The organism is Henriciella mobilis (genome assembly GCF_003576315.1).
Lineage (GTDB): Bacteria > Pseudomonadota > Alphaproteobacteria > Caulobacterales > Hyphomonadaceae > Henriciella > Henriciella mobilis.
In genome coordinates this window covers 1-111,548 of sequence record NZ_QWFZ01000006.1, presented here as the reverse complement: position 1 = coordinate 111,548, position 111,548 = coordinate 1, and the positions used below count along the sequence as shown (strand labels likewise).

Sequence of the window (111,548 nt, the reverse complement as noted above, 5' to 3'; positions counted from 1 at the left end):
CCGAGATGACCTTGCGGCCCCTGAAAGCGTCGCGGTCCTGTGTGGCAGCCCATGCGCCCATGGCCGCCGGGAAACCGAAACCGATCGATCCGAGATAGCCTGACATCAGGATGCGCTGCGCGCCGGTCGGCTCGAAATAGCGCCCGAACGAATAGGTATTGTTGCCGACATCGACCGCGATGATCGCATCCGTCGGCGCAAGCCGCGTCAGGGCCGCGAACAGCGCGGCGGCTGGCAGCCCCCGGCCATTGTCTTCAGTCACGCGCGTGGTCTTCTCTTGGCGCCAAATCGCCCAACGCTCCCCGATCTCGCCTCGCTGGTCTGTCCCGGCGACTTGCAGGCTTTCGAGCGCGCCCTTCAGCTGCATGGCAGCAACGCCAACATCGCCCATGACCGGCAGGGTCACGGGGTGGCGCTTGGCGAGCATCATCGGGTCGCGGTCGATCTGGATGATAGGCTTGGAGGGTTCGATGCCGGTATGGTCGGAGAAGGACGCGCCGAGCACGATCAGCAGGTCTGCCTCGTTCATGAACCAGCTCGCGATCGGCGTGCCGGACCGGCCCATCACGCCGGCAGCCAGCGGATGGGCGTCCGCGATCAGTCCCTTGGCCTTGAAGGTGGTGGCAACCGGCGCGTTCAGCGCTTCGGCAAGGCCAGTCGCCGCCGCCACGCCGTCGCGCGCGCCATAGCCGAGAATGATCATCGGGCGCCGGGCGCTGGCAATCATCTCAGCGGCAGCCTTGAGATCTTCTTCAGGCGGCGCGACCGCCCGGTTCGCCATCCGCCCCTTCGGACCCTGCGCTTTCTGGGCATCGGTTGCCGGCAGGGTCTGCGTATTATCTGGCAGGACGAGGTGGCCGACACCCTGTTCGAGGATCGCTGTCTTGATTGCGCCGGTCATGAGCTGCGCATGGGCCGAGCCGGGGTGAACCGTCTGCGAATAGGCCGCGACCGCCTGGAAAGCGGCTTCAAGGTCGATATCCTGGAAGGCGTGCACGCCGATCACCTGCTCCTGGACCTGGCCCGTCAGAGCCAGCGCGGGCGCACTGTCGACCTTCGCGTCCCACATGCCGGTCAGCAGGTTCGTTGCGCCCGGTCCGGCAATGGTGAAGGCCGCGGCCGGAATGCCGGTCAGCTTGCCATAGGCGGAGGCCGCAAAAGCGGCAGCCCCTTCATGCCGGATGCCATAATAGTTGAGCTTGCCGGTTTCGGCCTGGACCCGCATCGCATCGGCAAAGCCGAGATTGGAATGACCGACCATGCCGAACACGCTGGTCACGCCCCAGTTCACCATCGTCTCGACCATCACGTCGGAGACGGTACGCGGGCGCTCTGGTGCGGGTGGCAGGCCGACATAGACGCCATCCTCGCGCATCTCGACCGGAAAGGTCTCCTGCCCTGAATCCTCATGCCCGCCCGGCGGCTTGCCAGTCAGCGGGTCGAAATCCCAGCCATGCCAGGGGCAGCGCAGCCAGCATTTGCCGTCGACGCCCTTTTCGATGGAGCCTTCTCCGAGCGGCCCGCCCTGGTGCGGGCAGTGATTGTCCATGGCGGCGTACTGCCCGTCGAAATGGACAATAGCGAGCGACCGCCCGCCGGCAGAGGCCGACTTGACCCGGGCCTCGGCCAGCTCATCCAGTTCGGCGACCTTGTGCCAGTCCAGTGTCTCGCCGCTCATCCCGCCACCCTCGCTTCGCCAATGTGCGAAGGAAGATAGACCATCGGATGAGACGCGCCAGATTTATCGCCCTCCGGCACCGGAATAACATCTATCGCATTCGCACAGCGCGCCACCCTGACCCTCCCCGCGAGCGGGGAGGAAACGCGGGTTGCAAACATGGCGCATCCTTCTCCCTCCTCTGGGGAGGATCGGGGCGGGGCCTCTAAGCCTTTTCGTAGGCCGCTTTCAGCCAGGCTTTCACCTCGTCATCGACCTCTTCCACGGCAAGCAGTTTCATCTTGTGGGTGCACATGGAGCCGGGTTTTTCTTCTGCCAGCCTCAGCGTGCCGGCCTCCCCCTTGAGATTGAGGCCCAGATCGACCCGCGACTTCGTCGCCGGCGTAACGACCGCGAAATTCTTCGACCGGCGGAAGGCGACCGATGTCTTCTTCGGCGAGATCTCGACATCATCGCCGAGGGTCTTCGCATAGGCCTCCAGCGCGTCGTAGATCGGTTTCAGCTGCTCCTTGCCCTTGTACTGGCCCGCCAGCATGTCGCCTTCGTCGGCCTCGAAGCGGCCCTTGGCGGCCTGGCAAACCATGTTGGCATGGCCGTGCCCGAAGCCGTGCTTCTCTTTCAGAAACTTGACCTGCTCGCCATGCTTTTCGAGCCCGGTCGACTGGACGACCTTGATCCAGTGCGAGAGCGGCTTGCCGGTCTTTGCTTCCATGCCGGCAATGTGGCTTGCGAGTATCTCTTCCTGTGTCTTCGCCATATCCTGTCCTCCCTATTCGCGCCCAAGCGGCCAGTTTTCGATCCGGCATTTTTTCGGCGTCATCATTCCCATGAGCGGCCCGAGCGTCATCACCATGCGGCCAGAGAAGCCCGGCTTCCCGGTCTCGACAAGTGTCTTGAGATTGGAGGTGATGAAGGTCCCGCCCTGCGCCATGGACTTTTCGGTCTTCGAGCCGGCTGGCACGCCCGTTGTGATGAGCGAGAATTCGACGCCGTCCGGCGTTTCCTTAAGGTCGTAGGTGACCGTGCAATGTTCATCGTCCCACTGGGTGAACTTGAAGGTATGGGCATAGCGATGCGGCGGGGAAAACTCGGTCACCTCGCCGACCACGCTCGCAAACTTCCGGTTCGGGGTAACCATGCGCATGCGCTTGCCAGCAGCGAGTTGGCCGCCTTCAACCTCGCACACCGCGCCGAAAAAGAAGGGCAGCACATCGTCCGTCTTCACCAGCGTGTTCCACACGGTCTCGATCGGCGCCTTGATCAGCACCTTGTAGACCTGCCTGTCCCCGGCCGCGCCTGCAGCCTTTTCCTGCTCACTCATTGTCATCGTCCCCCTGGTCTTGCCGGACCGCTGCTTCGGCCATGGCCTTGATGGATGTGAGCCGCCCGGCGAACGGCTCGCTATAGGCGTCCAGCCACCGGTCCTGGATCATCCGGATGGGGACGGCATTGAGATAGAGATGACGCGTTCGGCCCTTCTTCTCGCTGGTGACGAGCCCGGCCTGCTCCAGCACGGAGAGGTGGTTCATCACCGCGATGCGGCTGACATCGAATTCCTGCGCCAGCGCGCCGACAGAGCAGCCGGGCTTGGCCTTCAGGATATCCAGCATCTTCCGCCGGCTCTCATGCGAGAGCGCCCGGAAGACCGCGGACATGTCATCATCTGTAAGCATGTAATTACATATTTACATATTTGGATGTGAGTCAAGCCGCTTATTGGAAATACACGCGCTCAATTGGATTGATCGGCGGTCGTGCGCCCTAACCCGCAGGCGGCAGGGTCAGATTGTGCTTGCCCATGATCACCTCGTTACGGAAGGTGGTGCACTCGGCCGCTGACGGCGCTTCGCCGAGATAGCCCTGCGACTGCCGCTCGATGTCGTCCATCATGGTCTCGAACTGGTTGGCCCGCTGCAGGGCATTCATGGCGATCTGGCCGGTCATGCCCTGGACCATGATCTCGGCAGGATTGGTCGATATCGGTTTCTCAAATGCCGATAGGTCGTACTCGGGCGGCTCATCCTGGGCAATCTCGCGCAGCGGGCCGGTCTTGCCGAAATTGGTGTTGCGATAGGTCTCGCTGGCTTTCAGGTAATGCGCCGAGGGCCCGACATTTGCGCAGTGCCGCAGCGTACGCAGGACCATGTCATAGCGGCGCAGCTCGGCCAGGGCTGAGAAGCCCGGCGCGGTCGCAGCGACCCTTTCAGGTGCAGGTGCCGGCGCACTCACAACAGCGGCAGCGGGCTGCTCGGCGATCATGACCGGCTTGTCTGCCCCGCCCATTGGCATCACGCCAAGCGCCAGTCCGGCGGCGATCCCGGCGACAGGCAGGACTGCCACGGCAGCCCAGAACCAGGCGCCGCTGCGCTGCCTTGCCTGCGAGCTCTTCACAAGCGCTTCGCGATCAAACCCTTCCATGACGGCGTCTCCGGCTGGCTTTCAGATCCATGCCCTTATCGCCGATCATTCCTGTAATCCGGTTAAACCCGGGGGTGAATTTGCGACAAGATCCGCTGCAGGCCGCCCGGAAAGAAGCAACCGCCGTGCGCAGTCTGCCCCTGCCAAGGCGGCAGACTCCTGCTATATGTTCGCCATGAGTTCTTCTGCGAATCGCCGCCCGTCCATCTCGGAAATGGCCGCTGCCCGCGCGCCGGTGCCTGATACCAATGCGGCCTATCTGGACGGCCTCAACCCCGAACAGCGCGAAGCGGTCGAGACGACCGATGGCCCGCTGCTCGTGCTGGCTGGCGCCGGGACGGGCAAGACGCGCGTTCTGACGACGCGGCTAGCCCATATCATCGCAACGAAACTCGCCTGGCCGAGCCAGACCCTGACCGTCACCTTCACCAACAAGGCCGCGCGCGAGATGCGCGAACGCGCGCTGCAGCTGATCGGCGATGCGGGCGAGGGGCTGCGCTGGCTTGGCACCTTCCACTCGATCAGCGCGCAGATCCTGCGCCGCCATGCCGAGCTGGCCGGCCTGAAATCCACCTTCACCATCCTCGACAGCGACGATGCCATCCGCCTCTGCAAGCAGGTGATCGAGGCTGAAGGCATCGACACCAAGCGCTGGACGCCGCGCCACCTCGCCAATCTCATCGATGGCTGGAAGAACCGCGCGCTGACGCCCGGCAAGGTGCCGCAGGACGAGGCGTGGAACTTCGCCGACGGCAAGGCGATCAAGCTCTATGAGATTTACCAGTCGCGCCTGAAGGTTCTGAACGCCTGCGACTTCGGGGACCTCTTGATCCACAACATCACCATCTTCCAGGAAAACCCGGACCTGCTGGCCGACTATCACGCCAAGTTCAAATATATCCTCGTCGACGAGTATCAGGACACGAACGTCGCCCAGTATCTCTGGCTGCGCCTCCTGGCGCGCGGCACCGGCAATATCTGCTGCGTCGGCGATGACGACCAGTCGATCTATGGCTGGCGCGGGGCAGAGGTGGACAACATCCTGCGCTTCGAGAAGGATTTTCCGGGCGCCAAGGTCATCCGGCTGGAGCGCAATTACCGCTCCACCGCGCACATCCTCGCCGCCGCCTCATCGGTCATCGCGCAGAACAAGGGCCGGCTCGGCAAGACGCTTTACGTTGGCGAGGAAACGGGCAGCGATCCGGATGCCGACCGGGTGAAAGTGCGCGGCCTCTGGGACGGCGAGGCCGAAGCGCGCCTCATCTGCGACGATATCGAATCCTATGTCGGCAAGGGCGGCGCATATGAGGACTGCGCCATCCTGGTGCGGGCCTCCTGGCAGATGCGCCTCTTCGAGGAACGCCTCATCATGCTGGGCATCCCGTACCGCGTGATCGGCGGCCCGCGCTTCTTCGAACGCGCCGAGATCCGCGATGCGCTCGCCTATCTGCGCCTCATCCGCTCGCCTGACGATGACCTCGCCTTCGAGCGGGTGGTGAACCAGCCCAAGCGCGGGGTGGGCGCTTCCTCCATCCAGAAGCTGCAAATGTTCGCGCGCGAGGATGGCCGCTCGCTCTTCACGCTGACGCCGATGGTGCTGCAGACCGACGAGATCAAGGGCCCGGCCAAGCGCGGCCTCACGACCTTCATCGACCAGATCAACATGTGGCGCGACCGGCTCAATAACGGCATGCCGCATCATGAGCTGGCGCAGGTCATCCTGGATGAGTCCGGCTATACTGACATGCTGCAGAAGGACCGCAGCCCGCAATCGCAGACCCGTCTCGACAACCTCAAGGAATTCATCCACGCGCTCGGCCAGTTCGACAGCCTCGCCGGCTTCCTCGAACATGTGGAGCTTGTCATGGATGTCGGCGGGCAGAGCTCGGGCAATGAGGTGCAGATCCTGACGCTGCACGCGGCCAAGGGGCTCGAATGGCCGATGGTCTTCCTGCCCGGCTGGGAGGAGGAAGTCTTCCCATCCCGCCGCTCGCTCGACGAGAGCGGGATGAAGGGCCTCGAGGAGGAGCGCCGCCTTGCCTATGTCGGCATTACCCGCGCGCGGGAGAAATGTTCGATCAGCTTCGTCGCCAACCGGATGATCTTCGGGCGCTGGCAGTCAGTGCTGCCGTCGCGCTTCGTCGACGAGCTGCCGCATGACCATGTCGAGGCGGTCAGCGAGACCGGCTATTCCACCATGCCCGGCGGCGAGACCGGCTTCCAGGGCACGATCGAGGACCTTGGCGAGCGCAGCTCCTACAACTCGCCCGGCTGGCGGCGCCTGAAGGAAAACGCGAAATCCGCCGGCAAGTCCGCCCCCATCATCGACGGCAAGGCCGAGCTGCTCGCAACCTCATCGGGCAAGTCAGGCTTCAAGGTCGGCCAGCGCGTCCACCACGAGAAATTCGGCTACGGCCAGGTGCTGGCGGCGGACGGGACAAAGCTGCAGGTCAACTTCGAGAAGGCCGGCCTGAAGAAAGTCATCTCGACCTTTGTTACGGGGGTTTAGAAGGCACATCTTCGGCCCGTTTGCCCTCTCATCCTTCGACTTCGCTCAGGAAGAAGGGGCATCGTGTGGATCGGTTGCAGCCTCGCCCCCCATAGCCCTCACCCTGAGCGAAGGCGAAGGGCGAGGGCCATCTGCCGGCGATACTCAACCCGCCCTCGTGGTTCGACTTCGCTCACCATGAGGGCTAGTCGCTGTGCGATTTTCCTCTCGGGAACCAGGCTTTGGATGGATCGGCGGGAGCGGATTTCGAAAGCGACAGCTGCTTCAGCGCCGCGACATCACCTCGGATCAGGGCCTCCTTCTTGGCGCGGGACCATTTCTTGATCTGCTGTTCGAAGGCGGCCGCTTCGTCCATCCTGTAGAACTGCGTCGACCAGACCAGTTCAACGGGGCGCCGCCGATAGGTCCATGCATCCTTTCGCAGGCCCGACTGATGCTCGCCAATCCGCGTCGCGAGGTCCCTGCCCCGATAGCGGCCGACATAATATTTCCCGTCAGCGCATTTCAGAATGTAGACGAACGCATCCCCGAGCATGCCGTCTCTTAGCCCTCATGGTGAGCGAAGTCGAACCACGAGGGCGCGCGAGGCCATGCCTATCCGGTCTGCAGTTCCCGGCCGGCTTCCGCCGCGGGCCCGGCGGCCTTCGCGTCGCCCGAAAGACCCCCCTGCGAAATTGGCCGCACGGGTGGCGGCAGGTCCGGGCGGCGGCCGATCAGGGTGCGGGCCATGCCGAAGACCGGGCGGACATACGCCCCGTACAGGCTGTGAAACAGGTCGTCCTCGGCGTCGCCGCGGCCGATGCCATAGCCGACAATCTCGCCCTGCGCGGGCTTGTAGGCCGTGCCGAAAATCCAGTCGAAGATGGACAGCTTGTTGCCCATATTCTTGTCCCAGTGGGCCTCGTCGATGCTGTGGTGGAGCTGGTGCATGTGCGGGCTCATCAGCACGCGGTCGGCCGCCCCGAAGCTGACCGGGAACTGGCTGTGGCGCAGCGCGTCGAGCACCAGCACCGTGCCGATGAAGTTCGCATTGGCCAGCATCAGGAAGAGTTCTGGCAGGTCAAAGCCGAAAAGATAGACGCCCACGCCCATCGGAATGGCGGTAAAGGCCCCGGCGGTGACCAGGTCGAACAGGTCACCCAGCGGGTGCATGCGCGCGGTGGTCAGCGGCGAGAGATAGGTCGCCGAATGGTGTACCTTGTGCAGCTCCCACAGGACGGGGATCTTGTGCTGCATGTAGTGGGTCAGGAAGTTCGAGAAGTCGGCGAACAGGAAGATCACGACCGACATGACGACGATAGTGACGAAACCCGCCTCGGCTGGCTCGACCGCGCCAAACAGTGCTGTCAGGCCGTCTGCAATCACCAGGCCGAGCCAGAGCTGCACGATGATCATTCCGGCCACGAGGAAGCCATGGGTGAGCTTCACGATGACATACATGGCAAGATCCGTCCGGCTCGACGCACCGGCAAAGCCCGGCTGGAAACAAGTCTTGAGAAATTCCCGCAGGCTGAGCGACTTGCCCATGCGCCGCCACTGCCAGATGAGTGAAATTACCGCCGCGCCGAAGAACACAGACAGCGTGATGAAAAACATCTTGTAACGAAGCACAAGCGCCCAGGCGTCGCCCAGGTCGAGCGGAATTGGCATGATTGTCCCCTGCCCCCTCATGGCCGGCGGCGCCCGACTCCCCCCGGAGACCAGCCACCCTCAAAATTCGGTCGAGGAACGCTTACGCAGGATTCAAGCCAGAATTGAATGAATCGGCGAGAATGCCCGTGCCGGCTGAGCGGGCGCGCTGTCCAGACGGCACGCAAGCGCCGGACGAGGCCGCATTCCGCCTAGTCGGCCCAGACGAAATTTTCATCCTCAACACGAACGGGACGCGGATCCTGGCCGACCAGCTGCAACGTGCCGAAAACCGGCTCATCATCGCTCCAGGTGCCGACAAAGATCCGTCCGTCAGAATACTTCTGGGTGCCCTGGCCAGCCCGCTGACTGTTGACCCAGTTGCCCTCATACCTTTGCCCGGACGGCCACGTCATCACGCCCTGCCCCATGCGCTTCCCGTCCACCCAGGCGCCGGTATAGACCATACCGGCCGTCCAGGTGTAGGTGCCCTGCCCGGTCCGCTTGCCGAGAATGTAGTCACCTTCATAGACATCGCCAGCATAGTCGCCTGAGCCCCAGGTATAGCGCCCCTTTCCATGCTTCTCGCCAGCCTGCCAGCTGCCGGTGTACACATCATTGTCGGCATAGGTCATCGTGCCTTGTCCGTGGCGCTTGTCATTGGCGTAATCGCCGACATAGACGTCGCCATCGGTATAGGTCTCTGTGCCGTAAGTGCGCGCGTCTTCTACCCAAGTACCCGTGAAGGTCATGCCATTGGTCCAGGTGTAGGTGCCTTCGCCATGGCGTTCGCCATTCAACCAGTCGCCATTGTAACTGTTGCCGCTGGTGTAGACGATCCGCCCCTTGCCGGAGCGGACCCAGCCATCCCAGTCGCCAGTGTAGGTCTGCCCGGATGCCCAGGTGTAGGTGCCCTTGACTGGCTTGTCGTCGGCATAGGTCCCGACCAGCGTATCGCCTTCATACTCGCCCGCGCCGAAAATATAGGTGCCCTGACCATCATACTTCCCGTCCTTGAACGCGCCGGTATAGCTGTCGCCATCGGGATAGGTCATCGTACCCTTGATGGGGGACCCCGCTTCGACCTGACCTGTGAACTTGGCGCCGTCGGCCTCGACATAGGAGCCCTGGCCCGTGGGCAGGCCGGCCTGAAAGTCACCGGTGTAGGTGACGACCAGCTCGCCATCCTTACGGTACTCGGCGGTGCCTCTTCCATTGGAACAATCGCCCGCTGTGCAGACCTTTGTCGATTGCGCCAGGGCAAGGCCTGGCAGGAATAAACCAGCCGCCAGCGTGGCGGACAAAATGCGCAAGGATGCCATCATCTTTTGCGTCCCCTGTTGATACCCGGCTTTATGGTTAGCGAGTCGACCGAATCGGTCAACGCATGGCCGCCCCATCACGCGAGTTTCTCAGGCGCCGGTGTCCTGGCCGGCACGCCCGCGCTGGAAAAGGCTGATCGCGCTCAGGGCAAGCAGCGCGCCCGACATGGCTGTGGCCAGCGCCGCGGTTCCCATCCAGCCCGCCCAGGCATAGACCGCCGTACCGGCCGAACTCGACATGCCACCGCCTATGAACATCATGACGATATAGACCGTCATCAGCCGTGTACGGATCTGCGGCTCGAGCGACAGGAACGTCATCCGGTTGGTGATGTCGACGACCGGTCCGACCAGCGTCATCAGCATGGTCGGCACGATCAGCAGCCAGAGATTGTAGCCAAATGGCCAGAGCAGCAGGACGCCCGCGAAATTCAGGGCGGCTACGACAAGACGCGCCCGGCGCGGTCCGACATTGTCGGCCCAACGCCCGAAACGCGGCGTGGTGAACAGGTTGAAGATGGCAAAACCCGCCAGGTAGCCGACCACATCGACGCCGTATCCCATGTCCGGCAGGTGCAGGCCGATCCCCATCCAGACCGCGAGAAACGTCCCGAAGCCAAGCCCCTGGATCGTACCGCTCAGGAGAATTTCAGGATGACGCCGGATGAGGCCGAACATCGAAAAGAGCAGGCGGGGATAGCTCTGGCCAGCGGCTTCGCCTGTGTCGGCCTCGCGTTCGTCCATGATCATTGGCAGCGCGATCGACACGGCCAGCATGAAGCCTGAGGCGATGTAGTAGACCGTGCGCCAGCCGAAATGCTCGGCCACCACGCCGGCGCCCGCGCGCGCGACAAGGATGCCGCCGATGACGCCAGTCGTCAGCGTCGCCGTGACCTGGCCAAGGCGGACCGGATCGACCCGTTTCGACGCATAGGCCGGCAGCAGGTATGGCGCGATCGTGAAAAAGCCGAGCACGGTCGCGGCGAGGGTAAACAGGCGGAAATCCTGCGCGAAGGCCATGCCGACCATGGACAGGAACTGGCCGGCAACCGTGAACGTCACGAGCTTTCGATTGGATATCCGGTCGCCCAGCGGCAGCAGAAGGAACACACCGAGCGCCAACGCAATCTGGTTGGCCCCCGGCACGATCCCGATCAGCCCCTTGTCGACATCAAAGCCGCGCGCGACCTCGGAAATGATCGGGTGGATGTAATAGGCATTCGCCGTGACGACCGCCGCAGCAAACGTCAGCAGCAGCACCTCTGTCGATGAAAGGCGGCGTTCGGTCGTTGCGGTATCAGGGGTGTCCGTCATGCAGGTACAAGGATAGGCGCTTCCCCCGGGCGCGGGAAAGCATGCCCATGCGGAAGGGGGATGCTGCCTGCGCTGGAGCGCACCCTCGCAGGCGGGCACGGCCACGATATCGCTTGACAAAAGCAGGCCAAAAGTAAACTTTGTTTTGCAAAGTTATTTGAAGCGGAGAAAAATCATGATCCGGATGTCACTGGCCCTGCTGGTTGCCACCGCCGCCACGCTGGGCGCCAATGCCGAGGACAAGGCCCACCCACTGGAGCCCTTCTATGGCACCTGGAAAGGAACGGCTGTCGGCATCGACGCAAACCGGCAGCCCTTCGAACTGACCCAGACCGAACGCGTCGGCCCGATGCTAGGCGGCGATGTCGCCGTCATCGAAGGGCGCGGATACGAAGCAGGCGGCGCCTTGGCTTTCAACGCCTTCGCGGTCGTCTCCTGCGACGCGCCGGACGCCCCATGCGAGATGCGCAGCTACACGGACGGGCGGACCGGCACCTTCGCCCTGGAGGCAACGGAAACAGGATTTGTCTGGACGATCCCTGCCGGGCCGGAGGCCCGCATCGTCTACACCGCAACGCTGGAGGACGGGATCTGGACGGAAGTCGGCCACTACCACCCGGCAACGGGCGAGCCGGTCGAAACCTTCAGGATGGAGCTGACCCGCATCGGCGATACGGACTGGCCCGCCGGCGGCGCGGTTACACCCTGACGGATCAGGCCGCGTCGGAGGTCAGGCTGCCGGTCTCGATGGCGTCGAAGACGGTTTGCATGGCCGCTCCGCGCATGCCGCCGCGCAGGGTAGCCAGCGTGTCCGCGACCTCGAACCGGTATTCGACAACCGTCGCGTCGGATCCGGTGGAGCGTGCACCGATCGCCTTCATCAGGGCCCGGCCGGCCTTGTTCTCCCAGAGCACGTCCGCCGTCATCGCGGTCATCCCACGCATGGAGGCCTGCGCGCAAAGCACCGCGATCAGCAGGCGAGCAAGGCCCTGGCTGTGCCAGTCATCGAGCAGGCCGATCGCGAACTCACCTGTCGCTGCACCGGCATCGTCGCGGATCGCATGGACTGCGCCGATGATGGGTTGGTCCGCCTGCGACTCGTCGATGGCCACCCACGCCATGTGGCGCTCGCCATCGACATCGACCAGCCTGCGGATCACGGGGTCCGGCACAGGCGAGAGGCTGGAGAAAAAGCGAAGATAGCGCGACCGGGTGGAAAGTTTGGCCACCGTTTCGCGCAGCGCGGCTTCGTCGCCACGTTCCATCGGGCGGATCAGGACGGGAGACCCGTCGGTCGAGCGGATATGAAGTTGATGGGCCATTTGCTGCACCTGCGCATTCTATGCTGCAAGTGCGAAATAAGGCGCCCCCACCGATTAAACAACGCATTGCTTCAGCTAACTGGCATGCGCTTTTGCATGGAACTGAAGGAGCCCAATAAATTCAGTCACCTGCACGCGCTCGCGCCACTGACAAAGCTCTGATAAGGGTCCGCCATGGCGCAAGAGCACACCTATCAGGGCGACGAGCCTGTCCGGCTCAACAAGTGGATGGCGCAGCTTGGCCTATGCTCGCGCCGCGAGGCCGAGGCGCTCATCAGCCGGGGCGAGGTCAAGGTCAACGGCGAAACCGTGAGCGAGCCCGGCCACAAGATATCGCCCGGCGAGACCATGGTCCTCGGCAGCGCCGGGGCGAAGGCGCTGGACGACCAGCTGACCGCCGTACTGCACAAACCGGTCGGCTATGTCTCCGCCCAGCCCGAAGCCGGTCAGACGCCTGCTGTACGGCTCGTCACCAAGGCGAACCTGGTCGGCAAGGCCCCGAAGCTGCCCGGCGCGAAGACCCAGCTCGCCCCGCTCGGCCGGCTCGACATGGATTCGCGCGGCCTGCTGCTACTCTCGCAGGACGGCGTGCTGGCGAAGGCTGTGATCGGCCCGCATTCCAATCTCGACAAGGAGTATCTTGTCACAGTGAAGGGTCAGGTCACGCCGCAAGCGCTCGACAAGCTGCGCCATGGGCTGACGCTGGATGGCCGGCGGCTGAAGCATGCGAAGGTCGACCAGGTCAGCCCGGGCCGCCTGCGCTTCATCCTTCGGGAAGGCCGTAACCGGCAGATCCGGCGGATGTGCGAACTGGTCGGCCTCCTGGTCGTCGACCTTTACCGCGTCCGCATTGGGCCGCTGGAGCTCGGTGACCTGCCAGAAGGCAAGTGGCGCGCCCTTACCGAAGAAGAGCGCGCCAGCCTGATCAGCTCTGCGTCGGCCGAGGCTTCGGGGCGTCGACCTTCTTCTTCCGCCGCATCCGGGGCCAGATCAGCTTCAACCAGATCCAGAGGAAAACCCCGATCAGCAGGAGCCAAGGCAGGCCGACCGCGAAAGCGGTGATCACGGAAGCGATGGCGGCCGACAGGTTGTAGAAGAAATCCCCGAAGGCCTCACCGAGCGGATTGGACCGTGACGGCGAGAAGGGCGGGACCTTGGTCTCATAGGAGATGTCGAGCGAGGACATCGAGACCCTGAGGCGCAGCGCCTTCAGATTGGCTTCGATGGACTCGATCTCACCTGTGACGCGGGCAAGCTCGCGCTCGATCTGGAGCAGGTCGCCCAGCGTCCCGTCCCGGCGCTCAAGCAGGCCTTCCAGCCGGGTCTGCAGCGTCTTTTGCGCCTCAAGGCGGGAATCGGTGTCGATAATCTGGCGGGTCAGGTCATCGGCCCGGGTCGAACGTGAGGTGACCTCGCCGCCGGCTTTCTCGGTCGCCTCGTCGATGGCGGCGAGGAAGCTCTCGATCCAGTCGGGCTTTGCGCGCAGCGAGACATTGCCGCTGATATTGTCCTCATCGTAGGAATAGGTGTTGGAGTTGATGATGATGCAGGTATTGGTTCCGGCCGCCTTGCAGGCATCGATATGGGCTTGCATCATCGGCTCGACGCCGCCCTGCGGCAGGCGCAGGCCGAGCGAATGGCTGTAAGCGATGTACTGCTGGGCCCCCGGCTCGGCATCCGGGCGATCCGGTGTCGGCGAAGGCTGGCTGAAGGACTGGTCGGCGCTGGCCATCTTTCTGACCCCGCCAAAGCTTGCCGCTTCCTCCATGACCGGCGCAGGCGGCGGCGGAGCGGGGCTGCGTTCATAATCGGCATTGCCACCGCCGGGACCACCGCAGGCCGCCAGGAAGCCGAGCGCGGCCAGGGCCGGTGTAACTCTTTTCAGTATCATCGTGCGTCCCCTCTCATTGGACGAGTTGGAGACCTGATGTGAGCATCCGTTCACGGCGGAATTTGGGCAGCTTCACGGCCTTGGGCCGAAAACCGTCTTGCCGGGCTCCAGTCTCCGGCGTGCATGATGCACGAAATCGACAAGAAGGGGACGGGTTTCTCGCGGGTCGATGATTTCTTCGGCAAAGAAGGCCTCGGCCGTGCGGAACGGGTCCTCCATCGCCTCGAATTTCTTGTAGAGCGACTTGAGTAGCGCCTCCTTGTCGTCGGTTTCCGACAGCTCCTTTCGGAAGGCTGCCTCGATCCCGCCGGACATGGGCAGCGAGCCCCAGTTGCCAGACGGCCAGCAATAGCGCCACTTTGCCTTTGTCGGGTTCATCATCGCCGAGCCTGCCAGGCCGAACGCCTTGCGGATGACGACCGCGCAGACCGGTACGGTGGCCTGGTAGACCGCCGCCATGGCGCGCACGCCCTTGCGGGTGACCCCTGCGGTTTCATGCTTCACGCCAACGGCAAATCCCGCACAGTCGACGAAGTGGACAACCGGCAGGTGGAAGGTCGAACAAAGATCCATATGCCGGATGACCTTGTCGCAGACATCGGCCGTCCAGGCGCCGTCGAGGAAGAAGGGATTGCCGGCCATGACCCCGACCGGGTGCCCGTCAATGCGGGCAAGTCCGGTCACGATGCCCCGTCCCCACTGGCTGCCAATCTCGAAGAAGCTGCCCTTGTCGACTGTGGCATTGATGATCTTTTGCGGCTTGTAGGGCGTCTTTCCGTCCGTCGGAACGATGGAGATAAGGTCCTCTTCCTTGCGCTTCGGGTCATCGGTCGGGGCGGTGACCGGCGGCAGCTCATGCACCGAAGAGGGCAGGTAGGACAGGAAGCGCCGGGCGGCCTTGAAAGCGTCGGCTTCGGTATCGACGACATCGTCGACGGTACCGTTCTTCGCCTGGATCTCCCAGCCGCCAAGTTCCTCCTTGGAAACGTCCTCACCGATCGCGATGGCCACCGGCGGACCGGCGACGAAGACCTGGGACAGCTCCTTCACCATCACGGAGTAGTGGCTGGAGCCAACGCGCCCTGCCCCGAGGCCGGCGCAAGGGCCCAGCGCCAGCGACACCGTCGGGACCTCCCCCATCGCCTCGACCAGCAGCTCCCAACTCGGCGTCTCCGGGATGTAGGTGCGCGGATCCTTGAGGAACATCTTGATCGAGCCGCCGCCACCGGTGCCGTCGATCAGCTGGACGAGCGGCATGCGGTATTCGATGGCCTGCTTCAGCGCGATGGTCGTCTTGCCCCGGATGGAGGCATCCGCCGCCCCGCCGCGCACGGTAAAATCATCGCCGAGAATCATCGCCGGACGGCCATCGAGCGTCGCCCGGCCGACAACCGAGTTCGACGCCATGAAGCTTTCGAGCTGCTCATCCTCGTCATAGGTCGCGACACCGGCGATCTTGCCGATCTCGTGGAAGCTGCCCGGATCGACAAGGAACGACACCCGTTCCCGAACCGTCCGCTTGCCGCGCCCGCGCTGGCGGGACACCGGTTCCTCGCCGCCCATCTTCTCCGCCATGCGTTCACGGCGGCGAAGTTCCTCAATCGACTTTTCCCAAGACATGAGATGATCAATCGGATTTTGATGACGGGTCCGTCAAGAACAATCCGTTCGTCCATGGACATGCCGCAGCGAAAAGATTTGCGCGTCAGCCGGATGCAATCTCGTGTCGAAATGGCGACACCGGAAAAAAACAGTCCTTTCCGCCTCTTGCCTTACGTAGTGTCCGCCTGCTTTATCCTTTTTTCAGAGACCCAAACGAGGAGGCGTCCATGGACCTTGCAACCCTTACCCAGAAAGCCAACGAAGCTGTCACGGCCGGCAGCGACTTCAACAAGAAGGTGAAATTCGACTTTGGCGATGTCGGCAAACTCTTCATCGACGGCGCCAATGGCGTCGCTGACAATTCGGACGCCGATGCCGATGCGACCGTCAAGGTCGACTGGGACGATTTCGTCAAGCTCGCCTCCGGCGCAATGGACCCGACCATGGCCTTCATGCAAGGCAAGCTGAAAGTGCTCGGCGACATGTCGGTCGCCATGCAGCTGCAAGGCCTGATGAAAAAGCTGGGCTGACGCTCAGACTCCCGCATAGGCGTGGAAACCATGTTATGAAGACGGGCGCCCGGGCAAAGGCCTGCGGCGCCCGATCTTTTTCCTGTTGATGCCCGGAGGCTCGATGAGCGCCAGCGATACCAGCCACCTCACCCACTTCGTGCGCGTGCCGGGCAATCCAGAACCGGAAGGCGCCGATCTTATCTGGTTCGAAGGCATTGCGGGCCGCAAGCTGCGCGCCTGCATGGCGCCTTCCCTTCGCGAACAGGCCCGCGGCACGGCCATCATCTGTCCGGGGCGAACCGAATTCATCGAGAAATATTTCGAAGTCGCGCGCGACCTGCAGGGCCGCGGCTTTGCTGTCGTCATCCTCGACTGGCCCGGCCAGGGCCTGTCGGAACGACTGCTGGACGATCCGGCCAAGGGTCACATCGACCGGTTCGAGACCTTCATGGGCGCGCTGCGCAACGGGCTGGACACGCTGGCTGGCCGCCTGCCCCGGCCTTATGTCTCGCTCGCCCATTCCATGGGCGGAGCGATTGCGCTGGCGGCGCTGACGCAGAAGCTGGTGAAGGTCGAGGCAGCGGCCTTCTCCGCGCCCATGTGGGGCCTGCCGATCAATCTTGCCGCGCGCTACATCATCTGGGCCATGCGGGCGATGGGCCGGTCGGGCAATTATGCGCAGCAGCCCGGCCCGGCCGAAACGTTCGAGACCAATATCGTCACCCATGACCGGACCCGCTGGCAGCTGCAGCGCGACCTGATCGATGCGGCGCCGCAGCTCGAGCTTGGCCCGGTCACCTGGGGCTGGCTCGGCGCGTCGCTCGACATCCTCAACAAGACGACAAAGCCGGGCCTGCTGCGCGGCGTCGATGTGCCGGTCTTCGTCGCGAGTGCGGGCGAGGAAAAACTGGTCGACAACAAGGCCCATGCGCGCGTCGCCAGACACCTGCCGGACTGCACGCACGTCACGATCGAGGGCGCGATGCATGAGATCCTGATGGAGACCGACGAACGCCGCGGCGCCTTCTGGCAGGGCTTTGACGGTTTCCTCGAGAAGGCCGGCGTCTGAACGCCTCTGGTTCCGCAGCGTCATCGCTTTCCTTTGTGGCCTGCGAGCCTATGTCCGATGAGGCAGAGAGCGGAGCCCGCCGGCATGATCAGGATTCACCACCTCGAAAACTCGCGCTCGCAGCGCATCCTGTGGCTGCTTGAGGAACTCGCCTTGCCCTATGAGGTGGTCCGCTATGAGCGCGACCCTGAGACCATGCTGGCACCGGACGCGCTGCGGACAATCCACCCCCTCGGCAAATCGCCCGTGCTGGAAGAGGATGGCATCATCGTCGCCGAGACGGGCGCCATTATCGAATACATCATCGACACGCATGGCGGCGGGCGGCTGAAACCGCCGGCTGGCACGGCAGAAGCGCGCGCCTGGACCTATTGGATGCACTATGCCGAAGGTTCGGCCATGCTGCCATTGCTGCTGAAGCTGATCTTCCAGCGCATGCCGCAAAATGCCAACCCGCTGATGCGCCCGCTCGTCAAGGGCGTTTCATCGCGCGCGGAAGCCGGCTTCGTCGACCCGAGAATCCGGGAGCATGTCGAATACTGGGAGAGCGCGCTGGCGGAGACGGGCTGGTTTGCCGGAGCGGAGTTCACCGCCGCTGACATCATCATGAGCTTCCCGCTCGAAGCGGCGGCAGACCGGGCAGGCGCTGGCGCGTATCGCAATATCAGCGACTTCCTGCAGCGCGTGCACGCCCGGCCGGCCTATGCCGCAGCCCTCGAAAGGGGCGGGCCATACGCCTATGCATGATACTCGCCCCGGCGGGGCGGGCAGTGCCTATTCGTCGTCGACCGGCTTAGATTGAAGCTGGATGTAGTTCTGGATGCCGATGCGCTCGATCAGGTCGAACTGGGTCTCCAGATGGTCGACATGCTCTTCCTCACTGTGCAGGATTTTCCCGAACAGGTCGCGGCTGACATAGTCACGCGCACTTTCGGCATATTCCATCGCATCTCGCAGGAGCGGAATGGCTTCCATTTCGAGTTCGAGATCGCATTTGAGGATTTCTTCGACCGTTTCACCGATCTTGAGCTTGCCCAAGTCTTGGAGGTTCGGCAGGCCGCCGAGGAACAAGACGCGCTCGATCAGCCAGTCGGCATGCTCCATCTCTTCGATGGATTCCTTGTACTCGAATTCGGCGAGCCGGCTGACGCCCCAGTCCTTGAGCATCCGGCTATGCAGGAAATACTGATTGATCGCGGTCAGCTCATTCTTCAGCGCGGCGTTCAGGAATTCGATGACTTTAGGATCGCCTTTCATGGCATCCTCCTTGGATCCGAGGGGTTTTGGTCTGCCCCTGAAATAGCATGACCCGACCGATTCTCAATCAAAAAGTCCAATAAAATCAGATGCTTGTGATAGTGAGAAGCAATTGCACGAAACGGCGCAACGCGCTGCGCCTTCAGCTGCCTGAAATGACTGGTATTTTTCCTGAAAGTGGGTGAGCCGCCTACTCGGCAGCAAGCAGGCCCGGTTCCGGCGGGGCGGCGTCAACCGTCTCGGCGATCATTTCGCCCATAGTGGTTCTGCATTTGCCGCAGTTGAACTCGCACCCGTGATGCGCCTGCACGGCTTCAGGGCTGCGTGCACCAGCTTCGATAGCCGCCTGCACACCCTGGTCGTTAATGCGTCTGCAAATGCAAATGATCATGGTTCTCAATTAGACACAGTTGCGAATGATTGTCAATGACAATTGATGCAAGTTCCGTGCGACCGGTCGATCCCAGCAATTTCGATCAAAATTTCACGCAGTTGCTAGGCTGATGGATACGTTATCCGGCTAAAGAATACGATCAATGAGAAACGATCCGCCCCGCGAAAAGTCACCCGAAAGGCTGTCTTTTACCCGCACCGTGTTCGTCACGGTCGTGGCGATCATTGTTTCGTGGACCGTGACCAGCATTTGTCTTTTCGTGTTGCCACTGGACCCGGCCTATACCGAACAGTTCGCTGGGCCGACCTTGACCATCGCGACGATCGTACCCGTCCTCGTTGCCATACCCGTGACGATTGTCCTGCAACGTGGCCGGCTGAAGCTTGAACGCGCCATGCGCGAACTCGCAGATGTCCATGCGGAACTGGAGCGGCGTTCGCGGATCGATCCGCTCACAGGCATTCTTAATCGCGACGCGTTCCTGAAGCAGGTCAACCAGCTGCGCGTCGAGGGCACGAATGGCGCGATGCTGATGATCGACATCGACCATTTTAAGATGATCAATGACCAGTACGGCCACATGGCTGGCGACGAAGCCCTTCGCGGCTTCGCCGGCGCCCTGTCGCAGGCTGTGCAAGGCAGAGAACTGATCGGGCGCCTTGGCGGCGAGGAATTCGGCGCCTTCGTACCGTGTGAGGACATGGAAACCGCGCATCAGGCAGCAGAACGGCTGCGCCTTGCGGTCAACCGCATGATCTTCACGCCCAGGCCCGGCATCGTACGACGCGTAACGGCCAGTATCGGTGTTGCTGGCGGAACCCCTGCCGACACGCTGAGCGAACTTATGCGACGCGCCGACCTCAGCCTTTATGAGGCCAAGGCCGCTGGACGCGACAGAGTGATCGTGCACGCGGCCGCCTGAGCGCACCCGGCGATTTGCAGCGCCAGCTTGACCGCGCCTGCTCGCCCTTCTACCTCCGGCACGTTCAACTGACCGGACGGAGAAAAGATGAGCGCGCTATCCACGCTAGCCGAGACTGCCAAGGCATGGCCCTTCGAACAGGCCCGTGCCCTGCTCAAACGGCTGGAAAACATGGAGCGCGCCGGCAATCCGAAACAGGGCCCGGTCGTCTTCGAGACCGGCTACGGCCCGTCCGGCCTGCCGCATATCGGCACCTTCGGCGAAGTGGTCCGCACGACCATGGTGCGCCACGCCTTCGAGACGCTGACCGACGGGAAGTACGAAACCAAGCTGATCTGCGTTTCCGACGACATGGACGGTATGCGCAAGGTCCCACCGACCGTGCCGAACCCGGCTGATCTCGAAGCCTATATGCAACAGCCGCTGACATCCGTGCCGGACCCGTTCGGCACGCATGAAAGCTATGGCGCGCATATGGGCGCGCGGCTCTGCGCCTTCCTCGACAGTTTCGGCTTTGATTATGAGTTCAAGTCGGCGACGGAGCTCTACACGTCGGGCGCGTTCGATGAGGCGCTGCTGCGCGCGCTGGAAAAGTTCGATGAGATCATGGCCGTGATGCTGCCGACCCTCGGCGCCGAGCGGCAGGCGACCTATTCCCCCTTCCTGCCCATCTCGCCCTCGACCGGCCGCGTCCTCTACGTGCCGATGAAGGCGACTGATGCAAAGGCCGGGACAATCACCTTCGAGGATGAGGACGGCAGTGACGTCACCATCCCGGTCACGGGCGGCAACACCAAGCTGCAATGGAAGCCGGATTTCGGCATGCGCTGGGCCGCGCTCGGCGTCGACTTCGAGATGTTCGGCAAGGACCACCAGGACAATGCGCCGATCTATTCCAAGATCTGCAAGATCCTCGGCGCCCAGCCGCCGCAGCAATATGTGTACGAGCTGTTCCTCGACGACAAGGGCGAGAAGATCTCCAAGACCAAGGGCAATGGCATCTCGGTCGAGGACTGGCTCGCCTATGCGCCGCAGGAGAGCCTGTCGCTGTTCCAGTTCCAGAAGCCGCGCGCGGCCAAGAAGCTGTATTTCGACGTGATCCCGAAGGCGGTCGACGAGTATCTCACCTTCCTGTCGAAGTATCCCGAGGAGGAGCCGGCCCGCCAGATCGAGAACCCTGTCTGGCACATCCATTCCGGCAACCCGCCGGAGGGCGATACGCCTGTGTCGTTCGCACTGCTGCTCAACCTGGTCAGCGCCGCAAACACCGAGACCAAGGACCAGCTCTGGGACTTCATCTCCCGCTATGCGCCCGAGGCGAGCCCGGACAGCCATCCGCTGCTCGACCAGCTCGCCGGCTATGCGATCCGTTATTATGAGGACTTCGTCCAGCCGACCAAGGTCTATCGCGCCCCCGACGAGAAGGAGCGCGCAGCCATGGAAGACCTCGCCGAACGCCTCAGCCTGATCGAGGGGGATGCCGACGCAGAAACCCTGCAGAACCTCACCTTCGAGATCGGCAAGACGCACGAGTTCGAGAATCTGCGCGACTGGTTCAAGGCGCTCTACGAAGTCCTGCTCGGCCAGAGCCAGGGCCCGCGCTTCGGCGGCTTCGCCGCGCTTTATGGCGTGCATGAGACAGCAAGGCTGATCAAGAACGCGCTGGCAAGAGCCTAAGAAAATACACCCTCATCCTGAGCGAAGTCGAAGGACAAGGGTGTTCTGCAATGCGGCCCGCCTCGTGGTTCGACTTCGCTCACCATGAGGCGGTGTTGTTTTTCGCCTACTCCGCCGCGATCAGCGTTTTCTTCTCTTTCGGCAGGCCGCCCTCAGGCCAGTTCTGCCACAGCTCTTTCGAGCGCGCTTCGGCGGCTTCGACGGCGGCCTCCTTCACATGGCCGTAGCCACGGATGTCATCCGGGATCGAGGCGATGGCAATGGCAAGCTCATGGTTCTTCTTCGTCAGGCCATCGGCCAGCTTGATCATGTTCTCCAGATAGTCGTCGCGCAGCTGGCGCTCCATCCGGCGCTCGGCGGTGTAGCCAAACGGATCGAACCGCGTGCCGCGCAGCCCCTTGAAGCGCTTCATGAGGCTGAAGGCCGTCTTCATCCAAGGGCCGAACTTCTTCTTGAGAAGATGACCGTTGGCATCCTTCTTGGACAGCAGCGGCGGCGCCATGTGGAACTGGATCTTCCCGCCCTTGAAGGTCTCCCGAAGTTTCTTGTCGAAGGACCCGTCGGTGAACAGGCGGGCGACTTCATACTCGTCCTTGTAGGCCATCAGCTTGAAGGCGAACTTCGCCACCGCCGTGGTGAAGCCCTCACCGAGCCCGGCTTTCTCTTCCTTCGCGCGGACCTCGGCGACGAGATCGCGATACTGCTGGGCATAGGCGTCGTTCTGATAAGCGACCAGGCGGCTTGCCCGGTCCTCGATCAGCTCGTCCAGCGTCATCGGCTTGACCTCACCGCGCGGATCCGGCGTCTCGGCGAGCCGCTCCGGATCGGCAGCGGCCAGGCGCCCGACATCGAAGGCCTTCATGTTTTCCTCGACCTTCACGCCATTCAGCTTGATCGCCCGGTAAAGCCCGCGCAGCGACACCGGCAGGTGCCCCTTCTGCCAGGCGTAGCCGACCATGATCATGTTCGTGTAGATCGCGTCATTGAGATAGAGCAGCGCCAGCGCCTCAGCATCGATCGTGCCGAAGTCGCGGGCCTGGCGCTTCACGCGCGCAGCCAGCAGCTGGCTCTCGAACTTCTTCGAACGGTCACGGATGAACTCGCTCGTCGGCGTGACGTCGGCATTGGCCGAGGCCACCGTGCGCCCGACATCCATAAGGCCAAGGGCGTCGCCGCTTGCGGCCACGACGAGGTCGCAGGCGATGACCGCATCGGCCGAAGCCGGCGGCACGCGGCCGGTCGAGATCAGCTCGGGATGCTTGGCAAACCGCAGGTGCGAGAGCACCGGGCCGCCCTTCTGGGCAAGGCCGGTCATGTCGAGGCTGGAGGAAGCGTTGCCATCGACATGCGCGGCCATGGCGAGCACCGCGGCCACGGTCGTCACACCTGTTCCGCCAACGCCGGTGAACAGCACGTTCCACGGCTTGGCAACCGATGGCAGGTCCGGCAGCGGCAGGCCGGATGCGTCGACATCAAGACCTGGCTCGTCCTCGGCGGCGAAGTGGCCATCCTTGATGGTCACGAAGCTCGGGCAGAAACCGCGCAGGCATGAGAGGTCGGTATTGCAGGTCGACTGGTTGATCCGGCGCTTGCGGCCAAGATCGGTCTCGACCGGCTCGACGGAGAGGCAGTTCGATTTCACCGAGCAGTCGCCGCAGCCCTCGCAGACCTCCTGATTGATCATCACGCGCACACGGTCCGGCTTGCGCAGGCCGCGCTTGGAGCGGCGGCGCTTCTCTGTCGCGCAGATCTGGTCATAGATCAGGACCGAGACACCGGGCGTGTCGCGCAGCATGCGCTGGACCTCGTCCAGCTTCTCGCGGTCATAGATGCGCACGGAGCGCGGCAGCCCCTTCACGCCGGCATAGCGGGTCGGATCCTCGGTCACGATGACGATCTTGGTGACGCCCTCGGCCTCGACCTGCTGGGCGATATTCACTGGAGTCTGGCCGGATTCGACATGCTGGCCGCCGGTCATGGCGACCGCATCATTGTAGAGGATCTTGTAGGTCATGTTCGCCTTCGAGGAGACCGCCGCGCGGATCGCGAGCGAGCCGGAGTGCGAATAGGTCCCGTCGCCGAGATTGACGAACATGTGGTCTTCATCAGTTGCGAAATACTGGCCGAGCCAGGCGATACCCTCGCCGCCCATCTGGCTGGTCATGTCGGTGTTCCGGTCCGGCATGAAGTTCGCCATGTAGTGGCAGCCGATGCCCGCAAGCGCGCGCGAGCCTTCCGGCACGACGGTCGAGGTATTGTGCGGGCAGCCCGAGCAATAGTGCGGCGAACGCACGGTTGGCGACGCGTTTGACAGCGCTGCCCGGCCGGCTGCGCCGACGCGGGTGAAATACTGGTCTGCCGCACTGTGGTCCCACTCGCCCGGGACGCGGTGCATGACGGCGTCTGCAATTTCAGGCACGGGGATGGAGCCGACCTCGCTCAGAAGCGGCTTGCCCTGCTTGTCGCGCTTGCCCTCGATATAGGGGCGCTGGTTGTCCGGCAGGCTGTAGAGCGCGGCGCGCAGCTGCTCCTCAATGAGGGGGCGTTTGTGCTCGATGACGAGAACGCGCTCGAGGCCGCGGCAGAACTCGCGGATCGCCGACTGTTCAAGCGGCCACGGCATGGCGACCTTGAACACGCTGATGCCGAGCGCACCGGCCTGTTCCGGCGTCAGGCCGATCGCGGCAAGCGCTTCGAAGATGTCGCGGGCCGCCTGGCCGGTCGTGACGATGCCGACGCGCGGCTTCGGGGACGGGATGAGGACATGGTCGAGCCCGTTGGCCTTGACCCAGGCCTGCGCGGCGGGAAGCTTGAACTGGCGAAGCCGGCGCTCCTTGTCGAGCGGGTTGTCGCCGCGGCGCATATGCACGCCGTCTTCCGGAAACTCGAAGTCGGGCTTGATCAGTTTCAGCCGGTCCAGCGTCACATCGACCACGGCGCCGGAGTCCATGGTGTCTGCCAGCGCGATCAGGGCGGACCAGGCACCGGAGAAACGGCTCATCGCCCAGCCATGAATACCATAGTCGAGCACGTCCTGGATCGAGGCCGGGTTGAGCACCGGGATCTCGGCATCGCGCATCGCATATTCCGACTGCGACGGCAGCGTCGAGGATTTGCACATATGGTCGTCGCCGCAGATGGCGAGGACACCGCCAAGACGCGACGAGCCGGCGGCGTTGGCATGCTTGAAGGCGTCACCGGAGCGGTCGACGCCGGGCGCCTTGCCGTACCAGATGCCGAACAGGCCATCGCGACGGGCGCCGGGGAACAGGCCTAGCTGCTGGCTGCCCCAGACGGCGGTGGCGCCAAGGTCCTCGTTCAGGCCTTCCCAGAACTCGATGTCATGGGCGTCCAGCCATTTCTGCGCGGCGCGGAGTTGCTGGTCGTAGCCGCCGAGCGGCGAGCCGCGATAGCCCGAAATGAAACCGGCCGTGTTGTATCCGGCGGCACGGTCGAGGCGCCTCTGGTCAAGCGGCAGGCGCACCAGCGCCTGGATGCCAGTCATGTAAGCGTGGCCCTCGACAAGATCGTATTTATCGTTCAGCGTGACTTCACGGTGTTCCAAGAAATGAACTCCCTAAATCTCTTTAGCGATAATATTTGCGTTTTTACACGAAAATGCTTGCCCATCTTGCTCAAATTGGCGTAAGAAAGGGCAAAGTGTTCCACATATTGCGTTAAATGGAGAGAAAAATTGCCTCAAACGCTTGACGCCATCGACGCCAAGATTCTCGATCTTATCCAGAAAGATGCCGCACTTTCTGTCGCGGAAATCGCTGATCGGGTCGGTTTGTCCTCTTCGCCATGCTGGCGCCGCATCAAGCGCATGGAAGAGGCCGGGATCATCGAAGGACGCGTCACCCTGCTCGATCGCGACGCGCTCGGCCTCGGTTTCGAGGTGGTGGCGAGCGTCAAACTCGCCCTGCCGAGCAAGGAAAACCTCCACCGTTTCGAGCAGCTCGTGCGCAAATGGCCGGAAGTGCTCGAATGCATGACGGTTACCGGTGCCGTCGACTATGTCATCCGCATTACCACCACCGACATGCATGCCTATGACTCCTTCCTGAGAGAGAAACTCCTCGGATCGGGTCTGGTTTCGGATGTGCAGTCGCGTATCGTGATCAATGTCGCCAAGCGCACCACCGCGCTGCCGCTCGGCCTGATCAGCGACTACGTGCCGGCCAGCTAGCAGAAGACACAAAAGGAGGCCCGCCATTAGACGGCTGCTCCTCTCATTCTCATTCGCCATTCTTGCCGGGTTTGCTTCAGCAGAACCGGTTGACCCGGACTGGCTGCAGGCCGAGGTCGACGCCAGCCGCGAAAGCGCCGGCCTCGTCGCCCTCGGTGCAGCCGTCATCGCGGTCGGCGATACACCTGCCATCGCCGTGTCGGGAGAGACAGCAAAAGGCTCAGGCGAGCCCGCCGCGCCAGGCGATGCCTGGCATATCGGATCGAACAGCAAGGCGCTGACCGCCCTGCTCTATGCCCGGCTGGTCGAAGAGGGTCTTGCCAATTGGGGCGCGACCCTTCCGGACCTGTTCCCGGGCATGGCCGGCGACATGGACCCGGCCTGGCAGGACACCACGATCGAGGACCTGTTCGCCCACCGCTCCGGCATCGGACAGCTGGGGGCGATCTGGCTGATTGCCCGTCACAATGACACGGCCAGCCTGCCCGAACAGCGCCTCGAAACCGTCCGCAGCCGGCTGCGCAAACCGCCCGAGGGCGAACCGGGCACGTATGAGTACAGCAATGTGAACTACATCGTCGCGGGCGCAGCGATCGAGGGCATCCTCGGCATGAGCTGGGAAGACGCGATGGAAGCTTATGTCTTCAATGCCGACGGCAGCGATTGGTCGCAGGGCTGGGGCGCCGGCGCGCCGCAGTCAGGGCTGCAGGGCCACAAGCGCGGCATGTTTGGCGGCCTGAAGCCTGCCGGACGCGGCCCCGGCGCGGACAATCCGCAGGCGCTCGGACCGGCCGGCACGCTGCACGTCCCGCTGGCAAGCCACGCGCAGCTGCTGCTCGAATTCGTCGATGAGGACAGCAGCTTCATCACGCCGGACATGCGGGACCACCTGCTTGCGCCCTGGCCAGATGAGAGCGCCGACTATGCCATGGGCTGGGCCATCATGGAGGATGACGAGCTTGGCCGCATCTACTGGCACAATGGCTCGAACACGATGTGGCTCTCGCGCGTCGCGCTCATTCCCTCGCTGGACGCAGTCATCATCGTCAATGCGAGCGAGTTCAATGACACGTCAAAGGACACCACCCAGGCCCTTCTCGATACGGTGAAGGACAGGCTGGCGACGTCGGCCGACTAGGACGCTAAAGAAAAAGGCCGGCGCGCAGGGCACCGGCCTCTTCAGATTTTCGGTGTGCCGTGCGCCTAGACGCGCTCGACGCACATCGCGATGCCTTCACCGCCGCCGATGCAGAGCGAGGCAACGCCTTTCTTCACATCGCGGTCTTCCATGGCCGCCAGCAGCGTCACCAGGATGCGTGCGCCCGAGGCGCCGATCGGGTGACCCATGGCGCAGGCACCGCCATTGACGTTCACGATGTCGTGGCTGATGCCCATTTCCTTCATGGCGATCATCGGGACGACGGCAAAGGCCTCGTTGATTTCCCAGAGACCGACATCGTCCTTCGACCAGCCTGCCTTCTCGAGCGCCTTCTTCATTGCCGGCACGGGCGCAGTCGTGAAGTATTTCGGCTCATGTGCGTGGCTGGAGGAGGAGACGATCTTCGCAATCGGCTTCAGGCCGCGCTTTTCGGCTTCCGACTGCTTCATGAGCACCAGCGCCGCGGCACCATCAGAAATGGCGGACGCGTTGGCGGCCGTGACCGTGCCGTCCTTGCCGAAAGCCGGGCGCAGGCTCGGGATCTTGTCCGGACGGGCCGTGCGCGGCAGCTCATCGGTGTCCACGGTCACATCGCCCTTGCGGGTCTTCATCGTGACGGGGACGATCTCGCGCTTGAACTTGCCGGTTTCGGTCGCTTTCTGCGCACGGCTCAGCGTTTCGATGGCATAAGCGTCCTGCTGCTCGCGGGTGAACTGGTATTCCTGGGCGATCATGTCGGCGAAAACGCCCATCGCCTTGTTCTCATAGGCATCCTCGAGACCGTCCGTCGCCATGTGGTCCCTCATGGCGGCCGCGCCGTACTTGTGGCCCTTGCGCAGGTCGACGAGGTGCGGCGCATTGGTCATGGATTCCATGCCGCCGGCGACGACGATGCTCGCATTGCCCGCGGCAATCGCATTCGCGCCCATGACGGCCGCCTGCAGGCCGGAGCCGCACATCTTGTTGATCGTGGTGGCCTCGGTGCCTTTGTCGAGCCCGGCCTTGATGGCCGCCTGGCGGGCTGGCGCCTGGCCCTGGCCTGCTGGCAGGCAGTTACCCATGATGATTTCGTTGACGTCGGTCTCCGAAAGCTTGGCCTCTTCGGACGCTGCTTTCACGGCAATTGCACCGAGTTCGTTGGCTGACATGCCGGCAAGATCGCCCAGCAGACCCCCCATGGGTGTACGTGACATACCTACGATAACGACGGGATCTTCAGCCATATTTCTCCTCCAGGGCTTTCTATAAATGTTGCGTGCGCGAAGATGTGCGCCCCAGATGCCCGAGCGTCAAGGTCTTACAGGACCGGCGAGGATGACCTCAGCAAAACTATAACGCCCGTAACGCGGCTTGTCTTGCTGCCATGCCTACCGCTAAGTGGACGCAAAGAGACAATTCCAAGGAGGAACCCACATGTCCGGAAACGTCCCCGAAAAGGGCCTGCAGCTGAGAACGCTGGTCAAGGAGAGCGGCGAGCTTGAGCTCTCGCTCATCGATGTCCCCGTACCGCAGCCAGGCGATGACGATGTGCTCATCCGCGTCGAGGCAACGCCGATCAATCCGTCGGACCTGGGCCTGCTCGTCGGGGCCGGTGACCTGTCGACGCTGCGCAAGTCGGGTACTGACAGTCATCCGGTCGTCACCGCCGACATTCCAAAACCAGGTATGCGCGCCATGGCAGGCCGGGTCGGACAGTCGCTGCCGGTCGGCAATGAAGGCGCCGGGACAGTGGTCGCAGCCGGCAAGTCACCCGCCGCCCAGGCCCTTCTCGGCAAGAAGGTGACCGGGCTTGGCGGCGAGTTCTACGCCGAATACCGCCTGCTCAACGTTGCCCAGGTGATGGAGCTGCCGGAAGGCACGTCTGCGCGCGATGGCGCCTCGTGTTTCGTTAACCCGCTGACGGCCCTCTCCTTCCCGGAGACGATGCGGATGGAAGGCCACAAAGGCCTCGTCCATACGGCAGCAGCCTCCAATCTCGGCCAGATGCTCAACAAGATCTGCATCGCCGACGGCGTGCCGCTGGTGAACATTGTCCGCAAGCCCGAGCAGGAAAAGATCCTGCGCGATATTGGCGCGAAGTACATTGTGAACTCGTCTTCCGACACCTTCATGGACGACCTGATCAAGGCACTCGCCGAAACCAAGGCGACGCTGGCGTTCGATGCGATTGGCGGCGGGCCGCTGGCCGGACAGATCCTGACAGCCATGGAAGCCGCCGCGAACATCGGCGCAGAGTACAGCCGCTATGGCTCTGCCCAGAACAAGCAGGTCTATATCTATGGCCGGCTCGATCTCAGCCCGACCCTGATCCCGCCGGGCGTCGGCATGGCCTGGAACGCAGGCGGCTACCTGCTGACCTACTTCCTTCAGAAGATCGGGGCAGAAGGCCGCGCCCGCCTGCGCAAACGCGTCATGGACGAGCTGAAGACAACCTTTGCGAGCCACTACACCGCGGAGATCTCGCTGCGCGAGGCACTGAACCCGGACACGCTGAAAACCTACAATGAAAAGCGCACGGGTGAGAAATACCTGATCAATCCGACGCTCTAAGTCAGGGATTGATCGTCACGGTAACGCGCCCAAGCGCAGGATTGTTGACCTCGAACGCATCGCCCGGCCCCATGCCGGGCGGGTATTCGGTGCACGTCTCCGTCGGCGACATCGAGGATGATGCACAAAGCTGCGCGCCCTCGATCCGCCAGCGGCCCTGGAAGGCCGTCTCGCCCAGCTGGCCGGAATAGGTGCCGTCCGGGGCATAGGTGATCGGGATTTCATAGTCGGGCGTGGTCAGCACCACGCCGCGCGTGATGACCGCGTTCAGCGTACGCTCTGCCTGGCCCGCCGCCGACATGGCCGGACCTGCAGCCAGCAGAAGAAAGATGATCAAGCGGGCGCGCATGGCGGCCTCCCCTGCCTGTCGCTTGCATACCGGACCCAGCATAATTGTAAGCCCGGCAATCGGGCAAGCAGGCCGGCCGCCGGGCGGGTCCACCCGTCAGCGCACGCGCACCGGTGCATCCTGGTCGAGTTGGATCGCTCGGTCGATGATGTCGATCAGTTCGTCGTCGATCTCATCGGGACTGCGCACCTTCACATGGCGCAGCATCTTTCCGCTGCCCTCGATGCGGCCGAAATACTGCTCAGCCATCCGGGCACCCGACCAGAGCTGAAGGTTGCAGTGACGCGCATGCGCCATGATGGAAACCACCCGCTCATTCCCGATCCAGCATGGCTGGCCCCAGGCATATGTCGCCTTGAGATGCGGTCCGCGCTCGTAGACTGCTTCACTGAGCCTGATCGCGACAGCCTTCATCGGGCCTTCGAGCTTGTCGAAATAACCGGCGACAGCCTTTGGCAATGGCATTTATCCAGCCCTCCCCAGAGCGAAGGGCGATATAAAAGACCCGGCGGGACCGTCTTGTGAAGATTGACAAACGGTTTTTTTCGTCCGCACACAGAACGGGAAACGCAAACGGGGCAGGTTTGCACCTGCCCCGTCGCCATAAGGTCTTGTCCTGAAAGGATTACCAGATGCGGATACGTTCCTCAGGCGGAAGATAGAGGTCCGCATCTTCGCTGATGTCGAAGGCGTCGTACCACTCGTCAAAATTGCGAACGATGCCGTTGACGCGGAATTCAGCCGGCGAATGCGGGTCCGTCAGGATCTGCGTGCGCTTGGCTTCGTCGCGATACTTCGAGCGCCAGACCTGGGCCCAGGCCATGAAGAAGCGCTGGTCGCCGGTCAAACCGTCGATCACCGGGGCTTCTTCGCCATCGAGCGACATCTGGTAGGCGCGATAGGCGAGCGACAGACCGCCAAGGTCGCCGATATTCTCGCCCAGCGTCAGCTTGCCGTTCACGCAGGGCTCGCCCTCTTCCAGCGGGCAGTACTGGTTGTACTGCTCGACCAGCGCGGACGTCAGCGCATCGAAGGCTTCGCGGTCGTCTTCGGTCCACCAGTTGGCCAGGACACCGTCGCCATCATACTTCGAGCCCTGGTCATCGAAACCATGACCCATTTCGTGGCCGATGACGCCGCCAATGGCGCCATAGTTCACAGCCGGGTCAGCCGAGACGTTGAAGAAGGGCGGCTGCAGGATGGCGGCCGGGAAGACGATCTCGTTATAGGCCGGGTTGTAATAGGCGTTGACCGTCTGCGGGGTCATGAACCACTCGTCGCGGTCCGGCTCCTCGTTCAGGCGGGCAATATTGTCCTTGAAGCCCCAGATCCCGGCATTGACCGAGTTCTGGAAGGCATTGTCAGAAACTTCCAGGCCCTCATAGGTCTCGAATTTCGGCGGGTAGCCGATCTTCGGGTTGAACTTGTCGAGCTTGTACTTCGCCTTTTCGCGAGTCTCTTCGCCCATCCATTCGAGGTCTTCGAGATTGACGTGCATGGCCGCGCGCAGATTGGCGACCAGCTCGTCCATCTTTTCCTTGTTTTCCGCCGGGAAGTGGCGCTCGACATAGACCTGTCCGAGCGCTTCGCCCAGATTGCCCTGAACCGAGGAGACCGCCCGCTTCCAGCGCGGCCGCTGCTCGGGCTGGCCGCCCAGCACCGTGCCGTAGAAGGCAAAGTCGGCACCGTCGATCTCCTTCGGCAGGACCGAGGAGAAGTTCGACAGCATGTGCGCCGAAAGGTACGCCTTCCAGGTGTCGAGGTCTTCGGTCATGGCGAGGTTGAAGGCCGCCGGCATGCCGGCACCCAGCTTGTCGACATCTTCCTGTGAGAGGCCCGCGGCAGCGATTTCCTCAGCCGTCGGTGGCACTTCGGTGACGAGGAATTCGGTCTCGTCATTGACGCCGATCGTGGTCAGCGCTGTCGTCAGCGGGAAGTCGCCGGCCAGCTCGTCGAGCTCAGCGCGCGTCAACTTGTTATAGGTGACTTCCGGGTTCCGGCTGACGGCGCGGTCCCAGTCGGCCTTGGCCAGCTTGGTTTCCAGCGCCAGGATGTCGGCGGCCTTCGCTTCGGCATCCTCATAACCGGCCTTGCCGAGCAGGAAGGTCAGAAGCTCGACATATTTCGCGCGGATATCGACGGATTTCTCGTCATCCTTGAGGTAGTATTCGCGGTCCGGCAGGCCGAGACCGCCCATCGACATCTGGAAGATGTAGTCGCTCGGATCCTTGTCATCGACCCAGACAAAACCGTTAATCGGCGAGGAGAAACCCGGCGTGGCGAAGATTTCAGCCAGCTGCTCGCGGGTTTCGATGGCCTGGATCTTGTCGAGATAGGGCTGCACAGGCTCAAGCCCGGCTGCCTCGATCGCATCGGTGTCCATATAGGCGTTGTAGTAAGCTGCGACCTTGCCTTCCGGCGTATCGGTCGGCGGCGCGTCGGCGGCGACATCCTCGATGATGAAACGCACTTGCTGCTCGGATTTTTCGCGCAGCAGGTCGAAGGCGCCATAGCGGGTCTTGTCAGCCGGCAGTTCGAATTCATCGAACCAGCCGCCATTCACATACATGAAGAAATTGTCGCCCGGATCGACCTCTGTATCCATGACGCTGGTATCAATGCCCCAGTCACCCCAGAAATCCGGCGATGTGGTTTCGACGACATGCTTCTTAGGCGTAGCTTCCGCCTCGGCCGGCGCGGTTTCGGTGACGGTGGTCGCAGCCTCGGTCGAGTCGAGCGCGGCCTCCTCCGTTGCGGTTGCGCAGGCACCGAGCAGGGCAACAGTCGCTACCCCTGCAAGAAGTCGTTTCATGGATAGATCCTCCTAGATTTATCAGGTCCTTATCGCACGCCACCGGGCAATATCCACCCGGCGGCCTGCGAAAATCGGGGAAAATTATTCTGCTGGCTGCGCCCGGCCGCCGCGACTTGTTCCAATGAGTTCCTCTTCATCGATATGAACGTCACCCTCATAGGATTCACCGATCTGGCGATAGGGACGACCGCCCCAGGTCCAGCGGAAGATGCGGCCAACCTCGCACCCGATGGCGTAGAGCGCGGGCACCATGAGCAGCGAGACGAACAGGGCAAACGCCACCGCTGCGCCGAGCGAGACCACCATTGGCTTCAGGAACTGCGCCTGCACAGATTTCTGCGCGATCATCGGCAGGATACCGACAAAGGTCGTGATCGAGGTCAGCAGGACCGGACGGAACCGCGACACGCCTGCATCCACGATAGCCTGCAACGCGCCGGCGCCCTCAGCCCGCCGCCTGTTGATATAGTCAACCAGGACGAGGTTGTCGTTGATCACAACACCTGCCGCCGCGCCGATCCCGAAGATCGAGAACAGGGCCATCGGCACACCGAAGGCGACGTGCCCGAACACCGCGCCGGCGAAGCCGAACGGAATGGCCATCATCAGCAGGATCGGTTGCGAATAGGACTGGAACGCAATCGCCAGCAGGATGTACATCATCACGAAAGCCGTCAGGTACAGCCGGATGATGTCCTGGAAGAATTCCTGCTCGGACTCCGCCGACCCGACCACGCCGCGCGTGATTTCCGGATACTTCTTGGCAAAGTCTGGCCAGAAATTCTGCTCCATGTCCGCTGAGATCACGGCCCGCGTACCATCGCCGACAAGGTCGGAGAACACGGTCACAGAGCGCATGCGCTCGCGCCGGAGAATGCGGTTGATGCCAGGTTCGAACGAGATATCGGCGACCTGGGCAAGCGGAATCTCACGCCCGTCATTGGTCCGGATCCGAAGGTCACGCAGACTGTCGAGCGAGCGGCGCGCCGCCTCGGGATAGCGGACCATCACCCGCACATCCTCACCGTCACGCGGCAGGCGCTGGGCCTCGATACCGTAATAGGCCGCGCGCACCTGCGAGGTCACATCGGCCAGCGTCAGGCCGAGCGAGCTTGCGCCGGGCTTCAGGTTGATCCGGACTTCCTCGGCGGCAGACGACAGGTTGTCGCTGATATCATAGGTCTGCTCATAGGTGGCCAGCTGGGCCTTCACCTCGGAGGCGGCCTGCCGGAGCAGCGCCAGATTGTCGTGGTTCAGAGCGAACCGGATCGAATTGTCGGAGTCGTTGATCGTGAATTCGAAGTTCACTTCCTCGGCATCCGGCACTTCGCCGAAAGCGTCGCGCACTTTCTGGGTGATCAGCTTCGCGCCGACGCCTGTCGGGCGATCTTCGGCCGGCATCAGTCCGATCCAGGACTGGACGTTACCTTCCTCGGCGACGATGGATACGCCCTGGATCAGGGACTCCTCGAGATCGGGATAGTCTTCTGCCAGCTCGGCCTTCGCGACAACGATGGCCTGGTTCAGCTGGTCGCGAACCTGCAGCGAGCGCGACTGCGGCGAGCCCTCCGGCAGGTCGATACTGACACGCAGCAGGTCACCCTCGATCTCAGGCATGAAGCGGAAGGGCACGATCCCCGTCTGCAACAGCATGATCGCCCAGATGAAGGTGGACGCGAAAGCGGCCAGCGTCACGTAACGCCATTTCACGGCGGCTTCCAGAACCGGCTTGTAGATCTTGTTGGCGAAGGTCAGCAGGCTGTCGGCAATCGTTTGCTGAGCCCGAAGCAACTTGCCCATGGGCCCGTCGAATTTCTGCGGCTCCATGTGCGACAGGTGCGACGGCAGGATCAGCATCGACTCGATCAGCGAGAACAGCAGGGCTGCGATGACCACATAGGAAATCTGCGCCGTGAACTGGCGTTCGGGACCGGGCAGGAACATCCAGGGCGCGAACATGATCATGGTGGTGATCACGCCGAAGACGACAGGCTTCAGCACCAGCTGCGTTCCGACCGTCGCGGCATCGAGCCCCTCTCGCCGGCCGCTTTCGACTTCCTTGTGAATGTTCTCGCCGACCACGATTGCGTCATCGACGACCACGCCGATCACCAGCAGCACGGCGAACAGGGACAGGAAGTTCAGCGACACGCCGAACAGCGGCAGCAGCATGATGCCGCCGGCGAAGGCTGTACCGATCCCGATCGTCACCCAGAACGCCACGACCGGGCGCAGGAAGAGGATCAGGATGATCAGGACGAGGATCATGCCCTGCGTCGCTGCGGAGCTGATCGTGTCCATCCGGCCTTCATAGACATCGGAATCGTCAAACAGCGGGTCGATCCGGATACCGGCCGGCAGGGCGTCGGGCCCTTTGCCGCTATTGGCGCGCTCGATATATTCATGGATCGCGTCGGTATAGGCGACGATGTCCATCTTTTCCGGCTGGTTGATCATGATGAAGGCGGTCGGATCGCCATTGTGCGTGGCGTCGAGGTCTGCATCGACGAAGCCATCAACGACCTCTGCCACATCGCGGATACGGATCGTTCCGCCGTCGACGGTCTCGCGAACGACGATGTTGCCGAATTCCTCTTCAGTGTCGGCCAGCTGTCGCGCCTGCAGCGCGACGGCACCGGTATCGGTCCGCACGATCCCGCCCGAGGAGTTGAGCGAGGAACTGCGCACCGCATTGGCGACTTCGGCAAAGGTCAGGTTGTAGCGCCGCAGGGCCTCCTCGGAGACTTCGATCGACACTTCTTCATCCAGCGTTCCCCAGACCTGGGCCAGCTCGCCGCCATCAATCAGCGCGATCTTGTCCCGCGCCTGCTCGGCATAGTATTTCAGCGTCTTGCGGTCGACATCGCCATGAATGGCCAGGCCCATATACTGGTTGTTCGCGCGCCAGCGCTGCACCTGCGGCGGGAAGGACGATTGCGGCAGGTTGGAGATCGTATCGACGCGGCGCTTCACCTCGTCGACGAACTCGTCGATGTCGATGTCCAGCTCGGACTCGAGATTGACGTAGCCAACGCCTTCGCGCGCCACACCGCTCATCCGCTTCAGGCCGTCAATGTCGGCGACGACTTCTTCCAGGCGGACAACGATCTGGTCTTCGACGTCCTGCGGCGAGGCGCCGGGCCAGGCAATCGATACGGACGCGCCGTTGAAGTCGGCGGATGGGAAGGCCTCTTTCTCAAGGCTGAGAAACCCGAATGTCCCGCCAATGAAGGCGATGACCATCAGCAGGTTGGCAGCAATCCCGTTACGGGCCCACCAGGCGACCAGACCGTTCATTGTGCGGCTCCATCAACGTCTCCGGACACCAGCGTCGAGGTTTCCGGCGTGTCTTCGTCATCGCTCATCTTGCGCGGCGTGCGGGGGATCAGCGATCCATCCGGCATACGCTCGACGACCTGGATATTCATGCCCTCGAACGCGGCCTGGATCGGTGAGACGATGGCCAGCTCGCCCGGCTCCACGCCGGAACGGACATAGGCACCGTCCTCATCGCTGAACGCGACATCGACCTTGCGGATATGCAGCTCGCCCGCCGGGCCGTCACCGATGAAAACCTCGTCCACACCGCGAAGGGCGGCACGCGGGACCTTCACCACATTCTGGATCATACGGCCCTCGATGCTCGCATTCACGAACAGGCCAGGCGCCATCGGCACGCCATTGTCGGCGCCTTCGCCATACGGGTCATCCAGTTCGGCGATGACGTTGATCAGGCGCGTCTGCGGGTTGAGTGCCGCCGAGGTGCGCCGCACGCGGCCTTCCCAGGTGCGCATCTCGCCACCGACATTCGCCGTAAAGGTCACCTGCGGACCGGGATTGTCCTTCGTCTCGGCAAAGGCGAGCGGCAGGCCGACCCGGCCGAGGTCGTCGTCGGACAGCGGCAGCGAGACCTCGACCACATCGGTCGCGAAGATCGTGCCCAGCGACTGGCCGGGGCTGACAAACTGGCCAAGGTCGGCGTCGCGTTCACGGACCCGGCCGGAGAATGGCGCGGTGACAGCGGTCCGGTTCAGGGCCAGCTGCGCATCGGCGAGCTGAGCCTTGGCGGATTCAAGGTTGGCCGTAGCTTCCGCCAGCTGCGGTTCGCGAAGGGCAAGCGGGCTCGGATCCTCGATGCCAAGCTCACGAATGTCCTGGCGGGCGAGATCGGCTTCGGCCCGTTCACGGGCGAGCCTCTGCTCGGCCGAGGCGACAATGGACCGCGCGCGGGTGACGGCCAGCTCATAGTCGGCCGATTCCAGACGGACCAGCACCTGGCCCTGACGGATGAAACCGCCATCGAGGAAATCGGGAGAGACATCGGAAATCCGGCCGGCGATCTGCGGCGCCACCACGATCTGGCGCTTCGGACGGACCTCGCCTTGCGCGGCGACGGTCATCGACAGGTCGGTCAGCTCTGCGGCCTCCGCAAAGACGGACAGGCCACGCGGCTGTTCTTCAGCCTTTTCGACGGGCGGCTTGAACAGCTGCATCAGCACGAAGCCACCACCGACAAGGCCGATGAGAACGAGAACGGGAAGAAGGAGCGCGATGAATCTTTTCATGGGAGGTCTCTTGTCAGGGCGCGTTATTATTTATGGTTTCGGAGACCGGCTCTCCCGGTATCCCGCCCCCAACTGCCAGGTGGAAGGCGATGCGGTTCGATACACGTGCCGAGCGGACGGAAATCAGCGTGCTCTCGGCATTCAGTCTACGGGTCTGGGCATCGATCAGATTGAAGATCGTGATCAGACCATTGGAATACTGGCGCGTAGCCAGCTCTTCGGCCTTGAGGGCCTCATCCAGGGCGCGGGCTTGCGCCTCGACCTGCTGGGCGAGGTAGCCGTCCGCGGCGATGGCGTCTTCAGCTTCGCGCCAGGCCAGCAGGACATTGGCGACATAGCTCGACAGGACGGCTTCCGCATTGGCAAGCGCGGCAGCCTTGTCGGCCTTCAGCGCCCCGCCATTAAACACTGGCTGGGCCAGCGAGGCAATCGCATTGGCGGCAATCCGGGTCGGATCGAAGAGGTCCGCAAAGTCGGTCTCATTGGTGCCAACCGATGCCGAGAAGCTGAGATTCGGCAGGACGGCGAGACGCGCCTGCTCGGCCCGCAGGCCGGCCGCGATCACCCGGGCTTCGGACGCAGCGACATCCGGGCGGCGGGCCAGCAGCATGACCGGCGTACCGGCGGCCTGGATCGGCTCCAGTTCCGGCAGCGTGCCCGGTGCCTTGATCTCATTGCCCGGATAACGTCCGAGCAGGATTTCAAGCCGGCGGGTTGCGTTCTCGCGCGCCTGGCTGCGCGCTGCGATCGACGCTTCAGCCGACGCCACGGCACTGCGGGCAAGGCGAACGTCGAGCGAGTCGACAAGACCACGCGCAAAGCGCCGCTCGGTCAGCGACAGGATGCGGTTGCGGGCCTCGAAGGTCTGGATGGCGACGCGTTCCTGGGCGACGGCCTCATTCAGGTCGGTCCAGGCAATCGCCGTCTGGGAGGCCAGCGACAGGCGGGCCGAGGCAAGGTCCGCCTCGCTCGCGGCCAGGTCGGCTTCGGAGGCCTCGATGGAGGCGCGCACGCGTCCCCAGAGGTCGGCCGTCCACGAGGCATCCACGCCGAGGCTGTAGGTCGGGTCGGTAAACCGCTCATCGAGGGTTTCGGAGTAGTTGGACGTCACGCCACCGGAAATGCCGGCGCTGACATTCGGCAGCGAACGGCCGTAAACGCTACGCGCCTGGGCGCTGGCGGCCCGCACAGCAAAGTATTGCGCGCGAATGTTCGGATTGGCCTCCAGCGTTTCGGCGACCAGGGCTTCCATCATCGGGTCGTTGAACTGGGCCAGCCAGTCGGCAGCGGGCATGTCGCCGGTCACACCGGCGGCGGCCCAGCGCTCTGGCGCGTCGGGCGCGACCGGGAAAACGGCGACTGGATCGCCCGCCACACCTGACAGGGTCCCACATCCCGTGAGCGCCAGCGCTCCTAGAATTGCACGTGTCTGCTTCATTAAACCCTCAAAATATCCCGTGTTGCCTCTACGGCTCTACTACTCGACTGTCAACAAAAAATTATTGAAAATCGATAATGCATTGCAGTCGTTGCATTTGCAACACAAAGAGATTGAGATTCCGTGGAACGCATGCGCAAAATGCGAGGTAATGACAGCTGCTGCAGACTTGTCATGAAAACGAAAGGCTGGTTGGAAAGCGAATGTCGGCAAGTGACACCCATGATCGCCAGGGCGCCAGAAAGCGCCCGGAACGGGTTCGGGACTTCATCGTCCTGACCACGGGCGGCGCTGGCCTGCTGACATTGCTGGTCGTTTCCGGCGCGCTTGGTTTCGTCGAAGGGATCATGGCCGCCATCGTGCTGTTTGCCGGTGCACTGGCCTATTATGTCGGCTCGGTTCCACCTGCGCCGCCCGCCGAAGACGGGCGGGCCACCGCATCCACCCAGTCGGTTGCAGACAATACGTCGATCCAGACCCTGGTTCGCGCCCTGCCCTTCCCGGCGCTTTATATAACGCCCGACGAGCGTATCCTTGTTTCGAACCGCCATTCGGGGGCGCTGTTCCGCCTGAACAGTATCGAGGGCGCCCTCAAATCGGTGATTATCCGCCAGCCCGATGTGCTGTCCGCAACCGACCGGGTCGCGAAGTCCGGCGCACCGGAACGGGTCGAGTTCCAGACCGGTGAAGGCGACGAATTGTGGCTCGCGCACCTCACGCCGGGGCCGGAAAAGAAAAGTGTATTCGTCATTTTCGAGGATCGCACCGCCGTCCACAGGGCCGAGCGGGCCCGCGCCGACTTCCTGGCCAATGCGAGCCACGAGCTGCGCACGCCGCTGACCGCCGTGTCCGGCTTCATCGAGACGATGCTCGGCCCGGCCCGCGACGACCGCGAGTCATGGGATGGCTTCCTTGAGATCATGCACCAGCAGACCGAACGCATGCGCCACCTGGTCGCCGACCTGCTGTCCCTCTCGCGCATCGAGTTCAGCGAACACCGGGCGCCCGACACGATTATCGACCTGTGCGATGTGACGTCACGCTCCATCCTCTCGCTGCAGCCGCTGGCACATGACAAGAAGGTGCATCTCGACTTCGACACCCAGGCCAGCGACATCCCGATCACCGCCAGTTCGGACGAGATCTCGCAAGTCGTGCAGAACCTGGTCAGCAATGCGATCAAGTATTCTCGCGACGGCGGCAGGGTGAAAGTGATGACGGGCACCGCGCCATCCATGAGCGAAGCCGGCCGCCTTGCCACCCGGTTCAGCGACGGGGCTGGACGTTCCATCCTGCTGCAACCGCGGGCATCCAGCGAAGCACGGGCCGCCTGGGTCCGGGTCGAGGATTGCGGCGAAGGGATTGCCCGCAAACACCTCTCGCGCCTCGGTGAGCGGTTCTACCGGGTCGATGAAAGCCGCGGCGGCGAGATCGAAGGCACGGGCCTCGGCCTGGCCATCGTCAAGCACATCATGGCGCGTCACCGCGGCGGACTCGCCGTGGCCAGCAAGGAAGGCGAAGGGTCTGTCTTTGGCGTGTGGCTCCCCATCGCCGATGCCGAATCCCGCCTCACCGATGACTGATACCGGCGGTCCACCGCCGCCGCGCCCCTACAGACCGCCGCCCAGCTTCGGGCAGATCCTGTTCGAGGATGAGCACATACTGGTCGCAGACAAGCCCACCGGCCTGTTATCGGTGCCCGGCCGCGGCGCCGAACGTCAGGACTGCCTGCAACGCCGGCTCGAAAGCCAATTCGGGCCGCTTGTCGCGGTCCACCGTCTCGACATGGATACATCGGGGCTGATCGTCTTCGCCCGCACGCCAGAGGCCGGGCGAGCGCTGTCGCGGGCCTTCGAAGCACGCCAGGTCGCCAAGCGCTACCAGGCGATGGTGCATGGCGTGCCCGCTGGAATGAGCGGCGACATCGACCTGCCGATCGGCCGGGACTGGTCCATGCGCCCGCTGCGCAAGGCCGATCCGGACAGTGGCCAGCCGGCGCTGACGAGATGGTCGCTGATCGAAGATCATGGCGCCCTCGCCCTGCTGGACCTCGCACCGGAAACGGGGCGTACACATCAGTTGCGCGTGCACTTGCAGGCCATCGGTCACCCGATCTGCGGCGACCGGCTTTACGGCCGCCCGGACGGTTTCCAGAGCCTTTGCCTGCACGCCTGCCACCTGGCCCTGCCGCATCCCGAAAGTGGCGCCGTTGTCGAGTTTTCGAGCCGTCCGGCCTTCGCGCAGCAAGCCCGATAGCAGAAATATTACGACTGTCCGCAGTATATGTCACATATGTGTCAAGCACCGGCGTTATGAGGCCCAAAACAGGGCCTGAATGATCGGTGGGGCGCAATGCTCGAGACCTTTGGACATCTGCCGATAGCATGGTTGCTTTTCGCCGTGCTCGCTGCGGCTGGATTCGTCTCTTTCTATGCAGGACGTACGCAGGCGGTAGCTGTCGGCAGCGGCACGACCGAACGCCTGAATTCGCAGCCGAATTATCACGGCTATTTCGTTGCGATGGTGACCGTGGGCCCGGCTGCGATCATCCTGCTTCTCTACGGCCTCTTCGGCGAGTCCCTCGTCCGTGCGCAGCTGGCAAGCGAGCTGCCCCAGCGCATCCGCGATCTCGGCGCGCTTGAGCTTGGCCAGTATATTGACCGTATTGTCGAGCATGTTGCGCGGCGCGATTCAGTCGCAACCGGCAATGCCCTCTTCGACGCCGCCTCGGACCGCTATACAAACCTGCTTGGTTTTTCGCGGATCATCGCCCTTGTCCTGGCGATTGCCGCAGCCGGCACCGGCTTCTACTTTGCCCGCCGCCGTCTTTCGCTGAATTTCCGCGCCCGTGCGCGAGTCGAGGACGGCATCAAGTTCATGCTCTTCCTCTGCGCCGCCATCGCCATCCTGACCACGATCGGCATCGTCGGCAGTCTGTTCTTCGAAGCGCTGCGCTTTTTCTCGCGCGTCCCGGTGCACGAATTCGTCTTCGGCACCGAATGGAACGCGCAGACCGGGGCTGACTTCGGCGCCATCCCGCTCTTCTTCGGCACCTTCATGATCGCCTTCCTGGCCATGCTGGTGGCTGCGCCGATCGGCCTGCTCTCGGCGATCTACCTGTCGGAATATGCCAGCCCGCGCTTTCGCAGCATCGTCAAGCCGGTGCTCGAGCTTCTGGCCGGCATCCCGACTGTCGTCTACGGCTTCTTCGCCCTGCAATTCGTGGCCCCGCTCGTGCGCAGCGCGGCGAACGGCTTCAACGCCCTGCCCTTCATTCCGGACGGTTTCCTGGCCGCGCAGCCGACCAGTGCGCTGGCCGCTGGGCTGGTCATGGGGATCATGATCATTCCCTTCGTCTCGTCCCTGTCCGACGACGTCATCAATGCCGTCCCGCAGACGCTTCGCGATGGCGCCTATGCGATGGGGGCAACCCGGTCAGAGACCGTCAAGCAGGTCGTCATGCCGGCAGCCCTGCCCGGTGTGATCGCCGCCCTGCTTCTGGCGGTCTCCCGCGCCATCGGCGAGACCATGATCGTGGTGATGGCGGCGGGCCAGCGCGCCCAGATCACGCCGGACCCAACCGCCGACCTGACGACCATCACCGTGCAGATCGTCGCCCTGCTGACCGGCGATACCGAATTCGACAATGCCAAGACGCTGTCAGCCTTCGCGCTCGGCTTCGTCCTGTTCATCGTCACGCTGATCTTCAACCTGATCGCCCTGCGCGTCGTCCAGAAGTACAGGGAAAAATATGAATAGCCCGGCGCCCAACCCTTCCGAAAAGGGCACCTTCGTCACTGAAGCAGCCCTCAAGCGCCTGAAGAAGCGCCATGCCGCCGAGATGCGTTTCAAGCTCTACGGCCAGGTCGCCATCGGGATCGCCGTCGTTGCGCTCATCACGCTGCTGGTCTCGATTTTCGGCCAGGCCTCGTCGGCCTTTTCGCGCAATGTCCTGACCTTCGACACAACGCTTGACGCCGCCCAGGTCGACCCGACCGGCGCGCGTGACCCGGATGAGATTTCCCGCAATGTCAGCGGCTTCAACCTGCTTCTGCAGGACAATCTCGCCGACCAGTTCCTGCCGGGTGTCGAGGACCGCGCTCGACTGCGAGAGCTATATGGCCTGTTCACCCGGCTTGCCGTCCTGCCCATCGCCCGCAAGACAGCCGAGCGGCCCGACACGATCGGTTCGCAGCAGCGCTTCTCGGTCGCCCTGGCGGACGATATCGACCTCTTCCTCAAGGGCGGGGTCACCGAGCGCACCTCAATCAAGCTGGGAACCGTCGCGCGCATAAGCGGCAGCATCGAAACCGGCGTGCAGATGGCATTCAGCAGCCCCGATGCCAGTGATGACATCACGAAGGCCGAAACCCGCTTCCAGGAAGCCAGCGCCGCTGACAGCGCCCCGACCACGCTGGTCTCTGCCGGAGACACCTGGTTCCGGCTCGACACGCTGGCCGATGGAAGCGCTTCTCTGACCTTCATTGCTGGCGAGCAGGCCCTCCCGGCAGCCGGGGCGCAGGCCTCCGCGCTGGTCCTGGCGCAAGCCCAGGAAAACCGGACCGTCAGCGACCGCCAGATCGCCTGGACGATGCTGCTCAAGGAAGAGGGCCGCATCAAGTCGACCTTCAACACCTCGCTCTTTACCCATTCCGACAGCACCTATCCGGAACTCGCCGGCGCGGCCGCCGCCATCGTTGGCTCGCTGCTGACCATGCTGGTCACCGCCATGCTCGCCATTCCGGTCGGCATCTTCGCGGCTGTCTATCTGGAAGAATTCGCGACCAAGAACCGGATGACGGACCTGATCGAGGTCAATATCAATAACCTTGCCGCTGTCCCCTCCATCGTGTTCGGCCTGCTGGGCGCAGCTGTCTTCATCAACTTCCTCGGCATGCCGCGCTCGGTTCCGCTTGTTGGCGGCCTGGTGCTCGGCCTGCTCGTCCTGCCCACCGTGATCATCGCGTCCCGCGCCGCCCTGAAATCCGTCCCGCCATCGATCCGCACGGCGGCGCTCGGGGTTGGCGCGTCGCCGACACAGGCCGTGTTCCACCATGTGCTCCCGCTTGCCGCGCCCGGCATCCTGACCGGCTCGATCATCGGCATGGCCCGCGCCCTTGGCGAAACGGCCCCGCTTCTGCTGATCGGCATGGTGGCCTTTGTCGCCGAGGTTCCGTCCGGCCCCACCGATGAGTCGACCGTCCTGCCCGTCCTGATCTATAAGTGGTCGACCGGCGCGGAACGGGCATGGGAACCCCAAACCGCAGCTGCGATCATCGTGCTGCTCGTCTTTCTCGTCTTGATGAATCTCATAGCGATCATCTTGAGACGCAGGTTCGAAAGGAGATGGTAGTCATGGATGGCAACGTCGAAGACTTCACCGAAACCGCCAGATCGAAACAGGCCCAAAACATGCCGGAAATGACCAAGGTCGAATGCCGAAACATTGATGTCTTCTACGGCGAGAAGCAGGCCATTTTTGACATCTCGCTCGACATTCCCGACCGGGCCGTGACGGCCTTCATCGGACCGTCCGGCTGCGGCAAGTCGACCTTCCTGCGTTGCATCAACCGCATGAACGACACCATCGAGTCGGCCCGCGTGACCGGCCAGATCTTCATGGACGGGGCCGATATCAACGACCACTCCATCGATCCGGTCCTGCTGCGCTCGCGCGTCGGCATGGTGTTCCAGAAGCCGAATCCGTTCCCGAAGTCGATCTACGACAATATCGCCTATGGCCCGCGCATCCACGGTCTGGCCTCGGGCAAGCAGGAGCTCGACGAAGTGGTTGAGTCCGCCCTGCGCAAGGCGGGCCTCTGGGAAGAAGTGAAGGACCGCCTGCTGGCACCAGGCACCGGCCTGTCCGGCGGCCAGCAGCAGCGTCTCTGCATTGCCCGCGCCATCGCCGTCAGCCCGGAAGTCATCCTGATGGACGAACCGTGCTCGGCCCTCGACCCGATCGCCACGGCCCGCATCGAAGAGCTCATCGACGAGCTGCGTGAGCGTTATTGCATCGTGATCGTCACCCACTCCATGCAGCAGGCTGCGCGCGTCTCGCAAAAGACGGCCTTCTTTCACCTTGGCAAGCTTGTGGAGTATGGTGATACCGAGCGGATCTTCACCAACCCCGAAGACAGCCGTACGCAAGACTATATTACGGGCCGGTTCGGCTAAATCCGAACCCAAGCACAGAAGCACATGATGTCAGAACACATTGTCACCGCTTTCACCGACGAGCTGGAGCATCTTTCAGCCAACTTGTTGAGAATGGGCGGCCTCGCCGAGGCCATGATCAACGATTCCAGCCGCGCCGTGGTCACCTTCGACCTGGAACTGGCCCGGCAGGTCATCAAGCGCGATGAAGCCATCGACGAGCTTGAAGCCGAGGCCGAAAAGGCGATCATCCGGCTTATCGCCCTGCGCCACCCGATGGCCGCCGACCTGCGCGCCGTGCTCGGCGCGATGAAGCTCGCAGGCGATATCGAGCGGATCGGTGACCTCTGCAAGAACATCGCGAAGCGCTGTCTGGAGCTGACCGGCGAGGAGAACCGCGCCGCCGTCAAGAGCATTGAGCGCATGTCGCGGTCTGTCTCCTACCAGCTGCAGAAGGCCCTCGACGCCTATCTGCGCCAGGACGTCAACGCCGCCATCGAAGTGCTCGAACTCGATGACGACATCGACGACCACTACGTCTCATTCTTCCGCGAAACGCTGACCTACATGATGGAGGATCCGCGCCAGATCGGGTCCAACACCCACCTCATGTTCATGGCCAAGAACCTTGAACGGATCGGCGACCACGCGACGAACATCGCCAAGGCCGTCTACTACATGGTCACCGGGGAAACAGCGACGGGCGATCACATCGAAGCCCGGATCAAGAAAGAGGGAAGCGGGCGTTGAAACCTTTCGTCCTGATCGCTGAAGACGAGAAAGCTGTCGCGGAACTGCTGCGCTACAATCTCGAGCGCGAAGGCTATGAAACGGCGGTCGCCCCGGATGGCGATGAAGCCATGATCCAGCTGGACGAACGCGTGCCGGACCTCGTCCTTCTCGACTGGATGCTGCCCAAGGTGCCGGGGATCGAGGTCTGCCGCCGTATCCGCTCCAAGCCCGAGACGGCGAACCTGCCGGTCATCATGCTGACCGCGCGCACCGAGGAAGCCGATCGCATCCGCGGGCTCGACACCGGCGCGGACGATTACGTCACCAAGCCGTTCTCGACGACAGAGCTGATGGCGCGGGTGCGCGCCGTGTTGCGCCGGATCCGCCCGGCGCTGATTGAGGACAAGGTGGTTGTCGGCGATATTGTCGTCGACCGCACGACCCACACGGTCACCCGCAATGGCGAAGGTATCCATCTCGGGCCGACAGAATTCCGCCTGCTCGACTATTTCATCCAGCATCCGGGCCGCGTCTTCTCGCGCGAACAGCTGCTGGACGGGGTGTGGGGCTCGGACGTCTATGTCGAAGCGCGCACCGTGGACGTGCATGTCGGGCGGCTGCGCAAGGCACTGATGAGCAATGGGGGCGATGACCCGATCCGCACCGTTCGCTCGGCAGGATATTCCCTTCGCGCGAACTGACTGCGCAAGAAGCCACCACATTTTCTTGCAATATTAGCAAGAACCTCCTAGCGCAGGCACTAAATTGTCTATGAGCATTTCTGGAGGTCTGTCATGCGCATTGGTGTGCCGAGCGAAATCAAGAAGCAGGAGTCGCGTGTCGGCCTGACGCCGGAAAGCGTCGGCGACCTTGTGAGCGCCGGGCACGAAGTCTTTGTCCAATCCAATGCGGGCGTGGGCTCGGGTCTCTCCGACGAGGAATACACCGCGGTGGGCGCGACCATCGTGCCGGATGCGGACGCGGTCTTCAAATCGGCCGAACTGATCGTGAAGGTGAAGGAGCCGCAGCCGGAAGAAACCGCGCGCCTGACGCCCGCTCACACGCTTTTCACCTATCTCCACCTCGCGCCGGACCCGGTCCAGGCCGAAGGGCTGATCAAGTCTGGCTGTACGGCCATCGCCTATGAGACGGTGACCGAGCCTTCGGGCGGCCTGCCCCTGCTCAGGCCCATGAGCCAGGTGGCCGGACGGATGTCGATGCAGGTCGCCGCCTGGGCCCTGATGCGCACCCGGCGCGGACGCGGCCTGCTGCTCGGCGGCGTTCCAGGCACGCAGCCGGCCAAGGTGATCATCATCGGTGGCGGCGTCTCCGGCACGAATGCCGCTGAAATCGCCGTCGGCATGCGCGCCGATGTGACGGTCTTCGACCGCAACAATAACCGCCTCGCCGAGCTCGACGCCCAGTTCAACGGCCTCGTCAAGACGATGTACTCGACCAAGGCCTCGCTGGCCGCCGCGGTGAAGGAAGCCGACCTCGTCATCGGCGCTGTGCTGATCCCGGGCGCCTCGGCCCCGAAGCTGATCTCGCGCGAGCAGCTGAAAACGATGAAGCCCGGCGCAGTCCTTGTCGATATCGCCATCGACCAGGGCGGCTGCTTCGAGACCTCGAAGCCGACCACCCATGAAGACCCGATCTACGATGTCGACGGCATCCTGCACTATTGCGTCGCCAACATGCCGGGCGCGGTGCCGCGCACATCAACCTATGCGCTGAACAACGCCACGCTGCCTTTCGTGATGCAGATCGCCAACAAGGGCACGCACGCGGCGCTGAACGAGAACGTCCACCTCGCCCACGGCCTGACCGTCGCCGAAGGCCACATTACCCATGAGCAGGTCGCCAGAGACCTCGGCATGACCTACAAGCTGCCGGACTGGTTCAATCCGGCGGGCTAGGTATTCCCCCCACCCCGCGAGCGGGGTCGGGGGAGGGGTTGCGCGTTCGGTTGCCACTTTCGCTCCCTCCCCCCAGGGGAGGGTCGGGGTGGGGCCGCCTCACATCCTCAGCAGCGCGGCCAGCAGCTCGGCCATATCCTCCGGAAGCGGGGCTTCGGCGAAGACGTCTTCTCCCGTCACCGGGTGGACAAAACCGAGGCTCGCCGCATGCAGCGCCTGGCGGTCGAACTGGCGCGCCCGTGTCGTCGCCTCGATGAAGGCTTCGCCCGCGCCATAAGCCTTGATGCCACGATGCTTGCCATAGGTCGGATCGCCGATCAGCGGCGCGCCGATATGGGCCATGTGCACGCGGATCTGGTGGGTACGGCCGGTTTCCAGCCGGCATTCCATGAGTGCTGCGGCCGGTAGCCCCGTACCCTTGTCGAGCTCCCCGAACGTCTCGAGCGCCTTGTAATGCGTGATCGCGTGGCGGCCCTCATCGCTGTCCGGGTCGCGCACCACCGCCATCTTCTTGCGGTCGGCTGTGGAGCGCGCAATCGCCATGTCGACCGTGCCGACGAGCGGGCGCGGCGCGCCGCGCGTGATGGCGAGATAGGCCCGGTCGATGTCGTGGGTCTTGAAGAGTTTCGACAGCCCTGCATGCGCGGCTTCGGTCTTCGCCACCGCCAACACGCCCGTCGTGTTCTTGTCGATGCGGTGGACGATACCGGGACGCTCCACCCCGCCAATTCCTGGCAGCTCACCCTTGCAGTGGTGCAGCAGCGCATTGACCAGCGTGCCTTGCCAGCTGCCCGGCGCCGGGTGCACGGCCATGCCTGCCGGCTTGTTGACGAGGATGAGGTGCTCATCCTCGAACAGCACATCGAGCGGGATGTCCTCCGGCTCAGGCGTCGCGGGGATGGGCGGCGGCATGTCGATCTCATAGGCAATGCCCGGGCGAACCGGCGCTTTCGGATCATCGGCGAGCGCGCCGCCGGCGGTCACCGCCCCTTCCTTGACCAGTGCCTTCGCACGCGAACGCGACAGGTCCGGAAACTGTTCGGACAGGAATCTGTCGAGACGGGTCCCGTTGTCGGCCTGGGTTGCGGTGGCGGTCAATTTGCTCATCGCTGCAGCTTATAGACCTGCTTTCGCGTATTCGTCATGATGGCAGCATAAAAGAAGGCTGCAATTCGGGAGGAGCGGGTTTCATGAGCAGGTTTTCCAGGCGTCATTTCCTTGGTTTCAGTGCAGGTGCTGCAGGGCTGGCGGCCTGTGCGACGCCAGCCGGCGGCGATCCGCTGGCCGATAATCGTCCGGCCTTCCCGGGCGAGGCGAGCTTCGATCACGGCGTTGCCTCCGGTGACCCGCTGTCCGACCGGGTCATCCTCTGGACACGCGTGACGCCTGCGGACGAGAACGCCACCGCACCGGTCCCGGTCAGCCTGATTGTTGCGCGCGATGCCGGTCTCACCGACATCGTTGGCCAGGCCCTCGCAGAAGCGACACCCGGCCGCGATTTCACGGTGAAGGTCGACATGACCGGCCTCGATCCGGCCACGCAGTATTTCTACCAGTTCACCGCGAAGACAGCGGCGGGCGATATCACCTCCCCCGTTGGCCGCACGAAGACGCTGGCCGCCTCGGGCACGGACCCGGTCAAGTTCGCGGTCATCTCCTGCTCGAACTGGCAGTTCGGCTATTTCAACGTCTATGACGATCTTGGCCGGATGAACGATCTCGATGCGATCATCCATCTCGGCGACTATTTCTACGAATACGGCGTGGATGGCTATGGCGCGGAGACGGCGCAGGAACTCGGCCGTTTCCATGAGCCGCCCATGGAGGTCATTACCCTCGGCGACTACCGGATGCGCCATGCGCAGTACAAGAGCGACCCGAAGGCCCAGGCCGCCCATGCCGCCGCGCCGTGGCTGTGCACCTGGGACGACCATGAAAGCACCAACAATGCCTATCGCACCGGCGCGGAAAACCACCAGCCGGAAACCGAAGGCAACTGGACCGATCGCAAGCAGGCCGCCGTCCAGGCCTATATGGAGTGGATGCCGGTCCGCGACGTGACGGCGGGGCGCGAGTACAGCGCCATCTACCGCCAGTTCGACTTCGGTGATCTTGCAACCGTCTTCTGCCTGGAGTCGCGCCTCACCGGCCGCTCGGACGAAATCTCCTGGGGTGCCGAACTGGCTGGGGTTGCACCTGAAGAGGTTCCGGACAAGGCGATGGAAGTGATGGGCCGCGTCAGCGACGAAAGCCGCACCATGCTGGGCGGCGTCCAGGAAGCCTGGCTGGACAAGGGGCTGAAAAGCTCCGTCTCCTCCGGCAAGGCCTGGCAGGTCCTCGCCAACCAGGTGATCATGGCGAACGTCAAGCCGCCGAACCTTGTCGAGGCGCTGACCCCCGAACAGCAGGCCGCACAGACCGGCTATGTCGCGGGCATGATCCCCTTCAGCCAGCTCGGCCTGCCCTTCAATCTCGACGCCTGGGACGGTTTCCCGGCGGCGCGCGAGCGGCTCTACTATTCAGCCGCCACGGCCGGCGCGCGGCTCGTCACCTTCACCGGTGACACGCACACGGCCTGGGCCAATGAGCTGCATGACAAGGCCGGCGCCCTGCGCGGGGTCGAGTTCGGCTGCACCTCGGTCACCTCGCCCGGCATGGGCAAGTATGTGAAGGATGTCCCCGATCTCGGCGAGATGTTTGCCGAGGCGAATGAGGATGTCGAATGGTTCGACCCCAATGGCCACGGCTACATCCTCGTGACGCTCGACGCCGACGCGGTGACGGCGGACTATTTCAAGGTGTCCACCGTGCTCGAGGAAACCTATTCGACCGAGAAGGTCGCCAGCTTCGTCACACGCCGCGACGGCGAGGCCATGACGGCGCTGGCGAAAGCCTAGCCGCGCCCGCGATAGGACGGAACGCCGGTATCGGGCACATAGAGCCCGTCCGGCACCGGCCCGCTTTGCCAGAAGACATCGATCGGTATCCCGCCGCGCGGATACCAGTAGCCATAGATGCGCAGCCATTGCGGCGCGAGCAGATCGACAAGCCGCTTGCCGATGGCGACGGTGCAATCCTCATGGAAGGCGCCATGGTTGCGGAACGAGGTCAGGTAGAGCTTCAGGCTCTTGCTTTCGACGAGCCACTCGCCCGGCGCGTAATCGATGACGATATGCGCAAAGTCCGGCTGGCCCGTGACCGGGCAGAGCGAGGTAAATTCCGGCGCAGTGAAGCGGGTGAGATAAAGCGTGCCGGCATGCGGATTGGGCACGCGCTCGAGCTTTGCCTCCTCCGGAGAGGCCGGGATCGTGCTCGATGCGCCGAGCTGATCGAGACCGGAATAGATGTCCTTGCTCATGCGGCGCCTCCGAAGTGCGGCAGGAGATTGAAGCTCATCGCCATATAGAGCGCGTAGCCGCCGAGAAGCACGGCGCCTTCCCAGCGGGCGAGCTTGCGCCCGGTATAGGCGAACAGGACAAGCAGGATCACCGACAGCGCGAGGGCGCCCATGTCCTGCATCGTCACGAGGCTGTCGCCCGCCGGAAAGCTCATCGCCTCGACATCGAGCGGCTTGGTGCCATCCGGCGCCGCAGGCGCGATGATGCTGAAGGGGTAAACGGCGGCCGACACGCCCATGATGCCCAATATGTTGAACACGTTTGAGCCGAGCACATTGCCGAGCGCCACATCCGCCTTGCCCTTGATGGCCGACATGATCGAGGTGACGAGTTCCGGCAGGCTGGTGCCGATGGCGACGATGGACAGGCCGATCACCGTCTCCGAAATGCCGAAGGCGCGGGCGAGATCGGAACCGCCGGTCACCAGCAGCTTCGCACCGGCGACGACGCCTGCAATGCCGAGGACGGCCAGGACCAGCGAGATAAAGAGAGGCTCATGGGTCTCGATGACCTCCGCCTCGCCGGAGTGGACCTTTGCGGCAGCCGACTGCTTGCGCCGGTCGAGAATGACGGAGGCGACGAGATAGGCGATCAGGATGGCTACGAAGATGAGGCCCGTGACCCGCGTAAACCCGTCGAACCAGAGCACGACGGCGAAAAGAACGGTTGCGCCGATCATGAACAGCCCGTCGCGGGCAAGCGCGCGCGGATGGGTAATGATCGGCGAGATCAGGCAGGCGGCGCCGATCACCAGCAGGACATTGGCGACGTTGGACCCGATGACATTGCCGACCGAGATCCCGGTCGCACCATCCGACAGCGCCTGCAGGCTGGTCACGAGCTCCGGCATCGAGGTACCGAAACCGACCAGCGTCAAGCCAATAAGTAATTCCGACATACCAAGCCGGCGGGCAACACCCACCGACCCGCGAACGAGCATCTCACCGCCAGCAAACAGCAAAAGCAGACCGCCGACGATCAGCGCGACCATGATCATGAATTTCCGACTCCCGAACTCTTCCGCAACTCTCTAGCGTGTAAAACACATTCCGCCAAAGGCGGTTTCATCTGGCGGGCCTTTGACTACACTCCCACCTGAACATCGGAGAGAAATCAATGCGCCAAACCATCCTTGCTGCGACTGCCCTGTGCCTGGCCGGCTTTTCGGTGACCGCCTGCCAGACAGCCGAACCGGCCGCCGCGGACGCCTCCGTCCCGTCTGTCGCCGAGGACGAGGCGGCGATCACGGCCCTGCTTGAGCGCCAGGACGAGGCATGGAATGCGGGCGACATTGAGGGCTTCATGGATGGCTACTGGCAGTCGCCCGAGCTGCGCTTTGCATCCGGCGGGACGGTCGTGCGCGGCTATGCCCCGACGCTGGAGCGCTACCGCACGCGCTATTCCAGCCGCGCCGCGATGGGCACACTCGACACCAGCGACCTGGAGATTGTGCGCCTCTCGCCAGATGCTGCCATCGTGCATGGCCGCTGGCAGCTGGAGCGGGAAAACGACACGCCGGGCGGGCTTTTCACGCTGGTCCTTCGGCGCATGGACGGCGAATGGAAGATCATCAGCGATACGACCACTTCGGCTGATTGAACAATTCGTACCGCAGGGTATGAAACCCCTGTAGCGAACTCGACCATAAGGCGAGCGAGGGGACATGGCGCGCGCGACACTCGACGAAACCACCAGCAATTCGCCGCTTGAAGCAGCGATCGAGAGCCGCTGGTTCCTGAACCTGATCACCGGGCTGATCATCCTCAATGCCGCCATTCTCGGCATTCTGACCTATGCCGACTCGCTGCCGCCGACATCGGTCTACTGGCTCGAGGTCATGGACCGGGGGATTACCTACGCCTTCGCCTTCGAAATCCTGCTGAAGCTGTTCGTCTATCGGTTCATGTTCTTCAGGTCTGGCTGGAACTGGTTCGACTTCATCGTCGTCGGCATATCCATGGTGCCGGGCGGACAGGGTTTCTCGGTGCTGCGGGCCATGCGCGTCTTGCGTGTACTGCGCCTGCTGCATGTCGTGCCGATGATGCGGCGGATAACCGAGGCGCTGCTCAAGGCGCTGCCGGGCATGGGCGCCATCGTCGCGGTGCTGGCGCTGCTGACCTATGTCTATGCGGTGATGGCGACGAACATGTACGGCGACACCTCGAATGAGGAGGTGCTGGAGCTGTTCGGCGACCTGCCCAGATCGGCCTATTCCCTGTTCCAGGTGATGACGATGGACGGCTGGCGGTTCGAGGTCGTCCAGAAGGTTGTCGATGATGGCCATCCATGGGCGCCGCTCTTCTTCCTGACCTTCATCTTCGTGGCGAGCTTTGCCGTGCTAAACCTGTTCATCGCCCTGATCGTCGATGCACTGGCGGCCGAACAGAAGGCAGCGACCGAGGAATTGCTCGAGGATATCGAGGAAGATGCCGAGCATGCCGAGGAAGAACGCGACGAAATCTTCGACCTGCTGCGCTCGCTGAAGGACGAGATCGCAGAACTGAAATCGGTGGTTTCACAACAGTCGCAGCAGCGCTAGGACGCCGCCTGAGACCGGTTGATCACGAACATTTCACATTTTGTCGCAAGACAATTGAGCATCCGGGGCCTGATTTTGCCCGAATAACCCGCTATAGTTGTAGGACGATGAGCCTCTGGCAGATCCTTATCGAGGGTGGAAAGCGCCTTTTTGACAGCGACGTGCAGGACGAACCGGAGTCCGCCGAACAAGGCTGCGCGCCCGATCCAAACGATGTCGGATTCACCGCCGCCGTGATCGGTCTGGGCGCCAAGATGGCAGCGGCCGACGGCCGGGTCAGCGACAGCGAGATCATGGTCTTCTCCCGCGTCTTCCGCGCAGCGCCGGAAGACGCCGACAAGGTTCGCCGCGTCTTCAATATCGCCCGCCAGACCGTCCGCGGCTATGAGGCCTATGCCCGGCGCATCGGCAAGAAGTACAGCGCCCGGCCATGCCTGCTCGAGGGCGTGCTGGACGGCCTGTTCATGATCGCCGGCGCCGATGGCGTGGTGACCGATGACGAGATGCAGTATCTTCGCACGGTCGCGGAAAATTTCGGCTTCGACGAAACAACCTTCCGGCGGATCCGGGCAAGCCATCTCGGACCGGACCGGGACGATCCGTATCATATTCTCGGCGTTGCCCACGATGCCGCCTTCGACGATATCCGCCGCGCCTATCGCAAGCTGATGGCGGACAACCACCCCGACCGCATCGTCGGCAATGGCGCACCGCGCGAATTCGAATTGGCCGCGCATGACAAGGCTGCCGCGATCACGGGCGCCTATGCGCGGATCCGGGCAGAACGGGGCCTGATTGCGGCCAATTGAAGGCGATTTCGCTCGCGTGATTGACGAATTCGCCGGGCGATATCATGTTGAGGGCTGGGAGACTTGAAGATGACAGCAGCACGCTCAACCCTTTCTTTCGACGCCATCCTGGCACGCATCGGCAACGGCTTGCGTGAAGGCGCACGTTGGGCGCTACGCGGCATCCTTGCCCTCGCCATCATCGTCATGGCCGGCATGTTTGCGGTGATGACAGCCATTGTCGGCCTGGTCATCGCCACGGTGGCTATCCTCCTGCGCCTGACCACGGGCGGTCGCCGCGAAACCATTTTCACCACGCGCACGACAACCCGCACCGAGGCCGAAAGCGACGGCATCACGCTCGACGCGCACCGCACCGCGCGCGGCTGGACGGTCGAATAAGCCCTCCTTTCCGGACGCTTCTCACACTCGCAAATTACTAGGCTGCGCTGACCCGGCCGGGCTCAGCTTTTGTCTGTCCCGGCGTCGAGCGGACCTTCCACGACAAGCGCATCCTCTGAGGTCTTCGCCTCGAAGCGGCCCTCCGGCACATTCTCCACGCCGCTGACGTAGAGCGTCTGGGTCGGATAGGCGAACTCCACACCCTCTTCCTTGAACTTTCGGAACAGCGCCAGCAGCACGTTGGACCGCGCCGCCATGGATCGGTTGAAGTCGGGGTTCAGCGAATAGAAGACGAGTTCATAATCCAGCGAACTCGGGCCGAAAGCGGCCATGCTGCAGCGGTCGAACGAGACGCCCTGAACGCCTTTCACCAGTTCTGCCACCATGCCGGGGATCGCCTCGGCGACCTTGGGCGGCGTCTGGAAGATCACCCCGAACTGCGTCTCGATGCGCCGCCGGTTCATGCGGCGCATATTGTGGATCTCTTCTTCCAGGAGGTTGGTGTTGGAGATGATGATCTGCTCACCGCTCTTGGAGCGGATACGCGTCGTCTTCAGGCCAATATCCTCGATGTCGCCCCAGGTGTCGCGGTAGCGCACCGTGTCGCCAACCTGGAATGGCTTGTCGAGCACGATGGAGAGCGAGGAGAAGAGGTCGCGGAACATGCCCTGCGCGGCCAGACCGATCGCGATACCGCCGATACCGAGACCGGCAATCAGCGTCGTCACATCCGCGCCGACATTGTCGAGGATCAGCAGCAGCGCAAAGGACCAGATCACGACATTGATGAACCATTTGATGAGGTTCACGGCCGAAGCCAGCGTGCTGGCATCCTGCGGGTTGCGAATGGCCTGGCGCCGGATTGATGAGATCGCCGCTTCCTGCAGCAACTCGGCCGCCTGCAACGTCGCGGTGATCACGAACAGCACGTGGCTGAAGGTCGAAATGGTCTGCGGCAGCTCCATGATCCGGTCGGTGATCAGGAGCGCCGTCGCCAGCATGAAATAGATCCGGAACCGTCTCACGATCCGGTTGAAGATCGCCGATAGCGAATAGTCGTCATTGCGCGGAAGGTGGCGCATCAGCCGGATGAGGCCCCAGCGCGCGAACCACAGAATGACGGTCATGGCGACGGCCAGGCCGAGAGCGATCAGCGCCTCGCGTGAGCCCGAAGCGACCCAGGTCGCAAATTCGCTGGCTGCCTCGGTTGCCGATTCCGCGGTCTCACCGAGCGCATCAAGCGGCTCGGAGAGCGGCTTTCGCGGCTCTTCCTGCAACATGGGGCCCGAACCCAGCCCGATCAGTTTCGCCAATGCGTCAGCCATGCTGCTTGATACGCCCGTGACGGCGGACACCGCAAGCGATCATACAGACTGGTCGGCGAAGGCCTTTGCATCGACGAGGTTGCGAAGGGGCTCGCCATTCAGGAAGGCCGACAGGTTTTCCAGGAACAGTTCGTCATTGCGCTTGCGCGATTCGCTGGTCAGTGCGGAGGTGTGGGCTGTCAGCGTCACGCCCGGATGGGTCCATAGCGGGTGATCGGCTGGCAGCGGTTCCTCGCGGGTGACGTCGATGGTCGCATGCGCCGGCCTGCCGGCATCAAGCGCCTTGAGCAGAGCTGCCTCGTCAACCAGCGCCCCGCGCCCGACATTGGAAAAGAGGCTCCCCTCCTTCATCGCCGCGAAGAAGTCGGCATCGGCGAGGTTTTCTGTCTCTTCTGTATGCGGACAGCAGAGCAGGACAGCGTCGGCCTGGCCGATCTCGTCGGCGCTCACATCGTTCGGATGGACGATCCGGTCGGCAAAGGGCGAGACCTGGTCGGACCGGCGCACGCCGGTGACATGCGCGCCAAGCCCCTTCAGGCGCCGGCCGACAGCCTCGCCGATATGGCCAAAGCCATAGATCAACCAGTGGGTCGACTGGATTTCGCGAAAATGCACGTTGCGCCATTCCTTCGCGGCCTGGGCCGCGCGCCGCGCAGCCCCATTGCCGAACCAGTCGTACCCGGCCCACAGCACCCAGTCGGCAATCGCATCGGACTGCACATGACTGGACGTATAGGCCTGCGCCTTCTCACCAATCTTCTGCAGGAACGGGTTTTCCAGCCCCGCCGCGCTCGACTGGAAAAAATCCAGACGGTCCGCCGCATAGAGATACTTCCCGAAGGCCCTTGCAGCGCCGCTGAACCAGACGTCGGCATTGCCATGCGCGATCAGGGCGTCACATGCAGCTTCGCCCCATGGCCGCCCGATTTCGCCGCTATCGGAGACCGTCACAGGTGAAATTCGGTCCGAGAAAGGCTTGAGGCGAGCCTCAAGCCGCGAGAAAGTCTCATGATGAAGCAGACATTCGTACACTGGCGCCTCCTACCGGCCTTGTTTCTGGCCTTCCTGCCAGCCATGGGCGCCAATGGCCAGTATCAGGGCGAATATCAGCAGGATTTCAATCCTGATTACGACCTTAGCGACACGCGCAGCCAGGACTATCTGAGGGATGTCGTCTCGCTGTCGTCCACGCTCGGCTCGGCGCATGCGATCCGCCTGCTCTGCAATGGCCGGGACGACCAGTACTGGCGCGTCTACATGCAGGAACTGCTCGGCGTCGAGGCGCCCTATCGCAGCCGCCTGCGATCCTCCATGGTCGATGCCTTCAACAATGCGTTCCAGGCCGAGAGCGCCCGGCGCCGCCAGTGCGACGAGGCCGCGGTGTCAGCTGAAAAGATGTATGCCTCGACGGGCCAGCAGCTCGCCAATGCGCTGGCCGAAGCCAACCTGCCCAGCGGCGCGCGGGGACGCTAGCGCCAGGCAGGCCTGCCCCATCATCAGGCCATCTGGAGCTCCGGCCAGACACCCTCAGGCAGGTAGGATTCGCGCATCCGGCGGATATAGCCGGGCAGGTTCGCATGCGCGTGCACCATCTCGACAAGCGGGGTGTCGAAATACGGCGTCGCACAGGAGATGAGGACGGCCGAGACGGACGCGTCGGCCACCGTCGGCTCATCGCCCAGCAGGAAAAGCCGATCGCCCAGCTGGGCTGCAATGGCGGCGAGGTCGAAGCCCGCCAGCTGCAGCTGCTCGTCATGCGAATGGCGCCCGATGCCCGACTGCCAGCGCGTCTGACGCATGGTGTCCAGGGTCTCGCGGATCACCGTTTCGCGCATCGGCTCAGGCGCACCCATGAAGAAGCTGGCCGGGCCTTTTCGGAAATTCGATTCGTTCATCCAGCGCTCGCCAGCCATCACGGCATTGAGATGCCCTTCTGCCATCCGCTCCAGCGCCCAGCTCAGCGCCTGCTCGCGCGGGGTCAGCCCGTCATTCAGCGAGCGGCCCAGCTTCTTCTCGAAATGGGCGCGGATGAAATTGGAATCCTGGATGATCTGGCCGTCATCCTCGACATAGGGTGCCTTGTGCTTCGAGACGGCCTCCAGGTCGGCGATGGCCCGGTCGAAATCGACGCCCAGCATCTGCAGCTGGATATCCGACTTCATCACAAAGGGGCTCGGCGACGGGCAATCGAACATCGGCCCCCATCCAAATAGCGTTGTCATGGCACTTCTCCTCTTCTTTCTTCGGGAAAGGCCTTGCTAGATGACGGCTGCTGACAGCATATTGTCAGCAGCGTGTCAGGAGAACGAAAACAGAATGCGGCGAACCGAACGCCTCTTCCGGATCATCCAGATCCTGCGCCGCAAGCGACGTCCCGTGACCGGGCATGCGCTGGCCGAGGAACTGGAAGTTTCCCTGCGCACGCTCTACCGCGACATGGCGGAGCTGATCGCCCAGCGCGTCCCGATCCGCGGCGAGGCCGGCACCGGCTATGTTCTGGAGCGCGGCTATGACCTGCCGCCGCTGATGCTGACGGCGGACGAACTGGAGGCGGCGGTCCTCGGGGCCAAATGGGTGGCGGCCCGCGGTGACCCGGCGCTCGCCCGCGGCGCCGAAGACCTGATTGCGAAACTGTCCAGCGTCATCCCCGCCGAACTCGAACCGGTTATCGTGGATGCGGGCCTGCAGCCGATTTCCCGCTTTGGCGGCCATATCGAGGACAGTTTCGATGTCTCGCTTGTGCGCACGGCGATCCGGACGCAGTCCAAGCTCGATATCGACTATGCCGATGAGGCCGGCAGGACGTCGTCCCGCACAATCTGGCCATTCCTCGTGGCCTATTGGGAGACTGTCCGCCTGATCTGTGCCTGGTGCGAGCTGCGTCAGGACTTCCGGCATTTTCGCACAGACCGCGTGCAGGCTGCGACCCTGCTCGATGAGCGGTTTCCAGAGCGGGTCGCTATCTTGCGCACGCGCTGGAACCAATCACGCGAAGCCGAACGAGACAGCTCTAAAGCTGGCGACTGACGCCTGATCTCTCGCGCGCCAGCCACGCGAGCACACCGGCCCCGGCCGCGCGGCCTGTCGCCATGCAGGCCGTGATCAGGTAACCGCCGGTCGGCGCGTCCCAGGCAATCATTTCGCCCGCGCAAAAATGGCCGGGCTTGCCGGTCAGCATGAAGTTCGTATCCAGCGCATCCCATGCGACACCGCCCGCCGTGGAGATGGCTTCGTCCAGCGGCGCCGTGCCGGTCAGCCTCATGGGCAAGGCCTTGATCGCTTTTGCGGCATCTTCCGGCTGTTTCAGCGCCGCCCGGTCGGCGCACTCGAAAAGCAGGGCGGCCTTCACGCCGGTCAGATTCAGCGCCTTGCGCAGCCGGTTCGACAGGGACTGCTTGGCCGGCGCAGCCGCGAGCCGCCGGGCGATCTCGGACGCCTCCAGATCAGGCAGCAGGTCCAGCCACAGCGTTGCAGAGCCCTCAGTTTCAATCGCGTCCCGCAAGGGCGCAGACAAGGTATAGACGCCGCCGCTTTCCACACCGCGCGCGGTGATGGTGAGCTCCTCCCGTGTCTCCCGCCCCGCCGCCGAGAGCCGAACCCCCTTCACCGGGGCACCGGCGAACGCATCCCGCATCCGGTCGGACCAGTCGACGAGGAAACCGCAATTGGACGGCCGGAAACGTGTCACCGGGATGCCGGCTTCCGCGAAAGGCGCCGTCCATTCGCCATCCGAACCGAGCCGCCGCCAGCTGCCCCCGCCGAGCGCGAACACGGTCGCAGCAGGCCGGATAACAACTTGCCCTTCTGGCGCAGTGAAGACCAGTGCGCCCCAGGCGTCCCAGCCGGCCCACCGGTGCTTCAGGTGCAGGCGGGCGCCGCGGCCCTGCAGCCGGCGCAGCCAGGCGCGCAGCAGCGGCGAGGCCTTCATGGATTGCGGAAATATGCGCCCGGTCGGGCCGGTATGCGCGGGCATGCCGAGGCCGTCCATCCATTGGACCACCGCCTCTGGCCCGAACGCTTTCAGGCAGCCGCGCAGCCGGCCATCATGATCCTGATACTGCGCGGCAAAGTCTTTCTGTGAGCCGGTATGGGAAATGTTGAGCCCGCTCTTGCCCGCCATCAGGACCTTGCGCCCGGCGCTCGGCATGGCCTCATAGATATCGACGCCCAGCCCTGCCCCGGTGATGACCTCAGCCGCCATCAGCGCTGCCGGCCCGGTACCGATGACCGCAACCCGCTCAGTCGTCACGGACGATCCGTGCCTTGCCGCGCCCGATAGCGAGGGCCTTCACGGCGCCCCGGAAGGTGCGCACCTCCTGGCTGGTCCACTGGCCGCGAATGAAGGCGTTGCGCAGGTTTCGGGTCATCAGCGGCGTCTTGTCCGGCGGATAGAAATAGCCCGCGCGTTCCAGCTCGGCCTCGAAATGCTCGAACATGCCGATCAGCTCCTCGCGGCTCGCCGGATCGCCGACGCCTGCATCCGTCCCCTCGAAACGGCCCGCCTGTCCCAGGGCCTCGCCCCAGGCGTGGGCAAAGACGATGACGGCCTGCGAGAGGTTGAGCGAGGCGAACGCCTTGTTCACCGGATAGGTCATGATCGCATCGCAGAGGGCGACATGGTCATTGGACAGCCCCTGCGCCTCATTGCCGAAAAGGACGCCCGTCGGCCGCGCCTGTGCCTTCAACAGGTCCACTGCACCACCTGCATTGGTGACCGGTTTCTCCATGCCGCGCGGGCGGGCCGTCGCCGCAACGAGATAACCAAGATCGGCGCAGGCCGCCTCGACGCTATCGAAAGCGGTGACATTGACCCCGGCCTCAAACGCACCGGCGGCCAGCGGCTCGGCGGCAGGATTGGGCCAGCCATCGCGCGGGGCCGCGATGCGCAGCTCCGTCAGGCCGAAGTTCAGCATGGCGCGCGCAGACGCGCCGATATTCTCGCCAAGCTGCGGTTCAGCGAGAATGATTATGGGTTCAGAAGACATGCGCGCAGGCTATGCCGCGTTGCCTTCTATTGAGCAAGCGTCGGCCGAAGTCCCATGGCCATGCCAACCGCTAGTGATCATTGTCGATACACTGGGTCGCACAGGAGTTCAGCGTCGACTGAAACACAGAATTGCACTGACCGTCAGTGCCGCCGACCGAAAGACAGTCGGTCTGCGCCGCGCGGGCGTGATCGAAGCAATGATAGTTGCACTGCTCAACCGTGTGCTCAGGCGGCATGTGAAAGCCAGCGGTCAGCCCCCGCCAGTCGCCATAGGTACCCCATGTCGACATTCCGTTCGGCATCGTAGGCATCGCGCTATCGTAATACGGATCGTCGGGGCATTGCAGGCCGAAACAGGCAAATCCGCTTTCGGTTAAACCGACGCTGCCACCGGTCGTTCCCTGACTGAACGCTAAGCTCGCCCAGCCAGCGACAAGAACCACGCTAAATACGCCCAGTCTGCGAAACATGTCTGACCCTCCAAACGTCACGGATCAGGTTTGGCGACGAACCAATAAAAATCAATCAAGGGGAGAAATCAATACGAAACCGTCAATCATTCTCTACCTGAGTTAATAGTCCGGCCATTTCAGCGCAATCAACTGTCCGCCTGCGCTGAACTCCGGCTCCAGCCCGGCCTTTTCCAGCAGGTTGGTCAGTGTCTTGCGGGCATTGTCCGGCCGGCCGTCGACGAGCGCGCGCACGGCATTGCGCTGGGCCTTTGTCGCGCCGAGGATCTGCATTGTGGAGAAATAGGTGTCTTCGTCGACCTTTTCGTCCGGCTCGCCCTTGGCCATCGACACCAGCCGGTTCCAGAAGCCGTAAAGATTGCGCTGCTTGAGGAAGCCATCGGTCGCAAGCGCGATGAAATCGCCGCATGAATAGTGCGCCGAGAAGGCATCGCGCTCAGCCGCCGTTGCCAGCGGCCCGGCCTCCAGCGTGGTGACGCATTCATCGAAGGCCCGGCCATAGACGCCCGCGAGGAAGCGCTTGGCCCCGTCCTGCTCCATCATGGACGCAATCAGGCTGTAGGCCATCGTGTTGGCCGCCCCCTCATGGATCCAGGATTGCGCGCCGCTGGCAAAACCGACGCCCCGGTCGATCTGGAAAAGATGGGCGGCCTCATGCGCGAAGAACCAGTGGACATAGGACAGCACATCATCGTCCGGCGCATTCAGCGCCGTGCCGCCCATTTCCATCATCAGCAGCTGGTCGAGCGCTCCGCCCGTGACCGAGAAACCGTCGGCTGTCGCGCCCTTATAGGCCAGCATCACCGTCGCCTTGTGCTCGAGGTCGAAACCCCAGAGCTGTTCATAGGCCGAGAAGATCGCCTCGAGGTCACTGTCGAACCGGTCGCGCAGCCAGGCGGGCAGGCGCTTGTCGATGACAGCGGTGAAGCTGTCGAATTCCTCGATCTCGCTATTGCCGAGATAGATATAGGTGCCATCGCCATCGACGCGGTGGCGGACCTTGTCCTGATGCACCTCGCCATCGACGATGATCGGCGTGTCCGACGACAGGACGACATCCATGCTGAGCGCGGGGGCGCCGATATTGGACGTGTCGCCCTCCAGCGCTTCGACGGCCTCGAGACTGTCCAGGGGCGCAACGCTGAACTGGCCGTCATGCACCGCGACACTGCCATCGGCGAAGGTGACGAAGGGCGTGTACTCGCCGACCAGCGTGCTGGTCAGCGGGATGATGCTGAAACTGACCGTCCGCGCCGGTTCGTCGAGGGCGATAACGTCGATCCCGGCAACCCGGCCGAAGCGGGCATTGTCGGAGGTGACGGACCATGTCAGCTCGCGATAGTCGCCCGTCGAACGCACCAGGGCGAGCACGCTCTGCGGCTCCGCGAAGGTGTATTCGACGCGCCAGTTGCCGGATTCTTCAGGCGACAGCCTGACTTCGGCATCTGCGCCGTCTGGCAGCTGCGCTTGGGCCGCGAGCCCACCGAACGAAAAAAGTACAATAAAAACAATAACTAATCGCTGCATGAGTTGCATCCTGTCCAGTCTGCCCCTCGCGCGCCCGAAAGTCGCTTTTGACCTCTCATACCCTTCTGCTATAGCCGCCCGGAAAGCAGTGCAACTGAAAGGACTTCCATCCGATGGCAAAGATCAAGGTCGAAAATCCCGTTGTCGAAATCGACGGCGACGAGATGACCCGCATCATCTGGCAGATGATCAAGGACCGTCTCATTCACCCCTATCTCGATGTCGATCTGAAATACTATGATCTCGGCATTGAAAGCCGCGATGCGACGGACGACCAGATCACCATCGACTCGGCCAATGCCATCAAGAAGTACGGCGTTGGCGTGAAGTGCGCGACGATCACGCCGGACGAAGCCCGCGTTGAGGAATTCGGCCTGAAGAAGATGTGGAAGTCGCCGAACGGCACGATCCGCAACATCCTCGGCGGCGTCGTCTTCCGTGAGCCGATCGTGATCTCCAACGTGCCGCGCCTCGTGCCGGGCTGGACCAAGCCGATCGTCATCGGCCGTCACGCCTTCGGTGACCAGTACCGCGCGACCGACTTCAAATTCCCTGGCAAGGGCAAGCTGACGATGAAGTTCGAAGGCGAGGACGGCACCGTGATCGAGCATGACGTGTTCGACGCGCCGTCTTCCGGTATCGCGATGGGCATGTACAACCTCGACGAGTCGATCCGCGATTTCGCGCGCGCCTCGTTCAATTATGGCCTGAACCGCAAATGGCCGGTCTACCTGTCGACCAAGAACACGATCCTGAAAGCCTATGACGGCCGCTTCAAGGACCTGTTCCAGGAAGTGTTCGACAATGAGTTCGCCGACGCCTTCAAGGAATTCGGTGGCACCTATGAGCACCGCCTGATCGACGACATGGTGGCCGCCGCCATGAAATGGTCCGGTGGCTATGTCTGGGCCTGTAAGAACTATGACGGTGACGTGCAGTCCGACACGGTCGCGCAGGGCTTCGGCTCGCTCGGCCTGATGACGTCTGTTCTCATGTCGCCGGACGGCAAGACGGTCGAAGCCGAAGCCGCGCACGGCACGGTGACCCGTCACTACCGCAACCACCAGAAGGGCGAAGCGACCTCGACCAACTCGATCGCGTCGATCTACGCCTGGACGCGTGGCCTCGCCCACCGCGGCCGCCTCGACAACACGCCGAAGGTGACCGAGTTCGCCGAGACGCTGGAAAAAGTCGTCATCCAGACGGTCGAGGAAGGCAAGATGACCAAGGACCTCGCCCTGCTCATCGGCCCCGACCAGGACTGGCTGACCACCGAAGGCTTCCTCGAAGCGGTTGCCGAGAACCTCGAAAAGGCGATGGCGTAAGCCTGACGCCGCTTTTGGGCGGATCAAAATACAAAGCCCCGGTCAGACCGACCGGGGCTTTTCTTTTATGGCCTGACCGGCCGGTCCAGGAACCGTGCCAGCGGGGAAGCTCTCACCCCACGATCACATGTTCCTCGTTGAACCAGAGCGGGGAGCGGGCGAGGTCGATGAATTTGCGCTCGTCCTCCAGCAGGGCGGCGCCAGCCTCGGCATTGCCGGGGTTCTCGCCGGCCTTGAACAGCGCCTCCCAGCTGTCCCACCAGAGCTCGGCGACGCCGTCATACATCTCCGGCGCCCCGCGGCTTTCCCGCATCACGCCGTTGAAATCATGCGTTACCGCGTGGGTCTGCACATAGCGCGCAATGCCCAGCGTCTTGGCATGCTTGGCCACCAGCGGAGCGTGCTGTTCGCGCCAGTATGTCTGGAATTCCTCCCGCGAAAGATGCGGCAGGCGGTGCAGGCAGAAGGTGAGTTTGATCATGGCGGGCTCCTCCGGTTTTCCGGCAGAGCCTAGCGCGGGAGAACCCTATTCGACCAGTTCGTATCGATAGGATTCGATCACCGTATTGGCGAGCAGCTTCTCGCACATCTCCTTGACGCGCGTGTCCGCCTTGGCCGGGTCGATGCCGGTGAGGTCCAGCTCGATCACCTTGCCGATGCGCGCGCCCTGGACTTCCGAATAGCCCATCCGGCCGAGCGTGTCGGCCACAGCCTTGCCCTGCGGATCGAGGACACCGGGTTTCAGGCCGACATGGACAATGGCTTTCATGGTCAGGATTTCCTGTCTTTGCTGACGATCCGGCGCGGGTTTAGCCGATTTGCCCGGCGATGGAAACCAGCGGTGAGCGCCCTATTTGCCAGCGCTGGAAAAGTCGACGACTTCTCCGCCCTGCGCGCTTTCCTTGATGATGCCGAGACGCCGGGCGACCTCTGCATAGGCCTCCGTCACCCCGCCAAGGTCGCGGCGGAAGCGGTCCTTGTCGAGCTTCTCATTGGTCACGAGGTCCCACAGCCGGCAGCTGTCCGGGCTGATCTCATCGGCGAGGATGGTGCGCACCATGTCGCCCTCGAAGTGACGGCCGAATTCCAGCTTGAAATCAACGAGGCGGATACCGACAGCCGCAAACAGGCCGGACATGAAGTCATTGATGCGCAGGGCCAGCGAGATGATGTCATCCAGCTCCTGCGGGCTCGCCCAGCCAAAGGCGGCGATATGCTCTTCGGAGACCAGCGGATCGCCCAGCTCGTCCTTCTTGTAGCAGAACTCGACGATGGCGCGCGGCAGCGTCTCGCCCTCGGCGATGCCGAGGCGCTTCGACATGGTGCCGGCAGCGACATTGCGCACGATCACTTCGAGCGGGATGATCTCGACCTTGCGGATCAGCTGCTCGCGCATGTTTATGCGCTTGATGAAATGGTTCGGGATGCCGACCGCGCCGAGGCGGGTCATGATGAACTCGCTGATGCGGTTGTTCAGGACGCCCTTGCCATCGAGAACGGCTTTCTTTTCCGCGTTGAACGCGGTGGCGTCATCCTTGAAATACTGGATCAGCGTACCGGGCTCAGGTCCCTCATAGAGGATCTTGGCCTTGCCTTCATAAATCATGCGCCGGCGCGACATCGCGAATCTCCCCCTGGAGGAAAGCAGGCGGCAGTGCCCGGGCACCCCGGTGCCACCCCTCGGAATCAAGTGTGGAGTGTTACTCCGAAGCGCGCGGCGAAACAAATGCTGATTCAGTGTCATGTTTCGGGGCCGGAAAAGCGATTGGCTGCTTGCCGTGGGCTGCGGCGCCGTGGCAGTCTTGCGCGACAGGGCTGCGGCGAACTATACCGCGCCGGAACACTGATATGCCCACCAAGACAGGAAGGCCTGCCAAATGAGCACTTTCGACGACCGTGAACGCGCCGAGGAAGCAAAGTACGCCCACGACTCCGCGCTCCAGTTCAAGATCATGAACCGCCGCAACAAGCTGCTCGGCCTCTGGGCCGCAGACCTGATGAACCTGTCGGGCAAGGATGCAGAGGCCTATGCCAAGACCGTCGTCATGTCGGACCTGGAAGAGCCGGGCGATGAGGACGTCTTCCGCAAGGTGCGCGGCGACCTCGACAAGGCCGGCGTCGACCGCACCGATGCCCGCATCCGCGAGCACATGGCCGAACTGATCGCCGTCGCGCGCGAACAGGTCATGAAGGAAGTGAAGGAGTAGTCGGCAGACGGGCCTCTTGAAGCCGGCCCGTCTCCGCCTCATCTCTCTTCGCGAAGCCAGACACCGGAGACCTCACATGAGCGACGACATCCAGGCAGCCATCGACAAGGCCGTGAAGGGCAATGACGTGGTGCTCTTCATGAAAGGCACGCCGACCTTCCCGCAATGCGGTTTCTCCTCGGTCGTCGTCCAGGTGCTCGACTATCTCGGCGTCGACTATGTTGCGACCAACGTCTTGGAAGACCAGGCCGTGCGCGAAGGCATCAAGGTCTATTCCGACTGGCCGACCATTCCCCAGCTCTATGTGAAGGGCGAATTCGTCGGCGGCTGCGACATCATCAAGGAAATGTTCGAAAGCGGTGAACTGAAAGAGTTCATGGCCGAAAAGGGCATCGAGATGGAAGCGGCCTGAGGCGGGCCTGCCATTCTCACAATTTACGGTTTGCCCCAACCGCGAGCCCTCGGGATGCAATCCGGGCACCCGCCCGGCGGTTCCCTGCTGACAGAAGCTGATTGACCTAACGCCCCATAGGCCCCACTGATGGGCTGTCGAAGCGCGACACGCGCGCATGGGCTGGCGGCGTGGAATACGCCGATTGGACTCCCGGTTGGTTTAGCCTCTCCCTTCAGACACGATTTCATTTCAGATCCTGTTCACGCCGGTTCTGCCCGCAACGCTCCGGACAAGACCGGAGCGCACGGCGCTGCTGCGTACATCTCGCGTGCCGGCCCGAGAAAGGATCTCCATGATCACGTTTGGAACAACATGTCCGGCTGGCCCGGACAGGCTGGACGCCCCTGCCCCAGGCCAGGACCGCAAGCCCCTGTCTGACAGGCGCATCCACATCGCCCTGCTATTCGCCCTCATCCTCGCCGCCCAGCTCTTCCTGCCAGCCGTGGCCAGCGCCCGCCAGCAGGCTGACCTCCTGCCGGACAATGCCACGCGCTCGGCCTATGGGGGCAGCTGGACCTGCGACCTCGGTTTCTTCAGGAATGAAGGTGCGTGCGAGCCAATCGCACTGCCCGAGAACGCCTACCTGTCCAGCCGCTCCTATGATCGGGGATGGCTGTGCAAGCACGGATACATTCCCAATGACGGGCGGTGCGTGCCCGTCGCTGTTCCCCCCAATGGCTACCTCAAGGAGCGCGGTGACAGCTGGGGATGCGATCGCGGGTATCGTGCAGCTGGTGACACCTGCGTCGCGCTGGATGTTCCCGACAATGCCTTCCTCTCGGACCGCCACAGCCCGCTCGGCTGGGAATGCGAGCGCGGCTACATGGTCGTGCTCGACCGCTGCATGCCCATCCAGGTACCTGAGAATGCCTATCTCAGCGATACCTCGTTCGGGTCCGAATGGGTTTGCGAACGCGGTTTTTACCGCTCAGGCGATTCGTGCATTGAAGTTGCCGTGCCCGAGAACGGATATCTCGAAACCACCTCTTATGGACCGGGCTGGGCCTGTGACCGCGGCTATCGTGCGGCGGGATCCAAGTGTGAGCCCGTCACGGTGCCGGAGAACGCCCATCTCGACTACACCGGCAGCCGCTGGGAGTGTGACAAGCCCTACCAGAAGCGCGGCGACGCCTGCGTGCCCGAACAGGACTGACAGGCCTCGCCAGACTTGAAGCGCCCGAAGCAAGGCGGGCCTTCCATCCAGCGCGCCCCTTCACCCCCCCGCATTGATTGTCAGCAGCGGCGAGGCGCCGTCGCTGGCGGCGGACTGCAGGGCAAGCAGGAAGGTGACGAGGTTGAAGGTCGTCTTCGACTGCAGGTCCTGGTCATCGATCCAGTACCAGTGATCGCGATAGAAGATTTTCACCGCCGCACCCGCTGGCTCGCTGGCCCCGGCACGAACCTCGAAGATATTGCCGAGATAGGCTGCCCAGTCCGGCGTGCGTGCTGAGGCCACTCCGCTCTGCGTCGTCAGGCCGGCATCGAGATGCGCCGGCGGCACGTCGACCGCATGCGACAGCGTGTAGAGCGCGCCAAGGACGGTGCGGGTCTGGGCGAAGGCCGCATCGGCCTGCCGGCCGGAATCCTTTGCGACGAGGCGGAACTCCATCGCACAATCCGGCGCCTCCAGTAGCGCCCGAAGCGGCGCGCAGACATCGGTATCGACCGCATCGATCACGAGATGCGTTCCAGCCCCTTCACCGCCGGGCAGGCGCTCGATCGTGACGCGCTCCTCCTGCTGGAGTTCGCGGACCAGCCCTGCCGTCTGGCGAAACGCATAATTGTCAGGAATGGTGGCCGGTGTCGGGCCCGAGACGCTGGCTGCATTCGAGAGCGGCCCGATACGTTCGATGCAGCACGCCATCAGGCGCTCGACGCTCCAGCCGGAATTGGCCAGCAGCACGACGGTTTCCGGCGCAATCGGGGCAAGGAGGTCCTGCGCGAACTGGCTGCTGTCGAGCGGCTTGTAGACCGTGGTCGGTGTCTCGCTGACGCTCGCGCCCGGAATGATCAGCGAGGAGCCATCAGCGGTGTTGCGGAACGGTATGAGGTTTTCGGCCGAGGCGGAGAACACGTACTGGTGCTGCGTCGTGATGCCGTCGATATCCATGAACACGATGGGATCGCGATATTTCAGGCGCACCAGGTTGAGCAGGAGCTGCTCGCTCTTCGTCTTCGCAATCGCTTCATTATAGGCATATCCCGAGGGGCTGATCGTGCCCGCCCCGCGATGGCTGGCGCAGCCTGTGAGCACGGCCAGGCTGCATAGCCCCGCCACCAGAAACCGAACAAATGAACCCATGCCCTCAAAGCCCCCTTCTTATCCCGCGATCAATAGCAAACACCGCGAATGCGAACCGCACTGCCTGCCCTGATCTGACGCCTGGTCACAATAGACAAAGCGTAGGTCGGGTCAAAAAAAGGTCAAAGCCATTTCCGGGGCCGCCCCCTTTCGTGAAGGCCTGCGCGTTCCTAGGTGGAGTCGGGAAGGAGGCTCTCATTGCCTGACAGCACGTCCAGCCTGCCACCGCTTGATCCGGACCACGTCGCCATTGTCGAGGCTTCCGGCGGCAAGCTCCTCCCGCTGGAGCCGATTGGCGCAGAGGTCCACGGGATCGACCTGACATCCGAAAGCCCGCCGCCACCCGACCTGCGCCGCGCGCTGGAACAGGAAATGGCCCGGCGCGGCTTCCTCGTTTTCAAGAACCCGAAGCAACTGGACGTCGATGATTTCCTGCGCGCCAGCTGCTGGTGGGGCGGACGGCAATTGCACAGCACGCATGGCATCCACCCGGCAACGCCCGGCGGCAACCCGCACGTCTTCCGTCTGTCGAATGACCGCGCGCACGGCATCCCCGGCGTCGGTCCGCAATGGCACAATGATGGCAGCTTCATTCCCGCGACGTTCTCCCATTCCGGCTACCACATCATCCGGCCGGCCGAAAAAGGCGGCGGGACCTATTTCGCCCATCAGGCTGGCGCCTATGACGCCCTGCCCGATGCCAAGAAGGCGTACTGGAGCCGGCTGACCTCGGTGAACTCCAATTCCGGCGTCACGCACCCGCTGGTGCACACGCATCCCATATCGGAGCAAAACTGCATCTGGCTCCACCTCGGCATGACCGGCGCCGTCATCGAGAAACTGCCAGATGAAGACGGGTTCCGGTTGCTTGACGCGTCCGAGCTGACGAGGCTCTGCCGGGAATATAACGACATCCTCAATGCCGGCCTCGACAATGGCTATGCCATCGCCTTCGAATATGAAGAGAATGATTGCGTCTTCATCGACAATCTCGCGGTCGCGCACCGCGCGGCGCCGGAAGCGCACCTGCCCGCCGAGCAGCAGGGCCTCAGGATCATGCACCGCAGTACGGTTCGCGGGATCCACCCGCTCTCGCCCGGCTTCGGCCTGCCGGCCTATGTCGACATCCATGGCGCAAACCCGTTCAGCGCCGGCGTCTGGCAGGGCGGCGGCATCGGCTTTCGCTGGGACGAGCATATTCCGATGCAGAACTAGCCGGAGACGCCCGGCCCGTGCATGCTGGCAGGCTCACCCGCGATCAGACTTCAGGGGGATGACATGCCAGGCGCGTTTGACGGCATCAGGATACTCGACCTGACAACCATGGTCTCCGGCCCCATGGCGTGCATGATCCTGGCCGACCAGGGCGCCGACGTCATCAAGATCGAGGCGCCGCGGGGCGACCAGATGCGCGCCCTCGGCCCCGCCCACAAGGGCATGTCCGGCGGCTTCTTCTCCTGCAACCGCGGCAAGAAATCGGTATCGCTCGACCTCAAGACCGATGCGGGCAAGGCGGTCCTGCGCGACCTGATCGCAAGCGCCGATGTGCTGGTGCAGAATTTCCGCCCCGGCGCCATCGACCGGATGGGCTTTGGCGAGGCTGATGTGCGCGCGATCCGGTCGGACATCCTCTACGTCTCCATGAGCGGCTTCGGCGATGCCGGCCCCTATTCCCACAAGCGCGTCTACGATCCGGTGATACAGGCCCTGACCGGGGCGACCGACGTGCAGGCGGACCGCAAGACCGGCCGCCCGCAAATGTTCCAGGTCATCATCGCGGACAAGGTGACCGCGCTGACCGCCGCCCAGGCGATCTCGGCGGGCCTGTTCGCGCGGGCCCGCACCGGCGCTGGCCAGCATATCAGACTGTCGATGCTCGACGCCCTGATCGCCTTCTTCTGGCCCGAGCAGATGGCCACGCTCAACTTTGTCGGCCAGGAAAAGGACCCGGCGGAATTCCGCTCCGGCATGGACCTGATCTACGAAACGAAGGACGGCTACATCACGGTGGGTGCCGTCTCGGACGCAGAGTGGAAGGGCCTCTGCACGGTGCTGGGCAAGCCGGAATGGATCGAGGACCCCCGCTTCAGAGAGGCAGGTCCCCGCATGCGCAATGTCGGCATCCGCAAGGAATTGTGCGCGGCCGAAATGGCGCGATGGTCGTCAGAGGCGCTGCTCGCGGCCCTCAACGAGGCCGATGTGCCGAGCGCGCCGCTGCTGACACGCTATGACCTTCTCGACGATGAGCAGGTCAAGGCGAATGGCCTCCTCATCGTCGACGAATACGGAACGCTCGGCCCGGTGCGCCAGCCGCGTCCCGTCGCGCAATTCGATGGCACGCCCAGCCGCATCAGGGGCGCCGCCCCCTTCCTCGGCGAACACAACCGGGCGGTCCTGTCCGAACTCGGCTATGACGAGGACAGGCTTGAGCAGCTGGAAAGAAGCGGTGTCCTGTCGGGCGGATAAGGCACCGCCCTCAGGCGCGCCGCTCCAGCACATAGACCGTCGATTGCGTCGTCTTGCCGTCATGGACGAGGTGCGGGCCCGTCTCCTCTGACAGTTTGCGGACCTTCCCGGCCTCGATGCTCGCCTTCAGGCGCCCGCCATAATCCTCCAATGCAATGCTGCGGTCATTCAGCGACAGCACCATGAGGCCGCCGGGCGCGAGAAGGTCGACGAGTTCGTCATAGAGCGCGCCGGGTGCGGCCCCGACGCTGATCGCGCCAACCGCGGTGATCGCGCGGTAGGCCCCACGTTCGACCGGCAGCGGCTGGTCCGGCCTGGTCCTGATGAGATGCCTGTAGACGCCCTTGCGCCGGGCCTCTTCGAGCATGCCGTCGGAAATATCGGCGCCGTCGATGACCTTGAAACCGGCATCGGCCAGCGCGACCCCGGAAAGGCCGGTGCCGCAGGCAAAATCGAGCATGGGCGCCTGCTTGTCGGCGAGGGCGGCGCTGAGCGCCTCCGCGACACGTCCCGGCGTCCTGTATGCGCTGTCCTCGAGATCCGCGTCATAACCGGCTGCCCAGTCATCATAGAGGGCGCGCATCTCGTCCTGTCCGGTCGTCCTGTAGACCCGGTCAATGAAGTCATCGGTCATGCGGGCCTTCTAACCGATCCCCGCCGCGCCTGTCCAACGAGGGGCCAGGACGAGCTTGGTGGAAAACGAAGCCTCTCAGTCACTCGCCTTGCCGTGGCTCGAGCGAGGCGTTCCACTCCCGCTGTTTGGCCGGGGCGCAAACCACTGATGTCCTCAGCCGCTCTTCCTGTTCGCCAAGACCAGGTAGGCGCCGAAGGCGATTTCGATGGCCGCGATGAGCGCGATCGTGTGCAGCGATGTGAGCCCCAGTCCCATGGCTGCGACGGCGCCGACGGCCACCATCAGGCCGCCGAGTATGTAATAGGTCATGTCGCCATAGGCGGTGCGGAAGTTGAAGTAATGCGCGCCCACGGCCATGGCCGCGATGGGGAAGACAAGGTCCGGCCGGTTCGCCATCAGCAGCCAGGCGACGAACAGGCCGACAAACATCATGGGCAGTGTCTCGACCACGATCCGCCCGCCGGGATTACCCGCAACAACGCCCGCACGGCCGAAGAGCGTCCGGCAGAGCAGCATGCTGATGGGAAAGATCACCATGCCGCCGAAAAACAGCGTCGCAAAACCCGCCTGAAGGCCTGACTGGCTGAACACGATGGCAGTCGCCGACCAGACAAGGCCGGAGACAGTGGCGCTTGGCCCGCCGCCGACATAGGAGCGGCGGAGGTCCGCCTGGTAGTCTTCGAGTGTCATGTCTTTCTCCTGTCCTGGTGCGGCTGCGCATCAGCGAATACCTCAGCCCTACAGACCTAACCACTTCCTAAATCTTGCTGTCGCTGGTAAAGGCGCGGGCCATGAGCACCCTCATCCAGACCCCGCCGAAAACGCGTGAGCCGAAGACCCAGCCCAAGGTCGGCATTGTCTCGCTTGGCTGCCCCAAGGCGCTGGTCGATAGCGAACGCATCATCACGCGCCTGCGCGCCGAGGGCTATGCCATCGCGCCGGATTATGAGGGCGCCGACCTTGTGCTCGTGAATACGTGCGGCTTTCTCGACAGTGCGCGCGATGAAAGCCTCGAAGCCATCGGCGAGGCCATCGAGGCGAATGGCAAGGTGATCGTGACGGGGTGCCTTGGCGCCGAGCCGGAGGTGATCCAGAAGGCCCATCCCAAGGTGCTCGCGGTGACCGGGCCGCACCAGTATGAGCAGGTGATGGATGCGGTGCACACCCATCTCACCCCGCCCGCCAATGCCTATACCGACCTTGTGCCGGAGACGGGGCTGAAGCTCACACCGCGCCACTATTCCTATCTCAAGATTTCAGAGGGCTGTAACAATCGCTGCAGCTTCTGCATCATCCCGAAGCTGCGCGGCGACCTTGTCTCGCGCCCGATCCATCATGTGCTGACCGAAGCCGAACAGCTGGTGAAAGCTGGTGTGAACGAGCTGCTGGTGATCAGCCAGGATACGTCGGCCTATGGGCTCGATGTGAAATACGCCCCGCAGACCTGGAAGGGCGAAGCTTATGAGACCCGCTTCCTCGACCTCGCGCGCGGGCTCGGCTCGCTCGGCGCCTGGGTGCGGATGCATTATGTCTACCCTTACCCGCATGTCGACAAGGTGATCCCGCTGATGGCCGAGGGGGCGATCCTCCCTTATCTCGACATCCCCTTCCAGCATGCCTCGGCCAACGTGCTGAAGGCGATGAAGCGCCCGGCCAAGCAGGACCGGGTTCTGGAGCGCATCCAGCAATGGCGCCGCGACGTGCCGGGCATGACCATCCGGTCGACCTTCATTGTCGGCTTTCCGGGCGAGACCGAAGAAGACTTCGAAATCCTGCTCGACTTCATCCGCGAGGCGAAGATCGACCGGGCCGGCTGCTTCAAATACGAGAATGTCGAACATGCCGAGAGCCGGATGCTCGAGGGCCATCTGCCGGAAGAGGTGAAAGAAGAGCGCTGGCACCGCTTCATGGCACTGCAGGCGGAAATTTCCGCCGAACGGGCCGCCGCCCAGATCGGAACGGTGCAGGACGTCATCATTGACGGGCCGGGCGAGGAACCGGGGGAAATTCTGGCCCGGTCGAAGGCCGACGCACCGGAAATCGACGGCGTTGTCTATCTCTCCGGCGCTACAGATGTCTCGGCCGGCGACATCGTCAGCGTCCGGGTGACGGACGCCGACGAATACGACCTTTACGCCGAACCGGCTTGAATGGGCCGGGATGTCCGGCGCCAGACTGCAATCAGACTGGAATTATACCGGAATCATACTGGAATTGTACGGAAAATAGACTCCGGCCAATCTAGTTGCGGACCGTGTTGCGCACGCTCACCTCTGCCCCGTCGGGGATGCCGAGCTCGGAGAATGACCAGCTCAGCGCCACACCGTCCGGCAGGTTCGCGCGGCAATAATCCTCCTTCTCGCGGTAGAACCCGACCGAGAACAGGTCACCATTCATCCGCCGCACATCAGTGCCGATGAACTCCTTCGTGGTGCAGCCATTGGAGGAGACCCGGACCGTCACCGTGTCCCCGGTAATATCCGCCGCCTTGATCGTGCCGTAGTGCGGGGAAATTGCCAGTTCCGAATGAAGGTCTTCCTCATCGGCATCAATTACGATACAACCCGAGAGAGCGACAAGTGTAGCACCCATGACTGGAAGCATGAGCAGGGAGGAAAAATTTTTCGTCATCGAAAGATTCCTTATTGACTTACGATATTGAAGCGTATTGACTATCGATATGAACAAGTCAAGTACTAGATTCTCCCTGCGACGGACTTTGAAAAAGGATACCATCATGCGCGTTCGTATTGCCCTTGCCGGCCTCGCTGCAGGCGCTGTCGCTGCTACACCTGCCTTCGCTGAAACACGCACCTTCAGCGTGTCGGATTTTGACGCCATCGACGTCTCGGCAGGCATAAAAGTTTACTACGAAACCGGCGTGCCGCAATCGGTGTCGGTAGAGAACGAAAAAGGTGACTTCAGCGACATAAAGGTCGAGGTGGATGACGGGGCGCTTATCCTCTCCCGCGCCAAGAAGATAAACTGGGGCGGCAAGCGCGAGTCCTACACAGTCACGGTTGGGGTGCCCTCGCTGAGCGATATCGAGGCGTCTTCCGGCTCCTATATCGAAGGCAGTGGCCTCTCCGGCGACGACGCCTCCCTCGACGTATCCTCCGGCGCCCGGGCCGTCATCACAAATGCTTCCGTCGGCGATATAGAAGTCGAAGCCTCCAGCGGCTCCAGCGCTGAAATTTCCGGCAGCTGCACGGAAATCGATGCCGATGCCTCGTCCGGCGCGAGCATCGATGCCTCGGACCTGCAATGCACGGCGCTTGAGGCCGATGTTTCGAGCGGTGCCTCGATCCGCGCCTACGCCACCAATCGCGTGAATGCCGATGCGTCCAGCGGCGGATCTGTCCGCGTCAGCGGTGGCGCAACCGACGTCACAATCGACAAATCAAGCGGCGGATCGGTTTCGGTCGGCTAGCTTTCAGGAGACCATGATGCGTGGGTCGTGACCCCGACCCTGACAATCGACGCCCGAGCGCATCATGCGGCCCGCCCGGTACTGGTGATTGACCCGTCGCCAGTCATACCGGGCGGGCCAACCTGTTCAGGCGGCGAAGAAAATCACCCGAAATCAAAGTCTTCCAACTTGTAGCCGGGGTCCGGCCACTGCAGTTTCAAGTCTTCCATGGCGCCGCGAATGATCCGCGCAATGGCAGCATTGCGCCGGGTACGGCTATCGGAAGGAATGACATACCAAGGCGCCCAGTCGGTCGAGCAGCGCTCCACCATGGTCTCGTAAGCCTTCATGAATTCCGGCCAGATCTTCCGGTCGTCGAGGTCAGCCGGATTGAATTTCCACCGCTTGTGAGGCTCGGTGATGCGCTCCTTGAGGCGGATTCCCTGCTCCTCGTAGCCGACATGGAGCATGAATTTCAGGATCTTCGTGCCATTCTCGCTGAGGTGTTTTTCGAACTGGTTGATCTGCTCATATCGCTGCTCGACCTGGTCTGCGGGCGCGAAATTGCGCACCTTCACGACCAGAACATCCTCGTACTGTGACCGGTCGAATATCCCGACAAAGCCCTTGCGCGGCGTCGCCTCATGCACCCGCCAGAGATAGTCATGGCCAAGCTCGAGCCGCGTCGGCGCCTTGAAGGCCTTGACCTTCATGCCAAGCGGCGAGGTCTGCGCGAACACGTTCCGGATAACCCCGCTTTTTCCCGAGGTGTCCATGCCCTGAAGCACGATGAGCAGAGCCTTTTCGCGCGTGGCATAGAGCAGGTCCTGCAACTCATCGATCGCGCCGGCATCCGACTTCAGCGATTTGCGGGCGTGCTTCTTGTCCGGGAAAAGATCGCGGTCGCCACTGTCTCGGGATGACAGGTCAAACGGTTTGCCGGGTGGGGCGATGAATCGCTTGCGAACGTCCTCGATTGATGGGGTGCTCATCGGTGCGGACCTCCAGATCCCTGAAACTCAAAAAGAAAAGGCCGCGCCCAATGGAGCGCGGCCTGACCTGTTGCGCAAGTCCTTGCAGACTTACGAAGAATAGTATTCGACGACCTGGGCCGGTTCCATCTTGACCGGATAAGGCACGTCGTTGAGTTCCGGCACGCGAACGAACGTCGCGGTCATCGCCTTGGGATCGACATCGATATACTCTGGGATGTCACGCTCCGGCGAACCGAGGGCTTCGAGAACGAGAGCGATGTTGCGGGACTTCTCGCGGATCTCGACAACGTCACCGGCCTTCAGGCGATAGGACCCGATATTGGTCTTCACACCGTTCACCTTCACGTGGCCGTGGTTCACGAACTGGCGGGCCGCGAAGATCGTCGGAACGAACTTGGCGCGATAGACGAACGCTTCCAGACGGCTTTCCAGCAGGCCGATCAGGTTCTCTGCCGTGTTGCCCTTCTGACGGTTGGCTTCGTCATACGTCTTGCGGAACTGCTTCTCGGTGATGTCACCGTAGTGGAATTTCAGCTTCTGCTTGGCCATGAGCTGCAGACCATAGTCAGAGGTCTTGCCGCGGCGGCCCTGGCCATGCTGGCCGGGTTTGGTCGGGCGCTTGTTGACCGGAGATTTGGGGCGGCCCCAGATATTCTCACCGACGCGACGGTCGATCTTGTACTTCGTCGAGTGACGACGTGACATAGGTGTCTTCCTTTTTCGACGTGGGCCGGTGAAGCGTCCCTTGCGAGCTTCACGATCTCAACGGCGGCACCACACCTACCCGTCCTGAAGCGGCGCTTTAAAAGGGAAAAGCGCCGGGTGGTCAAGAGGCCTGACTGCTTTGCCCCTGGCCCTTGCGATGCCCTTTTGCGCCGCCCTGTCCGCGCGGTCCGCGGCGGCGTGGCCTGCGCCGGGGCTGGCCGTCCTTTTCCGGGCGGAACGACCGTCCGGCCTTTTCGCCCTGCGATTCATCAGGTCCCGCAGCATCGCTACCTGGCAGCCTGTTGCCGATGACCTTCTCGATATCACGCAGCAGCTTTCGTTCATCGGGGGCGCAAAGCGTGATCGCCGTACCGGATTCACCGGCGCGCGCGGTGCGGCCGATGCGGTGGACGTAGGACTCCGGAACATTGGGCAGCTCAAAGTTCACGACATGGCTGACCTTGTCGATATCGATACCGCGCGCCGCGATGTCGGTTGCCACGAGGACGCGCAGCTGACGGCCCTTGAAGGCATCCAGCGTCCTGGTGCGCTGGCTCTGGCTCTTGTTGCCGTGGATTGCGGCGGAGGCGACTCCGGCATCTTCGAGGTGACGGGAGACACGGTCGGCGCCGCGCTTGGTCCGGGTGAACACGATGGCACTGTCGACATTGTCGGCGCTGAGAATCTCGGTCAGCGCGTCACGCTTCTGATTGGGGGTCAGGAACCGCACGCTCTGGTCGATCCGCTCGACCGGGCGAGACTCCGCTGCAACAGCAATGCTGACCGGATTGTCGAGGAACTTGTCGGCCAGCGCGCGGATATCCTTCGGCATGGTGGCCGACAGCAGCACCGTCTGGCGCTTTTCCGGAAGCTGGGCGAGGACTTTCCGGATCTGCGGCAGGAAGCCCATATCCATCATGTGGTCAGCCTCGTCGATGACGACCGTCTCGACCTGGTCGAGGCGGATGGCATTCTGGGATTGCAGATCGAGCAGGCGACCGGGAGTCGCGACGACGATATCCATGCCGCGCTGCATGGCGCGCACCTGCTTGGAAATCTTCATGCCGCCGATGATCATGGTCACGGAGGTGCGCATTTCGGCACTGTAGGCCCGGACACTCTCGACGATCTGCGCAGCCAGCTCACGGGTCGGGGCAAGCACAAGCGCGCGGCACGCCTTCGCGTCTGGGCGGCGGTTCGATTTCGCCAGCGTATTGAGAAGTGGTAGCACGAAGGCGGCGGTCTTGCCGGTCCCTGTCTGCGCCGTGCCAAGTATATCGTTTCCAGCCATCATGGCCGGAATGACCTGTTGCTGGATGGGTGTCGGGGTTTCATAGCCCTGTGCGGAAATCGCGCGCAGGATCGGCTCGGCGAGGCCGAGATCGGAGAATTGGGTCAAAAAGAAAACTTTCAATATGCCTGATGGGCGGGGTCTTCCCGCACCGGAAATAGGCGCCAATAGGCCAGGCCAGCAGATCATTCTGCCGGCTGGATAGTCGCGCGTTCAGGGCTTGGTTCGCAAGGCAACGATCGTTTTAGGAAAGTCGCTCGATCCGGGCCGAAGTGGCTGGTGGATCACTTGATCGATGCCTGAGGCGTCTGGCGCGTAGATAATGGGTTTGCCCGGAATAGCAATGGACTAATGCGGCAGGGCCGGAATCAGGCCGGAAAATCCTCGCCCTTGAGGTAATCGGACATTCGCGAAGTATCCCGTTTCTTCTCGCGATAGGTCCAGATCGTGATCACTACGAATGCGACCAGCAACGCTGTGCCCGCAGCCAGGACAAGCAGCCCGGGAACCGGCCCGATATGGGCCCGCTGCAACATCTGGTCGATGGTTACGGCCTCAATCGGGTGAATCCAGATTTTCGCGATGTAGGCGGCATACTGGATCATGAATATCCAGAGATAGTTGCGCCGCAGCCGGTGGCCGATGGCCTGCCAGGCGGAGATGTGAAAGTCCGGCGTGACATAGTCATCCGAAAGCGCTGTTCCCCGGTCGAGCGCGATGTCCCCCCCCTTGCCGCGCAGGATCGGCACCATCAGCGCCAGCTCCAGCAGGCGCGCCCGGAACTTCCAGGTCATGAAGTAACGGTAGCGCCGCGCCTCCAGGAAAAGGAACATGATGGTCAGCATGCCGACCAGCGGAATCGGGAGCGGCGAGGCTGTCGCCGTCGCGAAACTGACCGACAGCGCAATGCCGGTCGACACGACAGCCCAGTTGGTCGTCATATCAAGCCGCTGGCGCCAGATCGTGGAGCGGTAAACCTCCGCCCGGTACAGGTGGGCAAGCGCGCCTATTTCCTTGGCGCCGGATACCGGTTCAATCAGTTCACTATCAATATCATCTGTCACGCGGGCGACTATACACCCGAGTCGCACAAATCGCGAGAATGTCTTTTGACTTTAGGGCATTATCCGTCGCACGCCCCGAATTCCGCAAGGAATTCTATCCCATCGAGGGCCTGGCGGATGGGCCTGGTATCCTCGCTGCTGGCCCCGGTCATGATAGCGGTGGGTAGTCCAGCACGGTCCCCTGTAATCCGGGCACGCCAGAAGGCATATCGGATCGCATCCGGCGCGAGAGTCATCATGCGCGCGGTGTCGAACGTCTTGAGGTCGCAGCGCAGTGCTGCAAGCCGTGCGGCCGCATGGGCAAGGTCTCCGGCCTCGAAAGCCTCGGCAGAGCGTGCCATCTCCAGGAGGACCTCGTTGAGTCGCCAGGCAAGGCCATCCTGAGCGGCAAGCTGGCGAGCTGTCCCATCATCAAGCCCGAATCCGGCGGCGCGCTGTCCCGCAGCGAGCAACGCTTCGGCACGCCCATAGCGAAGCGGCCCGGACTTTGCCCGCGCAGCCTCCATCAGCGCTTCAATGCCGCCAGACTCGATCAGATCCTTGGCGGCTTGCCAGCCATAGTCCGGATATGGGCCGGTGTCGGTTTGCTGTTTTGCTGGCGCCTGCGGCATCCGGCCGGCGATCTCGGTTTCGAGCGCATCGCCGCCCACGCTCTGCGCCGTGCGGAGCATGTCGGGGCGAAGACGCACCCGTTTGTCTTCCGGCAGCACGGCGGCCGCTTCAGCGGCGCAGCGCACCAGCCCGGAAAGCGTGGTATCCTGCCCGCAGACGGCCCCGGACTGCGCCCCGGCGAACGTGACGGCCAGAATTGCGGCAAGGGTAGCGACGATCGCGGTTTTGAACATGCCATCTCCTGCCATGGCTTGCCTGAACGTCCAATGAGCGGTTTTGATCTGGAACAGGCTTGTCGAATCGCGCCAGTCCTGACCCGCAGGCTCAATGGCTGCGGGCCAGCTGGCAGGCCATGAAGGGGACAGTATGGTCCGGTATGCCGATCTTCGGGATCCCGATCTCTTTACCGAGGACGAGCGCGACTGGGTTTCGCGCCGCCTTCTGGACCTGCGCGCGCACATGAAATCGCCGCCGGGGATCGGCATTCCATCGCGGACACGCAACTCCAGCCTTATCATCGGCACATGGAATCTGCGCGACTTCGACAACAACAAGTACCGGCATGGTCCGCGCCGCCGCGAAAGCCTTCTCTATATTGCCGAGATCATCTCCGGCTTCGATGTCTGCGCCATTCAGGAGGTCAATGAGAATCTCGACCCCTTGCGCAAGGTCATGGAGATCCTCGGGCCGCAATGGGACTTCATTGCCACCGATGTCACAGTGGGGTCATCAGGCAATCGCGAACGGATGGCTTTTGTCTTCGACCGTTCGAAGGTCCATTTCCAGAATGTCGCTGGCGAGGTGGTCCTGCCGAAACACGCCCTGCTGCCGGATGAGCAGCAATTCGCGCGCACGCCCTTTCTGGTCCGCTTCCGGGCTGGCTGGTTTCATTTCACGCTCTGCACGGTCCACATCTATTTCGGATCGGATGAAAAGAACTCCGACCGGTTCCAGCGCCGCGTCGCTGAAATAAAGCATATTGCAGAGGAGATGGCCCGGCGGGCAGACCGCGAGGACGAGAACTACATCCTGCTGGGCGACTTCAATATCGGCAACAAGATGGGCGCGACCATGGATGCCCTCACGAGTGCCGGCTTCCAGCTGCCGCCGGAGCTCTTCCCGTCCAATGTGCTGGGCGACAAGTATTATGACCAGATCGCCTTCCGCACGCGCAAGGACAAGGTAACCTTTATCAATGCCGGCGCCTTCAACTTCACCAAGTCGCTGTACCTGCCGGAACACTACGACCACTACGCCCCGGTCCTGCCAGAGCGCCATCGCGAGCTGAAGGAGAACGGCACGCCAAAGAGCCGCAGCGAGGACAAGGACTATTACCTCTCGCGCTGGCGCACCTGGCAGATCTCGGATCACCTGCCGCTCTGGGTCGAGCTGGCGATCGATTTTTCCGACGAGCACCTTCAACACAATCTGTCGGCCGCTGCCCAGCAGGAGGGCAAACCCGCGCAGCTGGAAGTCGTCGAGGAAGAAGACGGCACCATCAGTACGCTGGTGCCGCCGGCATCCGACCATGCAGAGGTCAAGCGCCGCCGCAAACGCAAGTCGCCTCACATTCCCGGCAAGGAAAAGGAGGGCACGGCGCGCGTCGATGGAAAACTGACACTTGGCCTGGCGTGGAAGATTTTCTGGTTTGTCGCCACCGGGAAGGCAGAAAAGGTCAGAAAAATGCGCCAAGAGAAGGCAAAGCAGGAAAAAGAATCCCCTTGATGCCTACCGGCGCAATTTCGTCCCGCCGGCGCATAAAAAAATTTCACATTTCCCCTATTGACCACAATTGTAATCAAACGTATCGACTACAACCGTAGTCAATGAGGGATGTGGATCCGATGCAGATCACACCGGCTGAACTTGAAATCATGAACGTGCTGTGGGACCAGCCCGGCATCGGCGCGAGCGAGATTGCCGAAGAGTTGAAGGACGACAAGTCCTGGAACATCCGCACGATCAAGACCCTTGTCGGACGCCTGGTTGAGAAAGGCGCGCTGACGACCGAGCCCGATGGCCGGCGCTATCTTTACCGCCCTGCCATCAAGCGGGGCGACTACCAGAAAAAGGCGGCGAAACAGTTCGTCGACCGCATGTTCGGCGGCCGCGCTGCGCCGCTGGTTGCCCATCTCGCAGATTCCCGGGGGCTGACCCCTGAGGACATTGCCGATCTTGAAGCCTTGTTGGGGGAACTCAAGAAATGAACGCGCTCAACGACATCAGCCCACTGCTGGCAAACGCCCTGCAGACAAGTATCGCCGTCACGGCGCTGATCCTGCTTGTCCTGCTGGTCCGCAAGCCCTTCGCCCGGAACTTTGGCGCAAAATCCGCCTATGCCCTGTGGCTCGTTCCACTGGCGCGGCTATTCATGCCCCCGCTCCCGGCCAATACTTCTCTGTTCGGCTTCCTCGCACCAACGCAGGACGCTCCAGAAACGACGGAAGTTGCCGCACCGCACTGGATATCGGCCCGGGTGGATACACAGGTAGAGGTGCCAGCGCCTGCCGAATTCCCGCCCGTTGTGAAAGTCGACTGGGCGGCTGCGCCCGAGGCTGCGGAACCCGGCATGATGGACGGCATCATCGCGTCGCTGCCGTCCATGCTGATACCGGTCTGGCTGATCGGGATTACCGTTATGCTGGGTCTTGCCTGGCGCAGGCAGGCGATCTTCCACCAGCTGATCCGCGACGATTCCTCGCCGGCCAGCGATCCGGTGAACGAGATGACCCATGAGATCGCGGCCCAGCTCAAGGTGCGCCGCAGGTTCGAGGTCCGCACAAGCCTTCTCAATGGCAGTCCTCTGGTCACCGGCTTTCTGAAGCCCGTGATCCTGCTGCCGGAATGGTTCGAGGCTGATTATTCCCCGCGCGAACGGCGTGATGCACTCACCCATGAGCTCATGCACATCAAGCGCGGCGACCTTCTGGCCCTGCACATCGCCCAGATCATGCTGGCCGTGCAGTGGTTCAATCCGCTGGCTCATGTTGCCATCCGGGCCTTCCGGGTGGACCAGGAAGCCGCTTGCGACGCTGATGTACTTCGGGCGGGAACATCATCGGCGTTCTCCTATGGCCGCACCCTCGTCAAGGCAGCCCGCCTTGCCGGACCGGCCGACACCGCGTTTTCGGGCGCGAACCTCACCCTGGCGCATCCCATAAAAGAAAGACTGATACTGATGCAAAATGCCGCCCCTACCCTTCGCCGCCGCCTGCTTGGCTCGACCCTCGCGGTTACCATCGGCACGGCTGCGATCTTCGCCACCGCTTCCTGCGCCGCGTCGGCCTCCCCGAAGGACCAGTCCCCGGCCGAGCTGGCCGGTGGCGACGAGAGCGAGGTTCACGTCGTGAAGGATCATGAGACCCGCGTTTACCGCTTCTCCTCTCATGACGGAGACGACGACCGGCAGTTCGTGCTCCTGAGCGATCCGTTTGAAGCGCTCCAGCCACGCCTCGACAGGGTTCACAAGCTGGACCTGTCGGATCTCGAGGACGAGATGAAGGTTCTCTCGATCGAGATGAGCAAGATCGGAGAACTTGAGGGGCTCAAAGTCCTGCAGGACATGGACCTTTCCGGACTGGCATCCCTTTCCGAACTGGAAGGCCTTTCGGAACTCGAAGGCCTGGCAGAACTGGGAAACATGACGTTCGACTTTGACCTCGACTTTGACGGCTTCGATATCGAGACGGTCGAGACCGATGATGGCATCAAGATCATCATCCCCGACCAGGAGATCTTCATCTCGAAGCTCGACGGAAAGAACTTCGAAATCCAGATCGAGAAGGCTGCCGCCCTCGCCGAAGCCCATGCCGAACGCATTGAAGCCATGGCGGAAGCACAGGCCGAGCGGGCTGAAAAGATCGCTCTGGTGATCGAGACCCGCATGGAAGACAAGGCCGAGCGTATGGAAGAACTGGCCGAACGGATGGAAGCGCGCGTTGCCATGGCCTTCGAGGACGGCCTCGAGGACGACCTGGAAGCGGCCGGCGAGGTCGTGGAAGATCTGGCCGACCAGTGCGAAGACCGGGACAGCGACGAAACTTCACCGGTTATCGTCAGCACCCGCGGCGAGGATGGGCAGATGTACCGCGCGCTCTGCGTCGGCGGCGACCGCTCGCGGCTCGAGGACGAAGACGTGAAGGGCTTTGTTGCCAATCACCCGGCCCTTACCGACGCCGAGAAGGAACGCTTCACCCAGCAGCGCTCCTATTCCTTCGAATTCTCCTGGACAGACGACTGATCCCTTCGAACCGGATTTGATCACCAGGACCCCTCTGGCCCCCGCCCTCTGGCGGGGGTCTTTTTTATCTGAGCAGCCGGCCTGCCATGGCGCGATGGACGAGCAACCCGATGCCGAACAGCACGGTAGTCAGACCGAGAAAGGCGAAGAGCTTCAGCCACCAGGAATCGAACCGGTCGTCGCCCGTCACATCCATGATGTGAAAGCGCCACAACACATCGAAGATGCGCCACTTTCCGGTTCGCACAGCCTTGACCTCGCGCGTGTCTGGATCAACCCAGAACGTCGCCCGGTCGGCCCCATCGAAATCGACCCGCCAGAGCGGTTTGCCGGAAAAAGCCTCGCGCGGTGGGCGCTCGACAAGCTCGACACCGGTCACTGCGCCATCGCCCGCCCAGGCCGCTTCAGCGATGGCGCGCACGGCGTCAGCATCGGGCGCCGGCAGCAGCGAACCTGACCGGGCGTCGAATAGCTGGCTGCCGCTTTCGGAGGCGGCTTCCCAGACCGGTTGCCCCAGGATCTCCCGCAGCTCCAGCTGCTCGACCGGACCCGAGAGCGGCGGCGGTACAATGCCCGCAAGGTCAGCCGCGTCCATTGACGCGGGCTCTTTACGCAAGTGTTCGCCGCGGATCTGTTCGATCGGAAAGAGCGTGAAGAACAGTCCACTCGCGGTCCAGAACAAGAGCTGGAGGCCAACAACGAGACCGACAAGCTTGTGCGCCCTGGCCATGCGCCGCGCATTCCTGGACATCACAACACTCCCGGCTGGATTACAATGAAGGGCTTCTGCCGGAGACACGCCGGCCCCGTCGAGGTGAAGCAAGCATGCACCGGGTCAGACCAGCAATCGCGACACATCGGCAGGCAATCGGCCTTCGCGGGCCTGCGCAAGCGCTGTCAGCACCATGAGATGGGTGAACGCATCCGTCACCTCGCCTGCCAGGCACATGGCAACGAGCGTCTTGATCGAGACCCGGCGCAGGGCAAGTTCCTCGCTCGCTTCGGGTTGCGCATCGCCCTCAGACAGTCCCCAGGCAAGGTAACCGATCGCCCGCTCATCACTGACCGAATTCGACAAGTGCCAGCGCCCGATCTCATGCCAGTGCGCCGCCGACAGGCCGGTCTCCTCACGCAACTCACGCCGGGCTGTTCCAAGCGGCGGCTCGGATTTGCCGCCGCCGCCCTCAGGCAGCTCCCAGCTATACTCATCGAAGGGAAACCGATGCTGGCCGACAAGCCAGGTATGGCCGTGCTCGTCGACCGGCAGGACGCCAATCGCGAGATTGGCATACCGGACGACGCCATAGGTTCCGGGGTCCCCGTTCGGATGGGTGACATGGCTGGACTCCACCCGGACCCAGGGGTTTTCGAACGACACTTCCGTGCGATGGACCTTCCACGGGCCAACTCTTCGTACATCATCCGACATGCGAGCGAGCCTATGACCGGAATTCGGATCCGAAAAGCCCGGAGCTGAGCGATGCTGGCGAATCGCGCGGCGATGGCCTATCGCCTGAGCCATGACATGGATCAGTGCCCTTATCATTCTCATTGCGACACTGATCACAGCGTTTGTTTCGGGCATCTTCGGCATGGCAGGCGGGCTCATCCTGATGGGCGTGCTGACGGCGATCCTGCCCGTCGCGACAGCCATGATCGTGCATGGCGCGATCCAGATGGTGTCGAATGGCTGGCGCGCTTTCCTGCTGCGCAAGCATATCAACTGGCGGATTTTCGCGCGTTACACGGTCGGTTCGCTGGCGGCCGTCCTGCTTCTGATCGTGCTCGCCTGGCGCCCCGACAAGACCATTGTCTATCTCCTGCTCGGCCTGACACCGCTGATGGTGTGGGTGCCGAAGGCCATCATCGATCTTGATATCCAGAAGCGCGGTCAGGCCGAGGCGGCCGGTTTTGTCGTGCAGGCGCTGAATACGCTGGCCGGCGTCGCTGGCCCGCTGCTCGACCTTTTCTTCGTGCGCACGGACATGACCCGACAGGCCATCGTGGCCACCAAATCGGCCACGCAGGTCCTCGCGCATCTCGTCAAGATCGCCTTCTGGAGCGCGCCTGTCGTGGCCTCGGCAGGCCTTGCCGCCATGCCGCCGCTGTGGCTGTTTGCGCTTGCCATCCCTCTCTCGATGACCGGCACGTGGCTGGGCGGGCTGGTGCTGGAGCGGATGAACGACGTGAACTTCAAGCGCTGGATGCGCTGGCTGGTGACGGCAATTGGCGTCGTCTATCTCGCGCGGGCCGCCGGTTGGTTATAGAGCAAAAAAACGCCGGCCTCTCATTCTGAGAGACCGGCGCCGTGCGATATCGCAAGGTGGTCGAGTGCTAGAACTTGTAGCCAGCACTGATCATGGCGGCATGGGTATCGGTGTCGCCGAAGCCATACCATGTGTAGTCGCCACGCAGGACCCAGCTTTCTGTCAGGTCGAACTCGGCACCGGCACCAAGCGCGGCGCCGTCTTCTGAATCCTCAACGGTGGTGAGATCCGTCCCACCGGGTGTGGTGACTGTCGCGTCGAGATCGACAAAGGCATAACCGGCGCGCGCAAACACATCGAGCTTGTCGCTGACCGGCATGGATGCCTTGCCGTAGACGCCGACCAGATAGTTCAGGCCGATGTCGCCGGATGCGTTGATCAGGTCGTTGAAGTCACCATCATTGTTGTCGTCGAGATTGAAGTCATCTTCATCGACATTGTAGTCGAACTCGCCATCGTCGAAGCCCGTCGTGATGTCGCCTTCAAGGCTGAAATACGGGCTGAACTGATAGCCGGCACGCGCCGTGATGGCATTCGTATCGACGCCGGATTCGGCGCCGTCCGGCTGGATGTCGAGATAGCTGTAGCCGCCTTGCAGATAGAAGCCGGTGTCTTCTGACCCGGCTGCATATCCCTGCGCCTGTGCGGCACCAGCAGCAATCGTCATCGCGCCTGCTGCGCTGGCTCCGATGAGAAGATGTTTAAGCATGGGAGGTTTCCTCATTCTGAGTTGCTTATTTGCCCCGGCCCGGAGACCGGAACTGGAACCCAAACGAGGCTGAAACAAGGCACGTTCCCACGTGTACGAACACGCAGCTGCACATGTGGCAGTTGAGCATCACTTTCTGTATTTTAATTTAAAAAATACAAAGCCTTAATACACCTTGCGAGGCTCAGGAATGACGATCGATTCAGGGCCGCATACTGCTGTCACAGGCAGTGGGCGCAAGTCATCCATGCCTCCGTGCCGGAAAGACTCTCAGAGACCGCCCGGCTGTGCCTTCCTGCATTCCACGCAGGACAGCTTGCCGATTTCGAGACGCAACGGCCCGGGAGAAACCCAGCTGAGCATGGCCGGCTCAGGCGCATCGACGACGGCGACAACCAAGGAGCAGCCGCCCGCCGTAATCGTATAGGTATCGTCCCCGATCGTGCTGATGCTGTCGATCGGGCGGCTGCCAAGCGCCGCCTCGACTTCTGCGCTCGAAATGATCAGCTGAAGCTCTCGCTGCCTTTCGGACTGCGGCGGCAAGGCGGCCTGGGCGGCGAGTGGCACAGCCAGGAAGCCGGCAACAACAAGGCTCATTCTCATGATTTCACCCCCACATCGTTCAGCCAGACGTGGAGGGTGTTCGAGAAACGCACTTTTATCAAGTCAAACGACGGGCGCGGAAGAATTCGCGAAGCAGAGTGGCCGCCTCCGGGGCACTTGTTTCGTCCTGAACGATTTCGGGGCGCCAGTGACAGGTCGGCTGTTCGAAAAATCGTGGCCCGTTCAGCACTGCCCCGCCCTTTTCGTCAGCCGCAGCAAAGACCAGCCTCCCGATCCGCGCGAAGCTGATCGCGCCGGCGCACATCGCACACGGCTCCAGCGTGACGTAGAGGGTCGCGCCAGTCAGTCGGTAATTCCCCGCGGCCTCACATGCCGCACGAATGGCGGCGATCTCTGCATGAGCGGTCGGGTCATGCGTCGCGATGGGTTGGTTACGTCCCTCACCCAGCACAGTGCCGGTTTCGGAATCGCAGACAACCGCCCCGACCGGGACTTCTCCTGCCTCAGCAGCGAGGCGCGCCAGGTCCAGCGCGCGTTGCATCATGTCATGATCCCTGCTCATCAGCATCGCCATACACCGAAGCGTGCTTTCCTGCACAGGGGCCCGGTGCTATGGCCGCTTCCCATGCGCATCATATCCGGACGCTTCAAAGGCCAGCCGCTGGCAGCCCCGAAAGGCCGAAACACGCGCCCGACATCCGATCGGGCACGCGAAAGCCTGTTCAACGTGCTCACCCATGCGAGCTGGGCACCGCCGCTGGAAGGCGCGCGCGTGATTGACCTGTTTGCCGGGTCCGGCGCGCTTGGCTTCGAAGCGATGTCGCGCGGGGCGGCCTTCTGTCTCTTTGTGGAAACAGATAGCGCGGCGCGCGGAACGATCCGTGACAATGTCGAAGCCTTCCAGCTGTTCGGAAACACCCGCATCCACCGGCGTAGCGCGACGGACCTGGGGCCGAAGCCAGCCGGCGTCGGTTCGCCCTTCACCATTGCCTTCCTCGACCCGCCCTACCACCAGGGCCTGGTGACGCCATGCCTGGATAACCTGCTTGCGGGCCAGTGGCTGGCCGCTGACGCCATCGCCGTCGTGGAGACCGATGCGAAGGAAACCTTCGACCACGACGGCTGGGAGGTCCTCGACGAGCGCGAAGCTGGCAAAGCAAAACTGACCATCCTGAAACCGGCCTGAGCCCGGTTCAGTCGTCCAGAAAGTCCTGATGGATATCCAGGCTCGACTGCTTGCCGACCTTCGGTTCGCAGGTTTCCAGCCATTCCTCGGCATAGGCGCGGCCCTTGTCGCGAAGACCGGTCAGGAAAGACCAGCTCGTATCGTACTTGGACTCAAGGCGCAGGGTGCGCAGGCTCTCACCGCCCCGGATCGCATGGATGTTCACCTTGCGATAATGGCTACGAACCGTCTTCGCGAGGAGGTTCTGGTTCAGCAGCTTCTGGACGAAGGCAATCGCTCGCAATTCTCCCAGCAGGGACGCGTTGAAGGTGATCTCATTCAGCCTGTCCTGGATCTCACCGGCCGTTCGCGGTGTACCCGGCCGCTCGATCGGGTTCAGCGTGATCAGCACGACATCGCGCGGTGCATCCGAATAGAAGAGCGGGAACAGAGAAGGGTTGCCGAGATACCCGCCATCCCAATAGGGCACGCCGTCGATCTCAACTGCCTTGAAGGTGTGCGGCAGGCAGGCTGAGGCCAGCACAGCGTCAAGCGACACCTCACCATCCTCGAAAATCCGGACCTTGCCGGTTTCAACATTTGTCGCGGCGACGAACAGGCGGAGGCTTGATGCATGGACAGCGTCGAAATCGATCTGCGACTCGACCGTTTCGCGAAGCGGATTGATGTCGAATGGATTGAGATCGTAAGGGCTGAGGAAGGAGGTCATCGCCGCCGCGAAATTGTGCGGCGTCCAGGCCTTGAACGGGTGGTTCTGGAACATGCTGGACGCCGCGCTCGTCGGCATCAGGGCATCCAGAGGCGCCCCCCGGCGGGAAATCTCGCGCCAGAAGGATTCCAGCGCCTCACGCGCCCCGGCAGGTCCGCCGCGCTCAAGCCCCGTGATGTAGGCCACTGCGTTCATGGCGCCCGCCGAGGTTGCCGTCATGGCCCTTATGTCCAGGGTCTCGCATTCGCTGAGCCGGTCCAGAACGCCCCAGGTGAAGGCGCCATGGGCCCCACCACCCTGCAGGGCGAGACTGACAGGCTTGGGTTTGGGGACAGACCGCGCCATAAGGCCTCCTTCCAGATTGCCCATAGGAAGTGCTGCGAGGACACTCAATGACAAATGCCCGAAACCGGCCGCAACCTGTCGACGGCCTACGTCCGCAAGCGGCCGTGGGGGTTGTATGCATAAGGGACGGGCAGGTCCTCCTCATCCGGCGCGGAACCCCGCCGCTGACAGGCGAATGGTCACTGCCCGGCGGACGGATCGAGCCGGGCGAGCCGGTTCGCAACGCTGCCCTGCGCGAGCTGATGGAAGAGACTGGCATAAAGGCGGAGATTGCCGGGCTCATCGATGTCGTCGATGCGATCGTCGAGAACCGGGAAAGGACGCTGGTTACCCGTCACTATGTGCTGACCGACTTTGCCGCGCGCTGGCTCGAAGGGGAGCCTGTCGCTGGTGACGATGCAGCAGATGCGCGCTTTTTCCCGCTAGCTGAACTCGGCTCGCTCGGCCTCTGGGATGAGACCGAACGGGTTATCCGGGCAGGCGCGCGCCTGGTCGCCCAGCTTCCGCATGACTGAAAAACGTGCTAGTCTACGGATGTAGCGCAAACATAACAAAACAAGCGCACAAGGGAGGATCGGCGTGCCGTGACACGTATCCTGTTCAGTCTCGCCATATTGGCCGTGACGCTATGCGCCACTGCACAGGCGAACACGAACGAGGAAATGAACATCCCCATCGAGGTTACCTCCACCGGTCATCTCGTCGTCGACCTGACACTGCATGATGGAGAGCCCGTATCGGCCATTTTCGATACGGGGGCGACCTTCGCCATGGTGGGTGGCCGGACGGCTGCGCGGATCGGTCTGATCGAAGACGAGAATGGCCGGCTGATCGATATTGTCGGCCTCGGCGTCAAGGGCACCTATCCGGTGGTTGATCTCGGCCCCGTCCGTTTCGGCGGTGCCGACAGCGGTCCCTTGAAGGCAGCGCTCAACAGGGACTTCAGCCTGAAGCCGACCGATACCGTGTTGCCTGCCAGGTTCCTGCCGCACCGGACCCTGGATTTCGACTTCGAGAAGGAAAGCCTGTCGGCCTACGATTCCCGGCCAAGGCGCGTCTACCATTCCACCACCAGCCGATTGCCCGTGACGTGGATTCACGGCCTGCCCTTCATCAAGGTCGAAGTGAACGGGAAGTCTGGCCTTGCCCTGGTCGACACCGGCGCCAGCAATACCTTCATCAACAGCGCATTTGCCGACAAGGCCGCGCGGGCCGACAAGGATTTCGGGCTGATCGAAGTGACCAGTTCCACAGGCGTGGTGAAGCCCCTTCGCATCCTGTCGAGCCGCAGGTTCACATTCGGTGATTTCAAGATGCGCCACTTCGAGGTGATCGTGATCGATCCCGCCTTTCTCGAGACTGTCGGTCTTCAGGACCAGCCGATCATGGTCATGGGGCTCGACATCCTGCAACATTTCCGCCTGCAGCTCGACAGGGACGGTAATCGTCTCCACCTCAGCAAGCGCGACCGCCGCGTCGCCAAGATGCCGAGCCTGTTCTTCGACTACAACTGAACCCTGAGGACTGCCCGGGACCGTCTTCCGCGGATCGGCGCTTTCCGTTCCGTCAATATTGTAAAGACGAGGCGCTTCTTCCTTTATGCCGTCCGAAAGACAGGGAGTTTCCAGATGGCATTCGCACCATTCGATCTGACGGGCAAAACCGCACTCGTCACCGGCGGCAACAAGGGCATTGGCCTTGGCATGGCTGAAGGACTGGCCGCGGCCGGCGCAAACCTCGCCATCTGGGGGCGCAAGGAGGCCGACAACAAGGCGGCGGCCGAAAAGCTCTCTGGCATTGGTGCGGGTGAAGCAAAGGCCTGGACCGTCGACGTCGCAGACGAGCAGGCCGTCATCGAAGCCACGCAGGATGTGGTAAAAACCTTTGGACGCATCGACACCTGCATCGCCAATGCCGGCGTCGGTTTCTCGGCGCCCTCTTTCCATGAAATGACCACCGAGATCTGGCGCAAGAACATGTCCGTCAATCTGGACGGCGCCTTCTGGACGCTTCGCGAGAGCGCGAAACACATGGTCGCCCGGTCGAAAGAAGGCGATACAGGCGGGTCGCTGATGGGAACGGCCTCGCTCGGCGCGCTCATGGGCGCCCCGAAGAACGAAGCTTACACCGCCACCAAGGGCGCGCTGATCACTCTGATCAAGGGGCTTGCAGTCGAATATGCGCGCTATGGCATCCGCGCCAATACGATCCTGCCGGGCTGGATCGCGACCGACATGACGGCCGGTGCCCAGTCGAACGACAAGTTCGAGACGCATGTGATCAGCCGTGTACCGATGAAACGCTGGGGCGAACCGGAAGATTTCGCCGGGGCAGCCGTCTACCTCGCTTCAGATGCGTCACGGTTCCACACCGGCGACACGCTGCTGATCGATGGCGGATACGTGCTCTTCTAGAGCCGGGACGCCTTATTGCGGCTGGGTTTCGGTTTCCGGCTCCGGCATGCCGTCTTCCGGCACTGACTGGGGCTCGGTACCGGTATCCGGCGTGATCGGTGCGTCGATTTCAGGTTCGAGGTCCGTCTGCGTGTCGGGGCTCGCGATGAGTTCCTCCTCAGCGTCACGGCTCGGATCCGGTTCCCGTGTCAGCACTTGTTCGGTGTCGCTCTCATCCCCGGGCATCACGTATTGCGGGTTGTTCTGAGTATCGCCCACCTCTTGCGAGATTTCTTCATCATTGCCGCCACATGCGCCGACAAGGATGAGCGAAGCCCCGGCGAGAATGAAACGTAGTGAGGTCATGATAGCGATCTCCTGTTCTGGCAACGCGACTGCGCTGTTGTGAATTCCTGCCAGGATAGCGTCGCACAGGCCTAAATGTTCCTCTCCTGCAGTGTCCTGCCGCTGCGGGACGGCTTGGCAAACGGGCATCCAGCGGCAATGCAGGTATCAAAACTCCTGGAGGATTCCTGATGACCATCCGCACACCGCTCTGTGACTTTCTTGGTGTCAAATACCCGATCATGCTCGCTGGCATGGGCGGGGTATCCTACGCCGAACTTGCCGCCGCCATGTCCAATGCGGGCGGCTACGGCGTACTTGGCATGGCGGGCACCACGCCGGACTTCATCGAAGGGCAGATGAAGCGCGTGCGCGAACTGACCGACAAACCGTTTGGCGTGGACCTTCTGGCCGCCTCGCCGGAAAGCCTGGAAGCCTCTGTAGACGTGATCATCAACAATGGCGCCGACAGCTTTGTTGCCGGCCTCGGCGTGCCAATGCCGATCATGGAAAAGCTCAAGAAGGCCGGCGTGAAGGTCATGGTCGTGGGCGGCGCTGTGAAGCATGCCATCAAGGCAGAGCAGGCCGGCTGTGACGCGGTCATCCTGCAGGGCGGCGAAGGCGGCGGGCATACCGGCCTTGTCGGCACAATGCCGCTCGTCGCACAGGCCGTCGAGGCGGTGAACATTCCTGTGATTGCGGCAGGTGGCATTTATGACGGCCGGGGGCTTGCGGCTTCACTCGCGCTTGGCGCCGTCGGCGTCTGGATGGGCACACGTTTCATCGCATCGGAAGAGGCACACGCCGCCAATCTATACAAGCAGACCATCGTCTCGGCAGGCGATACCGACACGACCCGCACGCGCTGCTATTCCGGCAAGCCGATGCGTTGCCGGTCCAATGAGTACATTCTCGATTGGGAGAGCCGCCCGGACGACATCCAGCCTTTCCCGATGCAGGCGATCCACTCCACGCAGACCGGCGTCATTGGCGGCATTGGCGGGATCACGGACGAAGCCAAGCTCGACCCGGACAGCTCCTGCTTCGCGATGGGCCAATCGGCCGGTGGCGTGAAGGATGTGCTCCCGGTAAAGGATATTGTCGAGCGCATCATGGCCGAGGCAGACGACGCCATGAACCGCATGGCGGGCTACAGGAGCCGGGAAAGCGTCTGATCCTCAGACGGGGACCTGCACAAGGTTCTTCACCCGCCTGGCATAGAAATCGGCAAGCTGTTCATGCGTGTCAGCCGATAGCGGCGGCAGGTTCGCCGCCGCTATATTGGCGTGGACCTGTGACGGCTTTGACGCCCCTGCAATCACGGTGGAAACGGCGTCGAAATCGAGAATCCAGCGCAGCGCAAACTGCGCCATGCTCCAGCCCTCGGGCTTCAGCGCCGACATCTCCTCCACAAGACCGATGCCCGCCTCGAAGGGGATGCCGGCAAAGGTCTCACCGACGGAGAAGGCCGATCCATCGCGGTTGAAGTGCCGATGGTCGGTTTCGGCAAACTCGGTCTCGCGGGCAAACTTGCCGCTCAGCAGCCCACTGGCGAGCGGGACGCGCACAATGACCCCGACATCCGCTTCGCGTGCAGCATCCAGCAGCTGCGTAGCGGCCTCCTGGCGGAAAACGTTGAAGATGATCTGGAGAGAGGCGATGCCGGGCTGTTCGAGGCATGTATGGGCTTCTTCCATTGTCTCGACGCTGGCGCCCCAGGCACGGCAAAGCCCCTCCTGCTGAAGCGACCGCATCCAGTCGAATATCTCGCCGCGAGCGAGCATTTCCGGCGGCACGCAGTGAAGCTGGATCAGGTCAAGCTGCTCACCGCCAAGCCGTTCGATCGACGACAGCACATGGTCGCGAACCCGAGCCTGCGTATAACCATCGGGATAGAGGTCGGGCGAGCGGCCAACTTTGGTGGCCACCAGTTCGCCCGGTTTCAGATGCGCACCGACGAACCGCTCGCTGCGACCGTCGCCATATACGTCTGCGGTATCGTAGAAATTGATGCCGCCCTCGCGCGCCGCCTGCAGCACAGCTTGCGCCCTTTCATCCTCGATCGGGCCAAAATCGCCCCCGAGCTGCCAGCAGCCGAGGCCGATTTCCGTGACCTTCAATCCGGATTTACCGAGCCGTCTCGTTTTCATGCCTGCTCCTTTGTGACGAATTTGTTAGCGCTAACGTAGGTGATCAGGCGTGCCGGGACAATGGCGGGCATTGAGCTGCGAACGGTCGCCGCACTTGCCTTTCGCGCGCCGACGGTGTTGGACAGCGCACAACTGGAATAATCGTAACGCACTAGGAGGAAGTCATGGGCGTATTGGATGGCAAGGTAGTTCTCGTCACTGGCGGTGGTAATGGCATTGGCAAGGAATGCGCGCTGATCGCCGCAAAGGCAGGGGCAAAAGTCGTCGTGAACGATCTTGGCGGCAGCCTTACGGGCGCCGACGAGGGCGATGCAGGGCCCGCCGAGAAGGTCGCGCAGGAAATTCGCGCGGCGGGCGGTGAAGCTGTTTCCAACTCCGACAGCGTGACCAACTACAAGGCCGTTGAAGGCATGATCGAGCAGGCCAAGGACGAGTTTGGCGGCCTGCACGCCATCATGAACCCGGCCGGCATCCTGCGCGACGGCATGTTCCACAAGATGTCCGAGGACGACTGGAATGCCGTCATCGACGTGCACCTCAATGGCTCGTTCAATGTCACCCGCGCCTCAATCAATCATTTCCGTGACCAGGAGGACGGCGCTTATGTCCTGTTCACCTCCACCACCGGCCTGATCGGCAATATCGGCCAGGCGAACTATGGCGCAGCGAAGCTCGGCATCGCCAGCCTCTCGCACATCATCGCCATGGAAGGCGAACGCAAGAATGTCCGCTCCAACGTGATTGCGCCCTTTGCCTGGACCCGGATGATCGCCTCTATCCCCGTCAAGGACGAAGCCGGCGCCCAGCGTGTCGAGCGGATGAAGAACGGCATGCGTGCCGACCAGGTTGCCCAGTTCGCCGTCGCGCTTTGCGCCGATGGCGCGAAGGATGTGTCCGGGCAGATCTTCTCGGTGCGTGGCAATGAGGTCATCCTGTTCAACCAGCCGCGGCCGGTTAAGTCCGTCGCCCGCCTGGAAGGCTGGACCCCCGAAACGCTGATCGAGCAGGGCCTGCCATCCATGAAAGGCAGCTTCACGGATCTCGGCGCAACGACTACAGTCTTTCCCTACGAACCGATCTAGGGACAGGAAAACAGGGACATGCAGGGTGAGGCGGCCCCGTCTGACGGCGAAACCGTCCTGAAGGAATGCGTCCTTCGGGATGGGATCGAATACTGCCGGACCGTCTCTCCCGATCCTGCTGCACCGGACGGCGCCGCCGCACAGACGGACTATTTTGCCTGGGCCCGCCCTGTCCTCGACGATCCGGTCGGATGGGCGCAGCAAAATATCCTCAACCTCGATGTCCTGCTGCCCGTCCTCTACCAGATCGGCGCGGTGCTGGCTGCGGTCCTGCTTGGCGCCCTCCTCGCCCCGTCCATCCGGCGCCAGGCAAGCGGGCTGGTCGGGCGCCTGCCAAAGAGCATCGCCCGCAATGTGAACGATACCGTCCCGCGGCTCGTTCGCCCGGCCCTGTGGGCGCTTTTTCTCTATCTGGCGACCGTCCTTTTCGTCAGCCTGGGCCTGGATGGAACGCTCGTGCGGATCGCGTCCTCTCTGGCGCTGGCCTGGCTGCTGATCCGGCTGGTGACGACCTTCCTGCCGGATGCCGTCCGCAAGCCGCTTGCCTGGACAATCTGGGGCTTTGCCATCCTGTACGCCTTCGGCGTGCTGGATGAGACCATCGCCTGGCTGTCGAATATCGGCCCGCCCTATGCCGGCGGACGGATCAGCCCGATCTTCATCGTTCAGGCCATCGCAACAGCGGCCTTCTTCCTGTTCATCGCGCACTGGCTGGCAACGCGGCTGAAAACCCGCGTCCACGCCCTTCCCCGTGTTGAGCCATCGCTGCGTATCCTGATGTCGAATGCGCTGCAGATCGGCCTGTTCTTCGGCGCGGCACTGCTGACGCTGGCTGGTCTCGGCATACCGCTGTCCGGTCTCGCCGTGCTCGGCGGTGCCATCGGTGTCGGCCTCGGCTTCGGCATGCAGCAGATCGTCGCGAATTTCATTTCCGGTGTGATCCTGCTGACCGACCGCTCCATCAAGCCAAATGACGTCATCGAGGTGGACGAGACCTACGGCGTCGTGAAATCGCTCGGCCTGCGCTACGCGTCTGTCATCACGCGCGACGGCAAGGAGCATCTGATCCCGAACGAGATGCTGATCACGGACAAGGTCGTGAACTGGTCCTATTCAAACAAGGATGTCCGCGTGAAGCGGCGCTTGCGGGTCGAATATGAAACAGACCTGCGCCTGGCGGTGGACCTGGTTTGCGAAGGCGCAGCAAACACATCGCGCGTCTTGCAGTCGCCGGCACCGAAATGCCTTGTCATGGAGTTCGGGGACGAGGCGATCGAGCTGGAAGTGCGTTTCTGGATCAATGACCCGGAAAATGGTGTTTCCAATGTCTCCTCCGAAGTGCTGCTCAATGTCTGGGACAGGTTCAAGGAGCATGGGATCGACATCCCGCTGCGCCACGAGGACGTGCTGATCACACCCGGATCGACGATCAAGGTCGAGCTCGCCAGGTCCAGCGAAGAGTGAATTCATTCGTTATCGGCATAAGTCCTGTCCGGTGCAGCTTCTGGACGCGGCGCGCCTCATGCCCAATCTCTCGGTCAACGAAACCCCTCAACAGGAGGCAGACATGATCGACATCAGACGTTTCGACAAGCTGGGCACCTTCCAGAACGAGTGGCTGGACGCCCACTACCATTTTTCCTTCTCGCACTATTACGATCCGGCCCGCATGGGACACGGCAAGCTGCGTGTCTGGAATGACGACAGGATCCGTCCGCAGACCGGCTTTCCCCCGCACGGGCACCGCGATATGGAAATCATCACCTATGTCCGCAAAGGTGCAATCACCCATCAGGACTCGATGGGCAACAAGGGCCGCACGGAAGCTGGCGACGTCCAGGTGATGAGCGCCGGGCGCGGCGTCCAGCATTCGGAATGGAATGCCGAGACGGAAGAAACCACGCTCTTCCAGATCTGGATCGAACCGGAAAGCTATGGCGGGTCCCCCGGCTGGGGCGCCCGCAAGTTTCCCAAGGCCGACCGGTCCGGGCAATGGGCGGTTCTTGCCAGTGGCAATGAAGCCGACAAGGCGCTCCCGATCCGCCAGGATGCCAAGGTACTTGGCGCGACCCTGAAGGCAGGCGAAACCCTCGACTATCAGGTCAGCGAAGGCCGCTTTGGCTATTTCGTGCTCGCCGCCGGCGAAGTGGAACTGAACGGCGAGGTGCTGAAGGCCCGCGACGGCGCAGCAGTCACCGGCCCGGAATCGCTTCAATTCAAGGGCCTGAAGGATGCAGAGATCGTATTTGTCGATACGGTCTAGGGCCTGTTATTGCCTGATTAACCGGGCCGTGCCAGCTTCGCGCGCATGGCCCGGTTAAAAGCACTCCCCCTCCTCGTCGCAGCCCCGCTCCTCCTGAGTGGCTGTCTTGTCAGAACTGCTGTTGGCGTCGCTGGCGATGTCGCCGAGGGCGCGGTCAACGTGACCGGCGCTGCTGTCGGTGCCGTCGTGCCGGACGGCAAGAAGGACAAGAAGAAGAAAGACGACAAGGACGACGACTAGGCGCGTCCCCGCAAGGCCCCCATCGCAGGCAACCTGCTTGGCGCGCGAGCGTTAACGATGGTATGCTTGAGCCTTCAGGAGGTGCCCATGAAAACGCTACTTGTCTCTCTCGCGGCCGCTGTCATCGTTCCCGCAGCTGCAGCCTCGGAAATCAGCATTACCTATTCGGCCGAATTCCAGGAGAAACTGGAATCCGACTATGGTGCCAAGGAAGGCGATCGCCTGTCCAAGGAAATCCGTTCGGACCTCGAACGTGAACTGCGCAAGGCAAATGTCGATCCGGCCCGTATCAGCGTCATCATCGTGGATGCGAAACCCAATCGCCCGACCATGCAGCAGATGAGTGATGAGCCCGGTCTCGACATGCTGCGCTCGAAATCGATCGGCGGCATGGACCTGGAAGGGACGGCCTACAATGCCAGTGGCGAGGCCGTCGCAGAGCTTCAGTACGACTGGTATGAGACCAACATCCAGATGGTCGGCGCCACCGGCGTCTGGGGCGATGCCAAGCGCGCCTCCAGCCGTTTCGCCAAGAAGTTTGCTGAAAAGCTTAGCGAATAGACCAGACCGCCGGCCGGCCGGATCACTACGTATTCGACTGGCCGGTCAGGTCGAGCGAACAGGTCTCGTTGAGCGACGGGCGCGATAGCGTGACGCGCGTGAGGCCCGGCAGAGTAGGTCTCAACATGTTTGCGACCCAAAGGCAGACCCGCTCCAGGGTCGGCACGGACAGGCCCTCAATCTCGTTCAGCAGCCTATGGTCAAGTTGCTGGGCGACGTCCTGCAGGGCTGCCGTCAGCTTGCTGAAATCCTCCACCCATTCCTCGCCCGGCTTGACCTTGCCGCGCACACTCGCTTCCAGCCGGAAGGAATGGCCATGCAGGTTGCGATATGGGTGGCCTTCGGGCTTTCCGCCCATGAAATGTGCCGCCTCGAAGGTCACCGCCTTCGAGATTTCGAACACTTCGCCTGACGGGTTCAGGGCAGCCCGATCAGTTTGTGGGTTTGTAAGCTCAGTCGCCATTTCGGATGCTTCATGCAGTAGGCTGCCGCGGCAGCGATATTCTCGGCCTGCCTGTTATCATCTTTGGGCTGAAGGAAGAAGTGCTGGAACTGCAGCATCTCGAAGCGCTCCGGCTGGGCTTCGGGCTCATCCTGGGGATAGACGAGTTTCAGCTCATCTCCCCGGCTTTGCACAAGCGCCGCATTGGCTTTGGGCGAAATGCAGATCCAGTCCAGCCCGGCAGGGGCGGCAACTGTCCCGTTTGTCTCGACACCAACCTCGAACCCGCGCGCGTGAAGCGCCTCGATCAGAGGGCTATCGAGCTGCAATAGCGGCTCGCCGCCCGTGCACACAACATAAGCTTCGTCAGCGTGCGCACCGGCCGCAGCAGCCCAGAGGCTGGCGACATGGTCTGCCAGCGCGTCGGCGCCTTCAAACTTGCCGCCATTCTCGCCATTCGTTCCGACAAAGTCGGTATCGCAGAACTGGCACACCGCCTTGTGCCGGTCACGCTCCAGGCCCGACCACAGGTTGCAACCGGCAAAGCGCAGGAAGACGGCGGCGCGCCCGGTCTGTGCGCCTTCGCCCTGAAGCGTCACATAGGCTTCCTTCACCGAGTAGATCTTCACGCAACCGCGCCCTGTTTCCACTTTTCGAAACCGGCCTTGCGCAGCTGGCAGGCCGGGCACTCGCCGCAGCCATAACCCCAGGCATGACGGCGCAACCGCTCGCCTTTGTAGCAGGTATGGGTCTCATCGACGATCAGGTCGACCAGTGCCTGCCCGCCGAGGTCAGCCGCAAGTTGCCAGGTCTCGGCCTTGTCGAGCCACATCAGCGGCGTCTCGATGATGATAGACCGGTCCATGCCCAGGCCGATCGCTTTCTGCTGCGCGTCGATCGTGTCGCGCCGACAGTCGGGATAGCCGGAATAGTCGGTCTCGCACATACCACCGACAAGCACTGAAATGCCCCGGCGCCAAGCCAACGCGGCCGATAGCGTGAGAAAAATCAGGTTTCGCCCGGGCACGAAGGTGGACGGCAAGCCGTTCTCGCCTTCCTCGATATCCGTATCGCGCGTCAGCGCCGTGTCGCTGATCTCGCCAAGCGCGGCGAGATCGATCATGTGATCCTCGCCCAGCCTGTCGGCCCATTGCGGAAACTTGCTGCGGATCGCGTTGAGCACGTTCTTGCGACAGCGCAATTCGACCTTGTGACGCTGACCATAGTCGAAGCCAACCGTCTCGACATGAGCGAACCGTTTGAGCGCCGAAGCCAGACACGTTGTCGAGTCCTGTCCGCCGGAGAAAAGTACCAGTGCCGAAGTGGGTTTTACCATGAGCGCGCAGTTAGCAGAGCCAACCCCTCCAACCAAGCAAAACCTTCCGTAGCGTCATGTATGCGTCACCCAAAAAGCACGGTTTTAAAGCATCGTGGACAATACACGAGAAGCAGTTGACAAATTGTCGCCACTGTCGCTGTCATAACAGTTGAGGCACTTCCGGACAAAAAAGGAAGGCCCGTGAGGAAACGCAAAAAATCGAGCGCAAACAGAATAACAGCGCTCGACGGGAGGAGAGTTAGATGAGTCACAAGACACCCGAAAAGTATCTGATGCTGGCGGGCGCATCGCTGGTCGCCATGAGCTGGGCTGTCCCGGCTGCAGTGGCGCAGGAAGACACAGAAGCGCAGCGCACGCTGGGTACGGTTCTGGTCACAACCCAGAAAACCGAGGAGTCGATCCAGGATGTTCCGATCGCGGTTTCGGCCTTTGACGAGGAAGCGCTCGACAAGCTGCAGTTGAGCGGTGGCCCGGATCTGGTCAAATCCATCCCGAACGTAAACTTCACCAAGGGCAATTTCACTGGCTACAATTTCCGGATACGCGGCATCGGCGTCGATGCCGTGACGACGTCCGCCGATGCGGGGGTGGGTGTCCACCAGAACGATGTCCCGCTGACGTCCAACAGCCTGTTTGAAGCCGAGTTCTATGACGTGGAGCGGGTCGAAACGCTGCGCGGGCCGCAAGGGACACTCTATGGCCGCAACGCGACCGGCGGTGTGTTCAACCTGATCACGGCCAAGCCGGTGCTGGAGGAGTTCCAGGCCGACGCGAAACTCACCTACGGCAACTACAACACCTTCAAGGCCAAGGGCATGATAAACGTGCCGGTTGGCGAGACAGCTGCCCTGCGTGTTGCTGGCTCTCTGCTACAGCGCGACGGCTTTGTCGATAATGTCACCACGGGGAACGATATTGACGATCGCGACCTTTATTCGATCCGCGCCTCGTTTGCCTGGGAACCGACCGACCGGCTACGGACACTATTCATCTACGAACATTTCGAGGAGGATGACAGCCGCATCCGCTCGGGCAAACAGTTCTGTGCCAAGGACCCCATCAAAACGTCCTTCGCCGGCATCCCGATATCAGCCTTCGATCAGCTAATCACCTCCGTAGGCTGCGTTGAGGCGAGGCTTGATGACCCGGCTTCCCTCGGCGGCGTGAATACCGCCGGTACGCTCGCGGGGCAGTACGGCTTCTTGTCCGGTACGATGGGCGGCATCGATCCGCTAACGGGTAATGCGATCGATGTCGACAGCAATACAAGCGGTATCATACCCGACCTCCGTAAAGTCGAGAGCTACTTCGATCCAACCTATGAAGGCCAGCAGGATCTGTTCACCTGGAAAGCCGAATTCGATCTCACCGATAGCCTGGTGCTCACCTATCTCGGCAGCTACAACGAAAATGAGGTCATCTCGCAGGAAGACTACAACGAATATGCTGCAGATGTACCATTCAACACATCGGCCAGCCCGTTCGTTGCGCTCACCGGCTCGATCAATCCGGCCTTCCCGGCAGGATTTGCCGCCCTCTATCCGGTTCTTTTCCCCGGTGGTGTCATTTCCGATCCACAACTCGGGCCATTCAATGCGCCCGTCGCTGCCGACATTTCCGGCGGCTATTCCGAGCAATCCACGCACGAGCTGCGCCTGCAATCTGATTTCGACGGACGGTTCAATTTCAATCTTGGCGCCATCATGGTCGATTACGAGACCAATCAGGACCCCAAGATTCAAGAAAGCTACTACGTCTTCTTCAACACCTCGACGGCGTTCAATCAGCTTCTTAATGCTGCAGCAGGCGCAGAGGTCTTCCCCATTGAGGATGTCGCCGGAGCCGGCGCGACGCCGATCGAGAATATCGATGGTGTGTCCCGTCAATACTTCCGGTCGATCACACCCTATACGCTAGACAGTTTCGCGGTGTTCGGCGAAGGATACTTCGACCTCACCGATGACCTGCAGTTGACGGTCGGTCTGCGTTACACGAGCGACGACAAGGAAGTCCGTCGGATTCCGACCTTCCTGAGTGAAAGCGTTATCGACGTTCCCGATCCGCTCGCCGCGACGCCAATCCCCGGCAACTCCAATGACGAAGCCGGCGATGGCACGTTCAACGTCCAGTATGAAGAAGTCACAGGCCGCTTCGGTGTCGACTGGTCCCCGGATCTGAGCTTCTCCGAAGACTCGCTTTTCTACGCCTTCTACTCGCGCGGCTATAAAGGCGGCGGCATCAACCCGCCGCAGCCGGTCGGCGCCAGCTTTTTCCCCTTCTTCTTCGAGCCCGAATTCATTAATTCCTACGAAATCGGCACGAAGAACACGCTTGCTGACGGCGCCCTTCAGCTGAATGCGACAGGCTTCTACTACGACTACACCGACTACCAGATCACCCAGATCATCAACCGCACATCGGCCAACTTCAATGTGGATGCCGAGATAACCGGGTTTGAACTGGAAACCGTCTGGAACCCGGCGTCCACCTTTGTCGTGAACGCCAATCTCGGCCTGCTCGACGCGCAGATCGTCGATACCCATGCCGTCGACGTCCTGAACCGTACGCAGGGACGCAGCGATCTTGTCACGCTGAAGAGCTTCCCCGGAGCGGCGAATTGCGTGATTTCCGCCGAAGGCTACGCCACTGTCCTCGGCGCCATTCAGGGCGGCCAGGCAACGCCTGGGGCGACGCTTGGCCTGTGCTCGGGCGCCTTCGCGGCGGGGCTGTATGACGCCTTCAACGGCACGGACGGCGGCAGCGGCGATATGGCGACGGATATCGCCTTTGCAGAGGGAGCACTGGGCCTGTCGAACACCGTGTCCTACATGGACTCCAATGGCGTCATGCAGACAGCTTCGGCCCTCACCCCCTTCCGGGGCGATGCCGCCAATCTCGACGGCAACAACCTGCCCGGCACGCCAGACACGACGTTCAATCTCGGCGCCGAGTATACGTTCGAAGCCCTCGGCGGCTCTGCCTGGAGCATGCGTCTACGCGGCGACTACTACTATCAGGCCGATTCCTTCTCGCGTGTCTGGAATAGCGGCCGAGACCAGCTTGAGAGCTGGGACAATATCAACCTCTCGATTCTCTTCGAGAATGCGGACCATGGTCTGCAGCTTGAGATCTTCGGCAAGAATATCGCCGACGATGATGTCATCACGGGCTCTTATCTCACCGATGACTCTTCAGGCCTGTTCTCGAACGTCTTCCTGAACGAGCCGGCGCTTTACGGCGTGTCCGTGAGCAAGAGCTGGTAACACTCTACTTGCCCCCTGACAGGGCTGGGCGGCCTGCGAAGGCCGCCCTTTTTTTATGCCACCGAGAACGGCGCGTCTCATTTGCCTGCCGGTCGGACTGGTCTACAATCTCGCTGAAGCGTTTCGAGGTGACCGACATGACTTTTTCCAGAGCGACCGCCGCTGTCCTGCTGCTTCTCGGGGCGTGCAGCGGCGGCGAAGCCGGGCCAGGCCCGGGCACTGAAAATTCGACGGCCGGGGAAGCCGGCGCCGTTGCAGGAACCATGACATCCAGGGACGGCTATACGCTGACGCCTGTCGTGGACGGTCTGACCTTTCCCTGGGACATGATGTTTCTGCCGTCCGGCGAGATGCTCGTCTCCGAGCGTGACGGTCATATTCGCGTTGTTCGGGATGGCTCACTGCTCGACGCGCCGGTCGCCGGCACGCCGGAGGCACTCGTCGAAGGACAGGGCGGGTACTTTGCCATGGCGCTCGACCCGGACTTTGCGTCCAATCGAACGCTCTATCTCGCCTATGCCAAGGGAACCACGAGCGAAAACACGACGACCGTCATCAAAGGTGTGCTCTCTGAGGACGCGTCCGAACTGTCCGATGTCCAGGAAATCTTTGCCGGCACAATCCGCGGGACGGCCTACCATTTCGGCGGGCGCCTCGCCTTCCTGCCGGATGGCACGCTGATCGTGACCATGGGCGAGGGTTTCCGCTACATGGACGAAGCGCAGAACCCGATGAATTATCACGGCACGATCGCCCGGATAAATCCCGATGGCTCGATCCCGGAGGACAATCCCTTCGCAAGCGGCGAGGAGGGCGCGCCAGCCGTCTGGTCCTATGGCCACCGCAATGTGCAAGGCCTTGTCTATGACGAAGGCCGCGACATTCTCTGGGCCCATGAGCATGGCCCGAAAGGCGGCGACGAGCTCAACATCATCGCGCCGGGCAACAATTATGGCTGGCCGGAAATCACCTATGGCGTGAACTATGACGGGACGGTCATCACCGAGGAAACCGAGGCACCGGGCATGGAACAGCCCGTCGTGAAATGGGTCCCGTCCATCGCGCCTTCGGGCATGGTGCTGGTTAAGGGCGAGGCCTGGAGTGACTGGCAGGGAGACCTGATCGTCGGCGCCATGAACGGGCCGAAGGGGCAGAAGCTCGTGCATGTCGACCTCGATGAGGAGGGCAATGTTCTGGGCACGGAAGATATGCTCTCAGGGCTCGATATCCCGTTTCGCGACGTGACCATCGGTCCCGATGGCACGCTCTACGCTGCAACCGCTGACATGGAAGGCGTGATCTATGCGGTCACGAAATCCGAATGATTACACTCCATCACCTGCGCATCGGCCGTTCGATCTTTACGGTCTGGCTGCTGGAAGAGCTCGGCCTCGACTATGAGCTGAAAGTCTATCACCGCAATCCTGAGACCTTCCGCTCACAGGACGACATCAAGAGCGCAACACCGCTCGGCAAGTCGCCGACAATCGAGGATGACGACATCCTGCTGACAGAGTCGGGCGCGATCGCGTCCTATCTTGTCGATCGCTACGATACCGGCAACACGCTTGCGCCGCCGCGGTCGGACTGGAAGGCCTGGGCCGAATACCAGCGCTGGCTACACTATCCTGAGGGCTCGGCCTTCCTGCCGCTTTTTCTGCGAATGCTGCAGGCGCGCGAGGGCGACAACCCCTCTCCGGTCTTCAAGGGCTTTGCCGATGGCGAGGTGCCGCTGCATCTCGGCCTGCTCGACAAGCGCCTCGCCGAGATGCCGTACATTCTCGGCGACAACTTCCAGGCGCCGGACATCGGCACCACCTATATCGCCAGCATGGCCGAGCGTCTGGGAGAGCTTGAGCCCTACAGGCACCTCAAGGCCTATTACGACCGCAACATGCAGCGCGATGCCTGGAAGCGGGCCAAGGAACGCGCGGTGGAGTAAGCCTAGCGCCGCGAGCGCATGGCCGCAGCCAGGGTGCCCTCGTCGAGGTGGTCGAGTTCGCCGCCATGCGGGACGCCCTGGGCAAGCCTGGTCGTCTGGACCTCCAGCCCCTGATCCTCGATCTGGTCCTTCACATAATCGACCGTGATCTGGCCATCGAGCGTGGCCGAGAGCGCGAAGATCACTTCACGCACCTCGCCGCCCTTGAGGCGGTCGATCAGCATGCCGATGGTCAGGTCTTCCGGCTCCACGCCGTCCAGCGGCGACAGCACGCCGCCAAGCACATGGTAGCGGCCGCGAAAGGCGCTCGCGCGCTCCAGTGCCCAGAGGTCGGGCACATCCTCGACAACACAGATCACACTATTGTCCCGGCCATCGGACTGGCAGACCGCGCAGGGCTGCAGCGTATCGAAATTCCCGCAGGTCCGGCAGCGCTCGATCCGGCTACCGGCCTCGGCCAGCGCATCGGCAAGCGGCAGGAGGAGCTGGTCCTTGCGCTTGAGCAGGTGCAGGGCCGCCCGCCGCGCGGACCTTGGCCCGAGCCCTGGCAGCTTGGCGATCAGCTCGATCATCTTCAGGATTTCGGGACCGGCGCTCTTCTGGCTCATACTGTAACCGCGACGGCGCCTAGAACGGCATCTTGAAGCCCGGCAGCATGCCGCCGAAGCCCGAGGTGGCTTCCTTCATCGCCTTTTCCATTTCCTCATCGAGGCGCTTCTTCGCATCGGAATGCGCCGCCTTGATGAGATCTTCGACGATTTCGGCCTCATCGCCCATCAGGGACGGATCGATGGTCACTCCGACCATGTCGCCCTTGCCCTTCAGGCGAACCTTTACGAGACCGGCGCCGGCGACACCTTCGGCCTCGATATTCTCGATCTTTTCCTGGGCTTCCTGCATCTTGGCCTGCATCTGCTGGGCCTGCTGCATGATCTTTCCGAGGTCTTTCATGGCGACCGCCTACCCTTTCTTGTGACTCGCTACGCGCAAGGGGACGACATTGTCCTCCGTGCCCGTCGCTTCAAGTGGTTGAGGGTCGCTGACCTCAACGATTTCAGCGCCGGGAATGGCCGCCAGCGCCGCGCGGACATCCGGGTCCGACCTGACCGCCTCGATCCGCTCATTCTTCAGCCGCTCCTCGCGCTCCTTGACGGTTTCGCGATTGGTCTTGGCCTTTTGTACATCCCAGACGCGGCCCGTGGACACTTCAAGGAAATCGGTCAGCCGGCGAAGGAGGTCGACGGGCGCGCCGTCCTTCAGGTCGCAACTGATCGTGCCATCGGCGAAGACGGCCGGACGGATATAGGCCTTGGCCTGGCCCCAGAGGGTCGGCTGGCGTTCCTTTTCCAGGAGGTCGAGGACATCCTCGAACTTCGACAGCTGGCCGGTTCCGCCGCCGCCGACGGGGACGACATTGGGATCTTCCTTGCCGCCCTTGCCGCGGGCGGAGCTTGCACTGCCCCCGCCCTCAGCGATCATCCGCGCCGCATCCTCCGGCGAGGGCAGGCCTGCTGCAGAGACAAGCCGAAGAATCACCATGCGCAGGGCAACGTCGGTCTCCGGCGCACTCTGGGTATCGCGATAGCCCGACAGCAGGATCTGCCAGTTGCGCTGGGCCTGGGCGGGCGTGACGCTATCGGCGATCTGCTTGGTCCGGTTGGTCCAGTCGGCCGGACCGGGCAGCGTGTAATTGTCACCCATGGCCTGGACGGTGGCGACATCGGCAGCAATCTCCAGGAGGTCCTTCATCAGGACCAGCGGGTCGGCGCCAATCTGGATCTGGTCGGTAATTTCGCTGACCGCTTCCTGCGCCTTGCCGGTCACCGCATACTCAAACACATCGAGCAGGCGTAGCCGGTCGCCAAGGCCAAGCATGTCGCGCACAGCTTCGCCACTGATCTCGCCGCCATCGAGCCCCTGCACGATCGCCTGGTCGAGGATGGAGAGCCCGTCCCGGACGGACCCCTCGGCCGCCCGCGCAATCAGCGTGATGCCCTCCTCGGAAATCTTCGCGCCTTCGCGCGCAGCGATCTTTGCAAGGTGCGCGGCGAGTTCGGCCGTCTCCAGCCGTTTCAGGTCGAAGCGCTGGCAGCGCGACAGGACCGTGACCGGCACCTTCCGGATTTCGGTCGTGGCGAAGATGAACTTCACATGCGGCGGCGGCTCTTCCAGCGTCTTCAGCAGCGCATTGAATGACGCCGTCGAGAGCATGTGAACTTCGTCGATGATGTAGACCTTGTAGCGCGCGGCCTGAGGCGAATAGCGCACGCCATCGAGCAGGTCACGCATATCGGCCACACCGGTCCGCGATGCGGCATCGAGCTCCAGCACATCCGGGTGGCGGCTTTCCATGATCGCCTTGCAGTGCTCGCCCGGCGGGTCGAGCTTCAGGCTGGGGCCGTCATGATCGGCGCCCTCATAGTTGAAAGCGCGCGCGAGAAGCCGGGCTGTCGTCGTCTTGCCGACCCCGCGGACGCCGGTGAGCATGAAGGCATGCGCGATCCGGCCCGTCTCGAAGGCGTTGCGCAGCGTCCGCACCATGGCTTCCTGGCCGATCAGGTCGGAGAAGAGCTTCGGGCGGTACTTCCGCGCGAGCACCTGATAGGGCGCCTTGGCCTCGGCCGAGCCCATTTCCTCCTCTCCAAACATGGAGAAGGTCGCATCATCGCGCTCGCCTTCGGGCTCGTTCAGGGACTCATCACTCATCGCGCGTGATAATGGCAGGGACTCGGGGACCTCCGCAATGGCAGCGAAGCGGTTTTGCAGCCTTTGCCTGTGGGCGCTGCGGACTAGCTATGTCGTGGCATGACAAAAGCCCTGCTCATCTTCCCGCATCACCTGTTCGATCACCATCCCGGCCTGGACAGGCGCCCGGACAGGATCGTTCTGATGTCGGGTAACAGGTCGGCGTTGCCGCCGACCCGTCCCCTCAGAACCGTGCTTGCAAGTTTCCCCGCACACGGCTCAAGCAAGTCCCTGTTGTGCCGCGCGGCGGCAGTCGGCGTGGACAAGTCGCAGGTTCCGGTAGGAACCGTTCGCCCTGTCCCCATCCACATGAGACATGCGGATGGTTTCGCCATTGTAGAGGCTCTCGCGGCAGGTCGGGCACTTGTGCCGTTGCCGCTGCGCAACCTTCTGCCAACTGCGCGTGAGGTCAGTCCCTCCCATCCGGCGGGCCCGGTTTCGCCAGTAATCGGCGAGAGACGGATCGTCGGGAGAGTTGCGGTGTTTCACCATCGTCCAGCGCACGATTTTGATCGCGGCTGGATGGATCATGAACGCACCAGACTGCTTGTCCATAAAGGTGTAGCTGAAGTTCGGGCAGTTATAGTGCCGCCCGAAGTATTTCCGCATCCACCAGTGTTTCAGCTTCCTCGCATGGGCACGATGGCACCAGCGACGTTGCCGGACATGGACATAGTGTTCGATCCCTGAGAAGATTTTCCCGGCGACACTGTAACGGTAGTAGTTGCACCATCCACGTATTACCGGATTGGCAGCTGCAAGCAGTTGCCCCTGATCCGAGCCGACATGGGCGCGGAACAGGTCCCTGAGCTTCTTCCTAAACGCTTTAACGGCGTCCTTGGAAGGTTTGATCAGGGTCTTCGTGCCAGCGGCGCGGTCTGCCACCTTATAGGAACGGACATTGAAGCCAAGGAAGTCGAAGCCTTCCCGTATGTGCCGGATACTGGTCTTCTCCTCGGAGAGGTTAAGGCCGCGCCCGGCGAGGAATGCAGCAACGCGCTCCCTGGCCTCAAGCGCTTGCGTCTCAGTGTGGCAGATGACGACGAAGTCGTCAGCATACCGCACGAAGACAGGGCAGTGAGGTTTCACGTATGAGGCGCTTGTGCCTCCACGATACTCAATGCCCAGCGCTTCTTCCATTCCATGCAGGGCGATGTTGGCAAGGAGAGGACTAATGACCCCGCCTTGCGGTGTACCCTGCTCGGTGGCGTGGAACACGCCATCTTCCACATAGCCTGCCTTCAGCCAACGGCGGATCATTCCCCTTGCGGGGAAGTTGCCGATAGCCTCCATCAGGGCGTCATGGTCGATATTGTCGAAGCAGCCTTTGATATCGGCATCAAGAACCCAGACCCGTTTGGACCCGGACTTGGTTGCCAGATATATCCGCTCTATGGCGTCATGGACGCCACGACCGGGCCGGAACCCGTAGCTTGTCCCCTCGAACTGCGCTTCCCAACAGGGCTCAAGTGCATTGAGCACAATGGCCTGCTGGCACCGGTCGATGAGGGACGGGATTCCGAGCGGCCGCTTCTTGCCGCTCGCTTTAGGGATATACACCCTCCGGGCTGGAAGCGGTTCCCATGCCTTGAGGTTCACCAACTGGTTCGCAAGGCCGGCCCGCTCGGTCGGCGTCAGTGCGGTTCGCGCATCGACACCGGGAGAGGCTTTCCCACGATTGATCTGGCTGACCCTTCGGATGGAAACGAGCAGGTTCGCCCGGCTGTGCAGCATCAGCTTTTGCAACGAGCGGACCGTTTTCCAGTCCCGCATTTCAGTCGCCCGATAGATTCTCCGGCGCAGCGTCCTGACGGTTCGATAGGCGGCAGGCCAGTCAATGGTCTGCCAGTGAACAGTTCCGTCGCTTACGATCAGGCCTTGCGGCCCGTCCATCTTTTCACGAACGGTTCGGTTGCTGTTCCACGAGATTACGGGGGACTCACCAGTCATCTGTCAGCACCCTTTCAGGTTGGGCATGGCCCTATCCACCGGGTTATGTATTCCCCGTGCCTTTCGGCTGGCGGCATTCGCTTCTGATAACTTCCTACACCCGCTGAGGAGTTGGGCGGCTCTTGCGAGCCGCTTACCGGGCGCTGTTACCAGCGACCGGACCTCATCGGGGTTACTCAGTTCCGCATCTGTGAGATGCGACCGGGTTAGGTGCCTGCTATACGCCGGGGAATATCGACCTTCCGACTGAGGGATCCACGTGCCCCCAGCCCATTCCCTTGCTCCCCGTAAAAGCCACTTCCGGGGGACTGATGGGTAACGACGCATCAACACAGATTCACTTTCGTTCACCATACCGGTCTTCTCCTTGGGCGGTTCACCGGCGTGTGGCTGCCAGCTCCCCGCTCGTTTCCGGAGGCTTCGCACCAGCCAGTTACCCAGCTCGCACGCTCCGGCTAGAAATGGTCGAGAAGGCTCGACCAGAGGCATCCCTGCCTCACTCAACAGATGCGACTTTCTGGTCGCACC

General features: G+C 62.6%; 109 protein-coding genes and 1 pseudogene (1 of these 110 running past the window's edge). 51 read left to right on the top strand and 59 right to left on the bottom strand.

Translation table 11 applies throughout. The annotated features are described in order from the left end of the window. The 5 genes from D1227_RS05525 to D1227_RS05505 all read right to left on the bottom strand — a co-directional run. Positions 1-1,678, bottom strand: the 5' portion of a protein-coding gene (locus tag D1227_RS05525; protein ID WP_119404129.1) for a thiamine pyrophosphate-dependent enzyme. Its footprint begins 311 nt before the window's first position; only the first 1,678 of its 1,989 coding nucleotides appear in the window; its start codon is at positions 1,676-1,678; its stop codon lies off the left edge, out of view. A 205-nt stretch (positions 1,679-1,883) separates the two neighbouring features. Then, positions 1,884-2,435 carry a DUF5655 domain-containing protein gene (locus D1227_RS05520; RefSeq protein WP_233349801.1) on the bottom strand — a complete coding sequence of 184 codons (552 nt, stop codon included), beginning with the start codon at positions 2,433-2,435 and terminating at the stop codon, positions 1,884-1,886. A gap of 12 nt (positions 2,436-2,447) precedes the next feature. After that, positions 2,448-2,999 (bottom strand): SRPBCC domain-containing protein, encoded by a 552-nt coding sequence (locus D1227_RS05515; RefSeq protein WP_158586568.1) that lies wholly within the window; start codon positions 2,997-2,999, stop codon positions 2,448-2,450. Further along, positions 2,992-3,351, bottom strand: coding sequence for an ArsR/SmtB family transcription factor (locus tag D1227_RS05510; protein WP_119404127.1), 360 nt, complete (start codon positions 3,349-3,351; stop codon positions 2,992-2,994). Before D1227_RS05510 ends, D1227_RS05515 begins: the two co-directional genes overlap by 8 nt. An 88-nt stretch (positions 3,352-3,439) precedes the next feature. Beyond that, positions 3,440-4,096 carry a hypothetical protein gene (locus D1227_RS05505; protein WP_119404126.1) on the bottom strand — a complete coding sequence of 219 codons (657 nt, stop codon included), beginning with the start codon at positions 4,094-4,096 and terminating at the stop codon, positions 3,440-3,442. A 166-nt stretch (positions 4,097-4,262) separates the two neighbouring features. On the opposite strand from D1227_RS05505, the gene D1227_RS05500 reads away from it, so the two are divergent. After that, the gene (locus D1227_RS05500) at positions 4,263-6,605 is read left to right on the top strand and encodes a UvrD-helicase domain-containing protein (protein ID WP_119404300.1); all 2,343 of its coding nucleotides are present in this window, start codon (positions 4,263-4,265) and stop codon (positions 6,603-6,605) included. A gap of 184 nt (positions 6,606-6,789) precedes the next feature. Here D1227_RS05500 and D1227_RS05495 read toward each other — a convergent pair whose 3' ends face one another. The 4 genes from D1227_RS05495 to D1227_RS05480 all read right to left on the bottom strand — a co-directional run bounded on the left by D1227_RS05495 (position 6,790) and on the right by D1227_RS05480 (position 10,870). Then, positions 6,790-7,140, bottom strand: coding sequence for a GIY-YIG nuclease family protein (locus D1227_RS05495; protein WP_119404125.1), 351 nt, complete (start codon positions 7,138-7,140; stop codon positions 6,790-6,792). Positions 7,141-7,199: 59 nt separating this feature from the next. Continuing rightward, on the bottom strand, positions 7,200-8,255 hold the full coding sequence (locus tag D1227_RS05490) for a sterol desaturase family protein (RefSeq protein WP_158586567.1): 1,056 nt from the start codon (positions 8,253-8,255) through the stop codon (positions 7,200-7,202). A gap of 191 nt (positions 8,256-8,446) precedes the next feature. Continuing rightward, a complete protein-coding gene (locus D1227_RS05485; protein WP_158586566.1) occupies positions 8,447-9,559 on the bottom strand; it encodes an MORN repeat-containing protein in 1,113 nt (370 codons plus the stop codon). Positions 9,560-9,646: 87 nt separating this feature from the next. Further along, positions 9,647-10,870: an MFS transporter gene (locus D1227_RS05480; protein ID WP_119374579.1), complete on the bottom strand. Its 1,224-nt coding sequence runs from the start codon at positions 10,868-10,870 to the stop codon at positions 9,647-9,649. A gap of 175 nt (positions 10,871-11,045) precedes the next feature. On the opposite strand from D1227_RS05480, the gene D1227_RS05475 reads away from it, so the two are divergent. Beyond that, a complete protein-coding gene (locus D1227_RS05475; protein WP_119404122.1) occupies positions 11,046-11,579 on the top strand; it encodes a DUF1579 domain-containing protein in 534 nt (177 codons plus the stop codon). Positions 11,580-11,583: 4 nt separating this feature from the next. Here D1227_RS05475 and D1227_RS05470 read toward each other — a convergent pair whose 3' ends face one another. After that, complete coding sequence (locus tag D1227_RS05470) at positions 11,584-12,192, bottom strand: GNAT family N-acetyltransferase (protein ID WP_119374577.1); 609 nt, start codon at positions 12,190-12,192, stop codon at positions 11,584-11,586. 174 nt (positions 12,193-12,366) lie between these two features. Here D1227_RS05470 and D1227_RS05465 point away from each other — a divergent pair, with 174 nt between their 5' ends. After that, positions 12,367-13,254, top strand: coding sequence for a pseudouridine synthase (locus D1227_RS05465; protein ID WP_119404121.1), 888 nt, complete (start codon positions 12,367-12,369; stop codon positions 13,252-13,254). Here the strand turns inward: D1227_RS05465 and D1227_RS20450 are convergent. Together D1227_RS20450 and D1227_RS05455 are read right to left on the bottom strand one after the other, a co-directional pair. Further along, positions 13,253-13,786, bottom strand: a pseudogene (locus tag D1227_RS20450) (DUF4349 domain-containing protein); the annotation flags it as partial. The gene D1227_RS05465 and the pseudogene D1227_RS20450 sit on opposite strands and share 2 nt — an antisense overlap. A 369-nt stretch (positions 13,787-14,155) precedes the next feature. Then, positions 14,156-15,703: an acyl-CoA carboxylase subunit beta gene (locus tag D1227_RS05455; RefSeq protein WP_199288310.1), complete on the bottom strand. Its 1,548-nt coding sequence runs from the start codon at positions 15,701-15,703 to the stop codon at positions 14,156-14,158. A gap of 209 nt (positions 15,704-15,912) precedes the next feature. On the opposite strand from D1227_RS05455, the gene D1227_RS05450 reads away from it, so the two are divergent. The 3 genes from D1227_RS05450 (at position 15,913) to D1227_RS05440 (ending at position 18,013) form a co-directional block, all read left to right on the top strand. Continuing rightward, positions 15,913-16,215: an SCP2 sterol-binding domain-containing protein gene (locus D1227_RS05450; RefSeq protein ID WP_119374575.1), complete on the top strand. Its 303-nt coding sequence runs from the start codon at positions 15,913-15,915 to the stop codon at positions 16,213-16,215. A 103-nt stretch (positions 16,216-16,318) separates the two neighbouring features. Then, positions 16,319-17,266, top strand: coding sequence for an alpha/beta fold hydrolase (locus D1227_RS05445; RefSeq protein WP_119404120.1), 948 nt, complete (start codon positions 16,319-16,321; stop codon positions 17,264-17,266). Positions 17,267-17,350: 84 nt separating this feature from the next. Further along, positions 17,351-18,013: a glutathione S-transferase family protein gene (locus D1227_RS05440; protein ID WP_119404119.1), complete on the top strand. Its 663-nt coding sequence runs from the start codon at positions 17,351-17,353 to the stop codon at positions 18,011-18,013. A gap of 27 nt (positions 18,014-18,040) precedes the next feature. Here the strand turns inward: D1227_RS05440 and bfr are convergent, their stop codons facing one another. Further along, on the bottom strand, positions 18,041-18,523 hold the full coding sequence (gene bfr, locus D1227_RS05435) for a bacterioferritin (RefSeq protein WP_119374572.1): 483 nt from the start codon (positions 18,521-18,523) through the stop codon (positions 18,041-18,043). Between the two features lie 190 nt (positions 18,524-18,713). Next, positions 18,714-18,914, bottom strand: coding sequence for a (2Fe-2S)-binding protein (locus D1227_RS05430; RefSeq protein WP_119374571.1), 201 nt, complete (start codon positions 18,912-18,914; stop codon positions 18,714-18,716). 145 nt (positions 18,915-19,059) lie between these two features. On the opposite strand from D1227_RS05430, the gene D1227_RS05425 reads away from it, so the two are divergent. Together D1227_RS05425 and D1227_RS05420 are read left to right on the top strand one after the other, a co-directional pair. Next, the gene (locus D1227_RS05425) at positions 19,060-19,839 is read left to right on the top strand and encodes a GGDEF domain-containing protein (RefSeq protein ID WP_119404118.1); all 780 of its coding nucleotides are present in this window, start codon (positions 19,060-19,062) and stop codon (positions 19,837-19,839) included. An 87-nt stretch (positions 19,840-19,926) separates the two neighbouring features. Beyond that, on the top strand, positions 19,927-21,516 hold the full coding sequence (locus D1227_RS05420) for a lysine--tRNA ligase (RefSeq protein WP_119404117.1): 1,590 nt from the start codon (positions 19,927-19,929) through the stop codon (positions 21,514-21,516). Between the two features lie 106 nt (positions 21,517-21,622). On the opposite strand, the gene D1227_RS05415 is transcribed toward D1227_RS05420, so the two are convergent. Then, positions 21,623-25,081: an indolepyruvate ferredoxin oxidoreductase family protein gene (locus tag D1227_RS05415; RefSeq protein ID WP_119404116.1), complete on the bottom strand. Its 3,459-nt coding sequence runs from the start codon at positions 25,079-25,081 to the stop codon at positions 21,623-21,625. Positions 25,082-25,210: 129 nt separating this feature from the next. Between D1227_RS05415 and D1227_RS05410 the strand changes: the two genes are divergently transcribed. Further along, positions 25,211-25,705 (top strand): Lrp/AsnC family transcriptional regulator, encoded by a 495-nt coding sequence (locus D1227_RS05410; RefSeq protein WP_119374567.1) that lies wholly within the window; start codon positions 25,211-25,213, stop codon positions 25,703-25,705. A 25-nt stretch (positions 25,706-25,730) separates the two neighbouring features. After that, complete coding sequence (locus D1227_RS05405; RefSeq protein ID WP_119404115.1) at positions 25,731-26,843, top strand: serine hydrolase domain-containing protein; 1,113 nt, start codon at positions 25,731-25,733, stop codon at positions 26,841-26,843. Positions 26,844-26,908: 65 nt separating this feature from the next. Here D1227_RS05405 and D1227_RS05400 read toward each other — a convergent pair whose 3' ends face one another. Beyond that, a complete protein-coding gene (locus tag D1227_RS05400; protein ID WP_119374565.1) occupies positions 26,909-28,087 on the bottom strand; it encodes a thiolase family protein in 1,179 nt (392 codons plus the stop codon). 190 nt (positions 28,088-28,277) lie between these two features. Between D1227_RS05400 and D1227_RS05395 the strand changes: the two genes are divergently transcribed. Then, positions 28,278-29,414, top strand: a complete 1,137-nt coding sequence (locus D1227_RS05395) for a zinc-binding dehydrogenase (RefSeq protein WP_119404114.1) — start codon at positions 28,278-28,280, stop codon at positions 29,412-29,414. A 1-nt stretch (position 29,415) separates the two neighbouring features. On the opposite strand, the gene D1227_RS05390 is transcribed toward D1227_RS05395, so the two are convergent. From D1227_RS05390 to D1227_RS05365, 6 genes are all read right to left on the bottom strand, one after another. After that, a complete protein-coding gene (locus D1227_RS05390) occupies positions 29,416-29,763 on the bottom strand; it encodes a hypothetical protein (protein WP_119404113.1) in 348 nt (115 codons plus the stop codon). A gap of 96 nt (positions 29,764-29,859) precedes the next feature. Continuing rightward, on the bottom strand, positions 29,860-30,228 hold the full coding sequence (locus D1227_RS05385) for a DUF1801 domain-containing protein (RefSeq protein WP_119374562.1): 369 nt from the start codon (positions 30,226-30,228) through the stop codon (positions 29,860-29,862). A 160-nt stretch (positions 30,229-30,388) separates the two neighbouring features. Then, a complete protein-coding gene (locus tag D1227_RS05380; RefSeq protein WP_119404112.1) occupies positions 30,389-32,575 on the bottom strand; it encodes a M13 family metallopeptidase in 2,187 nt (728 codons plus the stop codon). A gap of 84 nt (positions 32,576-32,659) precedes the next feature. Further along, entirely contained in the window at positions 32,660-35,875 is a 3,216-nt protein-coding gene (locus tag D1227_RS05375; protein ID WP_119374560.1) for an efflux RND transporter permease subunit, read from the bottom strand. Next, entirely contained in the window at positions 35,872-37,143 is a 1,272-nt protein-coding gene (locus D1227_RS05370) for an efflux RND transporter periplasmic adaptor subunit (protein ID WP_119404111.1), read from the bottom strand. Before D1227_RS05370 ends, D1227_RS05375 begins: the two co-directional genes overlap by 4 nt. A 13-nt stretch (positions 37,144-37,156) precedes the next feature. Continuing rightward, the gene (locus D1227_RS05365) at positions 37,157-38,581 is read right to left on the bottom strand and encodes an efflux transporter outer membrane subunit (protein WP_119404110.1); all 1,425 of its coding nucleotides are present in this window, start codon (positions 38,579-38,581) and stop codon (positions 37,157-37,159) included. A 203-nt stretch (positions 38,582-38,784) separates the two neighbouring features. Between D1227_RS05365 and D1227_RS05360 the strand changes: the two genes are divergently transcribed. The 8 genes from D1227_RS05360 (at position 38,785) to ald (ending at position 47,385) form a co-directional block, all read left to right on the top strand. Then, positions 38,785-40,164 (top strand): sensor histidine kinase, encoded by a 1,380-nt coding sequence (locus tag D1227_RS05360; protein WP_119404109.1) that lies wholly within the window; start codon positions 38,785-38,787, stop codon positions 40,162-40,164. Next, complete coding sequence (locus D1227_RS05355) at positions 40,157-40,837, top strand: RluA family pseudouridine synthase (protein WP_119404298.1); 681 nt, start codon at positions 40,157-40,159, stop codon at positions 40,835-40,837. The genes D1227_RS05360 and D1227_RS05355 overlap by 8 nt, the downstream gene beginning before the upstream one ends. Positions 40,838-40,933: 96 nt before the next feature. Next, positions 40,934-42,340, top strand: coding sequence for a phosphate ABC transporter permease subunit PstC (pstC, locus tag D1227_RS05350; protein ID WP_119404108.1), 1,407 nt, complete (start codon positions 40,934-40,936; stop codon positions 42,338-42,340). After that, on the top strand, positions 42,333-43,934 hold the full coding sequence (pstA, locus tag D1227_RS05345; RefSeq protein WP_119404107.1) for a phosphate ABC transporter permease PstA: 1,602 nt from the start codon (positions 42,333-42,335) through the stop codon (positions 43,932-43,934). The genes pstC and pstA overlap by 8 nt, the downstream gene beginning before the upstream one ends. A gap of 59 nt (positions 43,935-43,993) precedes the next feature. Further along, positions 43,994-44,758 (top strand): phosphate ABC transporter ATP-binding protein PstB, encoded by a 765-nt coding sequence (gene pstB / locus D1227_RS05340; protein WP_411710419.1) that lies wholly within the window; start codon positions 43,994-43,996, stop codon positions 44,756-44,758. Positions 44,759-44,785: 27 nt separating this feature from the next. Next, the gene (gene phoU, locus D1227_RS05335; protein ID WP_119375233.1) at positions 44,786-45,487 is read left to right on the top strand and encodes a phosphate signaling complex protein PhoU; all 702 of its coding nucleotides are present in this window, start codon (positions 44,786-44,788) and stop codon (positions 45,485-45,487) included. After that, the gene (phoB, locus tag D1227_RS05330) at positions 45,484-46,170 is read left to right on the top strand and encodes a phosphate regulon transcriptional regulator PhoB (protein WP_119374553.1); all 687 of its coding nucleotides are present in this window, start codon (positions 45,484-45,486) and stop codon (positions 46,168-46,170) included. The genes phoU and phoB overlap by 4 nt, the downstream gene beginning before the upstream one ends. A gap of 93 nt (positions 46,171-46,263) precedes the next feature. Then, entirely contained in the window at positions 46,264-47,385 is a 1,122-nt protein-coding gene (ald, locus tag D1227_RS05325; protein WP_119404105.1) for an alanine dehydrogenase, read from the top strand. Positions 47,386-47,484: 99 nt separating this feature from the next. Here ald and D1227_RS05320 read toward each other — a convergent pair whose 3' ends face one another. Beyond that, positions 47,485-48,492, bottom strand: a complete 1,008-nt coding sequence (locus D1227_RS05320) for an RluA family pseudouridine synthase (protein WP_119404104.1) — start codon at positions 48,490-48,492, stop codon at positions 47,485-47,487. Between the two features lie 83 nt (positions 48,493-48,575). Here D1227_RS05320 and D1227_RS05315 point away from each other — a divergent pair, with 83 nt between their 5' ends. Next, the gene (locus D1227_RS05315; protein ID WP_119404103.1) at positions 48,576-50,282 is read left to right on the top strand and encodes an alkaline phosphatase D family protein; all 1,707 of its coding nucleotides are present in this window, start codon (positions 48,576-48,578) and stop codon (positions 50,280-50,282) included. Here the strand turns inward: D1227_RS05315 and queF are convergent. Further along, positions 50,279-50,743 carry a preQ(1) synthase gene (gene queF, locus D1227_RS05310; RefSeq protein ID WP_119374549.1) on the bottom strand — a complete coding sequence of 155 codons (465 nt, stop codon included), beginning with the start codon at positions 50,741-50,743 and terminating at the stop codon, positions 50,279-50,281. The genes D1227_RS05315 and queF overlap by 4 nt on opposite strands. Beyond that, positions 50,740-51,780 (bottom strand): calcium/sodium antiporter, encoded by a 1,041-nt coding sequence (locus tag D1227_RS05305; RefSeq protein ID WP_119404102.1) that lies wholly within the window; start codon positions 51,778-51,780, stop codon positions 50,740-50,742. The genes queF and D1227_RS05305 overlap by 4 nt, the downstream gene beginning before the upstream one ends. A 119-nt stretch (positions 51,781-51,899) precedes the next feature. Here D1227_RS05305 and D1227_RS05300 point away from each other — a divergent pair, with 119 nt between their 5' ends. The 4 genes from D1227_RS05300 (at position 51,900) to D1227_RS05285 (ending at position 54,512) form a co-directional block, all read left to right on the top strand. Further along, on the top strand, positions 51,900-52,382 hold the full coding sequence (locus tag D1227_RS05300) for a YybH family protein (protein ID WP_119404101.1): 483 nt from the start codon (positions 51,900-51,902) through the stop codon (positions 52,380-52,382). A gap of 64 nt (positions 52,383-52,446) precedes the next feature. Next, positions 52,447-53,322, top strand: a complete 876-nt coding sequence (locus tag D1227_RS05295; RefSeq protein ID WP_119404100.1) for an ion transporter — start codon at positions 52,447-52,449, stop codon at positions 53,320-53,322. A gap of 107 nt (positions 53,323-53,429) precedes the next feature. Continuing rightward, positions 53,430-54,131 carry a molecular chaperone DjiA gene (locus tag D1227_RS05290; protein WP_119374545.1) on the top strand — a complete coding sequence of 234 codons (702 nt, stop codon included), beginning with the start codon at positions 53,430-53,432 and terminating at the stop codon, positions 54,129-54,131. Between the two features lie 69 nt (positions 54,132-54,200). Next, positions 54,201-54,512 (top strand): hypothetical protein, encoded by a 312-nt coding sequence (locus D1227_RS05285; protein ID WP_119374544.1) that lies wholly within the window; start codon positions 54,201-54,203, stop codon positions 54,510-54,512. A 62-nt stretch (positions 54,513-54,574) separates the two neighbouring features. Here D1227_RS05285 and D1227_RS05280 read toward each other — a convergent pair whose 3' ends face one another. Beyond that, complete coding sequence (locus D1227_RS05280; protein ID WP_119374543.1) at positions 54,575-55,837, bottom strand: mechanosensitive ion channel family protein; 1,263 nt, start codon at positions 55,835-55,837, stop codon at positions 54,575-54,577. A 39-nt stretch (positions 55,838-55,876) separates the two neighbouring features. Then, complete coding sequence (locus D1227_RS05275; protein ID WP_119404099.1) at positions 55,877-56,869, bottom strand: NAD(P)-dependent oxidoreductase; 993 nt, start codon at positions 56,867-56,869, stop codon at positions 55,877-55,879. Here D1227_RS05275 and D1227_RS05270 point away from each other — a divergent pair. Next, entirely contained in the window at positions 56,846-57,310 is a 465-nt protein-coding gene (locus D1227_RS05270; protein WP_119375232.1) for a TIGR02301 family protein, read from the top strand. The genes D1227_RS05275 and D1227_RS05270 overlap by 24 nt on opposite strands. 23 nt (positions 57,311-57,333) lie before the next feature. Here D1227_RS05270 and D1227_RS05265 read toward each other — a convergent pair whose 3' ends face one another. Continuing rightward, the gene (locus D1227_RS05265) at positions 57,334-58,059 is read right to left on the bottom strand and encodes a glutathione S-transferase family protein (protein WP_119404098.1); all 726 of its coding nucleotides are present in this window, start codon (positions 58,057-58,059) and stop codon (positions 57,334-57,336) included. 94 nt (positions 58,060-58,153) lie between these two features. On the opposite strand from D1227_RS05265, the gene D1227_RS05260 reads away from it, so the two are divergent. Beyond that, positions 58,154-58,864 (top strand): helix-turn-helix transcriptional regulator, encoded by a 711-nt coding sequence (locus D1227_RS05260; protein ID WP_119404097.1) that lies wholly within the window; start codon positions 58,154-58,156, stop codon positions 58,862-58,864. On the opposite strand, the gene D1227_RS05255 is transcribed toward D1227_RS05260, so the two are convergent. From D1227_RS05255 to D1227_RS05240, 4 genes are all read right to left on the bottom strand, one after another. Next, positions 58,848-60,086, bottom strand: a complete 1,239-nt coding sequence (locus D1227_RS05255; RefSeq protein ID WP_119404096.1) for a TIGR03862 family flavoprotein — start codon at positions 60,084-60,086, stop codon at positions 58,848-58,850. The two genes, D1227_RS05260 and D1227_RS05255, sit on opposite strands and share 17 nt — an antisense overlap. Continuing rightward, on the bottom strand, positions 60,076-60,822 hold the full coding sequence (locus D1227_RS05250; RefSeq protein ID WP_119404095.1) for an RNA methyltransferase: 747 nt from the start codon (positions 60,820-60,822) through the stop codon (positions 60,076-60,078). The genes D1227_RS05255 and D1227_RS05250 overlap by 11 nt, the downstream gene beginning before the upstream one ends. Positions 60,823-60,892: 70 nt before the next feature. Continuing rightward, positions 60,893-61,294: a hypothetical protein gene (locus tag D1227_RS05245; RefSeq protein WP_119404094.1), complete on the bottom strand. Its 402-nt coding sequence runs from the start codon at positions 61,292-61,294 to the stop codon at positions 60,893-60,895. A gap of 102 nt (positions 61,295-61,396) precedes the next feature. Next, positions 61,397-62,821 carry a hypothetical protein gene (locus D1227_RS05240; RefSeq protein WP_119455257.1) on the bottom strand — a complete coding sequence of 475 codons (1,425 nt, stop codon included), beginning with the start codon at positions 62,819-62,821 and terminating at the stop codon, positions 61,397-61,399. Positions 62,822-62,934: 113 nt separating this feature from the next. On the opposite strand from D1227_RS05240, the gene D1227_RS05235 reads away from it, so the two are divergent. Continuing rightward, entirely contained in the window at positions 62,935-64,146 is a 1,212-nt protein-coding gene (locus D1227_RS05235) for an NADP-dependent isocitrate dehydrogenase (RefSeq protein WP_119374536.1), read from the top strand. Positions 64,147-64,258: 112 nt separating this feature from the next. Here the strand turns inward: D1227_RS05235 and D1227_RS05230 are convergent, their stop codons facing one another. The 3 genes from D1227_RS05230 to purC form a co-directional block, all read right to left on the bottom strand. Next, positions 64,259-64,627, bottom strand: coding sequence for an EthD domain-containing protein (locus D1227_RS05230; RefSeq protein WP_119404092.1), 369 nt, complete (start codon positions 64,625-64,627; stop codon positions 64,259-64,261). Positions 64,628-64,672: 45 nt separating this feature from the next. Next, positions 64,673-64,915, bottom strand: a complete 243-nt coding sequence (gene purS, locus D1227_RS05225; RefSeq protein ID WP_119374534.1) for a phosphoribosylformylglycinamidine synthase subunit PurS — start codon at positions 64,913-64,915, stop codon at positions 64,673-64,675. An 81-nt stretch (positions 64,916-64,996) separates the two neighbouring features. Next, entirely contained in the window at positions 64,997-65,767 is a 771-nt protein-coding gene (purC, locus tag D1227_RS05220; protein WP_119374533.1) for a phosphoribosylaminoimidazolesuccinocarboxamide synthase, read from the bottom strand. Positions 65,768-66,023: 256 nt separating this feature from the next. On the opposite strand from purC, the gene D1227_RS05215 reads away from it, so the two are divergent. The 3 genes from D1227_RS05215 (at position 66,024) to D1227_RS05205 (ending at position 67,960) form a co-directional block, all read left to right on the top strand. After that, complete coding sequence (locus D1227_RS05215; RefSeq protein ID WP_119374532.1) at positions 66,024-66,353, top strand: DUF1476 domain-containing protein; 330 nt, start codon at positions 66,024-66,026, stop codon at positions 66,351-66,353. 76 nt (positions 66,354-66,429) lie between these two features. Beyond that, positions 66,430-66,765, top strand: coding sequence for a Grx4 family monothiol glutaredoxin (gene grxD, locus D1227_RS05210; protein ID WP_119374531.1), 336 nt, complete (start codon positions 66,430-66,432; stop codon positions 66,763-66,765). 334 nt (positions 66,766-67,099) lie between these two features. Continuing rightward, complete coding sequence (locus D1227_RS05205; RefSeq protein WP_119404091.1) at positions 67,100-67,960, top strand: hypothetical protein; 861 nt, start codon at positions 67,100-67,102, stop codon at positions 67,958-67,960. A gap of 60 nt (positions 67,961-68,020) precedes the next feature. Here the strand turns inward: D1227_RS05205 and D1227_RS05200 are convergent, their stop codons facing one another. Continuing rightward, positions 68,021-69,109 carry a hypothetical protein gene (locus D1227_RS05200; RefSeq protein ID WP_119404090.1) on the bottom strand — a complete coding sequence of 363 codons (1,089 nt, stop codon included), beginning with the start codon at positions 69,107-69,109 and terminating at the stop codon, positions 68,021-68,023. A 198-nt stretch (positions 69,110-69,307) separates the two neighbouring features. Here D1227_RS05200 and D1227_RS05195 point away from each other — a divergent pair, with 198 nt between their 5' ends. Both D1227_RS05195 and D1227_RS05190 read left to right on the top strand, forming a co-directional pair. Further along, a complete protein-coding gene (locus tag D1227_RS05195; protein ID WP_119404089.1) occupies positions 69,308-70,324 on the top strand; it encodes a TauD/TfdA dioxygenase family protein in 1,017 nt (338 codons plus the stop codon). A 63-nt stretch (positions 70,325-70,387) separates the two neighbouring features. Beyond that, a complete protein-coding gene (locus D1227_RS05190; RefSeq protein ID WP_233349810.1) occupies positions 70,388-71,575 on the top strand; it encodes a CaiB/BaiF CoA transferase family protein in 1,188 nt (395 codons plus the stop codon). 10 nt (positions 71,576-71,585) lie between these two features. Here D1227_RS05190 and D1227_RS05185 read toward each other — a convergent pair whose 3' ends face one another. Continuing rightward, the gene (locus D1227_RS05185) at positions 71,586-72,209 is read right to left on the bottom strand and encodes a class I SAM-dependent DNA methyltransferase (RefSeq protein ID WP_119404087.1); all 624 of its coding nucleotides are present in this window, start codon (positions 72,207-72,209) and stop codon (positions 71,586-71,588) included. Positions 72,210-72,362: 153 nt separating this feature from the next. Then, on the bottom strand, positions 72,363-72,899 hold the full coding sequence (locus D1227_RS05180) for a DUF7010 family protein (RefSeq protein WP_119404086.1): 537 nt from the start codon (positions 72,897-72,899) through the stop codon (positions 72,363-72,365). A 101-nt stretch (positions 72,900-73,000) separates the two neighbouring features. Between D1227_RS05180 and rimO the strand changes: the two genes are divergently transcribed. Beyond that, complete coding sequence (gene rimO, locus D1227_RS05175) at positions 73,001-74,359, top strand: 30S ribosomal protein S12 methylthiotransferase RimO (RefSeq protein WP_119404085.1); 1,359 nt, start codon at positions 73,001-73,003, stop codon at positions 74,357-74,359. Positions 74,360-74,450: 91 nt separating this feature from the next. On the opposite strand, the gene D1227_RS05170 is transcribed toward rimO, so the two are convergent. Then, positions 74,451-74,840 carry a hypothetical protein gene (locus tag D1227_RS05170; protein WP_119404084.1) on the bottom strand — a complete coding sequence of 130 codons (390 nt, stop codon included), beginning with the start codon at positions 74,838-74,840 and terminating at the stop codon, positions 74,451-74,453. Positions 74,841-74,946: 106 nt separating this feature from the next. On the opposite strand from D1227_RS05170, the gene D1227_RS05165 reads away from it, so the two are divergent. Then, positions 74,947-75,639 (top strand): head GIN domain-containing protein, encoded by a 693-nt coding sequence (locus tag D1227_RS05165; RefSeq protein WP_158586565.1) that lies wholly within the window; start codon positions 74,947-74,949, stop codon positions 75,637-75,639. 143 nt (positions 75,640-75,782) lie between these two features. Here D1227_RS05165 and D1227_RS05160 read toward each other — a convergent pair whose 3' ends face one another. From D1227_RS05160 to D1227_RS05140, 5 genes are all read right to left on the bottom strand, one after another. Continuing rightward, a complete protein-coding gene (locus tag D1227_RS05160) occupies positions 75,783-76,610 on the bottom strand; it encodes a PPK2 family polyphosphate kinase (protein WP_119404083.1) in 828 nt (275 codons plus the stop codon). A 90-nt stretch (positions 76,611-76,700) separates the two neighbouring features. Further along, complete coding sequence (rpsD, locus tag D1227_RS05155; RefSeq protein WP_119374518.1) at positions 76,701-77,318, bottom strand: 30S ribosomal protein S4; 618 nt, start codon at positions 77,316-77,318, stop codon at positions 76,701-76,703. Between the two features lie 121 nt (positions 77,319-77,439). Continuing rightward, positions 77,440-78,717, bottom strand: a complete 1,278-nt coding sequence (locus D1227_RS05150; protein ID WP_119404297.1) for a DEAD/DEAH box helicase — start codon at positions 78,715-78,717, stop codon at positions 77,440-77,442. A gap of 260 nt (positions 78,718-78,977) precedes the next feature. Then, positions 78,978-79,673, bottom strand: coding sequence for a DUF2270 domain-containing protein (locus D1227_RS05145; protein ID WP_233349812.1), 696 nt, complete (start codon positions 79,671-79,673; stop codon positions 78,978-78,980). 59 nt (positions 79,674-79,732) lie between these two features. Further along, positions 79,733-80,518, bottom strand: coding sequence for a hypothetical protein (locus D1227_RS05140; RefSeq protein WP_119404082.1), 786 nt, complete (start codon positions 80,516-80,518; stop codon positions 79,733-79,735). Positions 80,519-80,612: 94 nt separating this feature from the next. Between D1227_RS05140 and D1227_RS05135 the strand changes: the two genes are divergently transcribed. The 3 genes from D1227_RS05135 (at position 80,613) to D1227_RS05125 (ending at position 84,525) form a co-directional block, all read left to right on the top strand. Beyond that, a complete protein-coding gene (locus D1227_RS05135) occupies positions 80,613-82,010 on the top strand; it encodes an endonuclease/exonuclease/phosphatase family protein (protein ID WP_119404081.1) in 1,398 nt (465 codons plus the stop codon). 119 nt (positions 82,011-82,129) lie between these two features. Then, positions 82,130-82,492 carry a BlaI/MecI/CopY family transcriptional regulator gene (locus tag D1227_RS05130; RefSeq protein ID WP_119374515.1) on the top strand — a complete coding sequence of 121 codons (363 nt, stop codon included), beginning with the start codon at positions 82,130-82,132 and terminating at the stop codon, positions 82,490-82,492. Beyond that, entirely contained in the window at positions 82,489-84,525 is a 2,037-nt protein-coding gene (locus D1227_RS05125; protein ID WP_119404080.1) for a M56 family metallopeptidase, read from the top strand. Before D1227_RS05130 ends, D1227_RS05125 begins: the two co-directional genes overlap by 4 nt. 64 nt (positions 84,526-84,589) lie before the next feature. On the opposite strand, the gene D1227_RS05120 is transcribed toward D1227_RS05125, so the two are convergent. Together D1227_RS05120 and D1227_RS05115 are read right to left on the bottom strand one after the other, a co-directional pair. Then, on the bottom strand, positions 84,590-85,276 hold the full coding sequence (locus tag D1227_RS05120; RefSeq protein ID WP_119404079.1) for a PepSY domain-containing protein: 687 nt from the start codon (positions 85,274-85,276) through the stop codon (positions 84,590-84,592). Between the two features lie 84 nt (positions 85,277-85,360). Beyond that, positions 85,361-86,047, bottom strand: coding sequence for an NUDIX domain-containing protein (locus D1227_RS05115; RefSeq protein ID WP_233349814.1), 687 nt, complete (start codon positions 86,045-86,047; stop codon positions 85,361-85,363). Here D1227_RS05115 and D1227_RS05110 point away from each other — a divergent pair. Continuing rightward, positions 86,046-86,792 (top strand): sulfite exporter TauE/SafE family protein, encoded by a 747-nt coding sequence (locus D1227_RS05110; RefSeq protein ID WP_119404078.1) that lies wholly within the window; start codon positions 86,046-86,048, stop codon positions 86,790-86,792. The genes D1227_RS05115 and D1227_RS05110 overlap by 2 nt on opposite strands. 67 nt (positions 86,793-86,859) lie before the next feature. On the opposite strand, the gene D1227_RS05105 is transcribed toward D1227_RS05110, so the two are convergent. The 3 genes from D1227_RS05105 to D1227_RS05095 form a co-directional block, all read right to left on the bottom strand. Continuing rightward, on the bottom strand, positions 86,860-87,501 hold the full coding sequence (locus D1227_RS05105; protein ID WP_119404077.1) for a porin family protein: 642 nt from the start codon (positions 87,499-87,501) through the stop codon (positions 86,860-86,862). A 270-nt stretch (positions 87,502-87,771) separates the two neighbouring features. Next, positions 87,772-88,104, bottom strand: a complete 333-nt coding sequence (locus D1227_RS05100) for a hypothetical protein (RefSeq protein WP_147373264.1) — start codon at positions 88,102-88,104, stop codon at positions 87,772-87,774. 58 nt (positions 88,105-88,162) lie between these two features. Further along, positions 88,163-88,627: a nucleoside deaminase gene (locus D1227_RS05095; RefSeq protein WP_119375227.1), complete on the bottom strand. Its 465-nt coding sequence runs from the start codon at positions 88,625-88,627 to the stop codon at positions 88,163-88,165. Positions 88,628-88,690: 63 nt separating this feature from the next. On the opposite strand from D1227_RS05095, the gene rsmD reads away from it, so the two are divergent. Then, on the top strand, positions 88,691-89,251 hold the full coding sequence (gene rsmD / locus D1227_RS05090) for a 16S rRNA (guanine(966)-N(2))-methyltransferase RsmD (protein ID WP_119404075.1): 561 nt from the start codon (positions 88,691-88,693) through the stop codon (positions 89,249-89,251). 7 nt (positions 89,252-89,258) lie between these two features. On the opposite strand, the gene D1227_RS05085 is transcribed toward rsmD, so the two are convergent. Further along, positions 89,259-90,305, bottom strand: coding sequence for a patatin-like phospholipase family protein (locus D1227_RS05085; RefSeq protein WP_119404295.1), 1,047 nt, complete (start codon positions 90,303-90,305; stop codon positions 89,259-89,261). Between the two features lie 47 nt (positions 90,306-90,352). On the opposite strand from D1227_RS05085, the gene D1227_RS05080 reads away from it, so the two are divergent. The 3 genes from D1227_RS05080 to D1227_RS05070 all read left to right on the top strand — a co-directional run bounded on the left by D1227_RS05080 (position 90,353) and on the right by D1227_RS05070 (position 92,719). Further along, positions 90,353-90,820 carry an NUDIX hydrolase gene (locus D1227_RS05080; protein WP_119404074.1) on the top strand — a complete coding sequence of 156 codons (468 nt, stop codon included), beginning with the start codon at positions 90,353-90,355 and terminating at the stop codon, positions 90,818-90,820. Between the two features lie 69 nt (positions 90,821-90,889). Beyond that, on the top strand, positions 90,890-91,819 hold the full coding sequence (locus D1227_RS05075) for an aspartyl protease family protein (protein ID WP_147373263.1): 930 nt from the start codon (positions 90,890-90,892) through the stop codon (positions 91,817-91,819). Positions 91,820-91,933: 114 nt separating this feature from the next. Further along, a complete protein-coding gene (locus D1227_RS05070; RefSeq protein ID WP_119374506.1) occupies positions 91,934-92,719 on the top strand; it encodes an SDR family NAD(P)-dependent oxidoreductase in 786 nt (261 codons plus the stop codon). 12 nt (positions 92,720-92,731) lie between these two features. Here the strand turns inward: D1227_RS05070 and D1227_RS05065 are convergent, their stop codons facing one another. Beyond that, positions 92,732-93,064 carry a hypothetical protein gene (locus D1227_RS05065; RefSeq protein ID WP_119455259.1) on the bottom strand — a complete coding sequence of 111 codons (333 nt, stop codon included), beginning with the start codon at positions 93,062-93,064 and terminating at the stop codon, positions 92,732-92,734. A 170-nt stretch (positions 93,065-93,234) separates the two neighbouring features. Here D1227_RS05065 and D1227_RS05060 point away from each other — a divergent pair, with 170 nt between their 5' ends. After that, positions 93,235-94,218, top strand: a complete 984-nt coding sequence (locus tag D1227_RS05060) for an NAD(P)H-dependent flavin oxidoreductase (protein WP_119404071.1) — start codon at positions 93,235-93,237, stop codon at positions 94,216-94,218. A 3-nt stretch (positions 94,219-94,221) separates the two neighbouring features. On the opposite strand, the gene D1227_RS05055 is transcribed toward D1227_RS05060, so the two are convergent. Continuing rightward, entirely contained in the window at positions 94,222-95,193 is a 972-nt protein-coding gene (locus D1227_RS05055; protein ID WP_119404070.1) for an aldo/keto reductase, read from the bottom strand. Positions 95,194-95,357: 164 nt separating this feature from the next. Between D1227_RS05055 and D1227_RS05050 the strand changes: the two genes are divergently transcribed. From D1227_RS05050 to D1227_RS05030, 5 genes are all read left to right on the top strand, one after another. Continuing rightward, positions 95,358-96,275, top strand: a complete 918-nt coding sequence (locus D1227_RS05050; RefSeq protein ID WP_119404069.1) for an SDR family NAD(P)-dependent oxidoreductase — start codon at positions 95,358-95,360, stop codon at positions 96,273-96,275. An 18-nt stretch (positions 96,276-96,293) separates the two neighbouring features. After that, positions 96,294-97,739: a mechanosensitive ion channel family protein gene (locus D1227_RS05045; protein WP_119404068.1), complete on the top strand. Its 1,446-nt coding sequence runs from the start codon at positions 96,294-96,296 to the stop codon at positions 97,737-97,739. Between the two features lie 103 nt (positions 97,740-97,842). Further along, complete coding sequence (locus tag D1227_RS05040) at positions 97,843-98,538, top strand: pirin family protein (protein WP_119404294.1); 696 nt, start codon at positions 97,843-97,845, stop codon at positions 98,536-98,538. 45 nt (positions 98,539-98,583) lie between these two features. Then, the gene (locus D1227_RS05035; protein ID WP_119374500.1) at positions 98,584-98,778 is read left to right on the top strand and encodes a hypothetical protein; all 195 of its coding nucleotides are present in this window, start codon (positions 98,584-98,586) and stop codon (positions 98,776-98,778) included. A gap of 87 nt (positions 98,779-98,865) precedes the next feature. After that, positions 98,866-99,339 carry a hypothetical protein gene (locus D1227_RS05030; protein WP_119404067.1) on the top strand — a complete coding sequence of 158 codons (474 nt, stop codon included), beginning with the start codon at positions 98,866-98,868 and terminating at the stop codon, positions 99,337-99,339. Between the two features lie 25 nt (positions 99,340-99,364). Here D1227_RS05030 and D1227_RS05025 read toward each other — a convergent pair whose 3' ends face one another. Genes D1227_RS05025 through queC form a run of 3 tightly spaced genes read right to left on the bottom strand, consistent with a single transcriptional unit; the run spans position 99,365 to position 101,117 of the window. After that, the gene (locus D1227_RS05025; protein ID WP_119404066.1) at positions 99,365-99,802 is read right to left on the bottom strand and encodes a 6-carboxytetrahydropterin synthase; all 438 of its coding nucleotides are present in this window, start codon (positions 99,800-99,802) and stop codon (positions 99,365-99,367) included. After that, the gene (gene queE, locus D1227_RS05020; protein WP_119374497.1) at positions 99,757-100,410 is read right to left on the bottom strand and encodes a 7-carboxy-7-deazaguanine synthase; all 654 of its coding nucleotides are present in this window, start codon (positions 100,408-100,410) and stop codon (positions 99,757-99,759) included. Before queE ends, D1227_RS05025 begins: the two co-directional genes overlap by 46 nt. Next, positions 100,407-101,117 (bottom strand): 7-cyano-7-deazaguanine synthase QueC, encoded by a 711-nt coding sequence (queC, locus tag D1227_RS05015; protein WP_119404065.1) that lies wholly within the window; start codon positions 101,115-101,117, stop codon positions 100,407-100,409. Before queC ends, queE begins: the two co-directional genes overlap by 4 nt. Positions 101,118-101,362: 245 nt before the next feature. Between queC and D1227_RS05010 the strand changes: the two genes are divergently transcribed. The 3 genes from D1227_RS05010 to D1227_RS05000 all read left to right on the top strand — a co-directional run bounded on the left by D1227_RS05010 (position 101,363) and on the right by D1227_RS05000 (position 106,325). Beyond that, positions 101,363-104,383 carry a TonB-dependent receptor gene (locus tag D1227_RS05010; RefSeq protein ID WP_233349817.1) on the top strand — a complete coding sequence of 1,007 codons (3,021 nt, stop codon included), beginning with the start codon at positions 101,363-101,365 and terminating at the stop codon, positions 104,381-104,383. Between the two features lie 137 nt (positions 104,384-104,520). Beyond that, complete coding sequence (locus D1227_RS05005) at positions 104,521-105,708, top strand: PQQ-dependent sugar dehydrogenase (RefSeq protein ID WP_119404292.1); 1,188 nt, start codon at positions 104,521-104,523, stop codon at positions 105,706-105,708. Beyond that, positions 105,705-106,325: a glutathione S-transferase family protein gene (locus D1227_RS05000; RefSeq protein ID WP_119404064.1), complete on the top strand. Its 621-nt coding sequence runs from the start codon at positions 105,705-105,707 to the stop codon at positions 106,323-106,325. The genes D1227_RS05005 and D1227_RS05000 overlap by 4 nt, the downstream gene beginning before the upstream one ends. A gap of 2 nt (positions 106,326-106,327) precedes the next feature. On the opposite strand, the gene recR is transcribed toward D1227_RS05000, so the two are convergent. The 4 genes from recR to ltrA form a co-directional block, all read right to left on the bottom strand. Continuing rightward, a complete protein-coding gene (gene recR, locus D1227_RS04995) occupies positions 106,328-106,933 on the bottom strand; it encodes a recombination mediator RecR (RefSeq protein WP_119374494.1) in 606 nt (201 codons plus the stop codon). Positions 106,934-106,952: 19 nt separating this feature from the next. Then, the gene (locus tag D1227_RS04990; protein ID WP_119374493.1) at positions 106,953-107,276 is read right to left on the bottom strand and encodes a YbaB/EbfC family nucleoid-associated protein; all 324 of its coding nucleotides are present in this window, start codon (positions 107,274-107,276) and stop codon (positions 106,953-106,955) included. Between the two features lie 9 nt (positions 107,277-107,285). Further along, positions 107,286-109,031, bottom strand: a complete 1,746-nt coding sequence (locus tag D1227_RS04985; protein WP_119404063.1) for a DNA polymerase III subunit gamma/tau — start codon at positions 109,029-109,031, stop codon at positions 107,286-107,288. A 258-nt stretch (positions 109,032-109,289) separates the two neighbouring features. After that, positions 109,290-111,020 carry a group II intron reverse transcriptase/maturase gene (gene ltrA / locus D1227_RS04980; protein ID WP_119404062.1) on the bottom strand — a complete coding sequence of 577 codons (1,731 nt, stop codon included), beginning with the start codon at positions 111,018-111,020 and terminating at the stop codon, positions 109,290-109,292. Positions 111,021-111,548 lie beyond the last annotated feature (528 nt).

Bases quoted from the DNA above. Each gene is read 5' to 3' on its own strand.
- D1227_RS04990 (WP_119374493.1), bottom strand. From the start codon at position 107,276: ATGAAAGACCTCGGAAAGATCATGCAGCAGGCCCAGCAGATGCAGGCC.
- D1227_RS05110 (WP_119404078.1), top strand. From the start codon at position 86,046: ATGACATGGATCAGTGCCCTTATCATTCTCATTGCGACACTGATCACA.
- D1227_RS05365 (WP_119404110.1), bottom strand. From the start codon at position 38,581: ATGAAGCAGACACGTGCAATTCTAGGAGCGCTGGCGCTCACGGGATGT.
- pstA (WP_119404107.1), top strand. From the start codon at position 42,333: ATGAATAGCCCGGCGCCCAACCCTTCCGAAAAGGGCACCTTCGTCACT.
- D1227_RS05445 (WP_119404120.1), top strand. From the start codon at position 16,319: ATGAGCGCCAGCGATACCAGCCACCTCACCCACTTCGTGCGCGTGCCG.
- D1227_RS05515 (WP_158586568.1), bottom strand. From the start codon at position 2,999: ATGAGTGAGCAGGAAAAGGCTGCAGGCGCGGCCGGGGACAGGCAGGTC.
- queC (WP_119404065.1), bottom strand. From the start codon at position 101,117: ATGGTAAAACCCACTTCGGCACTGGTACTTTTCTCCGGCGGACAGGAC.
- D1227_RS05270 (WP_119375232.1), top strand. From the start codon at position 56,846: ATGATGAAGCAGACATTCGTACACTGGCGCCTCCTACCGGCCTTGTTT.
- D1227_RS05295 (WP_119404100.1), top strand. From the start codon at position 52,447: ATGGCGCGCGCGACACTCGACGAAACCACCAGCAATTCGCCGCTTGAA.
- D1227_RS05370 (WP_119404111.1), bottom strand. From the start codon at position 37,143: ATGAAAAGATTCATCGCGCTCCTTCTTCCCGTTCTCGTTCTCATCGGC.
- D1227_RS05105 (WP_119404077.1), bottom strand. From the start codon at position 87,501: ATGCTTAAACATCTTCTCATCGGAGCCAGCGCAGCAGGCGCGATGACG.
- D1227_RS05115 (WP_233349814.1), bottom strand. From the start codon at position 86,047: ATGGCTCAGGCGATAGGCCATCGCCGCGCGATTCGCCAGCATCGCTCA.
- D1227_RS05205 (WP_119404091.1), top strand. From the start codon at position 67,100: ATGATCACGTTTGGAACAACATGTCCGGCTGGCCCGGACAGGCTGGAC.
- D1227_RS05085 (WP_119404295.1), bottom strand. From the start codon at position 90,305: ATGGCGCGGTCTGTCCCCAAACCCAAGCCTGTCAGTCTCGCCCTGCAG.
- D1227_RS05315 (WP_119404103.1), top strand. From the start codon at position 48,576: ATGAGCAGGTTTTCCAGGCGTCATTTCCTTGGTTTCAGTGCAGGTGCT.
- D1227_RS05135 (WP_119404081.1), top strand. From the start codon at position 80,613: ATGGCTGCGGGCCAGCTGGCAGGCCATGAAGGGGACAGTATGGTCCGG.
- D1227_RS05500 (WP_119404300.1), top strand. From the start codon at position 4,263: ATGTTCGCCATGAGTTCTTCTGCGAATCGCCGCCCGTCCATCTCGGAA.
- D1227_RS05240 (WP_119455257.1), bottom strand. From the start codon at position 62,821: ATGCAGCGATTAGTTATTGTTTTTATTGTACTTTTTTCGTTCGGTGGG.
- D1227_RS05035 (WP_119374500.1), top strand. From the start codon at position 98,584: ATGGCCCGGTTAAAAGCACTCCCCCTCCTCGTCGCAGCCCCGCTCCTC.
- D1227_RS05130 (WP_119374515.1), top strand. From the start codon at position 82,130: ATGCAGATCACACCGGCTGAACTTGAAATCATGAACGTGCTGTGGGAC.
- D1227_RS05400 (WP_119374565.1), bottom strand. From the start codon at position 28,087: ATGGCTGAAGATCCCGTCGTTATCGTAGGTATGTCACGTACACCCATG.
- D1227_RS05260 (WP_119404097.1), top strand. From the start codon at position 58,154: ATGCGGCGAACCGAACGCCTCTTCCGGATCATCCAGATCCTGCGCCGC.
- rpsD (WP_119374518.1), bottom strand. From the start codon at position 77,318: ATGTCACGTCGTCACTCGACGAAGTACAAGATCGACCGTCGCGTCGGT.
- purS (WP_119374534.1), bottom strand. From the start codon at position 64,915: ATGAAAGCCATTGTCCATGTCGGCCTGAAACCCGGTGTCCTCGATCCG.
- D1227_RS05160 (WP_119404083.1), bottom strand. From the start codon at position 76,610: ATGAGCACCCCATCAATCGAGGACGTTCGCAAGCGATTCATCGCCCCA.
- D1227_RS05190 (WP_233349810.1), top strand. From the start codon at position 70,388: ATGCCAGGCGCGTTTGACGGCATCAGGATACTCGACCTGACAACCATG.
- D1227_RS05430 (WP_119374571.1), bottom strand. From the start codon at position 18,914: ATGATCATTTGCATTTGCAGACGCATTAACGACCAGGGTGTGCAGGCG.
- D1227_RS05465 (WP_119404121.1), top strand. From the start codon at position 12,367: ATGGCGCAAGAGCACACCTATCAGGGCGACGAGCCTGTCCGGCTCAAC.
- rsmD (WP_119404075.1), top strand. From the start codon at position 88,691: ATGCGCATCATATCCGGACGCTTCAAAGGCCAGCCGCTGGCAGCCCCG.
- D1227_RS05125 (WP_119404080.1), top strand. From the start codon at position 82,489: ATGAACGCGCTCAACGACATCAGCCCACTGCTGGCAAACGCCCTGCAG.
- D1227_RS05080 (WP_119404074.1), top strand. From the start codon at position 90,353: ATGACAAATGCCCGAAACCGGCCGCAACCTGTCGACGGCCTACGTCCG.
- D1227_RS05000 (WP_119404064.1), top strand. From the start codon at position 105,705: ATGATTACACTCCATCACCTGCGCATCGGCCGTTCGATCTTTACGGTC.
- D1227_RS05380 (WP_119404112.1), bottom strand. From the start codon at position 32,575: ATGAAACGACTTCTTGCAGGGGTAGCGACTGTTGCCCTGCTCGGTGCC.
- D1227_RS04985 (WP_119404063.1), bottom strand. From the start codon at position 109,031: ATGAGTGATGAGTCCCTGAACGAGCCCGAAGGCGAGCGCGATGATGCG.
- D1227_RS05385 (WP_119374562.1), bottom strand. From the start codon at position 30,228: ATGCCATTGCCAAAGGCTGTCGCCGGTTATTTCGACAAGCTCGAAGGC.
- D1227_RS05470 (WP_119374577.1), bottom strand. From the start codon at position 12,192: ATGGCCCATCAACTTCATATCCGCTCGACCGACGGGTCTCCCGTCCTG.
- D1227_RS05045 (WP_119404068.1), top strand. From the start codon at position 96,294: ATGCAGGGTGAGGCGGCCCCGTCTGACGGCGAAACCGTCCTGAAGGAA.
- ltrA (WP_119404062.1), bottom strand. From the start codon at position 111,020: ATGACTGGTGAGTCCCCCGTAATCTCGTGGAACAGCAACCGAACCGTT.
- D1227_RS05165 (WP_158586565.1), top strand. From the start codon at position 74,947: ATGCGCGTTCGTATTGCCCTTGCCGGCCTCGCTGCAGGCGCTGTCGCT.
- D1227_RS05230 (WP_119404092.1), bottom strand. From the start codon at position 64,627: ATGATCAAACTCACCTTCTGCCTGCACCGCCTGCCGCATCTTTCGCGG.
- D1227_RS05030 (WP_119404067.1), top strand. From the start codon at position 98,866: ATGAAAACGCTACTTGTCTCTCTCGCGGCCGCTGTCATCGTTCCCGCA.
- D1227_RS05120 (WP_119404079.1), bottom strand. From the start codon at position 85,276: ATGTCCAGGAATGCGCGGCGCATGGCCAGGGCGCACAAGCTTGTCGGT.
- D1227_RS05215 (WP_119374532.1), top strand. From the start codon at position 66,024: ATGAGCACTTTCGACGACCGTGAACGCGCCGAGGAAGCAAAGTACGCC.
- D1227_RS05505 (WP_119404126.1), bottom strand. From the start codon at position 4,096: ATGGAAGGGTTTGATCGCGAAGCGCTTGTGAAGAGCTCGCAGGCAAGG.
- D1227_RS05060 (WP_119404071.1), top strand. From the start codon at position 93,235: ATGACCATCCGCACACCGCTCTGTGACTTTCTTGGTGTCAAATACCCG.
- D1227_RS05095 (WP_119375227.1), bottom strand. From the start codon at position 88,627: ATGAGCAGGGATCATGACATGATGCAACGCGCGCTGGACCTGGCGCGC.
- D1227_RS05070 (WP_119374506.1), top strand. From the start codon at position 91,934: ATGGCATTCGCACCATTCGATCTGACGGGCAAAACCGCACTCGTCACC.
- D1227_RS05285 (WP_119374544.1), top strand. From the start codon at position 54,201: ATGACAGCAGCACGCTCAACCCTTTCTTTCGACGCCATCCTGGCACGC.
- D1227_RS05065 (WP_119455259.1), bottom strand. From the start codon at position 93,064: ATGACCTCACTACGTTTCATTCTCGCCGGGGCTTCGCTCATCCTTGTC.
- D1227_RS05425 (WP_119404118.1), top strand. From the start codon at position 19,060: ATGAGAAACGATCCGCCCCGCGAAAAGTCACCCGAAAGGCTGTCTTTT.
- rimO (WP_119404085.1), top strand. From the start codon at position 73,001: ATGAGCACCCTCATCCAGACCCCGCCGAAAACGCGTGAGCCGAAGACC.
- D1227_RS05480 (WP_119374579.1), bottom strand. From the start codon at position 10,870: ATGACGGACACCCCTGATACCGCAACGACCGAACGCCGCCTTTCATCG.
- D1227_RS05475 (WP_119404122.1), top strand. From the start codon at position 11,046: ATGATCCGGATGTCACTGGCCCTGCTGGTTGCCACCGCCGCCACGCTG.
- D1227_RS05265 (WP_119404098.1), bottom strand. From the start codon at position 58,059: ATGACAACGCTATTTGGATGGGGGCCGATGTTCGATTGCCCGTCGCCG.
- D1227_RS05055 (WP_119404070.1), bottom strand. From the start codon at position 95,193: ATGAAAACGAGACGGCTCGGTAAATCCGGATTGAAGGTCACGGAAATC.
- D1227_RS05395 (WP_119404114.1), top strand. From the start codon at position 28,278: ATGTCCGGAAACGTCCCCGAAAAGGGCCTGCAGCTGAGAACGCTGGTC.
- purC (WP_119374533.1), bottom strand. From the start codon at position 65,767: ATGTCGCGCCGGCGCATGATTTATGAAGGCAAGGCCAAGATCCTCTAT.
- ald (WP_119404105.1), top strand. From the start codon at position 46,264: ATGCGCATTGGTGTGCCGAGCGAAATCAAGAAGCAGGAGTCGCGTGTC.
- D1227_RS05420 (WP_119404117.1), top strand. From the start codon at position 19,927: ATGAGCGCGCTATCCACGCTAGCCGAGACTGCCAAGGCATGGCCCTTC.
- bfr (WP_119374572.1), bottom strand. From the start codon at position 18,523: ATGAAAGGCGATCCTAAAGTCATCGAATTCCTGAACGCCGCGCTGAAG.
- D1227_RS05250 (WP_119404095.1), bottom strand. From the start codon at position 60,822: ATGTCTTCTGAACCCATAATCATTCTCGCTGAACCGCAGCTTGGCGAG.
- D1227_RS05185 (WP_119404087.1), bottom strand. From the start codon at position 72,209: ATGACCGATGACTTCATTGACCGGGTCTACAGGACGACCGGACAGGAC.
- D1227_RS05180 (WP_119404086.1), bottom strand. From the start codon at position 72,899: ATGACACTCGAAGACTACCAGGCGGACCTCCGCCGCTCCTATGTCGGC.
- D1227_RS05490 (WP_158586567.1), bottom strand. From the start codon at position 8,255: ATGCCAATTCCGCTCGACCTGGGCGACGCCTGGGCGCTTGTGCTTCGT.
- pstC (WP_119404108.1), top strand. From the start codon at position 40,934: ATGCTCGAGACCTTTGGACATCTGCCGATAGCATGGTTGCTTTTCGCC.
- D1227_RS05005 (WP_119404292.1), top strand. From the start codon at position 104,521: ATGACTTTTTCCAGAGCGACCGCCGCTGTCCTGCTGCTTCTCGGGGCG.
- pstB (WP_411710419.1), top strand. From the start codon at position 43,994: ATGCCGGAAATGACCAAGGTCGAATGCCGAAACATTGATGTCTTCTAC.
- D1227_RS05170 (WP_119404084.1), bottom strand. From the start codon at position 74,840: ATGACGAAAAATTTTTCCTCCCTGCTCATGCTTCCAGTCATGGGTGCT.
- D1227_RS05280 (WP_119374543.1), bottom strand. From the start codon at position 55,837: ATGGCTGACGCATTGGCGAAACTGATCGGGCTGGGTTCGGGCCCCATG.
- D1227_RS05025 (WP_119404066.1), bottom strand. From the start codon at position 99,802: ATGGCGACTGAGCTTACAAACCCACAAACTGATCGGGCTGCCCTGAAC.
- D1227_RS05245 (WP_119404094.1), bottom strand. From the start codon at position 61,294: ATGTTTCGCAGACTGGGCGTATTTAGCGTGGTTCTTGTCGCTGGCTGG.
- D1227_RS05040 (WP_119404294.1), top strand. From the start codon at position 97,843: ATGATCGACATCAGACGTTTCGACAAGCTGGGCACCTTCCAGAACGAG.
- D1227_RS05140 (WP_119404082.1), bottom strand. From the start codon at position 80,518: ATGTTCAAAACCGCGATCGTCGCTACCCTTGCCGCAATTCTGGCCGTC.
- D1227_RS05200 (WP_119404090.1), bottom strand. From the start codon at position 69,109: ATGGGTTCATTTGTTCGGTTTCTGGTGGCGGGGCTATGCAGCCTGGCC.
- D1227_RS05440 (WP_119404119.1), top strand. From the start codon at position 17,351: ATGATCAGGATTCACCACCTCGAAAACTCGCGCTCGCAGCGCATCCTG.
- D1227_RS05355 (WP_119404298.1), top strand. From the start codon at position 40,157: ATGACTGATACCGGCGGTCCACCGCCGCCGCGCCCCTACAGACCGCCG.
- D1227_RS05305 (WP_119404102.1), bottom strand. From the start codon at position 51,780: ATGATCATGGTCGCGCTGATCGTCGGCGGTCTGCTTTTGCTGTTTGCT.
- D1227_RS05390 (WP_119404113.1), bottom strand. From the start codon at position 29,763: ATGCGCGCCCGCTTGATCATCTTTCTTCTGCTGGCTGCAGGTCCGGCC.
- D1227_RS05235 (WP_119374536.1), top strand. From the start codon at position 62,935: ATGGCAAAGATCAAGGTCGAAAATCCCGTTGTCGAAATCGACGGCGAC.
- recR (WP_119374494.1), bottom strand. From the start codon at position 106,933: ATGAGCCAGAAGAGCGCCGGTCCCGAAATCCTGAAGATGATCGAGCTG.
- D1227_RS05520 (WP_233349801.1), bottom strand. From the start codon at position 2,435: ATGGCGAAGACACAGGAAGAGATACTCGCAAGCCACATTGCCGGCATG.
- D1227_RS05290 (WP_119374545.1), top strand. From the start codon at position 53,430: ATGAGCCTCTGGCAGATCCTTATCGAGGGTGGAAAGCGCCTTTTTGAC.
- D1227_RS05495 (WP_119404125.1), bottom strand. From the start codon at position 7,140: ATGCTCGGGGATGCGTTCGTCTACATTCTGAAATGCGCTGACGGGAAA.
- D1227_RS05050 (WP_119404069.1), top strand. From the start codon at position 95,358: ATGGGCGTATTGGATGGCAAGGTAGTTCTCGTCACTGGCGGTGGTAAT.
- phoU (WP_119375233.1), top strand. From the start codon at position 44,786: ATGTCAGAACACATTGTCACCGCTTTCACCGACGAGCTGGAGCATCTT.
- D1227_RS05485 (WP_158586566.1), bottom strand. From the start codon at position 9,559: ATGATGGCATCCTTGCGCATTTTGTCCGCCACGCTGGCGGCTGGTTTA.
- D1227_RS05455 (WP_199288310.1), bottom strand. From the start codon at position 15,703: ATGTCTTGGGAAAAGTCGATTGAGGAACTTCGCCGCCGTGAACGCATG.
- D1227_RS05510 (WP_119404127.1), bottom strand. From the start codon at position 3,351: ATGCTTACAGATGATGACATGTCCGCGGTCTTCCGGGCGCTCTCGCAT.
- D1227_RS05450 (WP_119374575.1), top strand. From the start codon at position 15,913: ATGGACCTTGCAACCCTTACCCAGAAAGCCAACGAAGCTGTCACGGCC.
- D1227_RS05300 (WP_119404101.1), top strand. From the start codon at position 51,900: ATGCGCCAAACCATCCTTGCTGCGACTGCCCTGTGCCTGGCCGGCTTT.
- queF (WP_119374549.1), bottom strand. From the start codon at position 50,743: ATGAGCAAGGACATCTATTCCGGTCTCGATCAGCTCGGCGCATCGAGC.
- D1227_RS05320 (WP_119404104.1), bottom strand. From the start codon at position 48,492: ATGAGCAAATTGACCGCCACCGCAACCCAGGCCGACAACGGGACCCGT.
- D1227_RS05360 (WP_119404109.1), top strand. From the start codon at position 38,785: ATGTCGGCAAGTGACACCCATGATCGCCAGGGCGCCAGAAAGCGCCCG.
- D1227_RS05100 (WP_147373264.1), bottom strand. From the start codon at position 88,104: ATGAGAATGAGCCTTGTTGTTGCCGGCTTCCTGGCTGTGCCACTCGCC.
- grxD (WP_119374531.1), top strand. From the start codon at position 66,430: ATGAGCGACGACATCCAGGCAGCCATCGACAAGGCCGTGAAGGGCAAT.
- D1227_RS05010 (WP_233349817.1), top strand. From the start codon at position 101,363: ATGAGTCACAAGACACCCGAAAAGTATCTGATGCTGGCGGGCGCATCG.
- D1227_RS05375 (WP_119374560.1), bottom strand. From the start codon at position 35,875: ATGAACGGTCTGGTCGCCTGGTGGGCCCGTAACGGGATTGCTGCCAAC.